Annotated in this window: 107 protein-coding genes, 3 tRNA genes and 1 pseudogene (1 of these 111 running past the window's edge); 82 read left to right on the top strand and 29 right to left on the bottom strand. The window is 37.0% G+C overall.

Going from position 1 to position 115,343, the window contains the following annotated elements:
- From fliM to AC27G3_RS03515, 26 genes are all read left to right on the top strand, one after another.
- On the top strand, nt 1-355 hold the final stretch of the coding sequence (fliM, locus tag AC27G3_RS03640) for a flagellar motor switch protein FliM (RefSeq protein WP_487118889.1). It extends 722 nt beyond the left edge of the window; the window shows 355 of its 1,077 coding nt (coding positions 723-1,077); the start codon falls outside the window, past its left edge; it ends in the stop codon at nt 353-355.
- Between the two features lie 54 nt (nt 356-409).
- The gene (gene fliN / locus AC27G3_RS03635; RefSeq protein WP_487118887.1) at nt 410-793 is read left to right on the top strand and encodes a flagellar motor switch protein FliN; all 384 of its coding nucleotides are present in this window, start codon (nt 410-412) and stop codon (nt 791-793) included.
- Nucleotides 794-818: 25 nt separating this feature from the next.
- A complete protein-coding gene (fliO, locus tag AC27G3_RS03630; RefSeq protein WP_487118886.1) occupies nt 819-1,361 on the top strand; it encodes a flagellar biosynthetic protein FliO in 543 nt (180 codons plus the stop codon).
- 108 nt (nt 1,362-1,469) lie between these two features.
- A complete protein-coding gene (gene fliP, locus AC27G3_RS03625; RefSeq protein ID WP_487119370.1) occupies nt 1,470-2,231 on the top strand; it encodes a flagellar type III secretion system pore protein FliP in 762 nt (253 codons plus the stop codon).
- 42 nt (nt 2,232-2,273) lie between these two features.
- Nucleotides 2,274-2,543 carry a flagellar biosynthesis protein FliQ gene (gene fliQ / locus AC27G3_RS03620; RefSeq protein ID WP_487118884.1) on the top strand — a complete coding sequence of 90 codons (270 nt, stop codon included), beginning with the start codon at nt 2,274-2,276 and terminating at the stop codon, nt 2,541-2,543.
- Entirely contained in the window at nt 2,543-3,325 is a 783-nt protein-coding gene (gene fliR, locus AC27G3_RS03615; RefSeq protein ID WP_487118882.1) for a flagellar biosynthetic protein FliR, read from the top strand. Before fliQ ends, fliR begins: the two co-directional genes overlap by 1 nt.
- Nucleotides 3,326-4,456, top strand: a complete 1,131-nt coding sequence (gene flhB, locus AC27G3_RS03610; protein WP_487118880.1) for a flagellar biosynthesis protein FlhB — start codon at nt 3,326-3,328, stop codon at nt 4,454-4,456.
- A gap of 233 nt (nt 4,457-4,689) precedes the next feature.
- On the top strand, nt 4,690-6,792 hold the full coding sequence (gene flhA, locus AC27G3_RS03605) for a flagellar biosynthesis protein FlhA (protein WP_487118878.1): 2,103 nt from the start codon (nt 4,690-4,692) through the stop codon (nt 6,790-6,792).
- A gap of 80 nt (nt 6,793-6,872) precedes the next feature.
- Complete coding sequence (flhF, locus tag AC27G3_RS03600) at nt 6,873-8,372, top strand: flagellar biosynthesis GTPase FlhF (protein WP_487118876.1); 1,500 nt, start codon at nt 6,873-6,875, stop codon at nt 8,370-8,372.
- A 92-nt stretch (nt 8,373-8,464) separates the two neighbouring features.
- Nucleotides 8,465-9,310 carry a MinD/ParA family protein gene (locus AC27G3_RS03595; RefSeq protein ID WP_487118874.1) on the top strand — a complete coding sequence of 282 codons (846 nt, stop codon included), beginning with the start codon at nt 8,465-8,467 and terminating at the stop codon, nt 9,308-9,310.
- Nucleotides 9,311-9,373: 63 nt separating this feature from the next.
- The gene (locus AC27G3_RS03590) at nt 9,374-10,093 is read left to right on the top strand and encodes an RNA polymerase sigma factor FliA (protein ID WP_487118872.1); all 720 of its coding nucleotides are present in this window, start codon (nt 9,374-9,376) and stop codon (nt 10,091-10,093) included.
- Between the two features lie 119 nt (nt 10,094-10,212).
- A complete protein-coding gene (gene cheY, locus AC27G3_RS03585; protein ID WP_487118870.1) occupies nt 10,213-10,596 on the top strand; it encodes a chemotaxis response regulator CheY in 384 nt (127 codons plus the stop codon).
- A gap of 43 nt (nt 10,597-10,639) precedes the next feature.
- Nucleotides 10,640-11,383 carry a protein phosphatase CheZ gene (locus tag AC27G3_RS03580; RefSeq protein WP_487118869.1) on the top strand — a complete coding sequence of 248 codons (744 nt, stop codon included), beginning with the start codon at nt 10,640-10,642 and terminating at the stop codon, nt 11,381-11,383.
- A 13-nt stretch (nt 11,384-11,396) separates the two neighbouring features.
- Nucleotides 11,397-13,553: a chemotaxis protein CheA gene (locus AC27G3_RS03575; RefSeq protein WP_487118867.1), complete on the top strand. Its 2,157-nt coding sequence runs from the start codon at nt 11,397-11,399 to the stop codon at nt 13,551-13,553.
- Nucleotides 13,554-13,603: 50 nt separating this feature from the next.
- On the top strand, nt 13,604-14,767 hold the full coding sequence (locus tag AC27G3_RS03570; protein WP_487118865.1) for a protein-glutamate methylesterase/protein-glutamine glutaminase: 1,164 nt from the start codon (nt 13,604-13,606) through the stop codon (nt 14,765-14,767).
- Nucleotides 14,760-15,506 (top strand): flagellar motor protein, encoded by a 747-nt coding sequence (locus AC27G3_RS03565; protein ID WP_487118863.1) that lies wholly within the window; start codon nt 14,760-14,762, stop codon nt 15,504-15,506. Before AC27G3_RS03570 ends, AC27G3_RS03565 begins: the two co-directional genes overlap by 8 nt.
- On the top strand, nt 15,503-16,468 hold the full coding sequence (locus AC27G3_RS03560) for a flagellar motor protein MotB (protein WP_487118862.1): 966 nt from the start codon (nt 15,503-15,505) through the stop codon (nt 16,466-16,468). Before AC27G3_RS03565 ends, AC27G3_RS03560 begins: the two co-directional genes overlap by 4 nt.
- Before the next feature lie 13 nt (nt 16,469-16,481).
- Nucleotides 16,482-17,261, top strand: a complete 780-nt coding sequence (locus tag AC27G3_RS03555) for a ParA family protein (protein ID WP_487118861.1) — start codon at nt 16,482-16,484, stop codon at nt 17,259-17,261.
- A complete protein-coding gene (locus tag AC27G3_RS03550) occupies nt 17,258-18,028 on the top strand; it encodes a chemotaxis protein CheW (protein WP_487118859.1) in 771 nt (256 codons plus the stop codon). Before AC27G3_RS03555 ends, AC27G3_RS03550 begins: the two co-directional genes overlap by 4 nt.
- 57 nt (nt 18,029-18,085) lie before the next feature.
- On the top strand, nt 18,086-18,580 hold the full coding sequence (locus tag AC27G3_RS03545) for a chemotaxis protein CheW (RefSeq protein WP_487118857.1): 495 nt from the start codon (nt 18,086-18,088) through the stop codon (nt 18,578-18,580).
- A 76-nt stretch (nt 18,581-18,656) separates the two neighbouring features.
- Nucleotides 18,657-19,121: a DUF2802 domain-containing protein gene (locus AC27G3_RS03540; protein ID WP_487118855.1), complete on the top strand. Its 465-nt coding sequence runs from the start codon at nt 18,657-18,659 to the stop codon at nt 19,119-19,121.
- Nucleotides 19,122-19,265: 144 nt separating this feature from the next.
- Complete coding sequence (locus AC27G3_RS03535) at nt 19,266-20,087, top strand: MlaA family lipoprotein (RefSeq protein WP_487118853.1); 822 nt, start codon at nt 19,266-19,268, stop codon at nt 20,085-20,087.
- Nucleotides 20,088-20,313: 226 nt separating this feature from the next.
- Complete coding sequence (gene ribH, locus AC27G3_RS03530) at nt 20,314-20,778, top strand: 6,7-dimethyl-8-ribityllumazine synthase (protein WP_487118852.1); 465 nt, start codon at nt 20,314-20,316, stop codon at nt 20,776-20,778.
- Between the two features lie 19 nt (nt 20,779-20,797).
- Complete coding sequence (gene nusB, locus AC27G3_RS03525; RefSeq protein WP_487118850.1) at nt 20,798-21,214, top strand: transcription antitermination factor NusB; 417 nt, start codon at nt 20,798-20,800, stop codon at nt 21,212-21,214.
- A 52-nt stretch (nt 21,215-21,266) separates the two neighbouring features.
- Nucleotides 21,267-22,238: a thiamine-phosphate kinase gene (gene thiL / locus AC27G3_RS03520; protein WP_487118848.1), complete on the top strand. Its 972-nt coding sequence runs from the start codon at nt 21,267-21,269 to the stop codon at nt 22,236-22,238.
- Complete coding sequence (locus tag AC27G3_RS03515) at nt 22,231-22,704, top strand: phosphatidylglycerophosphatase A family protein (protein WP_487118846.1); 474 nt, start codon at nt 22,231-22,233, stop codon at nt 22,702-22,704. The genes thiL and AC27G3_RS03515 overlap by 8 nt, the downstream gene beginning before the upstream one ends.
- 77 nt (nt 22,705-22,781) lie before the next feature.
- Here the strand turns inward: AC27G3_RS03515 and serA are convergent, their stop codons facing one another.
- From serA to AC27G3_RS03495, 4 genes are all read right to left on the bottom strand, one after another.
- Nucleotides 22,782-24,011 (bottom strand): phosphoglycerate dehydrogenase, encoded by a 1,230-nt coding sequence (gene serA / locus AC27G3_RS03510; protein WP_487118844.1) that lies wholly within the window; start codon nt 24,009-24,011, stop codon nt 22,782-22,784.
- Between the two features lie 195 nt (nt 24,012-24,206).
- Complete coding sequence (rpiA, locus tag AC27G3_RS03505) at nt 24,207-24,863, bottom strand: ribose-5-phosphate isomerase RpiA (protein WP_487118842.1); 657 nt, start codon at nt 24,861-24,863, stop codon at nt 24,207-24,209.
- A 120-nt stretch (nt 24,864-24,983) separates the two neighbouring features.
- Nucleotides 24,984-25,574 (bottom strand): 5-formyltetrahydrofolate cyclo-ligase, encoded by a 591-nt coding sequence (locus tag AC27G3_RS03500; protein ID WP_487118840.1) that lies wholly within the window; start codon nt 25,572-25,574, stop codon nt 24,984-24,986.
- 119 nt (nt 25,575-25,693) lie between these two features.
- Nucleotides 25,694-27,133 (bottom strand): peptide MFS transporter, encoded by a 1,440-nt coding sequence (locus AC27G3_RS03495; RefSeq protein WP_487118839.1) that lies wholly within the window; start codon nt 27,131-27,133, stop codon nt 25,694-25,696.
- 411 nt (nt 27,134-27,544) lie between these two features.
- Between AC27G3_RS03495 and AC27G3_RS03490 the strand changes: the two genes are divergently transcribed.
- From AC27G3_RS03490 to AC27G3_RS03400, 19 genes are all read left to right on the top strand, one after another.
- A complete protein-coding gene (locus tag AC27G3_RS03490) occupies nt 27,545-30,271 on the top strand; it encodes an SLBB domain-containing protein (RefSeq protein WP_487118837.1) in 2,727 nt (908 codons plus the stop codon).
- Between the two features lie 67 nt (nt 30,272-30,338).
- Entirely contained in the window at nt 30,339-31,619 is a 1,281-nt protein-coding gene (tviB, locus tag AC27G3_RS03485; protein ID WP_487118835.1) for a Vi polysaccharide biosynthesis UDP-N-acetylglucosamine C-6 dehydrogenase TviB, read from the top strand.
- A gap of 75 nt (nt 31,620-31,694) precedes the next feature.
- Complete coding sequence (locus AC27G3_RS03480; protein ID WP_487118833.1) at nt 31,695-32,723, top strand: NAD-dependent epimerase/dehydratase family protein; 1,029 nt, start codon at nt 31,695-31,697, stop codon at nt 32,721-32,723.
- Nucleotides 32,724-33,018: 295 nt separating this feature from the next.
- Nucleotides 33,019-34,053: a UDP-N-acetylglucosamine--undecaprenyl-phosphate N-acetylglucosaminephosphotransferase gene (gene wecA / locus AC27G3_RS03475; RefSeq protein ID WP_487118831.1), complete on the top strand. Its 1,035-nt coding sequence runs from the start codon at nt 33,019-33,021 to the stop codon at nt 34,051-34,053.
- 333 nt (nt 34,054-34,386) lie between these two features.
- On the top strand, nt 34,387-35,388 hold the full coding sequence (locus AC27G3_RS03470) for a Wzz/FepE/Etk N-terminal domain-containing protein (protein WP_487118829.1): 1,002 nt from the start codon (nt 34,387-34,389) through the stop codon (nt 35,386-35,388).
- 96 nt (nt 35,389-35,484) lie between these two features.
- Nucleotides 35,485-36,045, top strand: a complete 561-nt coding sequence (locus AC27G3_RS03465; RefSeq protein WP_487118827.1) for an acyltransferase — start codon at nt 35,485-35,487, stop codon at nt 36,043-36,045.
- Nucleotides 36,045-37,175 (top strand): dTDP-4-amino-4,6-dideoxygalactose transaminase, encoded by a 1,131-nt coding sequence (gene rffA, locus AC27G3_RS03460; RefSeq protein ID WP_487118825.1) that lies wholly within the window; start codon nt 36,045-36,047, stop codon nt 37,173-37,175. The genes AC27G3_RS03465 and rffA overlap by 1 nt, the downstream gene beginning before the upstream one ends.
- 93 nt (nt 37,176-37,268) lie before the next feature.
- The gene (locus AC27G3_RS03455) at nt 37,269-38,711 is read left to right on the top strand and encodes a lipopolysaccharide biosynthesis protein (protein ID WP_487118823.1); all 1,443 of its coding nucleotides are present in this window, start codon (nt 37,269-37,271) and stop codon (nt 38,709-38,711) included.
- A gap of 11 nt (nt 38,712-38,722) precedes the next feature.
- A complete protein-coding gene (locus tag AC27G3_RS03450; RefSeq protein ID WP_487118822.1) occupies nt 38,723-39,649 on the top strand; it encodes a hypothetical protein in 927 nt (308 codons plus the stop codon).
- Nucleotides 39,649-40,965, top strand: a complete 1,317-nt coding sequence (locus AC27G3_RS03445; protein WP_487118820.1) for a hypothetical protein — start codon at nt 39,649-39,651, stop codon at nt 40,963-40,965. Before AC27G3_RS03450 ends, AC27G3_RS03445 begins: the two co-directional genes overlap by 1 nt.
- A 20-nt stretch (nt 40,966-40,985) precedes the next feature.
- Nucleotides 40,986-41,930 carry a glycosyltransferase gene (locus tag AC27G3_RS03440; RefSeq protein WP_487118818.1) on the top strand — a complete coding sequence of 315 codons (945 nt, stop codon included), beginning with the start codon at nt 40,986-40,988 and terminating at the stop codon, nt 41,928-41,930.
- On the top strand, nt 41,927-43,111 hold the full coding sequence (locus AC27G3_RS03435; protein WP_487118816.1) for a glycosyltransferase: 1,185 nt from the start codon (nt 41,927-41,929) through the stop codon (nt 43,109-43,111). Before AC27G3_RS03440 ends, AC27G3_RS03435 begins: the two co-directional genes overlap by 4 nt.
- A complete protein-coding gene (locus tag AC27G3_RS03430; RefSeq protein WP_487118814.1) occupies nt 43,105-43,821 on the top strand; it encodes an acyltransferase in 717 nt (238 codons plus the stop codon). The genes AC27G3_RS03435 and AC27G3_RS03430 overlap by 7 nt, the downstream gene beginning before the upstream one ends.
- Nucleotides 43,808-44,857, top strand: coding sequence for a DUF1972 domain-containing protein (locus tag AC27G3_RS03425; RefSeq protein ID WP_487118812.1), 1,050 nt, complete (start codon nt 43,808-43,810; stop codon nt 44,855-44,857). Before AC27G3_RS03430 ends, AC27G3_RS03425 begins: the two co-directional genes overlap by 14 nt.
- A gap of 25 nt (nt 44,858-44,882) precedes the next feature.
- The gene (gene rfbA, locus AC27G3_RS03420; RefSeq protein WP_487118810.1) at nt 44,883-45,761 is read left to right on the top strand and encodes a glucose-1-phosphate thymidylyltransferase RfbA; all 879 of its coding nucleotides are present in this window, start codon (nt 44,883-44,885) and stop codon (nt 45,759-45,761) included.
- Nucleotides 45,761-46,309: a dTDP-4-dehydrorhamnose 3,5-epimerase gene (rfbC, locus tag AC27G3_RS03415; protein WP_487118808.1), complete on the top strand. Its 549-nt coding sequence runs from the start codon at nt 45,761-45,763 to the stop codon at nt 46,307-46,309. The genes rfbA and rfbC overlap by 1 nt, the downstream gene beginning before the upstream one ends.
- Before the next feature lie 36 nt (nt 46,310-46,345).
- Nucleotides 46,346-47,407 (top strand): dTDP-glucose 4,6-dehydratase, encoded by a 1,062-nt coding sequence (gene rfbB, locus AC27G3_RS03410; protein WP_487118806.1) that lies wholly within the window; start codon nt 46,346-46,348, stop codon nt 47,405-47,407.
- Between the two features lie 59 nt (nt 47,408-47,466).
- Complete coding sequence (gene rfbD, locus AC27G3_RS03405) at nt 47,467-48,324, top strand: dTDP-4-dehydrorhamnose reductase (RefSeq protein WP_487118804.1); 858 nt, start codon at nt 47,467-47,469, stop codon at nt 48,322-48,324.
- A gap of 185 nt (nt 48,325-48,509) precedes the next feature.
- Nucleotides 48,510-50,381 carry a hypothetical protein gene (locus tag AC27G3_RS03400; protein ID WP_487118802.1) on the top strand — a complete coding sequence of 624 codons (1,872 nt, stop codon included), beginning with the start codon at nt 48,510-48,512 and terminating at the stop codon, nt 50,379-50,381.
- 31 nt (nt 50,382-50,412) lie between these two features.
- On the opposite strand, the gene AC27G3_RS03395 is transcribed toward AC27G3_RS03400, so the two are convergent.
- From AC27G3_RS03395 to AC27G3_RS03325, 15 genes are all read right to left on the bottom strand, one after another.
- A complete protein-coding gene (locus tag AC27G3_RS03395) occupies nt 50,413-51,606 on the bottom strand; it encodes a polysaccharide pyruvyl transferase family protein (protein WP_487118800.1) in 1,194 nt (397 codons plus the stop codon).
- Nucleotides 51,603-52,934: a lipopolysaccharide biosynthesis protein gene (locus tag AC27G3_RS03390; protein WP_487118799.1), complete on the bottom strand. Its 1,332-nt coding sequence runs from the start codon at nt 52,932-52,934 to the stop codon at nt 51,603-51,605. The genes AC27G3_RS03395 and AC27G3_RS03390 overlap by 4 nt, the downstream gene beginning before the upstream one ends.
- Nucleotides 52,935-53,176: 242 nt before the next feature.
- Nucleotides 53,177-55,219: a secretin N-terminal domain-containing protein gene (locus AC27G3_RS03385; RefSeq protein WP_487118797.1), complete on the bottom strand. Its 2,043-nt coding sequence runs from the start codon at nt 55,217-55,219 to the stop codon at nt 53,177-53,179.
- Nucleotides 55,216-55,701, bottom strand: coding sequence for a hypothetical protein (locus AC27G3_RS03380; protein WP_487118795.1), 486 nt, complete (start codon nt 55,699-55,701; stop codon nt 55,216-55,218). Before AC27G3_RS03380 ends, AC27G3_RS03385 begins: the two co-directional genes overlap by 4 nt.
- Nucleotides 55,698-56,243 carry a hypothetical protein gene (locus AC27G3_RS03375; RefSeq protein ID WP_487118793.1) on the bottom strand — a complete coding sequence of 182 codons (546 nt, stop codon included), beginning with the start codon at nt 56,241-56,243 and terminating at the stop codon, nt 55,698-55,700. Before AC27G3_RS03375 ends, AC27G3_RS03380 begins: the two co-directional genes overlap by 4 nt.
- A complete protein-coding gene (locus AC27G3_RS03370; RefSeq protein WP_487118791.1) occupies nt 56,240-57,211 on the bottom strand; it encodes a hypothetical protein in 972 nt (323 codons plus the stop codon). Before AC27G3_RS03370 ends, AC27G3_RS03375 begins: the two co-directional genes overlap by 4 nt.
- Entirely contained in the window at nt 57,195-58,049 is an 855-nt protein-coding gene (locus AC27G3_RS03365; protein ID WP_487118790.1) for a hypothetical protein, read from the bottom strand. The genes AC27G3_RS03370 and AC27G3_RS03365 overlap by 17 nt, the downstream gene beginning before the upstream one ends.
- Nucleotides 58,033-58,725 (bottom strand): prepilin-type N-terminal cleavage/methylation domain-containing protein, encoded by a 693-nt coding sequence (locus AC27G3_RS03360; RefSeq protein WP_487118788.1) that lies wholly within the window; start codon nt 58,723-58,725, stop codon nt 58,033-58,035. The genes AC27G3_RS03365 and AC27G3_RS03360 overlap by 17 nt, the downstream gene beginning before the upstream one ends.
- Nucleotides 58,722-59,111 (bottom strand): hypothetical protein, encoded by a 390-nt coding sequence (locus tag AC27G3_RS03355; protein ID WP_487118787.1) that lies wholly within the window; start codon nt 59,109-59,111, stop codon nt 58,722-58,724. Before AC27G3_RS03355 ends, AC27G3_RS03360 begins: the two co-directional genes overlap by 4 nt.
- 10 nt (nt 59,112-59,121) lie before the next feature.
- Nucleotides 59,122-59,520 carry a prepilin-type N-terminal cleavage/methylation domain-containing protein gene (locus AC27G3_RS03350; protein WP_487118785.1) on the bottom strand — a complete coding sequence of 133 codons (399 nt, stop codon included), beginning with the start codon at nt 59,518-59,520 and terminating at the stop codon, nt 59,122-59,124.
- Nucleotides 59,507-60,697, bottom strand: a complete 1,191-nt coding sequence (locus AC27G3_RS03345) for a type II secretion system F family protein (protein WP_487118783.1) — start codon at nt 60,695-60,697, stop codon at nt 59,507-59,509. Before AC27G3_RS03345 ends, AC27G3_RS03350 begins: the two co-directional genes overlap by 14 nt.
- A complete protein-coding gene (locus tag AC27G3_RS03340; RefSeq protein WP_487118781.1) occupies nt 60,694-62,355 on the bottom strand; it encodes a GspE/PulE family protein in 1,662 nt (553 codons plus the stop codon). Before AC27G3_RS03340 ends, AC27G3_RS03345 begins: the two co-directional genes overlap by 4 nt.
- Complete coding sequence (gspG, locus tag AC27G3_RS03335; protein WP_487118779.1) at nt 62,355-62,765, bottom strand: type II secretion system major pseudopilin GspG; 411 nt, start codon at nt 62,763-62,765, stop codon at nt 62,355-62,357. Before gspG ends, AC27G3_RS03340 begins: the two co-directional genes overlap by 1 nt.
- 145 nt (nt 62,766-62,910) lie before the next feature.
- Nucleotides 62,911-63,630: a DsbA family protein gene (locus AC27G3_RS03330; RefSeq protein WP_487118777.1), complete on the bottom strand. Its 720-nt coding sequence runs from the start codon at nt 63,628-63,630 to the stop codon at nt 62,911-62,913.
- A gap of 201 nt (nt 63,631-63,831) precedes the next feature.
- The gene (locus tag AC27G3_RS03325; RefSeq protein WP_487118775.1) at nt 63,832-65,670 is read right to left on the bottom strand and encodes a hypothetical protein; all 1,839 of its coding nucleotides are present in this window, start codon (nt 65,668-65,670) and stop codon (nt 63,832-63,834) included.
- Between the two features lie 679 nt (nt 65,671-66,349).
- On the opposite strand from AC27G3_RS03325, the gene galU reads away from it, so the two are divergent.
- Nucleotides 66,350-67,255 carry a UTP--glucose-1-phosphate uridylyltransferase GalU gene (gene galU / locus AC27G3_RS03320; RefSeq protein ID WP_487118773.1) on the top strand — a complete coding sequence of 302 codons (906 nt, stop codon included), beginning with the start codon at nt 66,350-66,352 and terminating at the stop codon, nt 67,253-67,255.
- A 5-nt stretch (nt 67,256-67,260) separates the two neighbouring features.
- Nucleotides 67,261-68,883: a glucose-6-phosphate isomerase gene (gene pgi, locus AC27G3_RS03315; protein ID WP_487118771.1), complete on the top strand. Its 1,623-nt coding sequence runs from the start codon at nt 67,261-67,263 to the stop codon at nt 68,881-68,883.
- Between the two features lie 80 nt (nt 68,884-68,963).
- Here pgi and AC27G3_RS03310 read toward each other — a convergent pair whose 3' ends face one another.
- The 3 genes from AC27G3_RS03310 to AC27G3_RS03300 all read right to left on the bottom strand — a co-directional run bounded on the left by AC27G3_RS03310 (nt 68,964) and on the right by AC27G3_RS03300 (nt 72,155).
- Nucleotides 68,964-69,821 (bottom strand): PA4780 family RIO1-like protein kinase, encoded by an 858-nt coding sequence (locus tag AC27G3_RS03310; protein WP_487118769.1) that lies wholly within the window; start codon nt 69,819-69,821, stop codon nt 68,964-68,966.
- A gap of 47 nt (nt 69,822-69,868) precedes the next feature.
- A complete protein-coding gene (locus tag AC27G3_RS03305; RefSeq protein ID WP_487118767.1) occupies nt 69,869-70,939 on the bottom strand; it encodes a branched-chain amino acid aminotransferase in 1,071 nt (356 codons plus the stop codon).
- Between the two features lie 67 nt (nt 70,940-71,006).
- Nucleotides 71,007-72,155 carry an acyl-CoA dehydrogenase family protein gene (locus AC27G3_RS03300; RefSeq protein WP_487118765.1) on the bottom strand — a complete coding sequence of 383 codons (1,149 nt, stop codon included), beginning with the start codon at nt 72,153-72,155 and terminating at the stop codon, nt 71,007-71,009.
- A gap of 684 nt (nt 72,156-72,839) precedes the next feature.
- Between AC27G3_RS03300 and cobT the strand changes: the two genes are divergently transcribed.
- The 5 genes from cobT (at nt 72,840) to AC27G3_RS03275 (ending at nt 77,687) form a co-directional block, all read left to right on the top strand.
- On the top strand, nt 72,840-73,925 hold the full coding sequence (cobT, locus tag AC27G3_RS03295; RefSeq protein ID WP_487118763.1) for a nicotinate-nucleotide--dimethylbenzimidazole phosphoribosyltransferase: 1,086 nt from the start codon (nt 72,840-72,842) through the stop codon (nt 73,923-73,925).
- A gap of 60 nt (nt 73,926-73,985) precedes the next feature.
- Nucleotides 73,986-74,795: an adenosylcobinamide-GDP ribazoletransferase gene (locus AC27G3_RS03290; protein WP_487118761.1), complete on the top strand. Its 810-nt coding sequence runs from the start codon at nt 73,986-73,988 to the stop codon at nt 74,793-74,795.
- Nucleotides 74,792-75,397 carry a bifunctional adenosylcobinamide kinase/adenosylcobinamide-phosphate guanylyltransferase gene (gene cobU / locus AC27G3_RS03285; RefSeq protein ID WP_487118759.1) on the top strand — a complete coding sequence of 202 codons (606 nt, stop codon included), beginning with the start codon at nt 74,792-74,794 and terminating at the stop codon, nt 75,395-75,397. Before AC27G3_RS03290 ends, cobU begins: the two co-directional genes overlap by 4 nt.
- A 93-nt stretch (nt 75,398-75,490) precedes the next feature.
- Nucleotides 75,491-76,105 (top strand): histidine phosphatase family protein, encoded by a 615-nt coding sequence (locus AC27G3_RS03280; RefSeq protein WP_487119368.1) that lies wholly within the window; start codon nt 75,491-75,493, stop codon nt 76,103-76,105.
- Between the two features lie 10 nt (nt 76,106-76,115).
- The gene (locus tag AC27G3_RS03275; RefSeq protein WP_487118757.1) at nt 76,116-77,687 is read left to right on the top strand and encodes a cobyric acid synthase; all 1,572 of its coding nucleotides are present in this window, start codon (nt 76,116-76,118) and stop codon (nt 77,685-77,687) included.
- 29 nt (nt 77,688-77,716) lie between these two features.
- On the opposite strand, the gene AC27G3_RS03270 is transcribed toward AC27G3_RS03275, so the two are convergent.
- Nucleotides 77,717-78,508 carry an alpha/beta fold hydrolase gene (locus AC27G3_RS03270; protein WP_487118756.1) on the bottom strand — a complete coding sequence of 264 codons (792 nt, stop codon included), beginning with the start codon at nt 78,506-78,508 and terminating at the stop codon, nt 77,717-77,719.
- Between the two features lie 162 nt (nt 78,509-78,670).
- On the opposite strand from AC27G3_RS03270, the gene seqA reads away from it, so the two are divergent.
- The 8 genes and pseudogenes from seqA to AC27G3_RS03230 all read left to right on the top strand — a co-directional run.
- Nucleotides 78,671-79,222: a replication initiation negative regulator SeqA gene (gene seqA, locus AC27G3_RS03265; protein WP_487118754.1), complete on the top strand. Its 552-nt coding sequence runs from the start codon at nt 78,671-78,673 to the stop codon at nt 79,220-79,222.
- 117 nt (nt 79,223-79,339) lie between these two features.
- A complete protein-coding gene (gene pgm / locus AC27G3_RS03260; RefSeq protein ID WP_487118752.1) occupies nt 79,340-80,986 on the top strand; it encodes a phosphoglucomutase (alpha-D-glucose-1,6-bisphosphate-dependent) in 1,647 nt (548 codons plus the stop codon).
- Between the two features lie 58 nt (nt 80,987-81,044).
- Nucleotides 81,045-82,139 (top strand): succinylglutamate desuccinylase, encoded by a 1,095-nt coding sequence (gene astE / locus AC27G3_RS03255; protein ID WP_487118751.1) that lies wholly within the window; start codon nt 81,045-81,047, stop codon nt 82,137-82,139.
- Between the two features lie 355 nt (nt 82,140-82,494).
- Nucleotides 82,495-83,676, top strand: a complete 1,182-nt coding sequence (locus AC27G3_RS03250; protein WP_487118749.1) for a thiamine pyrophosphate-dependent dehydrogenase E1 component subunit alpha — start codon at nt 82,495-82,497, stop codon at nt 83,674-83,676.
- A gap of 2 nt (nt 83,677-83,678) precedes the next feature.
- Nucleotides 83,679-84,656, top strand: a complete 978-nt coding sequence (locus AC27G3_RS03245; RefSeq protein WP_487118747.1) for an alpha-ketoacid dehydrogenase subunit beta — start codon at nt 83,679-83,681, stop codon at nt 84,654-84,656.
- A gap of 20 nt (nt 84,657-84,676) precedes the next feature.
- Nucleotides 84,677-86,287: a dihydrolipoyllysine-residue acetyltransferase gene (locus tag AC27G3_RS03240; protein ID WP_487118745.1), complete on the top strand. Its 1,611-nt coding sequence runs from the start codon at nt 84,677-84,679 to the stop codon at nt 86,285-86,287.
- 211 nt (nt 86,288-86,498) lie between these two features.
- Nucleotides 86,499-87,431, top strand: coding sequence for a SphA family protein (locus AC27G3_RS03235; protein WP_487118743.1), 933 nt, complete (start codon nt 86,499-86,501; stop codon nt 87,429-87,431).
- Nucleotides 87,432-87,590: 159 nt separating this feature from the next.
- A pseudogene (locus AC27G3_RS03230) lies at nt 87,591-87,683 on the top strand (hypothetical protein); the annotation flags it as partial.
- 175 nt (nt 87,684-87,858) lie between these two features.
- On the opposite strand, the gene AC27G3_RS03225 reads toward AC27G3_RS03230, so the two are convergent.
- The gene (locus AC27G3_RS03225; protein WP_487118741.1) at nt 87,859-88,629 is read right to left on the bottom strand and encodes a hypothetical protein; all 771 of its coding nucleotides are present in this window, start codon (nt 88,627-88,629) and stop codon (nt 87,859-87,861) included.
- 103 nt (nt 88,630-88,732) lie between these two features.
- The gene (locus AC27G3_RS03220) at nt 88,733-90,328 is read right to left on the bottom strand and encodes a sulfatase-like hydrolase/transferase (protein WP_487118739.1); all 1,596 of its coding nucleotides are present in this window, start codon (nt 90,326-90,328) and stop codon (nt 88,733-88,735) included.
- 292 nt (nt 90,329-90,620) lie between these two features.
- On the opposite strand from AC27G3_RS03220, the gene AC27G3_RS03215 reads away from it, so the two are divergent.
- The 7 genes from AC27G3_RS03215 (at nt 90,621) to AC27G3_RS03185 (ending at nt 98,519) form a co-directional block, all read left to right on the top strand.
- The gene (locus AC27G3_RS03215) at nt 90,621-91,184 is read left to right on the top strand and encodes an HdeD family acid-resistance protein (RefSeq protein WP_487118738.1); all 564 of its coding nucleotides are present in this window, start codon (nt 90,621-90,623) and stop codon (nt 91,182-91,184) included.
- Nucleotides 91,181-91,837: a hypothetical protein gene (locus AC27G3_RS03210; RefSeq protein ID WP_487118737.1), complete on the top strand. Its 657-nt coding sequence runs from the start codon at nt 91,181-91,183 to the stop codon at nt 91,835-91,837. Before AC27G3_RS03215 ends, AC27G3_RS03210 begins: the two co-directional genes overlap by 4 nt.
- A gap of 128 nt (nt 91,838-91,965) precedes the next feature.
- A complete protein-coding gene (locus AC27G3_RS03205; RefSeq protein WP_487118736.1) occupies nt 91,966-94,062 on the top strand; it encodes a carbohydrate-binding family V/XII in 2,097 nt (698 codons plus the stop codon).
- Nucleotides 94,063-94,167: 105 nt separating this feature from the next.
- Nucleotides 94,168-94,854, top strand: coding sequence for a DUF3313 family protein (locus AC27G3_RS03200; protein WP_487118735.1), 687 nt, complete (start codon nt 94,168-94,170; stop codon nt 94,852-94,854).
- 57 nt (nt 94,855-94,911) lie between these two features.
- Nucleotides 94,912-96,252: a BamA/TamA family outer membrane protein gene (locus tag AC27G3_RS03195; protein ID WP_487118733.1), complete on the top strand. Its 1,341-nt coding sequence runs from the start codon at nt 94,912-94,914 to the stop codon at nt 96,250-96,252.
- 24 nt (nt 96,253-96,276) lie between these two features.
- Nucleotides 96,277-98,103 (top strand): protein kinase domain-containing protein, encoded by a 1,827-nt coding sequence (locus AC27G3_RS03190; protein ID WP_487118731.1) that lies wholly within the window; start codon nt 96,277-96,279, stop codon nt 98,101-98,103.
- A 26-nt stretch (nt 98,104-98,129) separates the two neighbouring features.
- Complete coding sequence (locus AC27G3_RS03185; protein ID WP_487118729.1) at nt 98,130-98,519, top strand: VOC family protein; 390 nt, start codon at nt 98,130-98,132, stop codon at nt 98,517-98,519.
- Nucleotides 98,520-98,524: 5 nt separating this feature from the next.
- Here the strand turns inward: AC27G3_RS03185 and AC27G3_RS03180 are convergent, their stop codons facing one another.
- The 4 genes from AC27G3_RS03180 to cmoA all read right to left on the bottom strand — a co-directional run bounded on the left by AC27G3_RS03180 (nt 98,525) and on the right by cmoA (nt 102,953).
- The gene (locus AC27G3_RS03180; protein ID WP_487118728.1) at nt 98,525-99,577 is read right to left on the bottom strand and encodes a patatin-like phospholipase family protein; all 1,053 of its coding nucleotides are present in this window, start codon (nt 99,575-99,577) and stop codon (nt 98,525-98,527) included.
- 85 nt (nt 99,578-99,662) lie between these two features.
- Complete coding sequence (locus AC27G3_RS03175) at nt 99,663-101,009, bottom strand: anti-phage deoxyguanosine triphosphatase (protein WP_487118726.1); 1,347 nt, start codon at nt 101,007-101,009, stop codon at nt 99,663-99,665.
- Between the two features lie 160 nt (nt 101,010-101,169).
- A complete protein-coding gene (cmoB, locus tag AC27G3_RS03170) occupies nt 101,170-102,153 on the bottom strand; it encodes a tRNA 5-methoxyuridine(34)/uridine 5-oxyacetic acid(34) synthase CmoB (RefSeq protein WP_487118724.1) in 984 nt (327 codons plus the stop codon).
- Between the two features lie 62 nt (nt 102,154-102,215).
- The gene (gene cmoA / locus AC27G3_RS03165; protein ID WP_487118722.1) at nt 102,216-102,953 is read right to left on the bottom strand and encodes a carboxy-S-adenosyl-L-methionine synthase CmoA; all 738 of its coding nucleotides are present in this window, start codon (nt 102,951-102,953) and stop codon (nt 102,216-102,218) included.
- A 201-nt stretch (nt 102,954-103,154) separates the two neighbouring features.
- On the opposite strand from cmoA, the gene aspS reads away from it, so the two are divergent.
- The 15 genes from aspS (at nt 103,155) to nadA (ending at nt 115,196) form a co-directional block, all read left to right on the top strand.
- Nucleotides 103,155-104,939: an aspartate--tRNA ligase gene (gene aspS, locus AC27G3_RS03160; protein WP_487118720.1), complete on the top strand. Its 1,785-nt coding sequence runs from the start codon at nt 103,155-103,157 to the stop codon at nt 104,937-104,939.
- Nucleotides 104,940-105,077: 138 nt separating this feature from the next.
- Nucleotides 105,078-105,605, top strand: coding sequence for a crossover junction endodeoxyribonuclease RuvC (gene ruvC, locus AC27G3_RS03155; protein ID WP_487118718.1), 528 nt, complete (start codon nt 105,078-105,080; stop codon nt 105,603-105,605).
- A gap of 78 nt (nt 105,606-105,683) precedes the next feature.
- The gene (gene ruvA, locus AC27G3_RS03150; protein ID WP_487118716.1) at nt 105,684-106,301 is read left to right on the top strand and encodes a Holliday junction branch migration protein RuvA; all 618 of its coding nucleotides are present in this window, start codon (nt 105,684-105,686) and stop codon (nt 106,299-106,301) included.
- A 28-nt stretch (nt 106,302-106,329) separates the two neighbouring features.
- Nucleotides 106,330-107,340 carry a Holliday junction branch migration DNA helicase RuvB gene (ruvB, locus tag AC27G3_RS03145; RefSeq protein ID WP_487118714.1) on the top strand — a complete coding sequence of 337 codons (1,011 nt, stop codon included), beginning with the start codon at nt 106,330-106,332 and terminating at the stop codon, nt 107,338-107,340.
- A 691-nt stretch (nt 107,341-108,031) separates the two neighbouring features.
- Entirely contained in the window at nt 108,032-108,442 is a 411-nt protein-coding gene (ybgC, locus tag AC27G3_RS03140; protein ID WP_487118712.1) for a tol-pal system-associated acyl-CoA thioesterase, read from the top strand.
- Nucleotides 108,432-109,115: a protein TolQ gene (gene tolQ / locus AC27G3_RS03135; RefSeq protein ID WP_487118710.1), complete on the top strand. Its 684-nt coding sequence runs from the start codon at nt 108,432-108,434 to the stop codon at nt 109,113-109,115. The genes ybgC and tolQ overlap by 11 nt, the downstream gene beginning before the upstream one ends.
- Nucleotides 109,116-109,155: 40 nt before the next feature.
- Nucleotides 109,156-109,581, top strand: coding sequence for a protein TolR (gene tolR / locus AC27G3_RS03130; protein WP_487118708.1), 426 nt, complete (start codon nt 109,156-109,158; stop codon nt 109,579-109,581).
- 3 nt (nt 109,582-109,584) lie between these two features.
- Nucleotides 109,585-110,505: a cell envelope integrity protein TolA gene (tolA, locus tag AC27G3_RS03125; protein ID WP_487118706.1), complete on the top strand. Its 921-nt coding sequence runs from the start codon at nt 109,585-109,587 to the stop codon at nt 110,503-110,505.
- A 71-nt stretch (nt 110,506-110,576) separates the two neighbouring features.
- Nucleotides 110,577-111,932 carry a Tol-Pal system beta propeller repeat protein TolB gene (tolB, locus tag AC27G3_RS03120; protein WP_487118705.1) on the top strand — a complete coding sequence of 452 codons (1,356 nt, stop codon included), beginning with the start codon at nt 110,577-110,579 and terminating at the stop codon, nt 111,930-111,932.
- A 39-nt stretch (nt 111,933-111,971) separates the two neighbouring features.
- Nucleotides 111,972-112,523 carry a peptidoglycan-associated lipoprotein Pal gene (gene pal / locus AC27G3_RS03115; protein ID WP_487118703.1) on the top strand — a complete coding sequence of 184 codons (552 nt, stop codon included), beginning with the start codon at nt 111,972-111,974 and terminating at the stop codon, nt 112,521-112,523.
- Between the two features lie 12 nt (nt 112,524-112,535).
- Nucleotides 112,536-113,312: a tol-pal system protein YbgF gene (gene ybgF, locus AC27G3_RS03110; protein ID WP_487118701.1), complete on the top strand. Its 777-nt coding sequence runs from the start codon at nt 112,536-112,538 to the stop codon at nt 113,310-113,312.
- A 174-nt stretch (nt 113,313-113,486) separates the two neighbouring features.
- Nucleotides 113,487-113,562, top strand: a tRNA-Lys gene (locus tag AC27G3_RS03105).
- Between the two features lie 65 nt (nt 113,563-113,627).
- Nucleotides 113,628-113,703, top strand: a tRNA-Lys gene (locus AC27G3_RS03100).
- A 50-nt stretch (nt 113,704-113,753) separates the two neighbouring features.
- Nucleotides 113,754-113,829, top strand: a tRNA-Lys gene (locus AC27G3_RS03095).
- 308 nt (nt 113,830-114,137) lie between these two features.
- Nucleotides 114,138-115,196, top strand: a complete 1,059-nt coding sequence (gene nadA / locus AC27G3_RS03090; protein WP_487118699.1) for a quinolinate synthase NadA — start codon at nt 114,138-114,140, stop codon at nt 115,194-115,196.
- Nucleotides 115,197-115,343 lie beyond the last annotated feature (147 nt).

Raw genomic sequence — 115,343 nt, 5'->3', positions numbered from 1 at the left:
TACCGACATGCGTTGGTCTAAAGCACTGCGAGATGAAATTATGGATGTTGAGGTGGCACTCACCACTAAGTTTATTGAAGCACAATTGCCATTAAAACGTATTATGGAGTTAAAAGAAGGTGATGTTATTCCAATTGAAATGCCTAGCCATATCACCGTTTTAGTAGAAGACTTACCAACTTACCGAGCAAAACTTGGACGTAGTCGAGATAATTTAGCATTAAAAATTGAAGCTAAAATTAAGCGACCAGAATCAGTGAAAAATGAATTAACCATCTTAACTAAAGGCGGCAAACGTTTAGATAGTGATGGTGACTTACATCTTCTTGAAGAAGACTTTAATTACGAAGAATAAATAGCGTTTATAAATCGATTCAAATAACGTTATATTGACATAGAGGCCAGTGGTATGAGTACAGATGACGATGATTTAGGTATGTGGGATGAGGCGATGGACGAGCAAGCTGCCGCTTCTGCAGAAGCTGTGGAGCTAGATGAGCTTACAGAAGATGCCCCTATCAGCGCCGATGAGAAACGTAAACTTGATACAATATTAGATATTCCCGTCACTATTTCAATGGAAGTAGGGCGTAGTCAAATTAGTATTAGAAATTTACTGCAACTTAATCAAGGTTCAGTGGTCGAGCTTGATCGTGTTGCTGGTGAATCACTTGACGTTTTGGTTAATGGCACATTAATCGCGCATGGTGAAGTTGTAGTGGTTAATGACAAATTCGGTATTCGATTAACTGATGTTATTAGTCAAGTTGAGCGTATTAAAAAACTGAAATAACAAATGATTTAAAAAGGTTCTTACAATGCGTTGGTTAGTTGTTTTTATTAGTATTTTATTTTCAACGCTTGTTGTAGCACAAGAGGCAGAGCTACTGACCACGGCTGCTAAGAGCGCTACCTTAGCTGCCACTGCCGATGAAAGCCAAAATAGTCATACCACCAATGATACAATCGCCCCTAATGAAACGCTCCCTGAGGTCGGTAAACATGTTGGCGGTTCCATGGACGCAATGACCATGATTGTCTCTTTATTATTGGTTTTAGTGTTGATTGTCTTGTGTGCTTTTGTTCTTAAACGCATTCAACCTAAGGGATTTGATAACAAAAATTTAAAAGTTGTCACTAGCATGCAACTAGGATCCAAAGAGCGTCTCGTCGTTGTTCAAGTTGGCGATAAACAGCAGCTTTTAGGTGTTACTCCTCAACAAATTTCTCTTTTAGATACACTCGATAAACCTTTAGAAGTTTCCCCTCCGATATCAACTGAATTAGGTCAATCTCTTGTTTCTTTTATGCAGAAACATTTGAATAATAATAAAAATACCTTAAAAAAAGAGCCGAACTAAGCCATGAATGATTTAAATCAATGCGATCTGAAATCAACCAAGAAAAAAGTGACTTTACCGAACTTTACTCGCCTTTTCTTGGGTAAGCTTTCCCTTAAAGATTTTTCGATGAATAAAAAAAGTTGGCTGTTTTTGTTATTCGCCACCTTAGTTACCGCGAGCGGTAGCATGTATGCTGCCGAAGACTTGGGCATGTCTGCATTAACTTTAACCACCAACCCTGACGGCTCTCAAGAATATTCGGTAACTTTACAAATATTACTCTTTATGACGGCATTAGGCTTTATTCCTGCTGCCTTGATCATGATGACCTCCTTCACCCGCATTGTTATTATTTTAGCGATATTACGCCAAGCTTTTGGTTTACAGCAATCTCCATCAAATCAGGTCATTATTGGTTTAACGTTGTTTATGACCTTATTTATTATGACACCTGTATACGATAAAATTGATGAACAAGCCATTCAGCCATACCTTTCAGAACAGCTTACCTCAGTTGAAGCCATCGATAAGGCTAAAGTGCCGCTGCGCGCCTTTATGTTAGAGCAAACGCGAATCAAAGATTTAGGCACACTTGCAGAGATGGCTGGCATTGAAAGTTACGCAAAACCGACCGATTTGCCGATGACTGTTATTATTCCTTCGTTTATTATCAGTGAATTAAAGACCGCCTTTCAAATTGGTTTTATGCTTTTTATCCCCTTTTTGATTATTGATCTGGTGGTGGCGAGTATATTAATGGCAATGGGGATGATGATGTTGTCGCCGATGATCGTCTCATTACCTTTTAAGTTAATGTTGTTTGTGATGATTGATGGTTGGAATTTAGTGATAGGTACGATTGCCACGAGTTATGGTTTGGGCACTTAGCAATGCCGGTGGATTTAAAAAAACTCACACTAGGAGAATATAATGGGTCCTGAAGTATTCGTTGATATTATGCGTGATGCTGCTTTTGTCGTGATTATCTTAGTTAGCGCCGTGATCGTTCCTAGTTTATGTGTTGGTTTAGTTGTTGCTGTTTTTCAAGCGGCAACGTCGATTAACGAGCAAACATTGAGTTTTTTACCTCGTCTGATTGTGACTTTACTCGCTTTAGTTTTTGGTGGTCATTGGTTAGTGGCAAAACTCATGGATTACACCATCAGACTTATTAGTAGTATTCCCAGTGTGGTGAGCTAATGGAGTTTACAGAATCAGTTGTTAATCAATATTTAGCTGATTTTTTATTGCCTTTAGTTCGTGTGTCCGCCCTTATCATGAGTATGATTGGTTTAGGGTCGAAAACCGTTCCTACCAAAGTAAAATTGTTTTTATCATTAGCGGTAACTGTGGCGGTAATGCCTGCTATACCTCCTGCTAACGTCGCAGAATTATTTTCTTTTATGACCGTTTTACTTGTTGCCCAGCAAATACTGGTTGGCATTATGTTAGGGTTTATTACCATGATGGTGTTGAACACATTCACCCTTGCTGGGCAAATTATTGCGATGCAAACGGGGCTAGGCTTTGCCTCAATGGTTGACCCTGCTAGTGGTATGAATGTGCCTGCTGTTGGTCAATTTTTTCTTGTATTGTCTACGCTTTTATTTTGGGCAATGGACGGACACCTAACCTATTTACAGTTTATTGTTGCTAGCTTTACCACTATTCCTATTCCGATGGAAAGCTTTGAAGTAGTTAAATTTAAAGAAATAGTTGAGTGGGGCAGTTGGATGTTTGCTACAGCTTTATCATTGGCGTTAGCGCCATTAACTGCCATGCTACTTATTAATTTCTCCTTTGGTATTATGACCCGTGCAGCGCCACAGCTGAATATTTTTGCTATTGGTTTTCCAGTAACAATGCTTTCGGGGTTGTTGATCATGTGGCTAACAATGGGGAATTTTTTCACTCATTTTGAAAGCCAATGGCAAAGGGCATTAGACTTTAGTTGCTACTTAATTGATTGTGGAGTTAGGTAAATGGCTGAGTCTGATAGCGGCGAAAAAACCGAACAACCCACGGGGAAAAAAATAGCTGATGCCCGTAAAAAAGGTCAAATAGCTCGTTCAAAAGAACTCGGTACTATGTTTGTGCTAATTGGTAGTGCAGCTGCATTAATGTTAGTGGGATCTTCATTAGTTGATGCGCTAACAGGCATGATGAAACGTTTATTTAGCTTCTCTCGTGAAGAAGCGTTAGATCTTAAAGCCCTCTTTGCCGTTATTGGAGACAGTGTTTCTTTAATAATCGCCCCTATGGCTTGGATTTTTGCCATCATCGCTCTGGCAGCTTTTGTTGGTAATACTCTACTTGGAGGTTTGAGCTTTTCTTTAGAAGCGATGTCGCCTAAAGCAAGTAAATTATCACCCCTTGCAGGGTTTAAGCGTATGTTTGGTCCTCAATCATACGTGGAATTAATAAAATCTATATTAAAGTTTTTTGTTGTCTTTATTGTGGCTTACCTATTGTTAAATGGTTTGTTCGCTCAAATTTTAGGGCTCAGTCGAGAGTCGATCCCCATTAACTTTATTCATGCGGTGCAATTGTTGCTCGGTATGTTTATGACCTTAACTGTCTCGTTAATTATTATTGCCTTGATCGACGCCCCTTACCAAGTTTGGAATCATACTCGTCAATTGAAAATGACTAAACAAGAAATTAAAGACGAACACAAAACAGCTGAAGGTAGCCCGGAAAATAAAGGCAGAATAAAAAGAACTCAGTATGAAATGTCACAAAGACGAATGATGGCCGATGTTGTTAATTCTGATGTGGTTATTACCAACCCAAGTCATTTTTCTGTCGCTTTACAATATGATGCTGAAGTTGGTGGTGCTCCAAGGCTAATTGCTAAAGGGGTTGATGAAATGGCATTACACATACGTACCATCGCCAAAGAGCATGGTATTGAAATTGTACAATCGCCTGCGCTTGCTCGCTCGCTTTATTACACTGGTGAGGTTGGCGATGATATTCCTGAGGAGTTATTTGCTGCAGTTGCTCAAGTACTTGCTTTTATTTTCCAATTAAATGAGCACAGAAAAGGTCGCGCCAAAAAACCGATCCCTATTGCCAAAAACCTCCCCATACCTGAAGAGTTTAAGTATTAACTTCTAGTGTTACTTAACTATATGTTAAATGCCCATACTTTTTACTTGTTTTGATTCGTCTTGTATTCATTGTGTGAAAATATAGTGAAATCTCTGTCAGGTTTGACGACTTAAATAATCAGCAAGAGCAAACTCAACCAGTGAACTTCTCTAAACAATTTAGTTAATTTTTAGTTGTGGTCTATTTATTGCTTTTTCACTGATAAGTGTCAAAAAGCCATCATGAAGTATCAATGCAACTAACAGCTTATTTAAATAAATTTGATAAAAATAAATTAAAGCACCTAGCCGGATTAGGTACGCCATTAGTGGTAATGGCTGCACTAGGTATGGTTATCCTGCCATTAACACCACTTTTATTAGATGTTCTATTCTCATTTAACATCGCTTTGTCTTTAGTGGTTCTGCTAATTACTGTTTACACGTTAAAGCCGTTAGATTTTGGCTCTTTTCCTGCCGTGTTACTTATCGCTACTATTTTACGATTAGCACTTAATGTGGCGAGTACTCGTATAGTACTACTTGAAGGTCATTTAGGGCCAGATTCCGCAGGTAAAGTAATAGAAGCTTTCGGCTCTGTGGTTATTGGTGGTAATTATGCGGTTGGTTTGGTTGTTTTCTTGATTTTAATTATCATCAATTTTGTAGTAATCACCAAAGGTGCTGGACGCATAGCTGAAGTAACTGCTCGATTTACCTTAGATGCGATGCCAGGGAAACAAATGGCGATAGATGCAGATTTAAATGCAGGTTTTATTAACCAAGAGCAAGCCAGAGAAAGGCGTATCGAAGTTACCACCGAAGCTGACTTTTATGGCTCAATGGATGGTGCGAGTAAGTTTGTAAAAGGTGATGCTATTGCCGGTATATTAATTTTGTTTATCAACCTTGTTGGTGGACTAGTTATTGGGATGGTTCAACATGACTTATCTTTTGATGACGCAGTTGAAATTTATACGGTATTAACGATTGGTGATGGACTTGTTGCTCAGGTGCCAGGACTATTGCTTTCAGTTGCAACAGCTATTGCAGTGACCCGACAAAATACTTCTGAAGACATGGGACAACAGGTTAGCTCTCAGCTTGGACAAGAAAAATCTCTTTATGCCGCCGCAGGACTCATGTTTATTATGGGCATTGTGCCGGGGATGCCGCATTTTGCATTTTTATTTTTTGCCTCTGTGATTGCCTTGGGCGCATTTTTTGGTGAAAAACGTAAAAAAGCAAAAGCTCAAGAACATATTGAAGCACAACAATTGACTCAAGTAGAAAACCAAAAACAAGAAGCCGAAGTTAAAGAACTTGGTTGGGATGATGTTAATCACGTTGATATTATTGGTTTAGAAATTGGTTATCGCTTAATCCCTTTAGTTGACAAAGCACAAGGCGGGGAGCTTTTAAGTCGTATAAAAGGTGTCCGTAAAAAGCTTTCTCAAGAGTTTGGATTTTTAGTGCCAGCAGTTCATATTCGAGATAATTTAGATCTTGACCCCAACTGTTATCAAATATCATTAATGGGCGTTACTATTGGCAGCGCTGAAATTAAGCATGATCACGAGTTGGCTATTAACCCCGGGCAAGTGTATGGCAAGCTTGATGGAGCGATCACAAAAGATCCTGCCTTTGGCTTAGATGCGGTATGGATTAATCAAAGTCAAAGAGAGCATGCTCAAACATTAGGTTATACCGTTGTTGATGCTGCAACGGTTTTGGCGACGCACTTAAGTCAAATTTTAACGAATAATGCTGCGCAGTTATTAGGCCATGAAGAAGTACAAAACTTAATTGATATGTTAGCGAAAAATCACCCTAAATTAGTTGAAGGATTAATTCCTGACATCCTAACGTTAGGCACTGTAGTAAAAGTATTGCAAAACTTAATGAATGAGGGCGTCGCTGTTAGAGATATGCGCAGTATTATTCAAACGTTAGTAGAGTATGGACCTAAGAGTCAAGATACTGACATCTTAACTGCTGCCGTTAGAATTTCGCTACGTAAATTTATTATTCAAGACTTAGTTGGACCCGAAGTAGAAATACCTGTCATAACATTGGCGCCTGAGTTGGAACAGATGTTGCACCAGTCAATGCAAATGGCTGGTGATGATGGCGCAGGTATTGAACCTGGATTAGCTGAAAGGTTACAGAAATCGCTAACAGAGGGAGCTCAACAGCAAGAAATGGCGGGAGATGCGCCTATATTGCTAACATCAGGAATATTAAGAACTGTGCTTGCTAAATTTGTTAAGTACACAATTCCTGGTTTGCGAGTGATTTCGTATCAAGAAATTCCAGACGATAAACAAATTAAAATTGTTAGTGCTATAGGGCAGTAAATATAGCTTAGTAAAGTTAGCTCAAGCTTAACTAAGCTGAGTAATCAATTTGCAGTAAGCATTTAAAAGTAGAGGTTGTGATGAAAATAAGACGTTTTGTAGCCAAAGATATGCGAACAGCGCTTGCTCAAATAAAAGAAGAGTTAGGCGTAGAAGCGGTAATTATGTCAAATAAAAAAATTGCTGAAGGGGTCGAACTCATGGCTGCAATTGACTATTCGCAAGCAGCACCTGCTCAGCCTAAATCAAGCGAACAGCCTAATACCGTGCCAAGTGCGCCTAATAATCAACGTGATGTTAACGGAATGAAAAATGATGTTGTTACTTTAGGTAGCGTTCCAGCAACAAACTCGGGGCACAGTATTGACACCCATGCTAATAATACACAGCAAGTTAATAATACACAGGAAAATGACTCAACCTCTGCGCCTGCGGACAGTTTGTCAGCATTATTAAATCGACAAGTACAACAAAAACCAGCACCTAAGAAAGAGGCTGTAGACCCTGCTAGCGAAAATATTGAACAACAATTCAAGCGATTTACTCAACGATTAGAGCAAACAGATGAGCAAGGAGTTGATGATAATGGCTTTTCTACCGCTGCTGTAGCATCAGCATCAACAGCAAGTAATCAAGCGACTGTTTCCACTGATGAATTTCAATTAATGCAAAAAGAAATGGCGTCTATTCGTCAATTGTTAGAGCATCAAGTATCAGGCTTAATGTGGCAAGATCTTGCACAAAAAGACCCACAACGAGCGGTGCTTGTTAATCGCTTAATGGCTATTGGATTAACCGAGCAAATTGCCGATCAAATTGCAGGCTACCTACCAGCTCAAAGTAATGAGTCACAAGCATGGCAAGACGCTAAACAATTAGTCGCGCAACAGTTAAATACCACCAATAATGATATTATTAATCGAGGTGGTGTAGTTGCGTTAGTTGGCCCAACAGGCGTAGGAAAAACAACGACCATCGCTAAATTAGCGGCAAGATTTTCACAAGTTCATGGTGCTGATCAAGTCGCTCTTATTTCTACAGACACATTTAGAATTGCAGGCTTTGAACAACTTAATACCTACGGAAAAATTATTGGTTGTCAGGTTAAACTTGCAAAAGATGCAGAACAATTAGACAGTTTGTTACAACAATTTTCAGGTAAAAAACTGGTTTTAATTGATACGGCAGGAATGGGGCAGCGTGATATGCGCCTTGCCGAACATCTAACCACTTTAGTGACCAGCACTCGAGTAAAAATACGTAATTATTTAGTATTAGCAGCAAATACCCAGCAACGCGTAATGCAAGAAAATGTTGAGCGATTCAAAAAAGTACCATTATCGGGCAGTATTTATACTAAACTTGATGAGAGTGTTAGTATTGGAGAAATAATTTCAACTTCGATTCAAAATGGTTTGCCAATAGGGTATCTTACTGATGGTCAAAGAGTTCCTGAAGACATTAAAGTTGCAAATGTTGAAAAGTTAGTTACGCTTGCTGATAAGATGGCGATTAAAGTACAGTCACCACACCATGTTCCTGTGCATACCAAACCAATGAACCATGTAGGAGCGATGTAGATTAACTTATGTTGTAAATAAGCAACTTCATATTAGCTTTCTCTTCAACAATAATAATTGAGAAGATATTAATAAAATATTGAGAAAAATAGATGATAGATCAAGCGAGTGGCTTACGAAAAATGCAAAACTCACAACAAATTAAAGTCATTGCTGTTTCAGGAGGAAAAGGCGGCGTAGGTAAAACCAATGTTTCGTTGAATACAGCTATCTCTCTAGCGCAACTAGGGAAAAAAGTACTTGTTCTTGATGCCGATTTAGGCCTAGCAAATGTTGATGTTATGTTAGGGTTAAGAGTAAAAAGAAACTTATCTCATGTATTGTCTGGTGAATGTGAACTTGACGATATTATCATAGAAGGCCCTGCAGGAATTAGCATTATCCCTGCTACTTCGGGCACGCAATCCATGGTCGATTTAACACCAGCGGAACATGTTGGTTTAATTCGAGCCTTTAGTGATATGCAAAATCAATTTGATATTCTGATTGTTGATACAGCAGCTGGTATTTCTGACATGGTGCTAAGTTTTACCCGCGCAGCGCAAGATGTCATGTTAGTTGTTTGTGATGAACCAACATCCATTACTGACTGTTATGCGTTGATGAAGCTGCTAAGTCGTGATCATGACGTTTATAAATTTAAAGTTGTCGCCAATATGGTGAGAAGCCCTAAAGAAGGCCAACAACTTTTTGCCAAACTTACCAAAGTTACTGATAGGTTTTTAGACGTAGCTTTGGATCTTGTTGGTGTAATTCCATTTGATGAAAACATAAGAAAATCTGTACGTAAACAAAAAGTAATTGTTGAAGCATTTCCAGACTCTCCAGCTTCAATCGCTTTTAAAAATTTAGCTAACCGAATTACTAAATGGACAATTCCTAGCCAAGCATCTGGTCATTTAGAGTTTTTTATTGAAAAATTATTAGATAACAAATAAGTTATATTTGCTTACGTTATAAATTACCTAGGCAGTTAATAAAATAAAAATACTGGAGCAAAAGTGGTAAAAACAAATGCTTATAATGTTCATGTTGATAAAACAGCATTGCTTGAACAGCATACGGTATTAGTTAAACGTATTGCTTATCATTTGCTTGCCAGACTTCCTGCAAGTGTCATTGTTGATGACCTTATTCAGTCAGGAATGATTGGTTTGTTTGAAGCCGCCAATAATTTCGATGCAACCAAAGGAGCAAGCTTTGAAACTTTTGCTGGTATTCGAATTCGTGGGGCAATGCTTGATGAAATACGCCGTGGTGACTGGACACCTCGCTCTGTTCATAAAAATAGTCGTTTAGTCAGTCAAGCTATTAAAGAATTAGAAGCGCAGTTAGGTCGAGATGTTACTGACAGTGAAGTTGCTGAAAAACTTGATATTTCATTAAATGAATACCATCATATATTAAGTGAAGTCAGTACTGGTAAAATTATTGGCATTGAGGATCTAGCAAGTGGTGAAAATGGGCTAAACTATGATGAAAGCAATGTTAGTGATGATCCTTACCAAGATATAGAGCACAACGCATTTAAAAAAGGCTTGTCAGAGTGTATTTCTACTTTACCAGAGCGCGAAGCTTTAGTACTGTCGCTATATTACGATGAAGAATTGAATTTACGAGAAATTGGTCAAGTCATAGATGTAAGCGAATCCAGAGTCAGCCAAATTCATAGTCAAGCCATGCATAGATTAAAAGCGAGAATGCAGTCTTGGCAAAGTTAAGTGCAAATTTTTTAAATTAAGATATTATAAATCACAATAGTTGCTTGTTATTCTGGCGTTTTCACGCATAGTTACAAGCAAAGAATAAATAAATTTTGAATGTTAGTCCGGAGGATGCCTTGGATAAAAATATGAAAGTACTTGTAGTTGATGACTTTTCAACCATGAGACGAATAGTGAAAAACTTGTTACGAGATTTAGGTTTTACAAACATTCAAGAGGCTGATGATGGTAGTACTGCTTTACCGATGCTTCAAGGTGGTGATTTCGATTTTGTTGTTACAGATTGGAACATGCCAGGAATGCAAGGTATTGATCTTTTAAAAGCTATTCGAGCGGATGCAAAATTAGCCCATATCCCTGTACTGTTAATTACGGCAGAAGCGAAAAAAGAGCAAATAGTCATGGCTGCACAAGCGGGTGTTAATGGTTATATTGTTAAACCGTTTACTGCTGGCACATTAAAAACTAAGCTTGATAAGATTTTTGAACGTTTAGGTTAATCTTCTCGTTTATTTTCATCAAAGTTATTAATAAGGGATTTGCATGAATGGTTTGCCCAACTGCCATGTTTCTTTGGAACAGGCTAAATCGCTAGTCGAATTTTTAGAGTCTGGAGAACAGGAAAAAGCTGATGAGCTTATTGCTGAAATCCAAAACCCTATCAATACTGAGCTATTTGCTGAAATTGGTAAATTAACCCGGCAGTTGCATGATTCGTTAACTAATTTTCAACTCGATTCTCGTATCAGTGATCTTGCAACAGCAGATATACCTGACGCGAAAGAACGTTTGAATTATGTTATTACACGTACAGAAGAAGCTGCCAATAAAACAATGGATGCTGTTGAAGCAATTTTCCCTGTTGTTGATACGATTCAAAGTCAAATTAAAACAGTGAACCCGCTTTGGTCTAAGCTGATGAACAATAAACTTGATCTTACTGAGTTTAAAAGTTTATGCATTGATATTGATGCACTATTAACCCATACCGATAAAGAAACAGAACACATGCGTGCGTTAATGACGGATGTGTTAATGGCTCAAGATTTTCAAGACTTAACAGGTCAAGTTATACGTAAAGTTATTGAGCTAGTGAGAGAAGTTGAAGATAGCCTTATTAATATGTTAACTGCATTTGGAATTAGTGCAGATAACACATTAGAGCAAACTAAACCTAAAGTAGGGGATAATCTTGTAGAAGGCCCTATTGTTGATTCACAAAAAAGAGATGATGTCGTAGATAGTCAGGATGACGTTGATGATCTTTTATCCAGTTTAGGATTTTAACGGGAGTTATTGAATGTCGTTTGAAGCAGATGAAGAAATTCTACAAGATTTTTTAATTGAAGCGGGTGAAATACTTGAACTACTCTCTGAGCAGTTAGTTGAACTCGAAAATGATCCAGATAATGCTGATTTGCTTAACGCGATATTTCGTGGTTTCCATACGGTTAAAGGTGGCGCTGGTTTTCTTGCATTAAATGAACTTGTAGAAGTTTGTCATTATGCTGAAAATATTTTCGATATATTACGCACAGGTCAAAGATCAGTCACTTCTGATTTAATGGATGTTATTTTACAAGCACTAGATAGTGTTAATGAAATGTTTGTTTTGGTTCAAAACAGAGAGGCGTTAACGCCAGCAAGTCCTGAATTAATTGCAGAGCTTCATCGGTTAAGTATACCAGAAAGTGAGTCTGCAGAAGTAGATACAACGGCTGACGAAATTCCTTCAATGAGTGATGATGTCGCTGAAACTCCTCAACAAAATGCTGATCAAGAAGATGCTGATGATGAAATGTCTGAAGACGAATTTGAACGTTTACTTGATGAATTGCATGGAAGTAACTCACCGAGCGAAGAAAAGTTAGCGCCTGTAGCAGAAGACAGCGTAACTGATAATAGCGACAGTGAAGAAATTTCAGACGATGAATTTGAATCCTTGTTAGATGAGTTGCATGGTCAAGGTGCTTTTAATTCAGAGGTGAGTAGCTCAGGCTCAGCTTCAAATAATGATGCTAACGTATCAGGTGATGATATCACTGATGATGACTTTGAAGCATTACTTGATGAACTTCATGGTAAAGGGAATGCCCCTAAAAAAGCCTTAGAGAATGAAAGCGTTAGCGAAGTACCTGCAAGCAAACCTGCTCCTGTTAACAAGCCTAAAGCTAGCCCTAAACCTGTTAGTAAGCCTGCGACAAAAGAAGTCACTAAACCCGCTCCAACAGGTAAAGCTGCTGCGCCTGCACAGGCCTCTACGCCACAGGGCGAAACGACCGTTCGAGTTGATACTAAACGATTAGATCAAATCATGAATATGGTGGGCGAGTTAGTACTAGTGCGTAATCGATTAACAAGCCTAGGGCTAACCAAAGAAGATGAAGAATTAACGAAAGCTATTACTAATTTAGATGCTGTTACGACTGACTTGCAAGGTGCGGTCATGAAAACACGTATGCAGCCAATTAAGAAAGTATTTGGACGATTCCCTCGAGTTGTTAGAGATTTAGCACGTAGTTTAAATAAAGAAATTAAATTAGTACTCGAAGGCGAAGAAACCGATCTTGATAAAAATTTGGTAGAAGCACTTGCTGATCCACTTGTCCATTTAGTGAGAAACTCTGTTGATCATGGTATTGAAGCACCAGATGAACGTGAGGCTAATGGTAAGCCTCGAGAAGGTACTGTACTGCTTTCTGCTTCACAAGAGGGCGATCATATCCTATTAACCATCAAAGATGATGGTGCTGGGATGAATGCAGAAAAACTAAAAAGCATTGCCATTGAACGTGGCGTTTTAGATGCTGAAGCTGCGGCGAGAATGTCTGATAAAGATGCTTTTAGTTTGATTTTTGCTCCTGGTTTTTCTACTAAAACTGAAATTTCAGAAGTGTCGGGCCGTGGCGTTGGCATGGACGTAGTGAAAACAAAAATTACCCAATTAAATGGAACCGTAAATATCGATTCTGAAATGGGTGTCGGTACCGTTTTAGAAATTAAAGTGCCATTAACCTTAGCTATTTTACCGACATTAATGGTTGTTGTGGGCAAACAGACTTTTGCATTACCACTTGCTGCTGTAAATGAAATTTTCCATCTTGATTTAACAACCACTAATAATGTTGATGGTCAGCTGACGATTATTGTTCGTGAAAAAGCGATTCCGCTGTTTTATTTAGATCAATGGTTAGTTAAAGACTTTCAACAAAAAACAAGAAGCAAGGGGCATGTGGTTATTGTGCAATTAGGATCTCAACAAGTTGGATTTGTCGTTGATAGCTTAATTGGCCAAGAAGAAGTGGTGATTAAACCTCTAGATAGATTATTACACGGTACACCTGGTATGGCTGGAGCAACCATTACCAGTGATGGTGGTATTGCATTAATTTTAGATGTTCCTAACATGTTAAAGTTTTATGCTAAAAAATCAGTCGTTAATCAAAAGTTCCGTTAAAAAACTTATTATAATAACCACATGAACATCAATTTTGAAGAGAACAATAAATGCCATATAAGATACTGGTTGTTGATGATTCAAGCTTTTTTAGGCGTCGTGTCACCGATATACTTAACAAGGATAATAACTTAACTGTTATAGATGTTGCTGTAAATGGTCAAGAAGCCGTAGATAAAGCGATTTCTTTAAAGCCTGATGTGATTACTATGGATATTGAAATGCCAGTATTGAATGGTATTGAAGCCGTCAAACAAATCATGGCTCAAGCGCCAACTTCAATTTTAATGTTCTCTTCTTTAACACATCAAGGCGCTAAGTCCACCCTAGAAGCACTTGACGCTGGCGCACTAGACTTCTTACCGAAAAAATTTAATGAAATCGCTTCAAATAATGAAGATGCTGGTAGTTTATTACGGCAGCGAGTGGCTCAGTTAGCACGTAAAAATAAAAGTTTTAGACCTTTAAGGTCTCGCATTACCAAGACGGAAATTCCCCCTGCGGTTGTAAAACCAAAAAAATTCGGCCGAAATAATCGTATAGAAGAGACCCCAGCTCCAACTGAACGTATTCGTAACGATGAATCAGTTAAAGAACAGGCTCCTTCAGCGCAACTTAAACGTAGTTCGGGTAAAAAATATAAACTGTTGGCTATAGGTACCTCAACAGGTGGGCCGGTTGCATTACAGAAAGTATTAACCAAATTACCTAAGGATTTTCCTTTGCCCATTCTTATGGTGCAACACATGCCTGCAGCTTTTACTAAAGCATTTTCAGAACGCTTAAATTCGCTTTGTCAAATAACGGTAAAAGAAGCTTCCGATGGCGATACATTAACAGCAGGCTGTGCCTATTTAGCACCTGGCGGCAGACAAATGATTGTTGAGGGCAAAGACAGCTCTGCAAAGTTAAAAATTATGGATGATAACTCACCACGGATTGCCTTTAAACCTAGCGTTGATGTAAGTTTTGGCTCTGCTGCAAAGGTGTTTAGTGGAGATGTGCTAGGGATAATTCTAACGGGAATGGGCTCAGATGGTCGCGAAGGCTCTAGAATGTTAAAAAGTAAAGGGGCGACGATTTGGTCGCAAAATGAAGAAACTTGTGTTGTCTATGGAATGCCTCAAGCAGTGACTACTGCAGGTATTTCTGAGTTAGCTTTGCCAATTGAAGATGTCGCCATGTCGATTCTTAAGGAAATTCAGCATGGATAAGCTCAGTATCATAGGGCTTAGTGTTGCACTTTTAGCGATATGTTTCGGCTTTCTTATTGAAGGTGGCTCGATTGCTGTACTTTTTGAATTACCCGCTTTTATTATTGTTTTTGGCGGCACTTTAGGTGCTGTTATGCTGCAATCTTCTATGATGCAATTTACGCATGCTACCTCTTTACTTAAATGGGTGATTTATCCTCCAAGTTACGATATTAGTGAAGGAATAAAAAGCATTGTTATTTGGGCTGAAAAAGCTCGTGAGTCTGGTTATTTGGCGCTGGAGAATATTGCCTTAGATGAACAAGACTCATACACCAGTAAAGGGTTGAATTTATTGGTTGATGGTATTGAACCAGAGCAATTTCGAATGGAACTTGAGCTTGAACTTGATTTGTATCGAGAGCATCACTTACGTTCAGCAAATTTATTTGAAGCTATGGGCGGCTATAGTCCAACAATAGGTATATTAGGCGCTGTTTTAGGGTTAATTCAGGCAATGGGACATTTAAGTAATCCAGAATTACTTGGTCAAGGTATTGCCACTGCATTTATCGCAACTATTTATGGTGTTGGATTTGCCAATCTATTTTATTTACCCATAGCAAATAAAATACGTACGATAGTTCATCAACAAACAATGTATCGAGAAATGATCACAGAAGGGCTTGTTTCTATTGCTAATGGAGAAAACCCTCATGCGATTGAAAATAAATTATCAGCCTTCAGGTTAGAGCAGTGAATAGGCATAAAGCGCGCAGGCATTATATAGAACATGATAATGTCGACCGTTGGTTGGTTTCTTATGCCGACTATATGACCTTAATGTTTGCCTTGTTTGTTGTACTTTATGCGATGGCTATGGTGAATGAAAAGCCTTTTGAAACGGCAACAGAGTCAATAGGTAAAGTGTTTCAAGCTAATGACGAACAGCCAAAAAATAAAGGGCACGGTGATGATATTCTTGATGTTAATACAAGTAAAACTAATAAAAGGTTATACGGTAATGGCCTGATAGAAGAGGCTGGACCTGAATTACTTGATGGTGAACCCATACTTTCGAATGTATCAGATAGCCAAGTGGGTACGAACCTAACCTCACTTGAAGAGGAGCTGCATACTGCTTTATATGAATTAGTCGAATCAGGGTTCGCTCAATTACAAATAGATGGCGATTGGTTAGAAATTGAACTTAACAGCGGTTTATTGTTTCCTAGTGGCTCTGCCTCTGTAACGATAGCAGCCAAAGAAATATTAGCTGTTATTTATGATGTATTAGGTCAAGCGAGTAACTTTGTTCGCATTCGGGGCTATACTGATAATGAACCGATGAATAATGAAATATTTTCTTCCAACTGGGAGCTTTCTGTTTCAAGAGCTACGGCAATATTGCATTTGTTTGAAGAATTAAATTTAGCCTCTGCCCGTATGGCAATTGAGGGTTATGGAGAATTTTCTCCAAGTGCTGACAATAAAACTGCAGAGGGGCGAGCGAAAAACCGCAAAGTGGTTATCGCTATTTCTAAATACGGCTTAGAAAAGTCTAATTTATTAAATACACCAACTATTAACGTAAAAGATGTTGAGGCTATTACCAATATTTCGCTCGAAGGTGATTCAAAGAAAGAAATTAGAGTAATACAGTTGGAAAATGGTGGTATTCGAATAACCACTCGCGATGATGAACAAATAGAAAATAAATAAGTAGGGTAACCATTTGGTAGTTTGGACAATCGCAAATCAAAAGGGTGGGGTAGGGAAAACTACAACAACCATAGCTCTTGGAGGCTTGTTAGCTGATGCTGGCTACCGTGTATTATTAGTTGATACTGATCCTCATGCCTCATTAAGTTATTATTTTGGTATCGAGTCAGAAGATCTCGAATTAAGTGTCTATGATTTATTTGTTCAGGTCTCTAGTAAAGAGCAAATATTACAAAGTTTATGCCCAACGAAGTATAAAAACATTGATATATTACCTGCAACCATGGGCTTAGCAACACTTGATCGCTCTTTAGGTAGTAAAGGTGGCATGGGACTTGTTCTTAAAAAAGCCATTCAAAAGCTCAGTGATGAATATGACTATGTACTAATGGATTGTCCGCCAGTTTTAGGCGTGTTAATGGTGAATGCTTTAGCTGCTTCCAACCGTATTATAGTACCTGTTCAAACAGAGTTTTTAGCATTAAAAGGTTTAGATAGAATGATGAAAACAATGGATATTATGCAAGGGGAACAAGAAGTTCCTTTTGCTTATACTATTGTGCCAACGATGTTTGATAAACGAACCAAAGCATCATTGCTAACTTATCAGAAACTTAAAGAATCTTATCAAGAAAAAGTATGGCAGGGGGTTATTCCCATAGATACAAATTTTAGAAATTCGAGCTTAGCACAACAAGTGCCATCAGATTATGCGAAAACGTCTCGCGGTGTACTGGCTTATAAAAAATTATTGTCTACATTAATGGAAGTACCCTCGGTGAAAAATAAATGAGTAAATCGTTAGCAGCTAGTAATGATATTATGAAAAATTATCTGTCAGAGTTACTGACAGATGATGAAGTAAAGGTAGAAGAAAAAGTTACCACAACAGAAACAGTTAAAACGACGGTAGAAGCTAAAAGGTTAGAAAAGCTTTTAGCAACAGTAAGTAATGAAAGCAAACAAGAAGAAGCTAAACGTGAGCCGATTTCAAAACCTGTAAAAAAAGTCGTTAAATCAACTCCATTAGCGCCAATTAATCAAGATATTGAAAAAGCAGTACTCTCTACTCACAAAAGTACAGGAAAGATTGCAGTAAAGGAAAATAAAGCCTATCGAGAAGGTAATTTTCAAGCAATGTTTTTTGATGTGGCAGGTTTAATTATAGCAGTACCTCTGATTGAGTTAGGTGGCATATATAATGTTGATAAAACAACCAAGTTAATGGGGAAACCCGACTGGTTTGATGGTGTAATGTTACACAGAGAAGATAAGGTTAATGTCGTTAATACAGCACTTTGGGTTATGCCAGAAAAATGCAATGAGACATTAATTAATTCGTTAAACTATCAGTATGTTATAATGTTAGGTAATAGCAAGTGGGGCTTACTCGCAGAACACCTTGTTGATACGGTAACATTAGAGCAAAGTGCTGTGAAATGGTTAGATAAACCAAATAAGCGGCCTTGGCTAGCCGGTTTAGTAAAAGAGCGTATGTGTGCATTGCTAGATGTTGAAGCACTGATAAAGTTACTTGATGATGGTGCAGGAATTATTTAACAAAATAGCATTGTGCTATAAAACAGTTTATAGATTTACATTTAAGAGGCGGATAGTATGTCTGATGAAAGACGCAGTACTAATGATAAAATGGATTCAAATGATGAAGTCCTTCAGTGGGTTACTTTTACGTTAGAATCAGAAGTTTATGGTATTAACGTAATGCAGGTACAAGAAGTGCTTCGATATACTGAAATAGCTCCTGTACCCGGTGCTCCTTTATATGTGTTGGGGATTATTAACCTGCGAGGTAACGTAGTTACCGTTATTGATACTCGTTCAAGATTTGGCTTAGAGTCTGCTGAAGTTACTGATAACACAAGAATCGTAATTATTGAAGCCGACAAGCAAGTAATAGGTATTTTAGTTGATAAAGTCTCTGAAGTTGTTTATTTGCGTGCGTCTGAAATAGATGAAGCGCCTAATGTTGGTAATGACGAAAGCGCTAAATTTATTCAAGGGGTCTCAAATCGCGAAGGAGAGCTTTTGATTCTCGTTGACTTAAATAAATTATTATCTGATGATGAATGGGATGAGCTTAAACAGTTTTAAGCTAAGCGAATAACAGTTAACGAAAAATAGTAAAGTCTGATTAGTCAGGCTTTTTTGTTTTAATGGAGATAATGAGATGACATTATTAGCAGTACCAATAATTGCAGTGTGTGCTTTAATTTTAAGTCTTGTTGTTGGCGTTTATTGTAAGTTAGCCTTAACTTCCATTAAAAGTGAGAATGTAAAGTTAAATAAAAAACAACAGGTGAATGATATTTTGGTTAACGAAATGAAGTTCATCATCGACAGTCAGCAAGAAAGTATTAATAGTTTATTAACGAGCTACGACTCTTATCAAAATGAGAGCAACCAAGTATTTAAACAATTAGAGTTTAGAACGAAAACATTACAAAGTGAGTTGCAAACTTTTCAAGAACAATTAAAACAGCATATTGAACAGCAGCCCGAAGATAAGCTGTATAGCAGAGCATTTAAATTAGCTGCTAAAGGCGCTGACATAGAAGAAATTATTAAAGAATGTGAGTTACCTAGAGCAGAAGCAGAAATGCTTTTATCCGTGTACAAAACAAATCAAAATTAGTGAATGTAACGATTTACGTCTTGTTTAAACCGCAAAAGTCTATTCAAAATACTTACCTATGGAAAACAGTAACAGTCATGGTAGAATCTTCCGCTCTCAAAAAAATAGCTTTATTATTATCATAGCCATGCTAAGGAAAGAACAGTGAAATTATCCTGCTTTTATTTTCTCAAACGTTACTGCAAATTAGTACTACTGGTTGTTTTAGTTTCTGGTTGTTCCTCTAGTCCTCAGTCAGAAAATCATGGTAGCGGCGATAGTAGAGATCCTATAGAGCCAATTAATAGAGCTTTTTGGACAATTACATGGGATTACACCGATAAGTATATTTCTAAGCCTGCCTCTATGGCCTACACTAAATACACGCCTGTTTTTTTACGTTCTGGCCTTTACAACATGGCGCTAAATTTAAATGAGCCATCGAGTATCATCAATAATTTATTACAAGCTAAGTTTACTAACGCAGCAAAAAGTACAGGGCGATTTCTCCTAAACTCCACTATCGGCTTATTGGGGTTTTATGATCCGGCAAGTGATTTTGGTTGGACAGGTGATCAAGAGGAGTTTGGCGAAGTGCTAGGTACGTATGGCGTAGGCGACGGACCATTTTTAGTAATACCTGGAATAGGACCAAGTTCTGTTCGTGAAGAAGTTGGCGACTATGTCGATAAATATTACTGGCCGCTTGCGGTAATCGACTTTTGGCCAAACCTTGCTAGATGGACAATTTTAGGCTTAGAGCAAAGAGCAGCATTGGCTGATCAAGAGCCTTTAATTAATGATGCGCTTGATGATTATGAGTTTGTAAAAAATGCTTATTTTCAAAATATGAATTACCGACTTTATGACGGTCATCCCCCTGTAGTTATTGATGAAGATGAAGAAGCAGAGCTTGATGCGTTTATGGATGAGTTCGATGATGAAGAATTTGACGGTGAAGAGTTCGACGGTGAAGAGTTTGATTAAATAGCGTTAGTGAATTAATAGCCTTCTCGCAAAGGGCAGGCTATTAATCTCATCAATCTCGTGATAAACCGCTCAAGCAATACAATACTCTTTTCAATTTAAACGTTTTTATCTATAACTTTCTTCTACCGCGATTTGTAAAAGTTAAAAAAAGCACATAAACGAGTACCGTCTTGGCTTGCAATTTGATAGAATTGCGCAAAAATTTTATCGCTGGAATAATTAGATGAATGTAATAGAAGCAAATTTTGACGCAAAAGGTAAAAAAATTGCCGTAGTTGTGTCTCGTTTTAACAGTTTTATTGTTGAAAGTTTACTTGAAGGTGCTATTGATGCCTTAAAACGTCATGGTAATGTTGCAGACGAGGACATTACGATTGTTCGCGTTCCTGGTGCATATGAATTACCTGTTGCAGCAAAACGCATTGCACAAAAAGGTGAATTTGACGCTATTATTGCAATTGGCGCTGTCATTCGCGGTGGTACTCCTCATTTTGATTTTGTTGCTGGTGAATGTAATAAAGGTTTAGCTCAAGTTGCAATGGAGTTTACCGTGCCTGTTGCTTTTGGCGTAATAACTACAGATACCATTGAGCAAGCTATTGATCGTGCTGGTACAAAAGCAGGTAATAAAGGTGCTGAAGCAGCCCTTAGTGCTTTAGAAATGGTTAATGTTTTAACCAAGCTATAATTTAAATTTGAGAAAAATTGTGAAACCATCACCTAGAAGAAAAGCCCGCGAATTAGCGGTACAAGCAGTATACTCTTGGCAGTTAAGTCAAAATTCAGTAACAGATATTGAAACTAACTTTTTAACTGACAACAGCGCCCGCCGTTTTGATATTGCTTATTTTCAGCAGTTATTACATGGTGTTACTTCAAGTGTTAGTCGAATTGACCATGAAATATCACCTCATGTTGATCGTCCTCTAGATGATGTTGATCACGTTGAAAAAGCAATATTACGAGTTGCAATTTACGAGTTGCAAGCGTGTACCGATGTGCCATACAAAGTTGTTATTAACGAAGCTATTGAGTTAGCAAAATCTTTTGCTGCCGATGATAGTCACAAATTTGTCAATGGTGTTTTAGATAAAGCAGTGAAGTTAATTCGTCCTCAAGAATAACCTAGCTTATTCTAGTCACTAAAATCTACAGAAAGTCTACGTGAAGTAATCTATGAAAGAGTTTAATCTCATTAAACGGTTTTTTACCGAACAGGTAATTAACCGTAGGGATGTTGTGTTAGGAATAGGTGATGATTGTGCTTTACTTGCACCAGCCGAACGTCAACATATAGCCGTAACCACAGACACACTTGTTAGTGGCGTACACTTTCCATTAGATACAGCACCACGCGCTATTGGCCATAAAGCAATCGCGGTAAATTTATCTGATCTTGCTGCGATGGGCGCTGAGCCAACTTGGATTTCACTCGCCTTAACCTTACCAAAATTCGATCATCAATGGTTAGAAGAGTTTAGCGCTGGTCTTTTTGAGTTATGTGAGTATTATAATATTCAACTCATCGGTGGTGATACAACTCAAGGGCCATTAAGCGTAACAGTAACAGCTCAAGGCTTGGTGCCTGTTGATACACATATAAGTCGTTCAGGTGCTAAATCTGGTGATTGGATTTATGTCACAGGTGAGCTCGGCGATGCAGCATTAGCTTTGCAACATATTCAAGGTAAAGTAGTAATTGAGAATGTGTTTAAAGAGCAAATACTTTCTAAGTTAGATTACCCTAAACCTCGAGTTCTTGCAGGGCAAAACTTACGAGAGTATGCATCATCTGCTATTGATTTGTCTGATGGTATTATTGCCGATCTTGGTCATATCTGTGAGGCTTCTGGTGTCGGAGCAAACATAGTTTTAGATTCATTACCTTTATCTGAAGTCCTTAAAAAAACACTAGGCCTAGAACAAGCGATAGAACTAGCGTTAGCTGGAGGCGATGACTATGAGTTATTGTTTACCGTATCAGAAGATAATAAAGTCGGTATGGAAACCACCATGCGAAACTCTGGTGTACCATTTACCTGTATCGGACAAATGAATATGTCAGGGAAAATTACTACCACTATGGATAGTAAAGTGGTGCCTATTAATGTAAAAGGTTTTGAGCATTTTTCAGAGCAAAATGACTAAAGCTAAATCAACTGATAAATTTACTTTATCTGATCCTATTCAATTTTTAGCCCTAGGCTTTGGTACAGGCTTAGCCCCTAAGGCACCTGGAACTTTTGGCACCCTTGCCGCACTTCCTCTTTATTTCTTAATGTTGCCATTATCAACTCTAGCCTATGGCGCACTGCTGATTATCATGAGTGTGGCTGGCATATATATTTGTCAAAAAGCGGCTGATGCTGCAGGGGTACATGATCATGGCGCTATTGTCTGGGATGAAATCGTTGGCTTTTTAATTACTATGTTCATGGTGCCAGTGAGTTGGCAGAGTCTAGTCGTTGGCTTTGTTTTGTTTAGATTTTTTGATATTTTAAAACCTTGGCCGATCTCTTTCGTTGATCGAAAGGTCCATGGTGGATTCGGTATTATGTTAGACGATGTGTTAGCCGGTGTATTTGCTTTCGCTTGTATGCAGTTAATTTTTTAACTTTCTGAATTTGTGACATAAAAAAACCTAAGTTTTAAGGCTTAGGTTTAAGAATCACTAGCATTATTTCTTGACGGTTAGTGCAGTATTCTCGCTCGAATAGTACCATCGATTAATTTCAACTCTTTAAGCGCTTTGGCGCTATCCTCTGTTTCAATATCGATAACCACATAACCAATTTTATCGTCAGTCTGTAAGTATTGCGCAGCAATATTAATATCATGATGAGCAAATGCTTGGTTAATTTTAGTTAACACACCTGGTTGGTTGTGGTGAATATGTAATAAACGACTTGTCCCAACGTGGCCAGGAAGAGATACAACAGGAAAATTAACGGCAGATAAAGTTGAACCATTATCTGAGTATTTAGCCAGTTTACTCGCTACCTCTAAACCAATGTTTTCCTGTGCTTCTTTAGTACTACCACCAATATGAGGAGTAAGAATAACGTTATCAAAACTACGTAATGGTGAAACAAACTCTTCATCATTACCTTTAGGCTCAACCGGAAATACATCGATTGCAGCTCCACCTACTTTTTTATCAGTTAGTGCTTGCGCTAAGGCATCAATATCTACCACTGTACCACGAGAGGCATTGATGAATATTGCACCTGTTTTCATGGCATTAAATTGCTCTGTACCAATCATATACTGTGTTTGCGGAGTTTCAGGAACATGTAAACTTACTACGTCAGATTCTGCTAGTAGCGCGTCTAACGAACTTGATTGGCTAGCATTACCTAGTGGTAATTTTGTTTCAATATCATAAAAGCGAACACGCATACCTAACGTTTCAGCTAAAATACCAAGTTGCATACCAATATGACCATAGCCGATAATTCCTAGTACCTTACCTCTAGCTTCAACAGAGCCAGTAGCTGACTTATTCCATTCACCTCTATGTGCCTTTGCACTCTTCTCTGGAATCCCTCGTAGTAATAACAAAGTTTCTCCTAATACAAGCTCAGCAACAGAGCGAGTATTTGAAAATGGTGCATTAAAAACAGGGATCCCTAAAATTTGTGCCGCAGTAGTATCTACCTGATTGGTTCCAATACAGAAGCAACCAATAGCAACCAATTTTTTTGCATGACTTAATACATTTTCATTTAACTGAGTACGCGAGCGTATACCGATAAAGTGTACCGATGCTATTTTTTTGATTAACTCTTCTTCACTCAATGAGGTCTTGAGTGTTTCTATGTTGTTATAACCTTTACCGTTAAGCTCTGCGAGGGCACTTGGATGAACGCCTTCAAGGAGTAAAATTTTTATTTTGTCTTTTGCTAAAGAATTACTGCTCATGATATCACTCGTTTCTCTGTTGAATGTACTAGTTATTTTAATGGTTGCTAGCTAATATAATAATTATTTTAGATGGCTAGAGACCTAAAATAACATATAGTGCTTAAACTCTAAAGTGTTTATTTAAGCAAAATTGTCGAATAATTATTCTTTGAATATTATAATCAGTTTATTATTTAACAAACATTAGAAAGCCTAGTTTACTACCGATACGCCAGATTCGCTGCCTAGCACTAAAATATCGGCACCTCGATGAGCAAATAAACCGTTGGTTACAACACCAACAAGTGCGTTAATTTGAACTTCTAACGCCTTAGGATCAATTATCTCTAGGTTATGCACATCTAGAATAACGTTGCCATTATCAGTAATTACTCCTTGGCGGTATACGGGATCACCTCCTAACTTTACTAATTCGCGTGCGACATAACTCCTTGCCATAGGAATAACTTCCACAGGTAAAGGAAAATTGCCAAGAACATTCACTTGTTTGCTCTCGTCGGCTATACAAATAAACTGTTTGGCAACGGCAGCGACAATTTTTTCACGGGTAAGCGCAGCACCACCTCCTTTTATCATGGCTTTATGTTTTGTTATTTCATCTGCGCCATCAACATAGACATCGAGTACATTAACACTATTAAGATCGAAAACTTCAATACCATGAGATTGTAACCGTTTGGTTGATTCATCAGAGCTAGAAACAGCCCCGATTATTTTATCTTTCATAGTCGCTAAGGCATCAATAAAGTAATTAACGGTTGAACCAGTACCAACACCAACAATTGTGTCATTTTTTATAAATTCCAGTGCTTTAATCGCAGCTGTTTTTTTCATTTCATCTTGTGTCATAGATTACGCCAATGTGTTAATTGTTATAGTAAGAATATTAATCGAAAATATTTTATGTGGGTACGGTTTGTACAGTATTTTTGAGATTATACCAGTGAAATACTTGCTCTGTGAATTAGATTAATAGCTTTTAGTTGGGGTGATCATTTCAGGTAAAGGAATATCCCACAATTGTGTTGGAATACATCTTACTAATTGGCAGTCGTGTGCAATACCGATAGGGTAGGGAAGTGCTTGATTATTTTTATCAAATCTTTGCTTCCATGTTGATAAGGTTCTGTCATAAAACCCACCACCCATTCCTAAACGAGCTCCCGTTGAGTCAAATGCTACTAATGGGGTGCATAATACTTCAATGCTATCGACTTGTTTTATAGCGTTAACATCTAATTTAGGTTCCATAATTCCATATAAGTTTGTAACCATTTTTGTTTCTGGGGTGTAGTTTAGAAATAACAAATTACCTTTACTAAATGGGTGAATAACAGGTAAATAAACTCTTTTATTATGCTGCCAGCACCATTGAATAAATGGATAAGGGTCAAGCTCTCCATCAATTGCTAGATATACAGCAATATGCTGAGCGGATAATACTTTAGGGTGCTTGGCAAGTTGTTTTTTTAAATTATTTGATGCCGTGCATTGCTCTTCATGAGAGAGAGCATTGCGGAGTTCACGGACTTGTTTTCTTATCTTACTTCTTATAGTCATTAAGTGAGTATACTTTGTGTGAGCATATTTAGCGTTTTAAAATAAAAAAGCTGAAAGAAGTACTTTCAGCTTTTAAGTGTTAATTCATCAGCTTCAACATAAGCTAATGAAACATCTATTTAGTTGCGTGTTTCAGAGATACCTTCATGCGTACCTGTTACTGAAATCTCTTCTTCAAGCTTTTCTTCTAAATCTTCAATATGAGCACCTTCAGCGCCGTGCATCCATTCAAGTAGTTTCCCAGCAGAAGCAAATATGATGATACCAGTAATCAAAGCTGCTAAGCCAACAGACAAGAAGATGTTACTCGCATTGTCTACCATTTCTTGGCCTTCACCAACAAAGCCACCAATAAACGCAGCAAGTTTATTTGAAAGTGCGGTAAAGAAGAACCAAATACCCATCAGTAAAGAAGTAAACTTAAGTGGCGCTAACTTGGTAACCATTGACAACCCAATAGGTGATAAACATAACTCACCTAAAGTATGGAACAGGTAAGCAAATACTAAAAATAACATGCTAACCTTAACTGTAACATCTCCACCTTGTACCATAGTTGCCCAAAGCATTACGAAGAAACCTAACGCTAAAAATAACATTGCTAATGCAAACTTTTTAGGGGACGTTGGCTCATTTGAACCCATTTTAACCCAAACAGAAGCAACAAGAGGTGCAAGCATAATAATAAACATGGCGTTTAGTGATTGAAATGATGATGCAGCAATTTCAAAACCAAATAAATTACGGTCGGTAAAATCAGAAGCGTAAATAGTAAATAAACCACCAGCTTGTTCAAAACCTGCCCAGAAAATAACTGAGAACATGCTCATAATTAAAATAACTTTCATGCGATCAAAGTCTTCAGAAGTTAATGGTGCATGGGCTTTTTGTTCGCCTTTAGTGCGAAGCGCAGAGGGTTGAACCCCAATGTCGCCTAAATATTTATTCGCTAAAGTAAGTTGTAAAGTTAAGCCCACTAACATGCCACAACCCGCTAGAATAAAGCCGTAGTGCCAGTTAACAGTTTCACCTAAAACACCAACAGTAAGAGGAGCTAAAAATGCCCCTAAATTAATACCCATATAGAAAATCGTAAAAGCACCATCTCGACGGTGATCACCATCTTCATACAAATCGCCAACTAAACTTGACACATTCGCTTTAAATAACCCATTACCAGTTACAATCAATGCTAACCCGATATAGAAGACGGTTTCTTCCATACCCGCGATCATTGACTTAGGAATACCCAAGGTAAAATACCCTAAAGCGAAAATAATTCCACCGTATATTATAGCCTTCCGTTGACCAATAAAGTTATCAGCAAGCCAACCACCTAGTACGGGAGTTAAGTAAACCGCCATGGTAAAGGTACCATAAAGGCTTAACGCATCTGCATTTGTCCAACCAAATCCACCTTCTTCAACTGTTGCTACCAAATACAATACCAATAAGGCACGCATACCGTAATAACCGAAACGTTCCCACATTTCCGTTCCGAACAAGAGAAAAAGGCCTTTAGGGTGGCCAAAAAGCGTACCCGCGTTAGGTTTATTCATATTATTATCCTTTCTAAATATTGCTTATATATAATATACAGCCCGTGTTATACCTTTGCTGAGGTATAAAGGCAAGTATTCAACATTTGGTTGCTTGAATTATGTACTGAAATGTTTCCTCTAATTATTCAAATAATATTTTAGTCACACTATATTAGTTTATGGTTTAGGTAGCCCTAGAGAAGGTGTAACTCTTGAATAAGAAAGTGAATAATGACAGAGAATGAAAACTTGCGAGTTGTTTGCCCCTAATTATACTGATAAACTTCCTCGCTTAATTGACAGGCTAACTTTCACTTTTAACAAGAGCAGTAGCTTTCTTTTTTACATGATTATTGATTTTAAAAAACTAATTAGATTCATTGTTTAATCATTTTTGTTTTTCAACGCTCACAGGAATTATTTGCGCAAATGACAACATTCTTTAAATTTACACTTGCGGTGTTTACCGTGTTGTTTTTTTCTCTCAATCTTAATGCGGCTGAAATAAGTCAACAGCAAATTGAGCAATTTAAAAAATTACCAGCTAGCCAACAAAAAACCTTAGCCCAAAGCATGGGAATTGATTATAACGATTTAAAAGCTCAGTTATCAGGTAATAAATCGAACAATGAGAAAGACAACACTAACACTCAGGTTTATCCTCGTGGCACCTTATTTGATGAAGAAGGTAACCCGTTATTTGAAGAGTTAGACGAAATTGAAAAAGAAGAAGAAGAGCTTGAAAAGAAAATAACGCCTTTTGGCTACGATGTTTTTGCTAATGCGCCTTTTACTTTCGCACCTACAATGGATATCGCAATTCCAGAAGGTTATATCATTGGTCCAGGCGATAAATTGTCTATTCAAGTATTCGGAAAAGAAACTATTGATGTTGAAATGGTTGTAACTCGCGAAGGTGAATTAGTCTTTCCTAACCTTGGCGCCTTTAAAGTGGCAGGGTTAACCTTTATTGAACTTAAAGCATTCATTAGTAATAAAATAAAAGAACGAATTATTGGTGTTAATGTAGTGGTTGGCATTGCCTCTTTACGTTCAATGCGTATTTTTGTTTTAGGTGAGGCCTTTAAGCCTGGACCATATACACTAAGCTCACTTTCAAGTGTTACTCATGCGTTGTTTGCTGCGGGTGGTATTAACGATATTGGTTCATTAAGAAATATCCAATTAAAGCGTTCTGGAAAATTGATTAAAACTATCGACTTGTATGAGTTGTTAATTAATGGTGACTCGTCAGACGATATTTTATTACAATCGGGCGATGTAGTATTTATCGCTCCAGTTGGCCGAACCGTTACCGTAGATGGTGAAGTACGACGTCCAGCAATATATGAACTTAAAGATAGTGATACTTTTGCTGATGCCATTAATATGGCAGGCGGATTCTTGCCTTCTGCTTATGCAAAATCAACCATCGTTGAGCGCTATAACCAAAGCCGTTTACGTAGCATTGTTAATGTCGATTTAACTAATGAAAGGCAACTGGCTGAAAAAGTCCGACAAGGTGATTATATTAAAGTAATGGAGACTGCTGAAATGTTCGAGCAGTCTGTTACCTTAATTGGTGCTATTACTCGTCCAGGTAAATATCAATGGAGCCAAGGTCAACGTGTTACTGATTTACTCCCTGGTATTGATACTCATCTCTTAGCCAATGCTGATTTAAACTATACCTTAATCGTGCGTGAAACTGACTTAGCTCGAAACATTGAAATTTTACAATTGTCGTTAGCTAAAGCTATCGCGCAGCCTAATTCAGAAGATAATCCACTACTACTCCCTAGCGATAAAATAATTGTTTTTTCTACGACATCCAAAATGGCTGAAGAACAAATCAGGTTAGATGATCTGGCTTATACTGAAGACGAACTGTTCAAAAAAGAGAAGTTACTCGCAAAAGAAAAATATAAAACCAAGTTGTTCTGGGAAAAGTATGGTGAAGAAGGTATTCAGTATGAAATTGATTTAGAAGAAGAAAAAGAAAAAGAACTAAGAAGTCAATCAATTGCAAATTTAACTGGGGGTAAAGTTGAAGAAGAGGTAGAGTTAAAAGAGTTAAGCTTATTCTCTCGCCAACGTTTACTTTTACCAGTTATTCAAAAGCTTAAACAACAAGGTGGTGCAGGTTTAGCCATCCAACTGGTTGAAATCGATGGTCAAGTTAAATTTCCAGGTGTATATCCTTTACCGGTAAATGGTCGAGTAGGCGATTTAATTACTGCAGCAGGTGGTGTAAACGAATCTGCGTATTTAGCTAAAGCAGATATAACACGAAATATTGTTAACTCTTACGGCGTTGAAAAAACGTCTTTAGCTGTAAATTTAACTAAAGCTTTAAAAAATAGTCCAGAAGATAATGTTTTATTAACCAGTAAAGATAGACTCAATATTCATACTATACCGTCATGGAGTGAAAACCACGTAATTGAGTTGCGAGGGGAGTTTGTTTTTCCTGGAAAGTATACAATTCGACGTGGCGAAAGTCTTGCTGATTTAGTGCTTAAGGCTGGCGGGCTAACCGATTATGCCTACGCTCAAGGCTCTGTATTTTCAAGGGTTAAATTAAAAGAGTTAGAGCAACAAAACCTCTTTAAATTAGCAAGTGACTTGCGTATTGAAATGGCGTCTCAATCATTGACAAAAGATACAGCCGCGCAGTCATACGAAGAAGCACAAAGGATGCTTGCAGATTTAACAAAAACTCAACCTGTTGGTCGACTAGTTATTGATTTAGAACGAATTGTTGCAAATAATGATTATGACGTTTTACTTGAAGATGGTGACGTACTTTATGTGCCTACTTTGAACAATTCAATAAACGTAATTGGCCAAGTGCAAGTCACCTCGTCACATATTTATGATGAAACTTTAACTGCGGCTGACTATTTGGCGCAATCAGGTGGCAGTAAGAAACGAGCAGATGAAAGTCGAACCTATATTATTTCAGCGAATGGTCGAATAAAAATGATGGGGAGTAGCAGCTGGTTTGCTGATGACGAATCTTCTCGATTACAGCCTGGAGATACTATTGTTGTACCTCTCGATGCTGAATATATGAATAATCTTGAATTGTGGACCAATGTCACGGGTATTATATACAATTCAGCGGTCGCCATTGCAGCAATTAGCGGTATTTAATGTTTAGTAATAACTTAGTCAGTATTACAATAGTTTTTAATTAAAGTTTAAAGGAATAATTGAAATAATGTTACATCAATTGAGTAATGCCAAAATTGCTATCATTGGTTTAGGCTATGTAGGTCTGCCTCTAGCTGTTGAGTTTGGTAAAAAATACCCAACAGTAGGTTTTGATATCAACAGCAAGCGTGTTGAAGAATTAAAACAAGGGTATGATTTCACTTTAGAGGTCTCAGATAGCGAACTTGCTGATTCTGCTTTTATTTCTTATAGTTGTAAGGTTGAAGATCTTAGGAGCAGTAACGTATACATTGTTACCGTGCCAACACCTATTGATGAACATAAACAACCAGATTTAACGCCCTTGATTAAAGCCAGCGAAATGCTTGCTAAAGTAGTATCGAAAAACGATATTGTTATTTATGAATCTACTGTTTATCCAGGCGCAACTGAAGATGTCTGTATTCCACAAATAGAAAAAAATTCATCCCTTAGCTTTAACCAAGATTTTTTTGCAGGTTACAGCCCTGAACGAATTAATCCTGGAGACAAAGAACATCGTGTTACCAATATTTTAAAAGTTACTTCGGGTTCAACCCCAGAAATTGCTAATTTTGTAGATGACCTCTATGCATCAATTATTGTTGCCGGCACTTATAAAGCCTCTTCTATCCAAGTGGCAGAAGCGGCAAAAGTTATTGAAAACACACAACGAGATTTGAATATTGCATTAATTAACGAATTAGCGGTGATATTCAATAAACTCAATATTGACACAGAAGAAGTGTTAAAAGCGGCAGGCACTAAATGGAATTTCCTCCCATTTAGACCCGGTTTAGTTGGTGGGCATTGCATTGGTGTTGATCCTTATTACTTAACGCATAAAGCACAGTCTATTGGCTATAACCCAGAGGTAATTCTTGCAGGACGCAGAATTAATGATGGTATGGCGGCTTATGTTGTTACTCAACTGACGAAAGTGATGATCAAACGTAAATTACAAATAAATGGAGCTAATGTGTTAGTGATGGGGCTAACGTTTAAAGAAGATTGCCCAGATGTACGTAATACCAAAGTTGTCGATATTCTTAGTGAGTTAGCAGAATACAATATTAATGTCGACGTTTATGACCCTTGGGTTAATGCACAAGATGCAAAACATGAATATGGTGTTGAATTAATCGATACACCTAAACATAAACACTACGACGCGATTGTATTTGCTGTAGCTCACCACCAATTTAAAGCGATGACGAATCAAGAGATAATACAATTAATGAAAGATGAACATGTTATTTATGATTTGAAATACATCATCGATAAAGCCATTGTTGATATACGATTATAGTTACGAGTTATCAAGAACATTGTAAAGCGCATTAAATTTGAACACTAAAGACTAGGTTAGATAACAAGGAAAGATATGTCTCGCTACCAACAAATAAAAGAAAGTTTAATTAACTCGCCTAAAACATGGTTAATTACCGGTTGTGCTGGGTTTATCGGTTCAAATTTATTAGAGCATCTGTTGTTACTGAACCAAAATGTTGTCGGCTTAGACAACTTTGCTACGGGTCATCAGCACAACTTAGATGAAGTTAAAGCTCAAGTATCCCAAGAGCAGTGGGCTAAATTTAACTTTATTAAAGGTGATATAAGAGAATTAGGTGATTGTCATAAAGCGGTTTACAACGTTGACTTTATTCTTCATCAAGCAGCATTAGGCTCAGTACCGCGCTCAATAGCAGATCCTATTTTAACCAATTCTGCCAATATTAATGGTTTTTTAAATATGTTAGTTGCGGCAAAAGAAGCCAAAGTTAAAACCTTTGTTTATGCTGCTTCAAGTTCGACATACGGTGATCATCCTGCCTTACCCAAAGTTGAAGACGCTATTGGCAAGCCTTTGTCGCCTTATGCAGTAACTAAATATGTAAATGAATTATATGCTGATGTATTTCATAAAACCTACGGATTAAACGCCATTGGTTTGCGTTATTTTAATGTTTTTGGCAAACGACAAGACCCAGAAGGAGCATATGCAGCTGTGATCCCCAAATGGACCGCTGCGATGATCGAAAACCAAACCGTTTTAATAAATGGCGATGGCGAAACGAGTCGTGACTTTTGTTTTGTTGAAAATGCAGTACAAGCTAATATATTAGCTGCAATGGCTAATGAGCCTGCTAAAAATCAAGTATACAATGTCGCACTAGGTGATAGAACGACCTTAAATACCTTATTTAACAGCTTAAAAACTTCATTGAACAATAATGGCGTTAAATATAACAACACACCAGAATACCAAGAGTTTAGGGCTGGTGATGTTCGACACTCTCAAGCTGATATATCTAAAGCACAGTCACTTTTAGGGTATGAACCTGAGTTTAGAATTGGGCAGGGTATCGAAAAAGCAATGCCTTGGTATATCGATTTTATTTCTAAAGTATAAGCGCTAACTTTTAAACAATTAAATAAAAAATTGCCTGTATAGTCAAATTTTGCCTGTAACTATATGAGTGTATGTCCTATAATATAGCCGTTTTTAGCACTATATACATTTTTTAGGTTTTATTTAACGAAATGTAATAAAGCTTTATCGATTTTTTAATTACTTGCACATTAGCGTATTTCAGTTGTTATATTGATGTTGAGATAGGTGCTTGTTAAAGTTTATTTACTATAGATTACTCACTATAGGAAACCCTCACACTTAGTGTGATTCTTCAGGATCAAATGATATAACTATGGTTATTTTATCAACAATACTCACTACATTCTGTTTTGCTTATTTAGCAATAAAGTTTGTCAAACCTGTAGCGATTGAAGTCGGTTTAGTTGATAAACCCAGTGAGCGTAAACACCATTCAGGCCATATACCCCTTATTGGCGGTATTTCAATTTTTTTAGCTGTGTTAGCAGCAAGCTTGATCTGGCTACCTAACACACTTGAACTTCGCATGTATTTAATTGCCTCAGCAATGATGGTCTTTATTGGTGTGCTTGATGATAAGTTCGATTTACGAGTGAGGGTAAGAATTGTTGGGCAAATTATAATTGCTAGCCTAATGATATACGGTGTTGGTGGTTATATTGATAACTTGGGTAATATTTTTGGCTTTGGTGATGTTACTTTAGGTCCTTTTGGAATTTTATTTACCTATATTGGCATTATTGTCGTAATAAATGCTTATAACATGATTGATGGTATTGATGGTTTAATTGGTAGTTTGAGTCTAAATACTTTTACCTCAATCGCGCTATTGTTTTTAATGAGCGGACAAACAGACTACATTAGTTATCCTCTAATTTTAGCGACAGCAACCTTACCCTACTTAATGTGTAATTTAGGTTTATTTCAACAAGGTACTAAAAAAATATTTATGGGTGATGCTGGCAGCATGTTTGTAGGTTTAAGTGTCATCTGGTTACTTACTATGGGAACGCAAGGTGAACAAGCCTCTTTTCGTCCTGTTACCGCATTGTGGATTTGTGCCATACCGTTAATGGATATGCTGGCTATTGTAATTCGCCGTTACCGAAAAGGACGTTCTCCATTTAAGCCTGATCGAGATCACCTCCATCATATTCTTCAACGTGTAGGTTTTAGTTCACATAAAACTTTAGTGATTATTTCTTTACTTTCAGTATCAATGTCTATTTTTGGTATATTGAGCGAATACTTCAAAATAAACGAAAGTTTATTATTGATATTGTTTTTAGTTGTTTTTGTCTTTTATTCAATCATAATCCAACAAATAAGTGATAAGCATAATAGGTGATAATAAATATCACTCCGATTATAATGTCTTGTTGTTCTAACCCTATTTAAACTCCTAAGAAATATTAGTTTGAAATCCGTTGAGAATAGGCATTTTGTGCTTTAATCATCTTTGCTTGTTTTTAATGTGAATGAAACAACCTTAATACTACCAGTGATATAGATTGTATTGAATTTTAAGTGAGGTTAGAAATTAACTGGAAACGTTCTATAGATATAAAAAAATAGTTGTAGTCTTAAGGAAAAAGCTACTAGCATTAAGGCTTTACAGCTCAGTTTACTGCCATTATAATATCTAGATTGATACTATATTCTTTTATTAAGTGCATGATTTGTGATAAATAAAAACAACAATCAAGAGGTTAACATAAAACACTCACCTATAGCCTCTTCCTTATTTGATCCAGTAGAGCAAAATAACAAAGAAAATGAGGTAACCTTTAGTGAACTTATATCTGCTATTTGGGCTGGAAAATTGCTCATCTTATTCTTCGGTATTTTATTTACTCTAGGCTCTATAGCAATAGCTTTATCAACACCTGATATTTATAAGGCTTCCTCAACTATGGCCCCTGTTTCTTCAGATAGTGGGTCCGGTGGCTTAGCTAGTTTAGCTGGGAAATTTGGTGGGTTAGCGAGTATGGCAGGGTTAAATCTTGTTGGTGGAGATACTATAGATAAAACAGCACTAGCTATAGAAGTACTGAGAACAAGAACATTTATAGAGGGGTTTATTGATAGGCATCAGTTAACTGTTCCGCTTATAGCAGCAGATGGGTGGGATTACACCTCTGGGCGATTAACGTATGATGAGAATATTTATGATGTTAAAAACCAAAAATGGACACGGGTTGTAAAGTACCCTAAAAAGACTGAGCCATCTCCTTGGGAGTCGTACAAAGCATTCAGTAAAATATTCACAGTCTCACAATCTAAACTCACGTCTATGGTAACATTAGAAATTGAGTATTACTCTCCAAAATTGGCTCAGCAATGGTTAGAATGGTTGATTTTAGATATTAATAATTTTATGCGTGATCAAGATAAAAAGGAAGCTCAAGATTCCGTTAAATATTTAACTGAAAAATTACAAAAAATTCAAAATAGTAATATGGAAAATATTTTTTATCAGTTAATCGAAGAACAAACTAAGAACATGATGTTGGCAGAAGTGAAGACCGAATATGTTTTTAAAACTGTACAGCCTCCTCAAGTCCCTGATGTGAAAGCAAAACCAAAACGAGCATTAATAGTTATTTTAGGTGGGCTTCTAGGAGGGGTGTTTTCTGTATTAATCGTGTTGTTCAGATTTTTTTCAAAAAGAGCGACTAAGTAAATTTTAGTGCTAGTAAATTTAGGCATTTGATAGTAGTTACTAATTTGGCATTTATGATTAATCAACTTCTTATAATATTCGTTAAAGGTAAATTCATTGGCTTATTTATCACAAATTCAGTTACAAAATATGGGGTTTTCATTTTTAGGTAAAAATGTAAAGATCAGTGATAAAGCTAGTCTTTACAACTGTAGTGAAATCTCGATAAACGACAATGTCAGAATTGATGATTTTTGTGTTCTTTCAGGAAAAATTAGTATTGGCAAATATTGTCATATAACACCTTATTGTTTAATTGCAGGAGGCAAACTAGGTGTTGAAATAGGAGATTTTTCAACATTAGCGTATAGGGTTAATATATTCTCTCAAACTGATGATTACTCTGGCGAAACAATGGTTAATAGCCTAATCCCAAAAAGATATAAAAATGAATTGTTCAGTAAACTTGTTATTGGCAAGCATGTGATAATTGGAACTGCTTCGACTATTATGCCTGGAGCTAACATAGCAGACGGTTGTTCTGTAGGAGCTATGTCTTTAATAAACAAACCAACAAAACCTTGGGGTATTTATGTTGGTGTACCTGCCAAGCGTATGAAAGAACGAAAAAAAGCAATTTTACAAGCTGAAAAAGAATTTTTAATGGAAATAAATTAATGCTACCGTTTAATAAACCCCCCTATACAGGTAACGAAGAAAAGTACTTATTAGAAGCAGCAAGAAGTAATGCTATGGCTGGTGATGGGTATTTTTCAAAAAAATGTGAAAAATGGTTTGAAAATAAATTTTATGTAAAAAAATGTTTATTGACGCCTAACTGTACGCAGGCTCTAGAGATGGCTGCTATTTTACTCGATATACAACCTGGCGATGAAGTCATTATGCCAAGTTATACCTTTGTAAGTACTGCAAATGCATTTGTACTTCGAGGGGCGAAAGTTGTTTTTGTTGATATACGTAAAGACACTATGAATATCGACGAAGAGAAAATCGCAACAGCAATTACACATAAAACCAAAGCTATTGTGGTTGTTCATTATGCTGGTATTGCCTGTGAAATGGATACCATAATGAATATTGCTAAGACCAATAATATTTATGTGGTCGAAGATGCCGCGCAAGGTGTAATGAGCAGTTACAAAGGAAAAGCTTTAGGTACTATTGGACATTTGGGGGCTTTTAGCTTTCATGAAACCAAAAACTACAGCAGCGGTGGTGAAGGTGGTTTACTGCTTATTAACGATGATTTATTTATTGAACGAGCTGAGGTTATTAGAGAAAAAGGAACCAACAGAAGCAAGTTCTTTCGTGGAATGATTGATAAGTATTCATGGGTTGATGTGGGCAGTAGTTATCTTCCTAGTGAGCTACAAGCGGCTTACTTATGGGGGCAATTGGAGGACTCTGACACGATAAATGAAAAGCGTTTAAGTCTTTGGGATAGATACTTTTCAAGCTTGGCCCCTTTGCTAGAAACAAATGAATTAGAGCTTCCTTTTATTCCCGAACATTGTGTACATAACGCACATATGTTTTATATAAAAGTTAAAGATATTGACTGTCGCTCAGAATTCATCGCTTATTTAAAGAGTAAAAATATTATTTCTGTTTTTCATTATATTCCTTTACATTCTGCTGAGGCTGGACTTAAGTATGGAACTTTTTCAGGAATTGATATCTATACTACAAGTGAAAGCGAGCGACTGGTTAGGCTGCCAATGTATTTCAGTTTATCATTAACTGAAGTAGATGATATCTGTAAACACATCCTTAATTATTTTAAATAAATAGAGTCTTTCGTGCACTTAAAAAAGTCGCTAGTGATTACTTATTCAGCTCAAATATATTCCACAGTAATTACTTTAGCACTAACGCCTCTATTGATATCTTTTGTTGGTGCTGAAGGGTTCGGCTTAATAGGGTTTTATCTGATACTACAGACGTGGTTACAAGTTTTTGATGCGGGCGTTAGTGGAACATTATCGAGGCAAATTGCGCTCACGAAAGCGTGTAAAGACTCTCTTAAGCGCTTCCTTAAAGATTTTTATAAAATTTATGCCCTTTTTGCAGTTATTTCAGCGGTTATTTTTAAAGTAGGAACACAGTTCGCTGAAACATTCTCTAAGCATTGGTTTGAAACAACCCTGCCTTATGAATTGGTTTCCTTTTGCGTACAATCAATGATCGTTACACTGAGCTTCAAATACTTAAGCGGCCCTTTGCGAAGTGGGTTAATTGGCTTAGAGTCACATGGCGCATTAGGTATACATAACCTTGTGTATACTACGTTACGATACCCAGCAGGTTTGTTAATACTTTATTTATGCGACAGTTCATTAAAAGCATACTTTTCATATCAAGCAATTATCGCAATTATCGAATGGGGAAGTCTACAAGTCCTGTTTAACTTAAAATCTAAACAAACGATAAACAGCGTCGAGGTATCAGCATCACCAATCACCTCTTCGATAAAGACTTTGTTAATACTTTCAGCACAGTTATCAACACTGTCAATATTATGGGTTATCGTATCACAAATCGATAAATTACTGTTGTCAGGGGCTATGTCTCTAGATGAGTTCGGGTATTATTCATTAGCTGTTACAATATCAGGGGTGATATTCACACTAAATATGCCACTAAACCAAGTATTGATGCCACGATTAACAGCGTTACTATCCAGTAATAATACCAAGAAATATAGTACACTTTTAATCAATTCATCATTGCTTGCTGCAATGCTTTTTATTCCATTTAGTGTTTTTCTTTCAATTTTTGGGAAGGAGCTAGTTTGGGCATGGACTGGCAATATCACTGCTGCAGAGCATGCGTATCAGTACATCATGTGGTTAGCAATTGGTAACGTGGCTGCGGTATTTGTCAATTTTGCTTTCTTACTTCAATTTACTTTAAAAAATTTAAAAAAACATCTCCTTGCATATGCAATATATAGTGCTTTTGTAATACCTATAACCTTAAGTGTAGTAAGCTATTATCCTGGAGAAGGTACTGCTATGTTATGGATGGTTCATAATAGTTTATTCTTGATTTGTTGGGGGGGCTATACATTTAGATACTACTTAAAAGGCTACTTTAGCACTATATTAATGCCAGCTATTATTATATTATCTGGCGCCTCATTTTTAATACAGTCAAGCTTTTCACCAGTTATTGAGCTTTTCATAGAGAATAGGGGGTTGTTGTTCTTGTTTTTAGCTCTTGCTGGCTTGCTCTGTGTTAGTATCTTAATCTTGGCTGGTTATCTCATAAGGCAGCACATCGCTATTGCGGTACATAAAATATCTTTAGTTACTGAGAGTTAATTTACTTTACTATGCAAAAATTTATTATCTTCGCTCCATCATATAATGAAAAAAGTGGTGGTATTGTTGTTCTACATAAATTGTGCCATATATTAAATGAGCTCGGTTATGATGCCAAGATCCTTTCTCATCGCGAACAATTCGTGATAGATAAAAGTAATTTTTTTAAAGTATTTAAAAAATTTTTGAAATTTGAATTTAAGTCATTATTAAAAGGCTTCCAAACTAACAACAGTTTTAATACACCTGTTATTACTTCAAAAGAGCTTCCCGTTATTGATGATAATTCCGTAGTTATTTATTCAGAGCTTGTTTTGGGGAACCCTTTAAAAGCAAAAAATGTTGTCCGTTGGTTACTACACCAACCGGGCTTTCATACGGGGCAAGTTATGTATAATCCTGGTGAGTTATTATTTAAATTTAATAGTGCTATTGATGACTTTAACTATCCAGGGTCTAAAACATCAGATATAGAGCTAAAAGTAATCCATTATCCCTTAGAGCATTATAATCTAGAGAATACCGATTCACCAAGAAAGGGTAGTGCATACTGCATAAGGAAAGGAAAAAATAAAGAAATTGTACATGATTTAAACAACTCTATATTAGTCGATAAATTATCACATTCAGAAGTTGCTGCTGTATTTAAAAAGTCAACAACGTTTATTTCTTACGACACATATACTGCGTATTCTATTTTCGCAGTATTATGCGGCTGTGAATCTGTAGTTATACCTAATGAAGGCGAAAGTGAAGAGCAATGGTATCCAAATGAAACGGACCGTTATGGGATAGCATATGGATTTAACAATATCAAGAAAGCAAGCCTAACAGCTCATTTAGTTAAAGAGCATGTTATTAAAGAAGAGCAAAAATCTGTCCGTAATGTTCAGCGTAGCTTACTAGAAATTAATGATTTTTTCTTTAAAAATAAATAATGAAACTCCCTAATATTAAAGAAAGTGGCATGTTTTATTTTTTAACGTTTACCGTTTTAAGTTTACTTTTAAAAGATTTCTTCAAGATTCTTACATACTTTATACCAGTAAACATGAACTACGCATTTTTACCTCTGTACGTAATTATTCTTCTCGTTGGACTAGCTCATGTCTATTTAAGAAAGCAAATATCAATGCTAGCTTTCTTGTTAATTGTATTTTTTACCTGGAATAATATCACATTTGTTTTGTATTATTTGCTCGATAACTCGTATCAATACACCTTTTTCAATTTAGTCATCGCATTATTTTTTCAGGGAATAATCCCTGTTACTCTTATTTTGCTTGGCTATTTACACCCTGAAAAAATGATTGATGCTATCAAAAAAGCAAACATATTATTAGGGGTTATAACCTTAGTTATCACATCAGCGTTATTGGTTGCATTTATTTTAAACCCTAAGGAAGTCACTGACTTTTTTGTTACTTTGATGAAAAAGGGCTTGATTGTAAACCCAATACAAACACATAAAGGTGGTACTCAGCTTCGATTCAGTAGTATTTTTTATTCTGCTTATTCCTTAGCGCTTTACTGTAATGTAATGATAGTTTTCGCTCTGTTTTATATAAAATCCCCAATTAAAAAAACACTTATCATATTAGTAATCCTACCATTATTGGTTATGACTTTTAATAGAAACGGCATGGCCGTAGCTGCCATAAGTTTGTCTGCTTATTTTTGTTGGTGTTATTTTAAACCATTATTCACCTACTATATATCAACAGTGATTACCGTGATCTTGATTAGCATATTGCTTACTCCGATATTACTGAATATTGTAGATTATGGTTTTGGTCACTCCTCTACAGCAGGTATGTTTACTAAACTCAGCTCTCTGGGTGTAAGGTTTAATGCGTGGGTAGATTTTTTAAGCCCTGACAATTACGTCGAATTACTATTAGGAAAAGGTTTTGTACAAGGTCTCGCTGAAACTACATTTTATCTAGATAATGGTTTTTACTATTTCATTAGCCAAAATGGCATTTTTTGGCTAATGCTCTTTGTAATCATTGTTAGCTTAACTTTTGTTAAATTAAAACGAATTTATAATAAAAAGCCTAATAATGAGATTGCTGCAGGTCTTACCCTGTTTGTAGGCGGACTATTTGCAATGATATTAAACAACTCTTTTTATGAAAACATCTTCCTTGTTTTTTATTGGAGCTTTCCAATACTTTTAGTATTTAAAACAGAGTATAATAAAAGAATTTTCTATACTTTTCCCTCAAATAAAGGTTTAAAAAGTCATCAGTAAACTATGACTAGATTATTATTATGTCAAAAAACATAGCCGCTGCTACACTTACTTATGGTGATAGACTCCATTTTCTCTTTCAATCGATAGAACGATTGGTCGAACAAAATTTCTCTAATATTTATATTTATTGCAATGGGATATCTCCTTCAAATTATAAAAAACTTAATGAGAAATATAAGCAGCAACACATAATAATCTTATTTTCTAAAGATAACCTCGGTTCTGCAGGAGGTTACTATGAATTGATACAATATTTAATTGAACATGATAATTCTGAATATGTTTTATTACTTGATGATGACAACCTAGTACCAAAAGACTGCTGTGAAAACATAATTAGTATTAAAATTAATAAAGACGAATTATATTACTTTCATAGACCTGATAGAGCGCTACCTAAAATAGCGAAAGAATTACAAAAACCAGAGTATGTGCTCGGCAGTTCCAATTCATTTCTCGGCCGTGATTGCTTACCATTTTTAGAAAAAAACAAACCAACCTACCAAGGTGATCTTGTCGCAGCTCCTTATGGTGGCCTTTTATTAAGTAGACAAGCTTTAAATACTGGGATGCTACCGATAAAAGAGCTTTATCTTTATGCTGATGACTATGAATATACACACCGTTTAGTATCTAAATATAATTTTAAAATTATATTCTCAGAAGTATTCTTAATAGAAGATCTTGAAGAGAGCTTTCATTTAAAGAAAGGTTCTCGACTATTAAACAATAGATATAGTAATGCTTCTGATATCCAACTTTATTACTCGGTTAGAAACAACACTTGGTTAGGTCTCATACGTAATAAGTCTATCCTAATATATCTGCTTAATGTTGCAATTTTTACTACTGTTTTTTCAATACAATTTTTACTTTCTTTTAAGGTGAAAAAAATTAAAATATTTTTAAAAGCTGTGTGTGGTGGTTTTACATTGAGTAAGAAAATAAAGGCTAACAAATGAATATTGTATTCTTTCCATTTCATGATTATAAATTAAGCTTGCTAGAAGGTTTTCGCACAAGAGACTCTCATATATACGGCCAGAGCATTAAAGACCCTGCTGTCGAAAAAGTGATCATCATTAATCGCCCGACATTACTGTTAGAAGTACTATTAAGGCGTAAAACCTCTAAGACAGCTGGTACTGTTATATACTCAACAAGCACTATGACTATCCAAAAAATCAGTGATAAGGTTTATATTATAGATATCTTAGACTTATCACTTATTAAACCAATACTTAAAGGTAAAGGCTTTATCAGTGAACTCTATTCTAGAAACAAAGAGTTAATAGAAAAAGCTCTTTCTATACTAGCATGCAAAGAATTCGTAAGTTATGAATCCTCTCCTCTAACTAGAGAAACGGTAGAGTTTTTATCCCCAAGAAAAAAAGTATTCGATGGCGTAGATAACTTCTGTAAACATGACTCATATGCGGCGTTAAGAGAGTTATTACGAACTGAGTACAATAAAATAATCAACAGCTACGAGAGTATTTTTTTCAACGGTAAAGATTCGCTTGGTTATTTTAATTGTGCCGATAATAAACGTGTTGAGTTTATGGCCAATGGTGTAGATGTTGAACGTTTTCAAAACAACTACCCACTACCTGAGTGTTACTTAAAAAGTCAAAGTAACGATAAGAAAATTGCTGTTTATGCAGGTAAAATGCAATCCATGTTTGATATAGAGCTTGTGAGAGATCTTGCTGTTGCCAATCCACAGGTTGATTTTTACTTCCTAGGAAAGATCTTGGAAGGTCAACCCGATAAAGAGCTTGCTGAGTTCTCTAATGTTATTTTTGTCGGAGATGTACACTACGATTCCCTTCCTGCATACATTACTAACGCAACCGTTTGTATTATTCCCTATTTAGTAGATAAACAGCATGGTGGTGATCCTATTAAATTTTATGAATATCTTGCTTCTGGTAGTAGCATTGTTTCTACCTGTATTGGCGATATTCAACGTTATAATGATAGCTCAAGTGTATTTATAGTCGATAAAGAAGACTTCGTCTCTTCATTTAACGATGCGCTATTAAAAGGTAATAATAAAGTGAGCCGAACCATACCTGAACACATGACTTGGCAATATAAAGCAAGGTATATGTTTGAACAATGTGAGGTGGGCGCGTGTTAGCTAAGATAGTGAACTTAATAATCCGCAAAGTAAAAAAATCTCCTGATTATACATTAGATAAACAGCTAACCTCTGCAGTTATCTTGACCATAATATTCGAACATTTCTTTTCATTTTTACGAGGTTTGATATTCCAATTAATACGATTTCGTAAGCCTGTTTGGATGTTTAAAAACAAGCGAACCGATATCAAATATAGTTCTATGCTAAAACTTAATGGTACGGTAACAATAGGGAAATCTGTAACAATAGAGTGCTTAGGTAAAAAAGGTATAGAACTCGGGAAGAATGTTAATATCCCCGACGATTGTTTTATTCGCTGTACTGGGGTTATATCTAATTTAGGGGAGGGGATAAGAATAGGAAATAACACCGGTTTAGGTCATAACAATTTTATCAATGGTCAAGGTGGAGTAACCATTGGCGATGATGTGATAATAGGACCTTATGTAAAAATCTTGTCAGAGAACCACGTATTTTCAAAAACTGATACGCCAATAAGAACACAAGGTGTAACACGACAAGGAATAACCATAGCGTCAGATGTCTGGATTGGAGCTAATGTCACAATTCTGGATGGCGTGTCAATTGGTCAAGGTAGTGTTATCGGTGCTGGAAGTATTGTGAGTAAATCTATTCCTGAATATTCGATTGCTGTAGGAATACCTTGTCGAGTAATCAAAATAAGAGAAAAAAATGCGCATGATTAATTTTTCAATTATAGGTACTGTTGGAGTACCCGCTTGTTATGGAGGGTTTGAAACATTAGTAGAAAACCTGCTTGATGAGAATGAGAGTGAAAATAAAATAACCGTTTACTGTTCGAGTCAAAGTTATACTAAAAAGGTAGCTTATTATAAAAATGCTCGTTTATATTATATCCCCCTAAATGCAAACGGTTTTCAGAGCATCCCATATGACATAATTTCACTGTTTCATGCCGCATTTAAAGGTACTGATAACATTTTACTGTTAGGGGTGTCAGGTGCAATCTGTCTGCCTGTTTTAAAGTTATTTTCGAAAGTAAAAATAGTTACTAATATTGATGGACTTGAATGGCGCAGAGACAAGTGGGGCAGTTTCACCAAGAAGTTTCTTAAATTTTCAGAAAAAATTGCTGTTAAATACTCCGATACTGTTATTGCCGATAATCAAGCTATCGCTGATTACGTAAGTGACGAATACGGCGTGACTTCTGAAGTCATTGCTTATGGTGGTGACCACGCTATTGTTAATGAGTTAGCATTGGATGACCACGACTATGCGCTGGCACTGTGTCGAATAGAGCCAGAAAATAATGTTGAGATGATTTTAGAGAGCTTTAGTCAGACAAATAAAAATTTAACCTTTATCGGTAATTGGAATAACAGTGATTTTGGGAGAAATATGAAAGCAAAATACCAAACGTTCGAAAATATCGATATAATGTCACCTGTTTATGATCTCGAAACATTATTTGAAATAAGACAAAAATGTTCGTTTTATGTTCATGGTCACTCCGCAGGAGGAACTAATCCTTCCCTAGTTGAGATGATGCACTTTAACAAAGATATTTTAGCCTTTGATTGTAATTACAACCGGGCTAGCACTGAAGACAATGCAAATTATTTTTCTACAACAAATGAACTCGTTGATAATATTAATCAATCAAGTTCACTTAATAATGCTGAAGATATGTTGGAAATAGCGCAACGTCGTTACACATGGAAAATCGTAAAACAGCAGTATTTTGATTTATTGAACTAAAACTTTATCTATAAGGTATTAACAAATGCGTAAAGGAATTATTTTAGCTGGTGGCAGCGGCACACGCCTCTACCCTTTAACAAAAGTTGTCAGCAAGCAGCTAATGCCTGTTTATGACAAGCCTATGGTGTATTATCCACTTGCTACTTTAATGCAAGCCGGTATTCAAGAGATCCTTGTGATCTCAACGCCAGAAGAAATTCACAGATATGAAAATTTATTAGGTAATGGTGACTCCTTTGGCGTCAGTATTACTTATGCTACCCAGCCTAATCCAGATGGACTAGCTCAAGCATTTATCATTGCTGAAGAATTTTTAGCAGGCTCTCCCGCAGCGCTAGTGTTGGGTGATAATATGTTTTATGGCACCGACTTAAGTAAGTCATTACAAAACGCTTGCATGCAAGAAACTGGTGGTACTGTATTTGGATATCATGTTGCTAATCCAAGAGCCTATGGTGTCGTTGAATTTAATGGTGTGGGTACTGCTATTTCAATTGAAGAAAAACCGAGCGAACCAAAATCAAACTATGCTGTTCCTGGTTTATATTTCTTTGATTCAAAAGTCGTAGAGTTTGCTAAAAATGTTAAACCATCTCCAAGAGGTGAATTAGAAATCACCGACGTTATTGATCAATACCTAAAAGCAGGTGAGCTAAAAGTTGAAATTATGGGCCGTGGTACCGCTTGGTTAGATACAGGTACTCATGATGACTTATTAGCCGCTGCGCAATTTATTGCTACAGTAGAAAAGCGTCAAGGATTAAAAGTTAATTGCCCTGAAGAAATTGCTTTTCGTAATGGTTGGATCTCCGAAGAAAAATTACGAGAATTAGCCGAACCACTTCGTAAAAGTGGTTATGGTGAATATCTAATCAAGCTAATTGATGAGAGAGTATTTTAGTGAATATTATTGAAACAAGCATTCCTGATTTGAAAGTATTAGAACCAAAAGTATTTGGTGATGATAGAGGTTTTTTTCTAGAAACCTTTCGTGATGATTGGTTCAAAGAAAATATTGCTGACGTCTCTTTCGTACAAGACAACCATAGTAAGTCATCTCACGGAATATTACGTGGTATGCACTATCAGCTTAAGCAAGCTCAAGGGAAATTAGTACGCGTTATATATGGTGAAGTCTACGATGTAGCTATTGATATGCGAAAAAATAGCCCTAGTTTTGGTAGAGCTTTTGGAACCTTATTATCTGCTGAAAATAAAAAACAAATGTGGGTGCCTGCTGGATTTGCCCATGGCTTTTATGTAACTTCTGAATCTGCTGAATTTGTTTATAAGTGCACTGACTATTATGCGCCTGAATTTGAACAAAGCGTACTCTGGAACGATCCAGATTTAGCGATAGATTGGCCTATTCCAGCAGGTGACAAGCCCTTACTGTCAGCAAAAGATGAAGTGGGTAAACGATTTAAAGATGCACAATACTACCTATAGCATTAAAATTAATTACATTAAAAGTAGAACAATATTATGAGCAAAAGAATTTTTATAACTGGTGGTGCTGGCTTTATTGGTTCAGCCCTAATTCGTTATTTAATTAATGAAACAAATAGCATAGTAATGAACTTTGACAAGCTAACTTATGCAGGTAATTTAGAGTCATTAAAATCGATTGATGATAGTGAACGCTATCACTTTGTGCAAGGTGATATTTGTGACCAAGCATTTGTTACAAATAAGCTAAAAGAGTTTAAGCCTGATTACATCATGCATTTAGCAGCTGAAAGTCATGTCGACCGCTCAATCGACGGTCCAGGTGAGTTTATCCAGACCAATATTGTTGGTACTTACTCACTTTTAGAAGCCGCTAGAAGCTACTTTGTTTCAATTTCAGATGAAGCCAGACAAGTTTTTAGATTCCACCACATTTCAACTGATGAAGTGTATGGCGATTTAGGTGATACAGGTTTATTCACCGAAGAAACTTCATACGACCCGAGTTCACCTTACTCTGCTTCAAAAGCTGCATCGGATCATCTTGTTCGAGCTTGGTGTCGCACCTACAAGCTACCCGTTGTGGTAACTAACTGTTCAAATAACTATGGCCCTTACCATTTTCCAGAAAAGCTCATTCCTTTAATCATTTTAAACGCCCTTGATGGCAAGAAACTGCCTATCTATGGTGACGGTAAGCAAGTTCGCGATTGGTTATACGTTGAAGATCACGCAAAAGCATTATTCTGTGTCGTTGAAACAGGTAAAATTGGCGAGACCTACAATATTGGCGGTTTTAACGAAAAACAAAACATTGAAGTAGTAAATACGCTTTGTAATCATCTAAATGAATTAGTGCAAGATAAGCCTGAAGGTATTACCGATTTCAAACAGCTAATTACTTATGTTGCGGACAGACCTGGCCATGATGTTCGTTATGCTATAGATGCCAATAAAATTAGCTCTGAACTAGGTTGGAACCCAGAAGAAACCTTTACTTCGGGCATGAAAAAAACGGTCGAATGGTACCTTGCAAACCTGGAGTGGTGCAAACATGTTCAAGATGGTAGCTACCAACGAGAAAGATTAGGTAGCTAAAAGTATAATAAAAGATTATTTAGGCAGCACTTACGCTGCCTTTTTTAGGACAACGAAAAATGAATGTATTAATCATTGGAAAAAGTGGCCAATTAGCAAATGAACTCATCAACCAAAAACCTACCAATATCGAATATCTTTGCTTAGGTAGAGACGATGTTAATGTTTGTGATATCACGTCACTTGAAAAAGCGGTTAATGTTTTTAAACCCAGCGTTATTATTAATGCCTCAGGCTACACAGCAGTAGATAAAGCCGAAAGTGACAGTGATGCTGCTTATTTGTTAAATAAACAAGCAGTAGAAAACCTTACCATAATTGCGAAGCAAAGTAATGCGAGGTTATTACATGTTTCGACTGATTTCGTTTTTAATGGCGAAAAGAACAAAGCCTACAATGTTGATGACGACACGAACCCTTGTAGCGTATATGGCGCATCAAAATTAGCAGGTGAACAAGCAATAGCTGAACACTACCCAGAAAATAGCGCTATTATCAGAACTTCTTGGTTATATTCATCTTATGGTAATAATTTTGTTAAAACCATGCTGCGACTGATGCAAGAAAAGGAAGAACTTGGTGTTGTTTGTGATCAAATAGGTTGTCCTACCTACGCAGAAGGTTTGGCTAAGTTTTTATGGAAACTCTGTATACATGAAACTGTTAAGCCAATTTACCATTGGAGTGACTACGGTGTAGCCTCTTGGTATGACTTTGCTGTGGCAATTCAAGATATTGCTTTTAACAACAAATTATTAACAAAAAAAATACCTATTAAGCCTATACCTGCCAGTAATTATCCAACACCAGCAAAACGACCTACTTTTAGTTTATTAAATGCAAGTAATTCATACCCAATTGAGCCAAGCTGTCATTGGACAGAGCAGTTAAAGGACTGCATTGAAAAGCTTACCTAGTTTTGATGACTGAGCGTTGAAAGCCTAGCAAAATAGCATAAGCTAGGCCTTCAACGTTTACATCGACTTTCCTAGACTTTATTATTGCGAATTAATAAAGCTTAACATCCTTTAACTGCTTATTTCTTTACAAATTAATTCTGATATTATCTACCCCACAATACATAAATTTATTTGCAGGGACTATGAACAAACAATTCACTTTTAGTCTTTTATTAACCTTTATCTTATTACTCACTGCCTGTGGTAGTGGCGGAAGTAGTAGTGATGAATCAACACAAGATCCAATACCTGCACCGGTTATAAACAGCTTTACCGCATCATTACCACAAATCACCAATGGTGAAGCTGTAGAACTGACCGCCATTTTTGAAAATGGAGAAGGCAGTATTGATTTAGGTATAGGTAATATTAATTCGGGCGACGGCAAAACAGTAAGGCCCACCAACACAACAACTTATACTCTAACGGTAGAAAATTCAGCAGGGGTCAGAGTAAATAGCACAGTAACCGTAGAAATTGTACCAATTAGGGTTATTAGTTTTAGAAACCCCTTTGATGGTGCCAAAGTGCAAGATGACATTCATATTTCTGTATATATAATCTCTCACGATAGCATCCGAAGAGTAACCGCTAGCGTCTTAGAAAATAGTAATTTGCTAAAGTCCTTTAGTTACTTTGACAGTACTAAAAAAGAAGTAATAGTTTCAGGCTATCTGCCATTAGCCGGTAAAATTGATGGTAATTACACACTCACGGTTACCGCCGAAGATATTTTTGGTAAAACATCAAGCCTGAGTAAGCAAATTACAATAGATAACCTACCAATAATCGATACGAACTCGCTTCAAAATTACGATTCTATCCCCTCAAAATTGCCTCTTAATATCAGTTGTGCTGATAGTACAGAGGATTGTCAGATCACGGTTAAAAATCAAGAGACTACTATCGCTTCTGCCACCAACCAATTGGATGAAGTCATCGATTTATCTACTTTAATGAATGAAAAAATTTTGTTAACCATTGAAGGAAAAACTAACTCAGGGCAAGTTACTACTCAAACTTTAAATCTGTATGTTAATGAACATGATGTTGAGAAAGTGCTAATTAAAAAATTCGATGGCTCAATTCTAGATTTTGACGGCGAAAGAGCATTAATTCTCGATGAAATACCTTACCAAGGAAATATTTACCATCAACTGCATATTGCCAATTTATCATCTGATGTTGTAGATAACATTAACGTCCCTTCAGGTAATCGACTACGTAATGATGAATATTCATTAACCTCTACCGGGGCTGTTTTCCGCACCGAGTACTTCAAATCATACCAGTGGCATCAAAGTGAGCTATTTTCATTTGGCATCACTAGTATTATTGAGAGCTCAGGCGATTACTTAGTATTTTGTGATAACGATACTTTATATAGAAGAACCTCTTCAACTGCTACTAATCAGGTATTAAAAACTGGCACCCCAAGTTGCGAATATGCGGTGACAAATAATGGTAAGGTCATGGATGGAGGGAAAATTTATGACGGTAAAGACGCTATTAGGTCATTAGAGTTCACGAGTAGTCCCAAAACTGACGGCACTATATTTTTTTATGCAAAAAAGCCATATGGAATCAGCGATAGTGTATTTTCTATTGGTTTACATGATGGTAATGAAGAAATATTTGCAACCGAGTTTAACTATTACTTTTCACCCAATAGTAACCAGTTTTATCTAACTAAAAATCACTACCAGTTTAACAATGGCTGGCTAATATACTTAGACAACCCCGAAAACATTGGTAACAACTATTGGGCCCGTTCACCTGATGGAGAAATACTGCAAAGAACAAATTTTTACAGTAACAACCGATCTTCAGGTTATTTGGAAGCCCTTGGCAGTAATGGTGAGGCTATGTTTATTTTTGATAGCTTAAGGTATTTCAGTAAGCCTAATGGTGAGATATTCCCCATAGGCTTCTCGTTAGGTAAAGTCGCGCACAAAAATAATACATGGTATTTAATGGAAGATAACACTATTTCTAAGTTGAATATAAAAAACTAAGCGCGATTGCTTAGAAGATTAAAACTTAGTTTTAATCTTCTAACATAGCCTTTATTAGCGTCTGATAATTCATTTTAACTTGTTCAATATTATCACACGATTTCCCTTCGAGTTGCTCAATACTGCTTGGAGTGATAAGGAAAGGTAAGTTTACTAAATCACTTATGTTATAACACTGATTAAAAGGCGCAATACTCCATTCTTGAAGAAAAGCATCTAGTTTCTGTATTTTAGGATTAATACCAAAATGAGGTACGCAATAAGACATTGCTGTGATAACACCATGTAAACTGGTGCCAAAAAATGCATCGCCATTTTTAATCGCGTACATTATTTCCCAAATATTTAAATCATGTAATAACACTGTTTTTTCTGGTAAAGCTTTGTGTATTTTTTTTAGTAAATGATAATCATCATGACCCGAAGCATAACCTATGGGCAATAAAACGATTTTTTTATCGCTAGTCTTAGCTAAATCTGCAACTAAAGCAATTAAATCACTAACTGAACAACCTAATTTCCCCGGAGCCGCTTGAAAAACTAAGTACCGCTCAGGTAACCTTTTAGCAATTTTATCACCAGCCTTAGCTAGTATCTCATCCTGCCCAAGTAAATCAGACATAATATAGGCTGAATCAGGTGCTAAAACAGTGTCTTTATAAAGCGGACTGATTTCATCAAAGGTTCTTTTATCACGTACAGAAATATGACTCGCCTGTGAAAACCTAGAAGAAATATCTTTTAACTCAGTTTCCGATAAGCTTTTCACGTCACCGCCAACAGTATTAAATACAACCTTAACAGGTTGAGAAAATACAGCTTTAGGAGGAATGAAAGGGTATTGCCATCGGCTTGAATAACGCGCATTGGCATATTTTTCGAACAAATTTGGCAGTAGCTTGCGAAAAACTTTTAGAACAAAGTGATGTAAGCCATTTCCCTGCATATGTAAATATAATGATTGATTCTTAGTGCATAACACTTCACCACCAACCACAACAATAACCGAACCTTCGGGCAAGCTATTAGTCAAGGTATTGATACTTTTTGTTTTCTTACAGAGGTAATTGCTAAGGTTTGAGTTGCTAATTGCCGCATATTCAAAAGAAAACTCATTTAAGAGGTGACTTGCATACTTCTCAATAAACATTTCAAATAATATTGGCATAATGTTATCGCCATAATTATATCTATCAAATGCGCCATATAGCACTATCTTTTTCACATTAAACTCCCAGTATCTTCTTTCCAACGAAGCAAACGGCTATCATGCTGCTTTGCACGATAAATAACAAATGAAATGATTGCGATCTGAGGGATAACTCCAAAGAAACTATACAAGGCAACTGCATAAACATCACTATCAAAAGTTTTATAACCAATATAAAAACCCAAGCTAGACAAAACAAAGTTAAGTAGGCTGTTAAGCAACAAAAATCGTTCTAGTTTTAATACGGGAATTGCGGCAACACAGGCACGATTGATAAAATTAAAATAAAACCAAACGGTAAGCCATTGTGATAGTTCACCGGCCTTTTGCCAAGTGTCCCCAAATACTAACGAAAAAAGTTGGGGTCCAGCAATAATGAATAAAAGTAAAGGCACAACTCCTAAGAGTGACAACCATAACGTTCCTTTAATAATTAACGGGCTTATTAGTCTTTTATTAATACTTGCTTGGTTGATTTGTGGATAAATTACATCATTTACAGACTTGGCAATAAGTGTGACAGGTAGTTGTAAAACAGTTCGACAAATCGCATAAAACCCTACCGAGGCTGCGCCAAATAAGCTAGCTAATAATATCACAGGAATATTTTGGTTAACATTAGCGAGTAAGCCTTGAGGGCTTCGGTAAAAAGGGAATTCTTTATGGCGTTTAATTAATTTTTTATTAAAAGAGCCATCTAGTGGTAGTTTCAAGTCTTCGTTGGATTTAGATTTAGCCGAGAACGAGAATAATAAAAATAAACTTTGTAAAAATGCACCTAGAATAGTGAGCACAATTAGCACTTTACCAAAAGGAGCGACAAAACCTAACAGCACCTTAGAGCTGTTAAGTACGAATGATTGCGCGATTATAGCTTGAGCATTCATCGCGAATAATTTATGTCGAATTACCCATTGCGTACAAATAATAAGGAGAGTGTTGACTAATACCGCACAAGGTAAACTCAGCGCTATAAATAAAGTGCTGCTACCTTCCATGCCTAAAAAGGTAATTAATTTTTCCTGAAAAAGAAGAATAACGACAAATAATATCGCAGTGAAAACGATTGATATCCTTAAAGAGTTATTCGCAACCTTAATCGCATCGTCATTAGTTTTAGGTAAAACAATTGCGATAGGGTAACTTAATGCCGCAATGGGTAATAAAATAGCTACAATTGCCATAAAACTTCCAAGCATTCCAATTGCTTCAGGCGTATACAAACGAGTGATTATCGGGGAGGCAAGTAAAGAAATTAACTGTGCGCCAGCAGTGCCACTGCTGACAATGAGTACGTTTCTAATTAACTTGCTTTTTTTTAAGGAGTTTATAAAGGAAAGCAAAATATTAAGGTGTCTCGTTTTTCTTAAGCATAATTACAAATTAATTGGGCAAGTGTGAATACGAAAGACACTACTAGATAAAAGCTAAAGAATTATAATGTGATAGTGCAACTTCTGCAATTAATATAGTTAACGTACTTGCTAGTAGAGTAAAAAATAAATATTAATAAACTATAAAAGTTAATCAGCCTATAAATGGAAGTTTATAGGCTGATTGTTTGGTTTTATTGTTATAGCTTAATCTACTTTATAACAATAGGTGCGCTATATAATTCAGACATAGCCTCACTGAATTCATCTACTTGAACTGAGTCATGAACAATTTTAGTTGTAATAAGCATCACTAGCTCAGTACGTGTAAATGTATCGGTAGTACTAGAAAATAATTTACCTAGAATAGGTAAAGAACCTAAAACGGGAACGCCATTTTCAATAGCATTTTTATTTTTTTGAATTAAACCACCTAACGCTACTGTTTGCCCATTTCGTGAAATAATTTCAGTGTTAATTGCACGGTTAGTTATGGTAGGCGTTTGAACTTGTGTATTCGCACTAGCTTTACTACTACTAACAGACATAGTTATGCTTAATGATATAACGCCATTTGAATTAATTGTCGGGGTAATTGATACATTAACACCTGTTGAGCGATATTGAACAGAATTTGAAACTGACCCTGTGTTACCTACATCTTCAACCACTTGGGTAATAATTGGAATTTGATCACCAGAACTAATAGACGCCGACTGTCCATCACGAACAATTAAATAAGGTCTCGAAATAACTCTTGCATCATCTTGCTCTTCGCTCCAATTTAAGTTGGCTTGCCAATTACCTGAAGTGAAAACACCTGCAATAGACCCTGAACTCAAAAGGTCCACTTTAGCTAAATTAGATTTATTGGTGGAGTTATCATAAAGCCAGTCGATGCCCGATTTCATATCATCTTTAAGCGTTACTTCTAAAATAGTAACATCTAAAATAACCTGCCCAGGTAACACATCGATCTTTTCTAACAATGATAAAATCTTTTTATATTCAATTGGTGTAACGTTAAAAATTAAAGCATTTTGTTGCTTATCTAAACTAAATTGCGTCTTTACTCCTGAGGTAGTGTTACGCGCACTATTCTTACTTTGATCGCTACCACTATTTGGTGATGTATTAGATGGAGCCCCACTTAAAAGACTTTTAAGTGCCGTTTGCATATCTTCTGCTTTAGCATACTGAGGTTTGTAAACAAAGTATTGTTTTTGATCGCCAGCTAATGGTACATCAAGTTTTTTTGCCCAGTAGTGAATTCTATCAATTACCTCCTCACTTGCAGCATAAGCAACAAAAGAGTTAATTCTAGTCATTGGTACAAAGGAAATGTCAGCAGGAGTATTAATTGAGAATCCATCTTCTTTTAACAACTCTGTTATTTGGTTGATTGCATCCTCAGGTGTTACGTGAGCAAATTCAAATAATCGTATTTTTCGACCGAAAGCGCGGGGGACATCTAACATATTAATAATTTTTAAAGCACGAATTATTTCTTTACGTTCGCCTTCTAAAATAATTAACTTTTGTGATGAATTAATCGTAACTTGCGCCGTAGAAAGCTTTTTCATAATACTACTAATATTACGACTTTCACTATAAGTATAAGGAACAATATGTGTAATAGGGCCGCTAATATCGGGAACATCTATTTCATTAATACCAATACCTAATGTAATACTATTTTTTTTGTTATTACGAGACGCCTTAGCTAGGTATAGAATGTCATCTTTTCTGTAAGTGCTTATTTCATTTTGAGTTAAGGTTTCATTTACTGAAGCATAAAAAGCGGTACGTGAAATAGGAGTTGAAATATTTAAGGTTAAACTCGTTTTAGAAGCAGCTAAATCGGGAGCTAATACGTAATTCATATTCAATAATTCATTAAATACTTTATGCGAAAACTCTTTGACGCCTAATTGGTCAGCAACAAAAGTAACTGGCTCACCTTCAAGGTGTAAATCTTTTTTAGCTTGGTCAATAGACTTATTTATACCTCCCAAATCAGGTACTTCAGTCACATTAAATTTACCATTTAAGTCATCGTTAGTTACCTTTTTATCATCGGATTCTTTTTCGTCCATCACATTAGTACGTAGTATTGAAGGATTAATAGAAATTTCAGAATCTCTTAGGTTTATTTCTTTAATTGCCTCATCTTGCTTTGTTGTAGTACAGGCTACAAGAGAAAATAAAGCAAAAGTGATAACTATCTTTTTTATATTGATATAAGAGGTGTTCATAATGAGTCAGATACTTCCTTCGGTAAATCAGTGACTGAAATAATAGTGGTTTTAAATATTTTTAAAGTAACGTGTTTCTCACCATTATTTAGTTCTGCAGAACTTGGATTAATTGCCGTTAAGGTATAATCATAAAGTTTATCCCCTACCAGCATATCAAATTGTTTTTTCTCACCTTCAACTAAGGTTTTTATACGTAATTTATGTTTATTGTCTGAGGTATATATAACTAAGATTTCGACTTCAACATCTTTGGTTCTTGTTGTTATTAACTCAATGTCGCTTTCATCTTTTTGATAATCAATACCCAGAAACAAAGCCAAATTTTCAATGTTTGTAACGGGGGGCGTAAATTTATCTATCACTAAAGAGTTAGGCGCTTGTTCAGGTACGTCGATACTGTCGTTTGTTATTAAGATAGTAGTGAAAAAAAGCCAACATAACCCTAAAAATACAAAAGTAGCAATTAGAATATTTCTCATGAGCGCTTAAACACCTTTAAAAACTCAATGTCAGCAGTCACAACATCAGATGTGGCTTTATTACTATTTAAACGTAATTGCCTTACTCTGTTGCCTATTTGATAATTCTCAAGTTTTTCAAGTAAATTTAATACCTTATTATAACTTCCAGTAACATTAATTCTGCCAGAAAATACAGCAAACTCTTGATTAATTTCAATTTCTCGCAATGGTGATTTCCTATTCACTTTTAAATCGTACTTGGTTAAGTGACTTTCTACTTCTTTAAGCCAAACAACAGCAGAGTCTTCTTTGTGTTTTATAACTACAAAATCAGCTAACTCATTAGTGAAATCAGTTTCAAGTACTTTTCTTTGTTGCTCTAGAATAACAGCTTTGGCAATTAATTTTTGCTGTTTAAGTAAAGTCGCTTGTTGAGCCTTAATAGTGGCTCTTGCTTCATCAACCCACTCAAACCAAGGTAAAACTATAAATTCTGACAATAATATAATAATTATAGTGATTATTCCGCCAGTCTTTAAATTCAATGAAAAACCGCTCATATGAATACTACCTCTATCACAAATACATCTTCACCTGAGCGGTTTTTTGAAACTGCTCTAGAGAACTTAGCACTACTAACTGAAGGTTGTTTTAATAAAATAGCTAAAAGGTTAGTTGCCGATGTTTCAGAAGTACCGGTGAGCTTAACTCCTTTCGGATGTAGATCAACTCTTTGAATATTATACTTTTCACCTTCAAAACTAAAATCACTAAGTATTGAAAGTACATTTCTATTCTCTTGTGCAAATAAATCAAATTCTTGTTTAGATTGATATTTTGTTTTTAATTCACTTTGGGTTCTTAAAGATTGGTTTACAGCCCCTTTATTATTAATCACCAGATCTTTGTAGTAGCTTAAACTCATATTAAGATAAATTGACGATATTAATGTAAAAATAAAGACACAAGAAAAGCTAAATACAAGCAGTTGTTTAAGAGAAATACGTTGTTTTTTCTGGTCCTCGTTTTTTGCTTTAGTTACATAAAAGCCAACGAGGTTATAAAAACTCGTTTTACCAACCTCCAATACTTTGTTATCAATGTTACCTGAGTTGTTTATATTCGAAATAAAGTCGATATTTTTTTCATTATTTAATGGTTTACTATCTAAAGGGTAAACAAACTGACACTCTTTATTAATCGCGGCCATATATTCTTTAGGTACCGCAAAGTAAACTACATTTGCTTGTGTTGTGTTAACCTTTTTTATTTGCCAAAAAACAGTGCCTGAAAAGGGTGCTATTGTTGCTGCTTCTGCTTTAATTAGTTTAGGTAAATCAGCAATATTAATATTGCTGTAATGGCGTTCAGCTTGCCAGTATGAATCACGTTCGAGTAAACAAATATTAGCCAATACTCGTTTTTTAATTGGTTTTTTTAAATGAAATAATCCATTTTTTTCACTAAAAGCGTAGCCAATACTAAAATAATTTTCTATACAAAAAAAACGTCTAAAATAATTTTTCATTGGTTATGAAAAAAGGCTGCAAAGTTTCCAGCCCCCTAGTTAAGAGAAATTGTTTATTTAAAGAAACACCCTTGTCATCAAATGATAACTTAACCAAATAACGGCCAGAAGGGTAGTTGTACCCCCCTTCAGACGCTGATTGTAGAGCATATTCTTTATTATTTGTTATATGTATTCCAGCCGCGGAGTATAAAGCCTCAGGCGTATATTGTCTATTAATATAGCCTTGACCATAAAGAACTAGCCAAGGAGATATTTTATTATAAAGACTGGGTTCAAGCATATAGGCGAGTTCTGTTACGTTCTGAATTTGCATGTTTGATGGAAAGAAAGGGTAGTTAAGATAATCGCCATTTTCTTTACCCTCAAGTCGAGTAAGAGAATCAGCATCTTGCCAGTCGTCCAACCTGTCTTTAAATGCTAATAAATCTTCATTAGTGTAACCTTGAGTAATTAGCAATTTATTAAAATTTTTTTCATCTAACGGTAACAGAGAGACTAAGCCACCTAAGTCTTGTACTGCGATAGATACTGCACCATTAGTTGAAGCAGAACCTTTGAAGTCATCTACCAAAGACTCAAATATTACCGAGTCTGAAACATATTTTGGGCCAACCAGATGCAACGGTGACGTTATAAGGTCATAAGTAAAGTTAGCCTGTGTGTTTCTTAGACTGATTTCTGCTAATGTTCTATGCTTAACCAACCCCGTTAGTTTCATATCTAACCGACTTTGATGTAGCATTAATGTCATAATAATAGACATTATAGCGGTAATCATTATAACAATCAGTAATGCTGCACCTTGTTGGTTATGAAATTTACCCTGAGGTTGCATTTTTATCTCGCTTCGCTTGTGGCAGTTCTTGCGGCATTTTAAACATAAACTCACTGGGTATTAAGCTTTTTTCAATCGCGGCTTTTATTCTAATGAACAATGGTAACGTTAATGTTTCAGCACTTCTGTACTCGTCTCGCCATATAGGCTGAGGTCGCACTGAAATATTAAGATATTCTGAATTATAATTATCTAACTCATACGCATCTTTCCAACTAAAATAAGCAAAACTAATATTTTCCCCCGTCAAATATAATTTACTATCATGACAATCAGAATCACGAAATTGATAATTTTGAAGTGATATACTTCCTAGTGCGCGTTCACAATAGCGTAGTTCTTTGCCTGAATTAGCAATAAAAAGGGTAGCAATAACTAAAGGTTCATTTAGGTAACTAGAGGTATATGAAATAAACGAAACACTATTTTTTTTACCGTGAAAAAACAATTTAGACTTGTTATTAAAACTAAGGTAATAATAGGGTTCAATTGCTCTAATGCTAGTATTAATTATTTTACGTTGTGTGAGTAGGCTAAGAGCATAAGCCTGTTTATTTTTATCACCTGTTGCAGTAAAAAAGTATCGATACGACGAAACTGCTAACGTCATTACAATACTAAAAATAACCATAGCAACAAGTACTTCAATGAGCGTATAACCTTTATATTTTTTCATTGAATTGCCCACAATAGCTCGGAATACTCAAAAATAGCCTTTTTATTACCAACTGGTGTAATTGTTATATCATAAAGCGTTAAAAGGTCTTTTGGTGTCACCCTTCTACTTTCAGAATTACTAAGCTCTCTCATTGGCGGTTTAGCTTCTTTTATACGTGCAGACCACTGATATTCAGTATTAGCAATTAAGAATGTTCCTTGTCTTTCTTGAGTGTATTCAAGATGGTATTTAATAGTTCCTTGAGAAAACTCAGCCAAGTAGGCATGTTCGATTGTTTTTGCTAATCTTTGCTCGTTCAATATTTTAGTACGAGTAACCATACTAATAACACTAATAGAAATAAAAAGAATAATACCCGCGATAAGTACTTCAATAAGTGTCATTCCGCGCTGCTTATATTTTAATTTCAACCGGTACTTCCTCACCTTTTCTAATAATGCTTAGCGTATAACTGTTGAAGTTAGACTGTTGGTCAACACGTAACGTTTGTTTTTCAAAGCTGAGTGTTTTAAATTCAAGCACACGTAAAACTTCTCCGTCGTTTTGATCTTCTATTGAGAGGTTGTTATTATTGATTCTGACTTCTAATACTCCACCTTTGTAATAGGCGTAATGGCGACAGTAGTTAACCAAAGATTTTATTTTTGCCACTTCTGAACGATATTGGGTTTGCTCAAGTTGTTGCCACATAGAGGGCACAACCAATGATGAGCTTAAGCCAATTAGCACTAATACGATTAATAACTCTATTAATGTAAAGCCTTTGTGAGAATGATAACTAAAACGATACATCGTTAATCGACACAATACTTAATAGCATAATTATAACTACTGAGCCGACAATACCACCCATAACTAATATCAATAAAGGTTCTAGTAATGCAGTAAATTTCATCAACCAACTTTCGAAGTTCTGTCGCGATCTTGAAGCAATTTCACGAAAAGAATTAGCTAAGGTACCACTTTCCTCACCAACAGCGACAAGTGAAAGCGCCACATCATCAAATAAGTGTACAGTTTGTAAGCTATCGCTCAGTTGGCTTCCGGACGAAACCTGGCTCGCAATGGTAATCAGCTTTTGTTTTAGTTGAACATCTATAACAGTTTCACCAGCAAGTTTAAGCGCGTTAGATAAGTTAACTCCGCTTTCGAGAGTAAGTTGTAAAGCTGTTGCAAAACGAATTCTGTCAGCTTTATTGGTTACGCTTTTAATTAAAGGTAGCTTAACCACAAAGGTCATGAATTGATTTCGAGTTTTAGGCTGGTTAAATAAATAAATGCCTGAAAAAATCAAGGATATAACAAGGATAAGCGCATGAATTTGATACTGTTGAACATTTTGACTTACATCAAGTAAAAACTGTGTGTATGAAGGTACCTCCTCCATCGACTCAAACATGGTGGACATACTCGGTACTACAAAGTTAAAAATAGCCCAAATAGCACTAATACAAACCAGTAAAATGAAAAAAGGATAACTTATGGCTTGTATTACCTTATTTCTCAAACCTATTTGAAAACGTAGGTTTTCACTTAAACGGGTAAATACTTTAGGCAAATTACCGGTACTTTCTCCTATTTTTACCATTTCGCAATACAATGTCGAGAATATATCCACTTGAGTTTCGATAGATTCACTCAACGATTTTCCTTTTTTAAGCTCTTCAAGAATTATTTTCCATATTCTACCAATACCACTTTTACTATTGGTTCGAGATAATACCTCAAGAGCTTTATCAATCTTCAAACCGTTGTTCAATAAAATAGATAATTGCTCTGTAGACTGTTCAATATCAGTTAAAGTTACCTTAGAAGAGGAGGGCGTTAATTTTATCGCCGAAATACTAATAACTAATAAATTTCGTTGGGTAAGCAGTTGCTTTGCTTCTGCATTATTCTCTGCACTAAGCTCGCCTGTTTCATGCTTACCGGCACGGTTATATGCTTTATAGCGAAATAACTGACTCACCCAGCCACCCTAAGTACTTCGTCAATAGAAGTAACACCTTGTAATGCTTTAAGAAAACCATCTTCCTTTAATGAACGCAAGTTGTTTTCCTTCATTAATAAATGTAAATTATCTAACAGTTTTTCATCTTTTGGTAAACGTTTTACTTGAATATCACATGGCAAATACTCTAAAAAGGCGACACGTCCCAAGTAACCAGAGTTTTCACAATGTGAACAACCAACTGATGTGTAAATGGTAAAGTTATCAATATTATAGTTCTTCGCTAACTCAGCAAGATCATATTTTTCTATCAGTTCAATTTCTTCGCTGGGCTTTTTACAGTGGCTACATAAGGTCCTTGCTAGGCGTTGAGCCATAATAGAAACTAAGCCAGCATTAAGTAAGTATTCTTCAATACCCAACTCCATTAAACGCGTATAGGCAGATGGTGCATCATTGGTATGTACGGTACTAAAAACCAAATGGCCAGTTAGTGCAGATTGCAATGCTATTTTAGCGGTTTCATTATCCCTGATCTCACCAACCATAATCACATCGGGATCTTGGCGAACAATACTACGAAGCCCAGCAGAAAAGTCGAAACCAATATCAGGGTTTACTTGAACTTGGTTTATGCCAGGTAACTGATACTCTATAGGATCTTCTAATGTGATAATTTTAATATCTAGTGTATTTATTTGATTTAAAAAAGAGTATAGAGAAGTGGTTTTACCCGATCCGGTTGGGCCAGTCATTAAAATAACACCGGATGTGCGTTTTAAATCTTCATTAACTCTTGCAATAAGATCTTCAGCATATCCGAGTTTTTGTAAGTCGAATTTAACTGCATTTTTAATCAAAAATCTCATAACAACACTTTCACCCTGACCCAAGGGTAGAGTAGAGCAACGGATATCCAAATCAGTACTGCCTGCACGCATTTCTATCTTTCCATCTTGTGGGCGTCTTTTTTCGGCGATATCCATGTTTGATAGAATTTTTATGCGCGAAATAACAGCCAATTGTAAGCTATGTGGGATAGGATCTGCTTCTTTTAAAATACCGTCTATGCGATATCGAGCTCTAAAGCGACCATTAATTGGCTCTATATGTAAATCAGAAGCACCTAATTTAATCCCTTTATTGATCAGGTTATTTACTAAATTTACAGTAGGAGCTCCTAGAGCAAGCTCTTTAAGCATTTCAACATTGTCACCGCTAATATCCACGCTGTGCGCATTCGGTAATAGTGTTTTATATTGTTCTTGGAATAGCTCAAAATCTTTTTCGGTAATACAGACAAAGTTTACGTCGTAAGGTAAAAAGCGCGTATAGTCAAAGGCCTCACAGTGGTGTGGAGAGCAAATTGCAATGGTTAGCGCGCGGGCTTCTATATTAACGACGATCATTTGGTATTTTGCTAAAAAATCGAAATTAACATCATTCAATGTGGAAATTTGTACAGAAGTTAGGTTAAAACCAGCTTGCCAATGAGGTATTGATAATAACTGGCAATACATTTCACATAACTGGTCTTCATCAATCCAGCCTGAATGCGATAATATTTGCTCTATATTATGTCCTGAACTTACTTGATAATTTTTTGCTTCATCAAGTCTATTACTATCAATTAACTCATATTGGCGAATGTAAGCTTCAACTTTAGCGTTCCACATTATAATTCCACATCAGCGTCTTCACCTTCACCGCCTTCTTTTTTATCTCTACCTAAACTTTTTAACGAAAAGCCTTCACCAGTTTGTTCGTTTTTAGTACGACTATATTGATAAGTGTTTTTCCATGGATCTAAAGGAATTGCTTTGGGAAAATAAGGGCCGTCCCACCATTCATCCTCAGAAGAAACGAGCTGATTTAAATTATCAGGATAATACCCTATATCTAAACGGTATGAGTCTAATGCGGTAGCAATGACTTGCATTTGTGCTTTTGCAGTACCTACCTTTGCTGTTGCTACCTTGCTAAACATACGAGGTGCTACAATCGCAGATAACAATCCCAAAATTACCATAACAATAAGTAATTCAACTAAGGTAAATCCTGAATTTTTACGCGTATAATTTTTCATATGCCTCTAACTTTTCGTACGTGTACGGTGTTAGCAACTTTGTGATGTTATCGTAAAGTTGCATTGTTATGTTACTGAACTTATTCGTATATAAAAACCATAATTACAATTAAACTTCAATGTAATTATGGTTTTTACTCAATTATTACTGAGCTAATAACTTATCAATAATGATGGTAAAGCTTTCAACTGAACCTGTTCCGCTAACTATTTCATAATCTGTAATAACACCACCTTGGCGCTTTCCAATAACAAAAGTAGGCGTAGCAGCAAACCCTAGTTTTTTTGCTTCAAGCAATGAGTTAGAAATTTTATTATGGACTTGAACATCCTTTAAACAGGCTTCAAATTTTGCTTTGTCTAAATTATTATCAGTAATAATAGTTTCCATATCACTTGCTTGCAATTGTGAACCCTTCTTAAATAAAAAATTCTTAGCGTCAGTATAACTACCTTGTGCTGCAGCACAACGTAAAGCTACTGCGGCATAAGCTGCTCTTGGGTGAATGTTAGCTAACGGTAGTTCTTTACCTACAAATAACACTTTGCCCGTATCAATATAATCAGCTTTTAATTGTGGCCATATGTTTTTGTGGTAACGAGCACAAAAAGGGCAATGTAAATCAGTAAATTCAAGCAATACAATACGAGCGTCTTCACTACCAACACGTTGGCCATCCTTAATTGAAATTTCATCAGCACGCACTAATTCACCCAGCCCCACTTTTTGAGCGACTAGCGTTTGAATATGTTTAAGTGCTTTTATTTCTGATTTTAACTGTGTTATTTCTGCTTGTGTTTCTGTTGAATTGTTTTGACAAGCACTTATTAAAATAGCTAGTGCGACAATGATTAACTTTTTCACATGTTTTCCTTTAATAAATAAGTTTAGTAATACCCAATAACTGGGAGGGAATTAGAATTATTTTCGATTAATTCAAAATAAAAAAACCCCCGCAATTGCGAGGGTTTTTATTGTACTGTTTAGTTTTTATTTAGCAATTAATAACCTGTACTTATTGGCTAACATCATTAAATAAATGTAACTAAATTTGTAATAGTACTATTACTGTGACCATTCGTTTTGGTCAAGTACTGGCATTACACGGTCTAAACCACCAAGTACTTTTTGTACAGCAACACCATGAACTGAATCACGAGGAGCAGTTACAGTAAATGTTACTGTATGACGGTTAATACCTGATTTCATGTTAGAACCTAAGTCACCTTCAGCATAACCGCCGTCTGGGCCAGTATAGCTTTTTTGAGACATCGCTTCAGCTAGTAACTCAGATACTAAGTAAACTACAGAAGATTGTGCAGGAACAGTACCTAAAGCAACAGCCGTAACTTTACGAGTGTTTAATGTACCGTCATCTGATTCACCAAACATATCGAAAGTAACTTCAGCAGCTTCATCATGTTCGTTAGTAATACGTACGAAGTTACCTTCAGCAGAAATTACGTAAGGAACTTTAAGAACCGCACCGTTTACACCAATATCGTGTGTGTTCTTTTCTTGAGCACAGTGATCTAACAAGCTTTGGTCAGAAAAGTCTAATGTGTAATGAGTATCAACTTTGTAGTTGAAATCCATGATTTCATCACCAGTGTTAGCCGTACGCTCGTTTGTTACAACATAAAACATTTCGTTATAAGCTGCACCGAACAAGTTAGAGTCAGCTGCCGCTGGGTTAGTTTCAACTGTAACATCTTCTCTAGGAGTAAATACTAAAGTAGCTTCAGTATCATACATTGTTGCAGTTGCTTCAGTTAAACCAAAATCACCCCATATAACAGTGTCTTCAACTTCTTCTTGTTGAGATAGTGCTGCATTTGCTGCTGCTGTAAGATCTTGAGCGTTATAAAAGCCCATTTCAACTTCTGCACCAGGGTTAGAGCTAGCTACAAATTTAGTCTCTAAGTGATCATCAGCGTGAATTGTATGGTTACGTTCTAGTACTGCAGCTCTATCGTAGAATGAAGTTTTGTAAATAACTTGTTGTTGTTGAACAACTAAGTTGTCATCTGGCGTAGCAGAGTCAAATACAAACTGAGTACGTGCAACAACAGCTGCACCTGCAATGTCTGAACTTTCAGCATTTACTAATGCTTCAGCAGTTGAACCGCCGTGTAATGCGTAAAACTGTGGAGAAATCTCAGCAATAATATTTTTCTTTGAGATAGCACCTTCAATACTATAACCTAAACCACCATCAGTTTTTGCTTTTGTAACAGAAAGCGTTACAGAAGATGAACTGTCAGCAGTAGTACATTGTGAATTACCTAAATCAATGCCTACAGGTTCAAGGTCAGCAAAGCCTGCACCATCAGATACACGAGAAAGCACTAAACGTGAACCAGCGCCGATAGTAACACCTGATTTAGTAATAAAAGTAATTACATTTTCACCATCTACTTGACCATCTGATGATGCTGCAGTAAGAAATGAACCATCAGCAGCAACTTCATCATATTTAGCAAGGTGAATAAGGTTGTTATTACCTGCAAATTTTGCATTTGACCCAGTAAGTGTCATTTCAATCAATGTTCCCGGAGGAATATCGGTTGTAGGAATATACACAATATGTTGGTCTGTACCTGTAGCAACATCAACTGCTTCATCAGTATTATCAAAGTCAACTACATATTGGTTTTTACCATCAGCGTCTACATTAGTAAGCTCGTACGCAATACCGATAGAGTCATTAACCGCTAAATCTGCATCACGAACATCATTAACACTACAAGATGCTTTTGTAAAAAGCGTATCAAAATCAGTCACTGCGCCATCTGCACCTGTTTGGTATACTTCAAAACAAGCTTCTGTACCAGCGAAAGCAGAAGTTGAGGCTAAAACACCAGCAACAGCTAAAGGTAACGCGGCTAAATTAAATTTTTTCATTCGAGATTATCTCCATTTTTTATTTTAAGTTACTTATATATATTAAATAACTTGTGAACACGTGTTCAGTTTAAACTAGTTAGTTTCTATTCACTACCATTTTAATCACGTTCAAATTTATTATTGTAAAAAGCGCAGCTACCATAATAAAGAATTCTAATATTGGCATGCCGTTCCTTTACTACTTTTGTAATGTAAGCTTACACTTGATTACAATTACTATAAAAAGCACGAGCTAAAACAATAACGAGACTGAAATTTAAAGGCTCACTCGCTTATTGTCAACTAGTTAGTCTAAAAAAATGTGTTTAAATCATAAAAAGTGTAAAAATGTGTAAAATTCATACAAGCCATTCAATTATTTTACAATTTTTATGCAATTTTATTCATGTGGTAAGGAAGTTAAAGTTGTAATTTGTGAACGCTGCTTTGCTCAGTTTATATTTTTATTTTTTTTATCTTCTTGTTTTTAAGGCTGTTTTAAATAATACATACGTAGGTTTACATGTTACTCTTTAATAGATAAGTATTATGAGTAAAGTATATAAAGGTGTAATGGCATATATCGTTATTTATATAGCTTTTAGCTAATTATAATCGAACCATTTACCGGAAACTATTTATATATAAGCGGATATAGTATTTAATTTACTTAAAATAAGAGCAATTTAGAAAGTCTATGATTAATAAAATCACAAAAGCAGTAATCCCCGTCGCAGGTCTTGGCACACGCATGTTACCTGCAACGAAAGCTATTCCTAAAGAAATGTTGCCTATTGTCGATAAACCCATGATTCAATATATTGTTGATGAATGTGTTGCTGCAGGCATTACTGAAATCGTGTTGGTGACTCATTCGTCTAAAAATGCCATTGAAAATCATTTTGACAAATCTTTTGAGCTTGAAACTACCTTAGAAAAACGCGTTAAACGGCAATTATTAGAAGAAATTCAAGCGATTTGCCCTAAAGGGATTACTATAATGCATGTTCGACAAGGGGAAGCAAAAGGCTTAGGTCATGCGGTATTAAAAGCACACCCAATTATTGGTAATGCGCCTTTTGTGGTTATATTACCTGATGTTCTGTTGGACAATGCTAGCAGTGATTTACACACAGAAAATTTAGCTGCAATGTTAAGGCGATATAATGAAACAACGCATAGCCAAATAATGGTTGAACCTGTGTCGATGGCATTAGTGAGCAGTTATGGTGTGGTTGATTGTGCAGGGCAAGAGTTAGCTGCAGGCGAGTCGAAACCAATGTCAGCAATTGTTGAAAAGCCGCCAGTAGTAGAAGCTCCTTCTAACTTAGCTGTTGTAGGGCGATATGTATTATCTGAAAAAATTTGGGGTTTATTAAAGTTAACACCACCGGGTGCTGGTGATGAAATTCAATTAACTGATGCGATTGCTATGTTGATGGAAAAAGAAGCCGTTGAAGCATTTCATATGACGGGTAAATCACACGACTGTGGTTCTAAGCTTGGTTATTTAAAAGCGAATGTAACTTATGGTTTACGGGATAAAGAATTTGGTAGTGAATTCAAAGACTTTTTACGAACATTAATAGCAAAAGGAAGTTAAGTAGCGTGTTAACGAATTTTTTTGATTTTTCTACTGCAACGATACAAGCAAATAAACGACTAATTACCAGCCTTTTTAATGATAAACCTCGTATCAACGATTTCTCAATAAGCGCAGCAAGTCTCTTTCTTGATTATTCAAAACAAAATGTCAGTTTGAATGAATTAACAAATTTAGTTAATTGGGCTGAATCAACTGAATTACCCCGAAAAATTCAAGCGCAGTTTTCAGGAGAAAAAATTAATATCACAGAAAACCGTTCAGTTTTACATACCGTTTTGAGAGCACCCAACCCTATAAAAAGAAAAGTCATACCAGAATGTGCCGAAGCGGTTATTAGTACTGAATTAAAAATGAGTAAAATTGTTTCTGATGTTTGCTCTGGCAAACTAAAAAGTTATAGCGAAGAAGCTTTTACTGACGTGTTAGTGATTGGTATTGGAGGATCTTTTTATGGTGTTAAAGTTAGCTTAACTGCTTTGCAGCCATATCACACTACGGGATTAAATGTACATTTTTTAGCTAATGTTGATGGTGGTGCTGTTAAAGAAAAACTTGATAAATTAATGCCTGGTACTACGCTGGTTATTGTAATCTCTAAAACGTTTTCAACCCAAGAAACGAGATTAAATGCTCAAGCAGTAAAACAATGGATGTTGTCTTCTTTATGTGAAAATAGCGCTAATGTTTGCATGGAGAAACAGTGGCTTGCTGTTACGGCAAATGCTGAAAAAGCTAAAGATTTTGGTTTGAAAACACCGCATATATTACCTATTTGGGACTGGCTAGGTGGCAGGTTTTCGTTATGGTCGGCGGTTGGTTTACCCTTAGCACTCGCGATTGGCAATGAGAATTTTTCAAAGTTAAAGCAGGGGGCATTCGAGATGGATAGGCACTTTACCACCGCAGATTTTAAAAATAATATGCCTGTAATTATGGCATTGTTAGGTATGTGGAATCGAAATGGCTTGAATTACTCCAGTTTAGCTATAATTCCCTATGAACATGGGTTAAGAGCATTGCCTGGCTATTTGCAGCAAACTGATATGGAAAGCAATGGTAAATCTGTCTCCATCAATGGAGAAAAACTTCCTTGGTTGACAGCGCCTATTTTATTTGGTCAAGAAGGCACTAATGGGCAACATGCTTTTATGCAATTAATGCATCAAAGTGATGAAGTTATTCCTACTGATTTTATTGTTTCTATAAAAGGAAGTAGTCAATTTAATGAGCACCATAAAGCTTTAGTAGCTAATTGTTTTGCTCAAAGTGAAGCGTTAATGCAAGGTAAGAGTTTACAAGAAGTAACATTAGACATGTTAGCTGAAGGCAACAGTGTTAATAAAGTTGATCAATTAGCGCCACATAAAACTATGAAAGGCAATACGCCAAGTAATACGTTACTTTTGCCGTCATTAAACCCTCAATCCCTTGGGGCTTTACTGGCGTTATACGAGCATAAGATATTTGTTCAAGGAGTGTTATGGCAATTAAATTCATTTGATCAATGGGGAGTGGAGTTAGGTAAGCAACTAAGTAGTCAGGTATTAGAAGCTATGAATGGCAAGCCAATTAATACGTTATCACCTTCAAGTCAATCTTTAATTAAACGCTTTATTAATGCTTAGTTTAACGGTTAGGTGATCAGACGTAAATAGATTAAGGATGTTGGCATTATCATTTATAATGCCAACACAAGAGTGCAATGTTATTCTATTTCGTTTGCTTCTTGAATTCTTTCTAATCTAGCCTGCTCTTCGGCAAATGCTGCTTTAATTTCTTCTAAAACGGTATCAACATCGGCAGATTGCGTATTTTCTTTATATAAGCCGGTAAGCTTTGTTTCTGGTGTTAATTCACCACTTTCAAATAGCGCCCACATTTCTTGTGCGTATTTGGTTTTTAAAAGTTGTGGCGCAAACTGCCCATAATAATCAGTAATATTATCAACATCACGTTGTAGCATAGCTTTCGCATTATTATTAGCAGCGGCATTTACGGCTTGCGGCAAATCAATAATAACAGGGCCGTAATCGTCTACGAGCACATTAAACTCTGATAAATCTCCATGGACGATACCAGCACATAACATGCGCATGACATAAATCATCATAAGTTGATGATCTTCAATGGCTTGTTCTGACGACATAACCACATCGTTTAAACGTGGGGCTACATCACCGTCATCTGTCGTGACAAGTTCCATTAATAAAACCCCTTCAAAACATCCGAAAGGGGCGGGAACTCTAACATCTGCGCTAGCGAGTAAGTAAAGTGCATCTACTTCAGCATTTTGCCACGCTTCTTCTTGTTGTTTTCTGCCATAACTCGAACCTTTCTCCATAGCCCTTGAGCGACGACTATTCCTACTTTTTCTACCTTCTTGATACTGCGCTGCTTTTTTAAAGCTACGTTGATTGACTTCTTTATAAACTTTAGCGCAGCGAATATCGTCACCACTGCGAACAACATACACAGTGGCTTCTTTGCCGCTCATTAATTGGCTAATAACTTCGTCAATTAAGCCATCATCAAGCAATGGTTGTAAGCGCTTAGGTGTTTTCATAACTGTCTTTTGTTAGAAAAGTAAGAGTGAAAAAGTCATTTGAAACATTACAGTTCAATGGTTTTTATCCAGCCAAAACGATCTTCTTTTGTGCCGTATTGAATACCGGTAAGTTCATCGTAAAGGTGTTTTGACACAGCGCCAGTTTCATTGTTATTAATAATATAATCTTTATTTTTATAACAAAAACCGCCCACAGGAGAGATAACTGCAGCGGTGCCACAACCAAATACTTCAGTAATTTTGCCACTTTCTATATCACTAAGGATTTGTTCAATATCTAGGCGTTCTTCACTGATTTCATAACCTATAGCAGGAGCAAGTTGTAAAATTGAGTCGCGAGTTATACCAGGTAAAATACTACCGCTAAGCGTTGGTGTTACAATGCGTTTGCCTTCGTAAACAAAACAAATATTCATTGCGCCGACTTCTTCAACATAGCGACCTTCAATGGCATCTAACCATAGTACTTGCGAATAACCTTTTTTACTCACTTCTTCAGATGCATAAAGACTTGCAGCATAATTACCGCCAGTTTTAGCTTCACCTACACCGCCTTTTACTGCGCGGCGGTATTCGTCGGCAACAAAAACTGAAATAGGTTGTAAACCACCAGCGAAATAAGCGCCAGCCGGGCCTGCAATAATAAAGTGTGTGTAACTTGCACTTGCACCTAAACCTAGTTTTGGTGTGGTAGCAATCATGGTAGGGCGAATATAAAGCGAAGAGCCATTTTGTTCAGGCACCCATTTGTGATCAAGAGCGACTAATTTTTTAATAGCATCGAGATGAAATTCAATATCGACTTCAGGCATTACAATACGTTTTGCTGAACGGTTAAAACGTTTACAGTTCTCTTCAGCGCGAAATAAGTTAACTTTTCCGTCAGCTGTGCGGTAAGCCTTTAAGCCTTCAAATATTTCTTGGCTATAATGAAAGACGGCAGCAGAAGGATCTAAAGATAATGAATGATATGGGCTGATTAACGCATTATGCCAACCTTTATCTTGATCATACTCTTGTGTGAACATGTGATCAGAAAAAGTTGCGCCGAAGCTGAACTCTTCTGGACAAGCGCGGCGTTTATCTTCCGCTAGTGGCTGCATTTCAATAGACATTTTACTTCCTTAAACTACGAGATATTGTACATTTACAATTTTTGATGGCGCATAATAACACTTTTTTTTACGCTAAAATATCCCGTGCAATAATAAGTCGCTGAATTTCGCTTGTTCCTTCATAAATCGTGGTTATTCTAACATCTCGCGCTAGGCGCTCAAGAGGGTATTCTTTGATATAACCAGCGCCGCCAAGTAACTGTAATGCGCTGTAGCAAGCATCATTGGCCTTTTCGCTAGCAAAAACTTTTGCCATCGATGCAGCAGTTGCAAAAGGTAAGTTATTATCTTTATTACTTGCTGCTTGCATTATTAATAATCGTGCAGCTTCAAGTTCGGTGTAACGGTCGGCGAGCATCCATTGCAATCCTTGAAACTTAGCTAATGGCTGACCAAATTGTTGACGTTCTTTTATATATTCTTTCGCATAATCAAGTGCTTCTAAACCTAAACCTAAGGCAAGAGAAGCTATACCAATTCGACCGCCAGCTAGCTCGGTAACCGCAATTTTAAAACCATTATTTTCTTGACCAAGTAAAGCAGACTGAGGCACTTTACAATTAACAAAATTCACCTCATTAGTAGCAGATGCTTTTTGCCCCATTTTATCTTCTGCTTTACTAATAGAAATACCGTCAAGTGTGCTATCGACTAAAAAGCAGCTAATACCTTTACCGCGTGGTGCTTCAGGATTTGTCACTGCCCAGACAACAAAAACACCTGCATATTCTGCAGAGGTAATAAATACCTTGCTCCCATTAAGAATATAGTGGTCATCCTCTTTAACAGCTTTAGTTTGCATGGCAGAAGGATCTGAGCCTGCGCTAGATTCCGTTAAGCAAAAACCTGTAGCGTAGTATTCTCCCGAGCATATTTTGGGCAGATAGTGCTGCTTTTGACTCTCATTACCAACAGCCTGTATAACTTCGGCAACCATATTAGTAACTGATGTAGTAACCGCAGTAGAAGCGCAACCGCGAGCTAATTCAGTTATTGCTAAACTAAACGCAGCGCTACCAGCCTCAATGCCTCCGTATTGATCCTTAACATTGATACCCATAAAGCCTAGTTCGCTTAGCTTTTTTATATTCGATAAAAAGAGTGCGCGTTCGTTAGGGTTTTCAACTTTCTCCGCATTGGGTTTTAGTTCAGATTCAGCAAACTGTTTTGCTGTTTCTTGGATCATTACTTCTTCATCGGTAAAAGTGATTTGCATATCTTGTTAACTTCCGTCTAGTTTCTCTGCTATTATCACCAGCATATTTTGGTGTTTTATCTTTTAATCTTTTTGCACAGGCAAATGAATAATAAAGTAATAAAACTTTAAAAGGAATGTGGTGCTGCAAAGCGAATATGTTCACGAACTCTACATTGTGAATTAAGCTTTACAAACTCCCAACTGTTCCCGCAACTGTAGTTAATTTTTTGAGCTTTTATAGCACGTCAATCAATTATGAGTCAGATACTTTTCAAAATATATTAGGCTTTGTTGATCTTTAGAGCTTGTTTTTGCAGCGATTTTTTGGGTATTTATACAAGGCAGAGTTTTTGATATGCGGTTTTCCACATGAAAAGACGATAATGCAGTGAAAATGCCCAACAAACGCTGTCCGAAGGATTCAGTTAAAAACGTTTTACTCATTGTTGAGCAGTATTGGCTTAAAATAACTAGGCTTCACACTACTCGCCGCGATTAAAACGCTTTTATCTTGAACAAAATTCAACCGCGAAAGAGCAATAGGCCCTAAACAGAATAAACCCGTGCGGGCATACACGGCAATATTTGATTTCCTTGCTGCACTGTGTTGCAACAACGCGTCATTATTGTCTTTACTGAACTAGTTAATTTTCTTAAAAGTACTTTTATTAAAATTACTGTTAATTAATAGCGTAATTATTCATGATAACCATCACTAAAACTAATGCACTAAATCGTCAACACCAAGAAAAAATTCAAGAAAAAATCGATAGTAAAACTAAACCTCTAGGGTCGCTAGGTAAACTGGAACCTCTGGCGATGCAGTTAGCACTTATACAAAGCCAGAATAAAGAAGAACCCATTGATAAAATAAAATTATCGAAACCAGTTATGCTCATTTTTGCAGGGGATCACGGAATTAATAAACACGGTGTAAGTATTGCGCCAAGTGATGTGACTGGGCAAATGGTGCTTAATTTTCTTCATGGCGGTGGCGCGATTAATTGTTTCTGTCAAACCGCCAGTATTGATATGAAAGTGATAGATTGCGGTATATTAACACCAATAAAAGGCGATTATTCTCAGCTTATTCAACAGCGACTAGGCTGTGAAACTAATGATTTTTCGGTGCAGCCAGCCATGAGCCTTGCTCAAGTTGAACAAGGCATTTGTTATGGTGAAGCGCTTGTAGAACAAGCAATTAATGACGGTCGTTTTGTGTTGTTACTTGGAGAAATGGGAATTGCGAATACCAGTGCCGCTGCCGCGATATTTTCTGCGTTAACGCCATATAGTGTTGAACAATGTGTGGGTAAAGGGACTGGAATAACCGATGAACAGCTTAGTGTTAAAATTACACTTATTAAAAAAGCGTTAGCGCGATTACAAAAATTAAATCCTTCTGAAAAATCTGATGAGCAAATCATTCAAATTAAAAACATGTTAAGTGAAGTAGGCGGGTTTGAAATTGTTCAAATGGTGGGCACTATTTTAGCTGCCGCCAAAGCGCAATTACCCGTGGTTATTGATGGTTTTATTGTCAGTGTTGCTTCTTTAGTTGCTATTAAAATGGACAGTAATGTAAAAGATTATCTTATCTTTTCTCATCTTTCACAGGAGCAAGGCCATCAGTTATTATTAAAAGAAATAGATGCCTCAGCATTGTTATCTTTAGAGTTACGTTTAGGTGAAGGCACTGGCGGGGCATTGAGTTTTCCATTATTACAAGCGGCGGCAAGCTTTTATAACAATATGGCAAGCTTTGAAAGTGCAGGCGTAACTGTTTGAGCCAAAAATGGCATTAAGCGCATAACATAAATGAGCTATTAAGGAATATTAAAGAAGAGTATGAAAAGTTTGCCTTCCCAATTTTATCAGCAACTTAATTTGTTTTATCTTGCGTTAAGTTTTTTTACCCGAATTCCCGTGCCTCAATCGATGCAATATTCTCCTGAGCTATTAAGTCAATCTAACCGTTATTTCTCTTTAGTTGGTCTATTATTAGGAGCTATTTTAGCGCTGTTTTACTATGTGGCGACTCAGTTTTTTGGTATTGAAGTTTCTATTTTATTAATCATGACATTAAGCTTACTGTTAACGGGGGCGTTTCACGAAGACGGCCTAGCTGATATGTCAGATGGCTTAGGAGGCGGTTATAGTACAGAACAATGTTTAACTATAATGAAAGATAGCCGAATTGGCACCTACGGTACTGTAACTTTGGTAATGGCGCTCGCCTTAAAGTTTAGTTTGTTAGTTGAAATAGCTAACCACGGGGCTATGTTGATAGTGAGTGCTTTGTTATTAAGTCAGTCGTTATCAAGAGCGGTAGCAGCAAGTTTAATCACCTCTTTATCTTATGTCAGTGAAGAAGGAAATAATAAAAGTAAGCCTTTAGCGACCACACAAACCTCAACAGATATCACTATTTTAGTCATAGTTGGTTGCCTACCTCTGCTTTTTTATGGCGTTAAATTTGTTTTAGGTTGTTTGCTAGCACTGATCATTTTTAGAAAGTTTTTTATCCGATTTTTGAATAAAAAAATCGGCGGGTTTACAGGGGATTGTCTAGGTGCTGCACAGCAACTTGCCGAAATTTTAATTTTAATGGTCGCTGTTATGTTCCTTAACAACAGTATGCTAGGAGGCGTTATATGATCCATTTTATTTTAGGTGGTGCCCGAAGCGGTAAATCGAGTTTTGCTGAAAACCAAGCGCTATCGTTTGCGTTAAATAATAAAAGTGAGACTTTATTAACTTATGTTGCCACTGCCACTAACACTGACGATGAGATGACTAGGCGTATTCAACGACATCAACAAGATCGCGATCCGCGCTGGCAATTAATTGAATGTCCAATAATGCTAGCTGAAGTGATCACAAAAGCTAGCGATAAAAATGGCGAAACATCACTCTATTTAATTGATTGCTTAACGCTTTGGCTCAATAACCTTTTATTCGCCTTAGACAATGAAACAGAACAAAAAACCGATGAATTACTGAGTCAATATGTGCACCAATTTATTGCTGCACTGAGCGCATCACAAGCAACATTTTTTATTGTTAGTAATGAAGTAGGGCTTGGCGTTATTCCTATGGGAAGTACCACACGGTTGTTTGTTGATCATTGCGGTTGGTTAAATCAAAAAGTAGCGGCTATTGCCGATAAAGTGACATTAGTGACGGCAGGGATACCAATGACTTTGAAATCGACTAATGCTAAAGCGATTAAAAGCTGTGTTGAGCAACACAATGATTGAAATAACTCTGCTAAGACACAGTAAAATAGACGGGCCAGCCGCACTATACGGTAAAACCGATGTAGCAGCACTACCTCATAAGATGAAGAAGTTATTACTGCTTTAAGTCAAGTTAAGCCATTTTATGATCTTGTTGTTAGCTCTCCTTTAAAACGTTGTCGTGAAGTTGCACAACAGCTCAGTCAACTCTCTTTATCGCCTCTAGAGTGTGATGATAGCTTTCAAGAGATGAATTTTGGTGACTTAGATGGTGTCGCGTTCGAACAACTTATAGGAGGGGAGGCGTTATTACCGAATGCTCAACACCATTGGGTATTATTGGAAAAATTCTGGCAACAGCCTGCTAAGTCAACTTTACCCTCAGCTGAAACGCTATTTGAATTTAATCAACGAGTGGTTTTAGGTTGGCAGCAGTTAGTGACACGGCTTATCGAACAAGCACTGTCTAAAGAAAAGAGTAAAGAACAAACAAAACAAAGGGTTTTATTGGTATGCCATGGCGGTGTTATTCGAATGATTTTAGCCCATGTGTTAAATCTTGATTGGCAAAACCCAACTTGGTATCAAGGCCTGTCAATTAACAATGCAAGCTTATGCCGGTTGTTAATTACACCTACATACACAGAAAACCCTCAGCGCATGCCGAATCAAATCACTTGGCATAGTAAGGTTGAGTTTATTGGTTTGCCAGTATCAGCCGCAACTTAATTATCTTAAAATGGAATATACCCAAGTGACTACAGCACTTAACCGTTCAGCTTCAGTAAATAATCAAAAAACACAGTCAACCACTCTTATGGTACAAGGGACAACTTCAGATGCTGGAAAAAGCACTTTAGTTACCGGTTTATGCCGATTATTTGCACGGCAACACATTAATGTTGCTCCATTTAAACCGCAAAACATGGCGTTAAACAGCGCGGTTACTGTTTGTGGTGGTGAAATCGGACGAGCGCAAGCCGTACAAGCAAAAGCGGCAAAATTACCGCTAGAAGTAGATTTTAATCCAATCCTGCTCAAACCTAATTCTGATACTGGTGCGCAAGTTATTATTCATGGCAAAGCGATTAACGATATGGAAGCTGAGCAATACCACGACTATAAAAAAGTGGCTATGGAGGCGGTATTAACTTCTCATCAGCGTTTAAAGGCTAAACATCAATTAATTGTGGTTGAAGGCGCTGGTAGCCCGGCAGAAATTAATTTACGAGAAGGTGACATTGCCAACATGGGCTTTGCCGAAGCGGTAGACTGCCCAGTAATTATTATTGCCGATATTGATAAAGGGGGCGTGTTTGCCCAACTGGTTGGCACGTTAATGTTGTTGTCGCAAACAGAGCAAGACAGAGTGGTTGGCTTTGTTATTAATCGTTTTAGGGGCGACTTGTCGTTATTAACCTCTGGCTTGACTTGGCTAGAAGAAAAAACAAACAAGCCTGTATTAGGCGTATTGCCTTACTTACATGGTTTAGAAGTTGCCTCAGAAGATGCAATTGTAACAAGACAGCCAACGCATGATCGCAAAATCGCGATTAAAGTAATTGTTTTAATTTACCCAAGGGTTAGCAACCATACCGATTTTGACGCTCTAAGACTCCATGATGAAATAGATTGCCAGTTTATTTTTGCTAAAGATGACGCGATTAAAAGTGCTGAATATAGAGCGACCTTACCGCCATGCGATTTAATTATTTTACCCGGTAGTAAAAATGTTCGAGCTGATTTAGCCTTTTTACGGAGCCAAGGGTGGGATAAAGACATTGCCAAGCACTTACGCTATGGCGGTAAAGTCTTTGGTATTTGTGGTGGTTACCAAATGTTAGGAGAGTTGATTAACGATCCAAAAGGGGTTGAAAGCCAGCCGGGTCAAAGTGTTGGTTTAGGTTATTTGCCAATAAATACTGAGTTACATAAAAGCAAAACGTTAACGAACGTGAAAGGTACATTGTCGCTGCTTAATCAAACGGTTGAAGTTTCAGGTTATGAAATCCACGCGGGGGTGAGCCAGTTAATTACACAGTCTTCATGTAAATCACTACTCAATATTAATAATACAGAAGAGGGGCTAGTAAGTGATGATCAGCAAGTAGCAGGTTGTTATTTACATGGATTGTTCGATCAATCTTCTGCGCTATCACTTATTGCTCAATGGGCTGGTGCGCAAATAGCGCAAACCGATAATATTGCAGACATAGAAGATTTAGCGATTGAGAAACTCGCAAATGCTTGCGAGCAGCATTTAGATATTAAAAAAATCAACCAAATAATTTCTGACTGGTCGTCTCAGTAATGTACATTTTTATGCTGAGATTGTTCAGCTTATAGCGCTAAAAAGTCAGCGACAATCTTATTAAATGCGGTGGTTTTCTCTGCGTGTAGCCAATGGCCAGCCCCTTGTATTATTTTGAAGGTAGCATTGGGCAATATCTTATCGATTGCAGCTTTATGCGCGAGCTGAATATAATCTGAATCGCCTCCTTTTATAAACAAAGTAGGTTGGTTGTATTGGCTGTTGCCCTCATACGCTTTCATTATTTGAGGGTAACAATTATCGATAAATGCTAAGTTGCAGCTAAAGCTAAACTTAAGGGCATTTTCTTCTTGATTTCGACTGAGGTTTCTCAATAAAAACTGTCTTACGCCAATGTTGTCGACATAAGCGGATAATTGGCTGTCAGCGTCGCTACGTTTATTAACTTTTGTTAAATCAATTGATTTTAAGCCCTCAATAATTTTCGTGTGGTGTGCAGGGTATTGCACTGGAGCAATATCAGCCACAATCAATTTTTTTACTTTGTTGGGGAAGTCCAACGCGAGTTGCATCGCAATTTTTCCTCCCATTGAATGACCAAGAACATAAGCGGAACTTATCGATAAATGATCGAGTAAATTAACAATATCTTGCGCTAAGTTTTCGTAAGCCATATCGTTTTTATGAAACGACTGACCATGATTTCTCACATCTACACTGGTAACTGTGTATTGCTTTGCGAGTACTTTTGCGACCATATTTAAATTGTCTAAACTGCCAAACAAGCCATGTATTAAGATCAGGTGCTCGCCGCTACCTTGCTGTTGAAAATTAAGAATTGGAGAGTGGAGTAACGTCATTTAGTGCCTGCCTGAATATACGTATTTGAAAGTAAAATGCTATTTTAACGTAATGAACAACATTTAGGGATAAAAAAGAGATAACTATTATTAAACTCTACTAGAGAGTTTTCATTAAGATAAGTATACTCTCGCGCGACAATATTTTTTGTAAGGTAGTATATGAAAAACATCGAAATAGACGAAGAACTTTATCAATTCATCGCGAGTAATACTCAGTTTATTGGTGAGAGTGCCTCCTCAATTCTACGTCGTCTAATATCGGTTGAAGGCGAAGCTATGCCTGTTACTGCTGCGAGCACAATCGCAGAAGAAGCACCAACAGAACCTGCGACTCCAGTCGTAAATGAAGAGGTTGCAGTAGCCAGAGATATTAATGAAACGGTATTTAACTACGTTAATAAAGAAGAGTTAGCGATGCAGCGTGGCGCTGTTGGTCGGTTCTTATTAATTTTAGCAGCATTATATCGTGGTCATACTTCACAATTTTCAGTTGTAACAGAAATTAGCGGAAGAGATCGTTTATATTTTGCTAAAAGTGAGAAAGAACTTGAAGAAAGTGGCAGCAGTACCAAACCGCGCCAAATTCCCGATAGCCCATATTGGGTAATGACAAACTCGAACACCACACGTAAGAAGATGATGTTAACTAAAGTAGCAAGCTCACTTGGTTATAATGATGATGATGCGGAAAAAATTCGCGAATTGTTATAATCAATACGTCATTTGAATAAGTTAACATTAGCTAAAACTGCCTAAAACCGAGTAAGCTAACCTATGTTAAACAAAAGCTCGTAAGATTATCATCAGCTAAAATTTCAAGGAATAGTAATGACAGTTCATCACCATGCAGGCAAACCAGCTCGCCCACAAGATAGAATTAATATTGGCCGGTTAGTGAGTGATTATTTTTTTCTGCAGCCCGATGTCAATATAGTTGAGCAGAAAGTTACCTTTGGTACGTCTGGCCATCGAGGTGGAGCAAGTAAAGTAAGCTTTAACGAACATCATATTCTTGCAATATGCCAAGCTGTTGCTGAATATCGTCAAGCACAAGGTTTTAATGGACCATTATTTTTAGGTAAAGATACTCACGCATTATCAGAGCCCGCTTTTGCAAGTGTACTATCGGTGTTAATTGGTAATGGTGTGCCTGTTGTCATTCAACAAGATGAAGGCTTTACGCCAACCCCCGTCATTTCTCGATTAATCATCAGTCATAATAAAAACAATACTGAACAAGCTGATGGGCTTATTATTACACCTTCACATAATCCTCCTTCAGATGGTGGCATCAAATATAACCCCCCTCATGGCGGTCCTGCTGAAGGTAAAATTACCCAACAAATAGAGCAAAGAGCGAATGATATTTTAGCTAATGGCTTAGTTGATGTTGTGCAAATTCCTTTAGCTGATGCCATGGGATCGTCATTGTTAAGTAAACAAGACTTTATTGATCTTTATGTTAGCCAGCTTGACCAAGTGATTAACATGAAAGCCATTGCCGACGCTGGCGTTGCTATCGGTGTTGATCCTTTAGGTGGCTCGGGCATTAATTATTGGCCAGTTATCGCGCAAAAATACGGCATTAATTTACAAATAGTAAATCCGGTTGTTGATGCGAGTTTTGCGTTTATGCCACTAGATAAAGACGGTAAAATTCGCATGGACTGTTCATCGCCTTATGCCATGGCAGGACTTATTGCCATGAAAGATGATTTTGATTTAGCCGTCGGTAATGATCCAGATTTTGACCGCCACGGTATTGTTACCAAATCTGGTGGTTTAATGAACCCTAATCATTATTTAGCTGTAGCTATTAACTACTTAATGACCAATAGAAGTTGGCCGAAAACTGCAAAAATTGGTAAAACCTTAGTATCGAGTTCGTTAATCGACCGTGTTGCTGAATATATTCAGCGTCCTTTAGCAGAAGTTCCCGTTGGTTTTAAATGGTTTGTTGACGGGCTACATGATGCTAGCTTTGCTTTTGGCGGTGAAGAAAGCGCGGGGGCCTCATTTTTAGCGCTCGATGGCAGCTGTTGGACCACAGATAAAGATGGTTTTATTATGGCACTGCTAGCGGCTGAAATTTTGGCGGTAACGGGAAAAGATCCCTATCAACATTATCTTGAATTAGTTAAAAAACTAGGTCAGCCGTGTTATGGCAGAGTTGAAGCGGTGGCGAGTTTGCCACAAAAGAAAGTGTTAACTGAGTTAAGTGCTGAGGTTATAACAGCTAAAACGTTGGCTGGAGAGGCTATTAAGCAAGTCTTAACCCATGCACCTGGCAATAATGCGGCAATTGGCGGCCTAAAAGTGGTGACAAAAAATGGTTGGTTTGCTGCTCGTCCATCGGGCACTGAAGATATCTATAAAATTTATGCAGAAAGTTTTATAGATGAAGCGCATTTGCAAGCCATTATTGTTGAAGCACAAGATATTGTTAGTGCGGCATTTAAGCAAGCTGGCTTATAAGCGCTAATCTTAAAGTTAATCGACACTACAAGACACGTAAATAAAATTGGAAGTTACAGTGACAGAGTATTCAAAAACCGAACAAGATCAATTACAAAAAACACTCGAGCAAACGGGTGATTTTCTTGCCTTAACTCGCGAACATGAGTATTCAATGCCTGCATTTTCTTTTGAGGTTTCTCATGCTGATGCTAACAGCCGCTGTAAAGTGTCTGTGTTAAATACAGGGATTATTACTTTTGAGCCTTTAGCTCATGCCTCAACAGAAGATATTGTCCTCTCTAGTGCTGTGCATGGTAATGAAACTGCACCAATAGAAATTTGCGCAGAATTAATCAAGCAGTTAATTAAAGGGCAATTGCATCTTCAAGAGCGTGTATTGTTTATCTTTGGTAATCCAGCTTCTATTAATATTGGTGAGCGTTTTGTTGAAGAAAACCTTAACCGTTTGTTTTCGGGAGGTCACTCGCAAGATCAAGGGAATGGCGAAGGATTGATTAACAAAGAACGTCATCGTGCGTTATTATTAGAAAATACCGTGAGAGACTTCTTTGAACAAGGCAGTAAAGTCAGTAATCATCGTCAGCGTTATCATTACGATTTACACACTGCGATCCGTGGTTCAAAAAATGATAAATTTGCAGTTTATCCATTCAGACATCAACAACCTTGGAAAAAAGAGCAACTCCAATTTTTACTCGCCTGTGGTATTAATACCGTATTATTGTCGCATTCACCTACGACAACCTTTAGTTACTTCTCTTCTAATGAGTTCGGTGCAGATGCCTTTACTGTAGAGCTAGGAAAAGTAAAACCTTTTGGTGAGAATGATATAGCCAACTTTGCTGCGGTAAGCCAAACATTAACGCGTTTTATTTCCGGACAAGATTTAGCGCTTAAAACATATAAAGCGAGTGACTTTAGTATTTTCGAAATTGATCAAATTATTAACCGTACCCAGCAAGACTTTAAACTGCACTTTGCTGATGATGTTGAGAATTTTACCGATTTTCCACTTAATACCTTAATTGCTAGTGATGGTGATATTGAGCATCGAACAAAGAAACTCGGAGAAGCGATTATCTTCCCTAATGCCAATGTTGCCATTGGACAACGAGCGTTATTAACGGTAACACCAACCACTATTGATTAATTTCTGCCATTCTTGTCGTTACCCTTCTTGTCAAAAAAGTGAGTTTTTATAACTCACTTTTTTCTTTTAAATTAATTAGTTAATTGTGCCTGTAAACATTTATGCTCACTGTGAATGCGCATTTTGAGGCTCTATTTCGTTGTTAGCTTGAATCTCAGTTTACGTAAAGGTAAAGTTCGGGCGTATAAATAACGGCTAATAATAAGTGAACTTTTTTCATACAAAATTGAATAAATTAACCCATGTTTTTAGTGGTCTGTGTGTATAGGTCTATACTCATCAGTATATTAAAAATGTTTATTTTTCATCTTGTAAAAAGTTACCTAGACTGCAAGCAAATAATAAAGAGAATGCTATGAACTCTGACACATATAATGAAGGGCAGGTAGTGCACCAGCCAAGTTTTATTGACGGTCACTCAGTTGAAATTCCCCTACTAAAAATACTCAAACAAGACGGTAGTACCTACGAAGGGGCTCAGTTACCTGAAATGGATCAAGCCTTAGCTACTAAGGTTTATAAAACATTAGCATTTCATCGAGTGTTAGATGAACGCATGGTCGCTTCACAGCGACAAGGGCGGTTAAGTTTTTATATGGCAGCACTTGGAGAAGAAGCAGCCAGCGTTGGTGGTGCGGCAGGCTTAAAAGCTCAAGATATGATCATGGCGCAATATCGTGAACAAGGCGCTTTGATGTTTAGAGATTTCAGTCTTGAAAACTTTATGAATCAAATGTTCTCTAACGCGAAAGATTTAGGCAAAGGTCGTCAAATGCCTATTCATTATGGTTCAAACGAATTGAACTATATGACAATATCATCGCCGTTAGGCACACAAATTCCACAAGCAACAGGTTATGCTTATGGTCAAAAATTACAAGGTTTAGATGCGGTCACTATGTGTTACTTTGGTGAAGGTGCAGCCTCAGAAGGTGACTTTCATGCTGGTTTGAACATGGCTGCAGTTCAAGAAGCACCCGTTATCTTTTTCTGTCGTAACAATGGTTATGCAATATCAACACCTGCAGACGAGCAGTATAAAGGTAACGGTATTGCATCTCGAGGAGTGGGGTATGGTGTTAAAACACTTCGAATCGACGGAAATGATATTCTCGCTGTAATTTTAGCCACTCAAATTGCACGTGCTTATGCATTAAAAGAAAATGCCCCAGTGCTTATCGAAGCAATGTCTTATCGTTTGGGCGCGCACTCTACTTCGGATGATCCTTCAGGGTATCGAACTCGTGAAGAAGAAGAAGAATGGCAAGCGAACGATCCTATCCTACGTATGAAAAACTGGATGATTAACCAAAGTTGGTGGGATGAAGCACAAGAAACAGAGCTGTTCGAACAATACCGAGAAGAAGTACTTGCTGCGGTAAAAGTATCAGAAAAAATTGATAAACCTCATTTAGATACTTTAATTTCAGATGTTTATGACGTTCCACCCGCGCATTTACAAGCGCAACTTGATGAGCTGAAAACGCACATCAATAAATATCCAGATGCTTATCCATTTACTGCGGGGAAATTTTAATCATGGCTCAAATGAATTTATTACATGCCATCAATAACGCCTTAGACATTGCCATGCAAGAAAACGAACGAACAGTTTGTTTTGGTGAAGATGTTGGACATTTTGGTGGTGTTTTTCGCGCAACAAGCGGCTTACAAGAAAAATATGGAAAAGGACGTTGTTTCAATACCCCTTTAGTTGAACAAGGCATTATTGGCTTTGCTAATGGTTTAGCTGCACAAGGCAGTGTTCCTATAGCAGAGATTCAATTTGCCGATTATATTTTCCCCGCATTTGATCAAATTGTTAATGAAGCGGCAAAATTTAGATACCGCAGTGGTAACGAATTTGATGTAGGTAAACTAACTATTCGCTCACCTTATGGTGGTGGCATTGCTGGTGGTTTATATCACAGCCAATCACCTGAAGCTTATTTTGCTCATACACCGGGTTTAAAGGTGGTTATCCCACGTAATCCTTATCAAGCTAAAGGGTTATTATTAGCTTCGATTCGTGATGACAATCCGGTAATATTTTTTGAGCCTAAACGTTTATACCGTGCATCGGTTGGAGAGGTGCCTGAAGAAGATTATCAACTTCCGCTAGGTAAAGCTGAAGTAGTAACAGCGGGTAAGGATATCACCTTGCTTGGTTGGGGAGCTCAAATGGAAATTATTGAAAAAGCTGCTGAAATGGCAGCAAATGAGGGAATTTCTTGTGAAGTTGTAGATTTGCGCACCATATTACCTTGGGATATTGAAACTGTTGCTAACTCAGTGCTTAAAACGGGACGCTTAGTGGTTTCTCAAGAGGCACCGTTAACTGCAGGTTTTGCTAGTGAAATTGCAGCAACTATTCAAAAAGAATGTTTCTTGCACTTAGAGTCGCCTATTGAACGAGTGTGTGGTTTAGATACGCCGTATCCATTAGCGCTAGAAAAAGAGTATGTTGCGGATCATTTAAAAATATACGAAGCAATTAAACGTAGCATGAATTACTAATTTATCGGGGCTGAAAGATTATGAGTATTGATTTTATATTGCCAGATATTGGTGAAGGTATTGTAGAGTGTGAGCTAGTCGAATGGCTAGTGAAAGAAGGCGATGTGATTGTAGAAGATCAACCGATTGCCGATGTAATGACCGATAAAGCATTAGTTCAAATTCCAGCTATGCATAATGGCGTTATTGAAAAACTTTATTATCAACAAGGCGAAATTGCCAAAGTCCATGAGCCTTTGTTTGCAATTACGCCAGAAGGAGCAGCAACTTCCACAACTGAGGTAGAAACTAAGCCAGCAGAACAGCAAGCTAAGCCTAGCCAAGTAAACAAAGTGTCTGCTAATACGGTTGAGGATTTTATTCTTCCTGATATTGGCGAAGGCATTGTTGAATGTGAATTAGTTGAGTGGTTAGTTAGTGAAGGGGACTTAATTGAAGAAGATCAGCCCATTGCTGATGTAATGACCGATAAAGCCTTAGTGCAAATACCTGCAATGCATGCGGGTAAAATTGTAAAGCTTTATCATGCCAAAGGCGAGATTGCTAAAGTACATCAGCCTTTATTTGCTATTGAAATTCAGGGTGGGGCTGACACATCAGGTGCGAGTGTTAATGAAAGCACTACTGAACAAACACACGCTCAAGAGATTGTTGCTAAAAAGCCAGTTAACCAAGCTGCTAACCAAACAAGTAGCGCTAATAAGCCTATAAGTGGTAAAGCTATTGCTAGTCCTGCCGTTAGACGCGTTGCACGAGAATTAAGTGTTAATATTCACGAAGTTCCAGGCACAGGTAAAAAAGGACGTGTTTACAAAGAAGATGTTGTAGCCTTTAATGCTGGCGGAAGTCATAAAGCCACAAGTGATAATGTTGTTAACAGTAAAACACTACATAAAGATCCAACAGGTGGTGTACGAGTAGAGCCAATTCGCGGTATTAAAGCGGTTATGGCAAACGCTATGGTAAATTCTGTTTCAACTATCCCACACTTTACCTATTGTGAAGAAATAGACATGACAGCGCTAATTAAGCTGCGCAAAGAATTAAAAGAAACAAGCTTGATTAAAGACTTAACTGACAAGCAAGATATTAAGTTAACCATGATGCCGTTTTTTATGAAGGCTATGTCGTTAGCGCTTAAGCAGTATCCTATTATTAATTCACAAGTGAATGATGATTGTACTGAGTTGACGTACTTTGATGATCATAATATTGGTATGGCAGTTGATTCTAAAGTTGGTTTGTTAGTGCCAAACGTTAAACAAGTGCAACATAAGTCAATACTCGAATTAGCTGGCGATATTACTCGTTTAACTAATGATGCAAGAAGCGGTCGAGTACAAACGGCTGACTTAAAAGGCGGCACTATCACTATTTCGAATATTGGTGCTATTGGCGGAACCGTAGCAACACCTATTATTAATAAGCCTGAAGCCGCCATTGTAGCCCTTGGTAAACTGCAAACACTGCCTCGCTTTAATGCAGCAGGTGATGTTGAAGCTCGAAGCATAATGCAAGTGAGTTGGTCTGGCGATCATCGCATTATTGATGGCGGCTCAATTGCAAGGTTTTGCAACTTATGGAAATCCTTTTTAGAAGAACCCAGCAATATGCTTGTTCATATGAGTTAGTTATTTATTAAGATTGTTAGTAATTGTTGAAACTAAAAAACCTGCTTATGCAGGTTTTTTTATTGATAAAAAATAAAGGTAGCGCGTTTATTTCTTGTTTAGAATTGAAATTTCTTAGATAAATACTTCATTGATAACATTAAAGTAATCTGTTGTAATTATTATATGTATACAATGGAAGTTTAATTCTCTCAACTTGGACAGAGCCATCATGATTAAAAAAATATCATTACTTGCTTGCCTACTATCATTACCAACCCTAGCTGAAGAAGGTGGCAGCGGCCATTACATGCCCGGTTCTATGGCATCCTTTATGGATGGTGTTCCGACAGAACCAACCTTTATTACTCGATTAAATATATTGGAATATCAAGGTGGTTTTAATCACACTTTACCGCTTGCCGGTGTAGAAGCGGCTAATGTTGATGTAAACTCGAAAGCTCTCGGATTAACAATGCTTTATAGCCCTGATATAGATTTAGGGAAAAACTGGAGTTATGCTTTTAGTGCGACTATTCCTTTTGTTGATATGCAAGTGAGTGCTGATGCACTTACTGACGCTAATAATTTACGAAAAACAGATACCGATAAAGCTATAGGCGATGTGGTGTTAATGCCACTTATGCTTAATCAGAGTATTAACGGTGATTTAAATATTAATTACCGTATTTCACTCTATGCACCTACAGGCAGTTATCAAGTAGGCAAGTTAGCTAATACGGGGAAAAACTTCTGGACCATTGAGCCGACAATTGCAGCGGTATACTTAGGGCAAAAAAATGGTATTGAAGCTAGTATTTTTGCTGGTATCGACTTTAATCAAGAAAACGATGACACTCATTATAAATCTGGCTCTCAAGCACATATTGAAACAACCTTAGCGCAACATTTTCCTTTATGGGGAGGAGCAGCCAGTATTGGTGCTACAGGGTTTTATTATAAACAAGTGTCAGGCGATAGTGGTGAAGGGGCAACGTTTGGTGACTTTAAAGCACGCAGCGTTGGTGCGGGTCCTGTCATGTCGTTTGTTAAGAAAACGGGTAATGTTGATATATTGGCAGAGTTAAAGTGGTTACATGAATTTAGTACTACCAATAGGGTGAAGGGGGATACAATTTTTTTAAAGCTTATGGCTAAATTCTAGTTTAGTGCTATGAAAAGATTTTTCAATGAACGATGCATGGTTTATACATTGAAGATGTATATCAATTAGCTATCGTTACCCTGTAGCCGTTTCCAGTAGCTTTGGTTTATTACATGGTTTTGGTTTAGTGTTGCTTGAGTTAGGTTTACCACAAAAAGATCAATTTATACCATTAGCGTTTTTAATGTCGGTGTTGAAATAGGTCAGCTTGTCTTTATTGCTGGCGTATTTTTGGTATTGTGGGGGAATTAAACGCTTTATAAATGTAGACAAATATCAAACATTTAATGCTTATCTAATTGGGGCAGTAGCTGGTATGTGGTTAATTGAAAGGGTAGTGCAATTTTAATTTGTGTAAATAGATTGTTGAGGATCTTTAATCGATTTTAGATCCCCAACAAACTACAAGCACAATAATAAGGATTAACTAATTATCTTTCTTCCACTTATCAAATAACTCAGTCACTTTTTCTTTTGCCTTATCTTTCACTTTATCTTCTAATACCTTTTGCTGTTCATTTTTAGCCGACTTCCAAATAGCAGAAAGCGCTCTTTTAAGTAATTCACCGCCTAATTCATTTGCAGGTAAACCAGCCTCACCACCAATGTTACTTAAGTTAATGTCAGGTAAAGTCTTTTTATGTTTAGTATTACCAAGTTTTGTTAAATCGACGCGCAAAGCGACACCCGCTAAAACAAACTTTTTCACTTTAATGTTAGGCTGTGGACCTGTGCCAGTATTACTAGGTTCTGAGGTTGGTTTATTTGCTGCTGATTTAGGTAAGTTTTTATTAACTGCATCCAGTATTTCTTGGATGTTTGAGCCACCTGTTTCATTGAATTCTACTAAAGCCTCTGGCGTATCAATAATCACTGCGTCGATTACAATTGGCTCGCCTTTACTGGTGCCAGCTAAACTTTTAATGTTTATATCTAAGGTGACAGTATCTAGTGAAAATGCTGGAGTAGTTGAATAGCCTTTCGGGTTATTTAACACTAAGCCATTAATGGTACCTGCGCCATGAAGCAGCTGCATATCCACTTTTTTAACCGTGACGACTTGGTCGGTTATTTTACTGCCTTGTACCTCAATTTGTTCGGCGATTAATATATTAAGCTTATCACTGCCTAGAAACCATATTGCACCACCGCTAACGAGTAAAATTAACAGTAAAATAAAGAGTATGATTTTTTTCATGAGTTTTCCTTTTGTTTAAAAAGATTGCTTTAAAATTATTCTTGAGTGAAAAGTAGAATCTATTTATGGATTGAATAGATTCTACTATATAGACGATGGTAACTTATAGACCTAAACCAATGTTTTTTGGTGGGAACTTTTTAAATGTTGCACCATGTGCTTTAGCTTCAGCGATAAGCGATGCTACCCAAGGGTTTAATCGATGACCAACAGGAAGCTCCTCTTTAGGGTCAACAAATAAGTTGAACACCCATGGTGACAAACCAAAATCAGAGGTTGAAGCATAATCAATGTTTTGAAAGGTATTATTTAAATGCATTGCTTTTAAATGCACTTTATATTCCCTTACACGAACTGCCATTAGAGTCGTATTCATCCAAACATAGATCTGTTCTCGCTTACTGTGTCCATTTTTCCCTAATAAAAATGAACTTTGATCAATGCCATCTATATATCTATCGGTAGGAATTTTATCACTGGCACCAGCGATAGAAACAGTCGTATTAAATAGATCCATTAAATCGAATAGTTCAGCACTCGTATTTGGTTCAATCATACCTGGCCAATAAGCAATGCCAGGAACACGGATACCGCCTTCAAATGAGGTACCTTTACCACCTCTAAAAGGGGTGTAACCATTATCTGGCCATGTGTCACGTTGTGGCCCATTATCCGAGGTGATAAAAATAAAAGTATTATCGGCAACGCCTGCTTTTTCAATGGTATTCACAATACGACCTATCAGCGCATCAACTTCTACTACATTATCTTTAAAAGGGTATTTACTGGCACTTTTGCCTTTAAATTCTTTACTTGGGTGATTATCAGCATGTACACGCATAAAGTTGTGCGCAATAAAGAATGGCTTATTACCTTTGGCTAAGGTTTTTATTTTCTTCATTGTGAAATCGGCTAAAACATGATCAGCTTCAGCAAATTGGTCAAGTCCTGTGGTTTTAAGAACAACTTTTTCTTTTTTGCCCTTAGCGCCGTAGTACATATCAATTTTCCCTGATACTTTTTTGAATTTTTCTAATTTTTCTTTATCTAAGACTAAGTCTGGGTAGCGGCGGTAATCAAATTGTTGAGTCAGCTCTTTTTGTGAAGCGTAATAGCCTTGAAATTCATCAAACCCAACTTGATGTGGACGCATTCCTTTAACCTCGCCTGTGTGCCACTTACCGGTTAGAATAGTATGGTAGCCAACATTAGATAATATTTTTGCAACACTGTCTTCACTCGCCCAAGGGTTTTTAGAAAGTTTATCACCCGCGAGAATAGGGCGAATAAGGCCCGTACGCATAGGTAAGCGACCTGTCATCATTGCTGAGCGAGTTGGTGTACATGTCGGCTGTGAATAAGTTGAAGTTAACGATAAACCATGATTAGCAATATTATCAATATTAGGGGTTGCCGCACCGATGTGTGCACCGCCACCAAATACACCACCGACATCACCAAAACCTAAATCGTCAACAACTAGCCAAACAATATTAGGGCGTTTGCCTGTCTTGTTTTTGAGCTTAGCTAGTTTGTTTTTTGCTAACTTATCTTGCTCGGCACGAGGGATGGCAGGTTGCATATAATCATAAGTAGAAACAGCACGAGATAAGCCACTAGTTTCAGCAAAAACAGGTAACGTCGTACTGATACCAAGAATGATTAAGCTAGCTAATAAGGGAGACAATCTTTTCTTCATAATTTATCCTTTAATTAATCGAGTTTGTTGAGTGTAATTCAGCTATGTTAAATAAATAATATGTTCTTAAACAAGAACAATTTCCATAATCAATAAGTGGCTAACTCATTTAAAAGCAAAAAATAATTTCAATAGTAGAATAATTCTTTCATAGTCAAAATACTAGCAGTTAACGTAGGTTGTTCTAACTTGCAGTTAACTTGATTTTAATACAAAATACAAATTGTTAAATAATCATTATAGCGTGGTTTTAACAAGGAACCATTCTACCAACTGTAAAGGAAGCACTGCAATGACAGGTAATACCGAACGCTCAGAATTAACGGCTCTAACTTCTGACTTTATTTTTTCAAAAAATCTCAAAACAACCGGTATTATAATGATAATACTAGGTGTATTAGGGATTATCGTACCCAATGTTATTGCGTTAAGTTTTAATCTATTTGTTGGTGGTTTATTTTTATTAGCGGCTTGTGCATTAGCATTTAATGCTTGGCTTTCTAAAAGGCAAAGTATGTCGTTGTGGTTCAAGCCTTTTATTCTCCTTATATTAGCTTTAGTTATTTTAATACATCCGGGTATTGTTTTGTCTGTGCTAGGGTTACTTATCGCTATTTATTTCCTGTTTAGTGGTTTTGGCTCAATATTATTAGCTTTTGAACTTAAAGCGACGGCAAAATGGTTAAGTTTATTTAGTGGGATGCTTTCGTTTGTTTTAGGCATTATTGTTTTTGATAGTTGGCCATTTGCGAGTGCATGGATAGTAGGGTTAATTATTGGTATTAATTTATTATTTGATGGTATTGCATTAATTAGTTTGTCTAAACTTATACATAAAACAGAGACAGTAAAGTGAACAAGTTAACTTATATCTGCTTGGTGATTTGTCTCTCTTTAGTCTTTGGAAAATTACAAGCCGCAGAAACACCTCAAAAAAAAGTTGATATTTCTGATCCTATGGCTGTATACACAGGTGGTGCGCTTACAGGAGGGAATGAAGGGTTAGGTGCTGCATTTCAGTTTGGTATGCATCGAGGCGATTGGGGTATTTTAGGTAAAATTGAAGCGAAGAAAAACCTTGAGGATTATCGAGTCAGAATATTTACCCCGAATAAAAACACCGGAACAGGCGTGTTTGTTGATGCAGGAACAGACTTTTCAGTTGATGGCATAACGTCTAATTACGCTACTGTAGGTGTATTACAAGTTTTGCCTTTATCAAAGCAGTTAAGAATGTATGTGGGTCTTACCTATGGGAAATCTTGGGAAGCAGACGATTTATTTCAAGAAACTAAAATAGCCATTGTTCAATCGTACTTTAAATATGATATTAATGAAGATTTCTATCTTATGCTTAACCCGCAATATACTTATGGTTTTGACGGTGAAGAAACTCGACAATTTTATATGGAATTCAATTTTGGTTATCATATTAATGACACTCAGATAGTCTACTTAGAGACATCAACAGAAAATGAAGTCATTCTCAATTATAAGTTTAAAATTTAGTCTATTAAAAAATAAATTTTTAACCGTGTTAATTTTATAAACAATAACTTAAGACAAGGCGTGACATGAACGTAAATTATCTTCGAGTGAATAAATATTTGCATTATTTGTTAATAAGTCTGTTGCTAATGTTTTCACAAATAGTTCGTGCTGATATAGATTGGCCGCAAGAGCTAACTGGCGACCTTGCTAATATTGTCGTGTATCAACCACAACCTGAAAGCCTAAATGGAAATGTATTAACGGCTCGTGCTGCTATGGCTTTAGAGGTGAAAGATAAAGAAACGCTATACGGTGTTTTTTGGTTTACGACTAACATCGATACCGATCGAAATACCGACTCTGTCACTTTTAGTGATATTAAAGTGCTAAAAGTCGGTTGGCCAGATTCGAAAGATGCAGGAGAGCAAAAATTTACTGATTTTGTTGAAGAAAAGCTGAAAGACTCAAGTTTTTCAGCTTCCTTATCAAAGTTAACCGCAAGTTTAGCAACGGCTAAACAAGTAAAGAAAAGCTTAGATAATATAAAAAATGAGCCTCCGGTCATTATTTTCAAAAACCAATTGTCGGTTTTATTAACTTATGACGGAGAGCCTATTTTTAAAAACATTGAAAATAGCCATTATCAACGTGCAATGAATACCCCTTTTGCAGTGGTTAAAGTCAATGCGAGTAAGTATTTTTTAACCAGTGGCGATTTTTGGTATCAATCCTCTAAAGCTACGGGACCATGGATTATTACTCAATATCCGCCTGACGATCTCGTTGCTATGATGCCAAAAAATGACGACGATACTAAAAGTGAGGCGTCACCCGCACCCGCTATAGTAACAGCAACCTCATCAACAGAGTTAATTGTTACTACCGGTAAACCTGAGTGGACAAGTTTAGTCGGTGGTAAGTTGTTGTATGTCAAAAATACTGAAACACCCTGGTTGCGTGAATTATCCAGTGGAGAGATGTATTTGCTGTTATCAGGTCGGTGGTTTAAAAGTAAATCAGAACAAGGCCCATGGTCATTTGTTCGTGCTGATAAATTACCGAAAAGCTTCCAAAGCATTCCGCCAGAGTCTGACATTGGAGGTTTAAGAGTGTCAGTTGCTGGAACTGATGAAGCAGAACAAGCAATACTTGATGCACAAATTCCACAAACAGCGGCGATAAAACGCGATGAAGCAAAGCTTGAGGTCAGTTACCATGGTAAACCCGAGTTTAAAAATATCAGTGGAACAGATGTCGCGTATGCAGTAAATACGGGGGCACAAGTGTTACGAATTAATAACCTTTATTATGCAGTGGATAATGGTGTGTGGTTTGTGGCAGAAAATGCCGATGGCCCTTGGCAAGTTGCCGATAATATTCCTAAAGATGAAATAGCACTTATTCCACCTAGTTCTCCCGTGTACAACTTAACCTACGTTGATATTTATGACTCGACACCTGAGATCGTTTATGTGGGTTACACGCCAGGTTATATGTGGTCTTATCCTTATTATGGTGTGCCGATTTATGGTACTGGTTGGTATTACCCTCCTTACGTTGGCGGATGGTATTATCCTCGTCCTCCTACTTGGGGGATGCATGTCGGTTATAATCCATGGACAGGTTGGAACTTTGGTGTGAGTTGGGGCGGGCCATTTTTCCGTGTTGGCGTAAGTTGGGGAGGAGGATATTATGGTCATTATCGTCCTTGTTGTGGTGGCTGGTATGGCGGTGGTTACCGCGGTGGATATCACCATACATCGATTAACGTAAATGGCAATATTAATATTGGTAATACTATTAATGTGGGGAATCGCCATGACTTGAAGCAAAATATTACTCAGCACAGAAGTCGTGATAATTTATATTCTCGTCCAGAAAATAGAGCGCGAAATGCCAAACAACATCTAGGAAAAGATAACTTTCAAAAAGCTAAAAATAGACCTAAACGAGCGAATAATATTTTTGCTGACAAAAGCGGTAAAGTCGTGAGAAGAGATGGGAACAAATGGCAAAATCGTACCAACAATACTTGGAAGAATATTCCGCAACAGCGCGATAAAAAGCTTCCTTCGAGTATTCACAAACCTAATGTGAACAGACCTTCTATCAATAAGCCTGTGCAACGACCAAGCACAAGACCATCTTTTGACCGTGGTGGCTTGAATCGAGATTTAAGGGCGCGTCAAATGGGTTCAAACCATCGCCAAATGTTGGGCGGCGGCGGAATTCGTAGGCGTTAATCATTTGCTAATTAACTGTTAATTTATTACTGTTAATTAGTCATGATAATAATGTTGATCTTCATACAAAATTTTATACAAATCATAAGCAAAAGGAATGAAAAGATGAAATTGAATACGTTAATTAATGTTAAAGCGGTAGCAGTTTGTAGTGTATTAGCACTGAGTGCTTGTAGTTCAATGGATCAACAAAAAGCGGACCCTGTATCGCCCGATGGTTTGAACTTAGTTAAAAGCACTCGCTCGACAATTGCTTATCAAAAAGAAGGCGTTAACTTTACTGATTACGATAAAATTATAATCAGTAAAAGTACTGTTGCTTTTAAGAAAAACTGGAAGCGAGATTATAATAATGATCAACCGGGTCTTTCTACTCGATTAAGAGATAAAGATGTTATTAAAATTAAAAATGACATGGCTCAATTGTTTGATGAAACTTTTTCACAAGAAATGGCTAAAGATGCCAAATTTAAAGTGGTTAATGAAGCATCAACCGGCACATTGTTGTTAAAGCCAGCCATCATAGATTTAGACGTAAATGCGCCTGATATTATGACATCAGTCAATGTAAAAAGTTATGTTCAAGATGCCGGTGAGGCAACATTGTTTATTGAAATTTACGACGCAGTCAGTGGTGAAATTTTAGCTCGTGTTGTTGACGCTGAAGAAGCCAGAGGTAGAGAACAGTTACAGTGGGCAAACCGAGTATCTAACAGACAAGACGCTAAATTTATTATTAAAAAATGGGCAAAAGCACTTCGCACAAAGTTTGACGAAGCTCAAGCCAAGTAATAATTTATTGTAATATAGTCGCCAAACATTGCTTAATGTACTGTTTGGCGATATTTTTTGTCGTTCGTTAGTAGAGCTAAATTATTAATGCCCAAAACCTTGTTAGCCCTCTTTGTCATTGTTATTAGCTTTTCTTGTTTTAACGTTTATGCCAAAGCATCTGCTAGAGCAAAAACGAATGTAGAGCGCATTGAAAACTCCCATCTGCGTGATAGTTTAATTTTACCTTATGCTTTTTCTACCGACGATTTAGGCGCTATTTTAGGTGTCGGTGTTATGGCGACAGGCTTATATCAAAAACAAATGTCTGTTGGAGCGACCGTTTTTGGTGGTGATTCCAAAGGGCTTGCTTTTGGTGTATGGGATTACCAACTATTTGACTCTGAACGTTTATTTTTCTCAAGTGTTGGGATGATTGGTAAATACCCGTTATTACGAGCATATACACCGCTTCCTCATGAATTTACGCCTACTGGTGAGCCAAGAGCTGGATCGAACGACTCTAACTTCGATGACTTTGTTGAGGCCAAAGGCAGTAATAACTGGTGGGAAGTTAAACTTGAATATGTACTGCCTTGGGGGGATGCTGCTGATAGCGCAATGAAAACCTATCATTTAGCAGGCGGCTTGGTCACAGAGCCTACAAAAGAAATAGCGTCATGGAATCCTCTAAAAAATGGTACTAGTGTATTAATAGCGCGTCAGTTTAATCGGTATCAATTATACCAAACTGATGATGGAGATCTTGATGGCGCTGTACATGCCATTGAGCTGGGCTACCTTTATGATAATACCGATTTCCCAACGAATCCTAGTCAGGGCAGCACTCAATATTTTGCATATACTTATAATCCCAAGTGGTTAGAGTCGAATAACGATTGGAGCTTTATTGAATTTGAAGCGAGTCAGTATTTTTCTTTTGGTGCAACCGACTTTGCCAAACAAAATATATTGGCACTAAACTTTTGGACAGGCTACTCACCAAGTTGGCAATTATTGTATGATGAAAATGGTAATAGTGAAGTGATAAATAATGCACCTTTTTTAGAAGGGGCAAGTTTAGGTGGTATGTACAGAATGAGAGGATTTAGGCAAAGTCGCTTTCATGATAAAGCCGCTATTTATGCCAGCGCAGAATATCGAATGACCTTAGATTACAACCCAATTGCCGATGTAAAATGGTTAAAGTTTTTGAATTTAGATTGGTTTCAAACGGTCTTTTTTGTTGAAGGGGGAAGAGTCTCACCTACTTACACTAAGAATGAGTTACTTACTGATTGGAAAAGCGATGTTGGCTTTTCAATACGGGCATTAACCGCAGGCATAGTTGTTAGGTTTGATATTGCTAAATCAAACGAAGGCACTAATATGTGGGTTATGGTTGGCCATCCTTTTTAACCCTTTAATTCATAGTAGAGTTTAATGACACAAGCAAAACTGCAGCATTTTTATATTCCTGAAGATCAATCAATTTATTTATTGAGTCATAAAGATGCTACCAAATTAAAGCGTTGGGTAGACTTGTGTCAACAGCAACTCAAACAACTAGGTTATCAACAGATTTCTTTATTAGGTAAAGGTGCTTATGGCTTTGTGTTTACAGGGGAAGATCAACAAGGCGACAATGTAGTTTTTAAGTTTTCGCGACTTAATCTCCCACAGCACGTTCAAGACAGGTTAGAAGAAGAAGCGGCTATTCAAAGCGAACTTAATCATCCGAGAATTCCTTCTGTGCTGCAGTACCATAAAATAAAGCGACAGTGCATTTTACAAATGTCTCGTGCACCAGGCATAGATTTAGAAAAACTCTCCTATCAAAAAGGTCCTTTGTCGCCTGAGCTTATTGTTGATATAGCGTTGCAATTGGCTGATATTCTTGTTTATTTGCGTAACAGTCATAATCATGAAAAAGGTAAGCCTTATATCCATGGCGATATTAAACCCTCGAATGTGGTTTACGATCCGAATAACGGCAAAGTCTACTTAATTGATTGGGGATCATCGGTTACTGCTCAATTAGATGTAAACGGACAAAGCACAACCAATAATATTATGGAGCTAATGAGTAGCGACTTGCAGCACAGTAATGCTCGGTTAGGCGATGTGTATTTTATTGGTCCTGAACAGCTTAATGGCGAGTTATCGTCGCCTCGATTTGATGAGCAGGGCTTAGCGGCGACGTTATATGCATTAGCATCTGGCCAGTCTTGTCGATATGGCTCAAAAGTTATTTCAGCCTCGTCTTTAGGATTACCTAAAGTATTAGCAAACGTTATTGATGGAATACTTAGCGATAATATTCAACGTCGACATCAGGCAGGAGATTACTTTTTTAATAATCTTTCCTATTTAAAAAACTTAGTACTTACCGATAAACCAACACATTATCCTATTGAAGCCTTAATACCCGTTTGGGTAAAACCTTATAGCGAAGAAATTGACACGGTAGTTTATGGCTCTCGTAAATCATTTTTAAGAGAGTCAACAGACAGCGACCATTTAAAAGGTGTTGATGATGTACAGCTTGAAAAGTATTATAAAAATTTTCTCATTGGCATGGGCGATAACGAAAAGGCTTTTATCGCAGCCGTCAGCCGATTAGGTAATTTTCCTGTAGTGGGAGGCCTTGCCATTCGTTGGGAGAAAGATGGTGTGTATATTGACTCTAATCTTACTTTATTTGACCAATCATTAAGAACCTCTTTTCAAAGTGCTGTTAATAATATGATTTATTTAGCACAAGGTATTTTCAGAATTGGCATGTTTAAAAGTTGCTTGTTTAACGCACGTAACACCTTGCATGTTGAGCGAAAAAAACAATCACTTCCTTTTGTTGCTAAACCTGAACAAAAAATTCCCTTTGATATTAGTGATGTACAAGAGTTAGATGATATTACTCGCTTACATTCTTATTTTGAAGATGGTAAAGATCCCGATGAGTATCTATATTTATCAGACGAACTCATGGCGGTGTTATCGCGGCTTAATTTAATTCATCATACGGGCTGTATTATCTTTGAAGTGCTTCCTAAGCATTTAAAAATTCATAGTTATTTAATGTTATTAAACCATGAAAAAGCCGATGAGTTTGCCCAATGCTTAGCTGAGATATTAACGTTATTACCGACTATTGACGGCAATGGTATTTCTGGCTTTATGAAGTTACCCTATAAAGATACTCGGTTTTTCGAACACATTAGTACACTACCTGAAAAGTATTACCCTAAAAACCCTAAGAAACAAACGTGACACCTACTCAAATAATAGGATAAATGATGAGCGATAATACTAATGACTTTGGCGAAATGGTTTGGATGGATTTAACCGTAAACAATGCTGAAAATGTAAAAGGTTTCTATCAAAAAGTAATTGGTTGGTCTGCTGAAAACGTAGCGATGAATAACGGTGAGTATAACGACTATGCAATGAGCATAGCGGGCACGAATAAAGCTGTTACTGGAATATGTCACGCTAAAGGCCCTAATGAAGACATGCCTGCTACATGGTTGCCTTATTTCTTAGTCTCTGACATTGAAGACTCAGTAAACCAGGTAATACAGCAAGGCGGTGAGCTAGTCACAGCTATTAAATTAATGGGCGCCGACAAATATGTAGTAATAAAAGATCCAGAAGGCGCTATGTGTGCTCTTTATCAAAAAGGCTAGTTGAGCTATAAGTTCAACGGCTTAATTTTTGAAATATCTTGTTGCTCGATAAAAGTATGTAAACTTTCAGCAAGCTTTTGAGTTTCATTTAACACTGTTTTCCAGTAACGAATCCTTGTTGTTGCATCGAGTTGGGTAAAGTCGGTTCTGTCAGGTATTTTTTGATAGGGCAGCGAATGAACAAATTTTGCAGAAGGGACTAATAACACCGTGTCTTGGTAATGTTTTATTTGCACTTTTCTTGCCGAGCTTTTATCAAACCATCCCGCCTTTGGTTGTGAATTAAAATGAGGGTACAGCGTTAATCCTTTACTTTCTTTTAGCGCAAAATCAAAATGATAATCAATAATCCCTCCATCGCGGTACATGCCTGCAGGTGAACCGCTAATGTTTTTAATTCCTTGCATAACTAATGGAATAGACCCAGATGCGAGTAGGGCTTGTTTAACATTCTCAGGAGTGAAATTAATATAGTGAGTCTTAAAGCAATAAGGATCTTCTATGTGAATTTGGCTTGAGGGCGCTTGGTAAACATAACGATCATACTGTAACGTTAATAATCGTCGATCTACTTTGTTTAATAAGTAACTGCTTAGTAGACCACTTGCTTGGCTTATTTTATTATCGAAACTTGTTAACCCCTTAGATTTTGCCACAATAAAATGTGCTTTCATAATAGGGTTTTCAATGATCTCTTTAATGCCACTAGTGGAGAAAACTTCATCAAGTAAACGACTTGCTTTAGTGGTTATTTCTTTAGGTTGTGCCTTTTGCGTGTATGTCGTTTCAGCATAGTGTTTAGCCAGCCGAGAAAGTGCCTCTAGCGGATTTTGTTGTGCAAAACATGCCGCACGAAATGCACCTGCTGATGAACCAATTATATTCAGCTCTGTATTTCGGTTTTTGAAAAACTCACCAAATAAATAATTATCTAAACCAAATAGCACAAACCATTTTGGGCCGCCAGAAGCGCCAAGGAAATTAGTAAATAGCTCTTGTTTAAAGCCGTGTTCTTTAATGGTTTTTAAGGCGTTTTCGCCTGCGTAAATATCGAGCATATTAAAAGTTTATCTTTTTAGTCTATTAGTAGTATGGATATGAGTATTTATCAGTGTGGGTATCTAATTTACTGTAAGTCTTTGATTAAAAATTAGGTTCTCGATAACTCGTGCCTGCATTAGGAGAGAAGAGTGTTTGATATAACCTTGTTGCATATTCATCTGTCATGCCGGCAACATAATCTGCGATGACTCTATGTTGGTTCAAGCCATCATGCTTAGCTTGTTGCCAGCGTTTTGCGGTATTACTAGGTAATAAACGCATTGGATCAGAAGATAATGCTTCAAATATTTCCATAATTATTTGTTGTCCTCGGTATTCAATGCGTTGAATACTAGTTTGCTTGATCACATACAAATAAACAAAGTCTTTAAAAATTTGAAGGGCATCGGCCATTTTTTCAGGTAAACGGGCATTGTATTTTAATAAGGGCTCTTCAAATGTGTTGCCATCTATAGCGTTGCTGTCAACTAACTCTATTGCTGTTATGAGGTAATTGACTAAGCCGCCAATCGCTTCTTTTTGCTTAAAGTGTTGTTGGCAAAATAATTTATCAGTTAGCGTTTTACTGTATTGTTGCAACCAATCATCGTCTATTGCTAATAAGCTTTTTATAACACTTTCTTCAAAGTCATTACGGTTAACAATGCCAGTGACGATTGCATCTTCTAAATCGTGAATGCCATAGGCAATATCGTCGGCAAGCTCCATAATGGAACAGTCGAGTGACTTATAACGAGTTTTATGATGCTTACCGCTATTGGTTTTTATTTGTTGAAACTGTGCTCTGTCAGCACTTGAAAGTGGCGCAAGAACCCAATCTAAAATAGCTAAATCATCACTGTAAACGCCTTTAGGAGGGTGCCAATCTCCCGCTTTAAGTTGTCGATGATTTTGTGGTTTATCAACATGTTTTTGATTGGATAATTGTTCAATAGTTTGAGGGTATTTCAATAAGCCTAATAATGAACGTCGGGTTAGATTCATACCAGCACGTTCACTAAATGGCTCTAATCGAGCAACAATTCGAAAGGTTTGTCCGTTACCTTCAAAGCCACCATGATCTCGCATCATAAAGTGTAAGGCAACTTCGCCACCATGGCCGAAGGGAGGGTGACCAATATCATGAGCTAAGCATAAGGATTCAATTAAAGTATCGTCATCAGGAAATAACTTGCTGGAGAGTGCTGAGTATTTTGAGCGTAATTGAGCCATAATACCTGAGCCTATTTGCGAGGCTTCAAGCGAGTGAGTCAGTCTGGTTCGATAAAAGTCACTTTGCCCGCTACCCATTACTTGTGTTTTTGATTGGAGTCGTCTGAATGCGGCAGAATGTAAAATTCGCGCTCTGTCTCTTTGAAATGGACTGCGGTGATCATGCTGGCGCTTAGCAACACTTTCTTGTTGACGCTCTACCCACAAATTAGTCATAACCTTCCTATTATCGTGTCACTCAGCTTTATCGGTGCTGTTTGCTCTCAAATCGTTGCTCGATTAGAACATTGATTTGAAAGCAATACTCGCTTGTTTATAACAAGACTACTCGATTATAGAATGAGTGCAAGACGTAACAAGGTTAAAAGGTTGATTTTTAGGCATTAGCAATAAAAATAGCGCGTTGTGGGGCGGGGTAACCTTCAATAGTTTTAGTTGGATCATCAGGGTCTATAAAGTCTTTAAGGGACTCTGTATCAATCCAGTCAGTTTTACGTTGTTCGTCTAAAGCGGTTATATCAGTATTAACCATACGAACATTTTTAAAACCACAGCGTTCTAACCATGCACACATTGCTGCGCCACTAGGTAAAAACCAGACGTTACGCATTTTTGCATAACGTTCGCCAGGAACCAGTACAGTATTTTCATCGCCATCGACAATGAGTGTCTCTAGTACTAACTCGCCGCCACTAACTAACTGAGATTTTAATTGGTATAAAAAGTCGATGGGGGAGCGTCTATGATATAAAACCCCCATAGCAAATACAGTATCAAATGCTTGTAATGAAGGGAGTTGTTCAACACCTAATGGTAAAAGATGAACGCTATCGTCGTTAATAAAATGCTGTATCGCATTAAATTGCATTAAAAATAACTGAGTAGGATCTATGCCAACAACAAACTTAGCGTTTGCCCCTCGCATACGCCATAAGTGATAACCACTGCCACAACCAATATCTAATACATATCGGCCATTTAAATCGCTAATGTGAGGAAGTAGTCGGTCCCATTTAAAATCACTTCGCCACTCAGTATCTATATGTAAACCATGAATATGATAAGGACCTTTGCGCCACGGTTTAAACTTTTTTAATAAGTTTTCTAAGCGTTTAAATTCACCTTGATTAATGACTCCATCTTCAACATCTTGTGCACTGCCAACAGTAACACTTTGGCTTAAATTTACCGGCGTGTTTGGCTTTGGCGTAGGGAGGGCATCAAGTGTTTTTTGCCAATGCTTGTATTCACCATGCAAGTTGTTGTTATGCCAATCGCTTAGCTGGGCCGGCAAAGTATTTAACCAATGGCTTAAACGATTGGTTGCTATTTTTTGATAAAATTTATTAAATGAGTTCATTGATACTGTCTTGTTTATTATGCGCTTAATCTCTAGGCGCTTAAATAAGTTGCTATTAAAGGCTAGTCTTTAATGGCGATAAGCGAAAAGAAATTAAAACACTGAAACCATGGCGTTACATGCGAAAATCCCGCTTGTTTTAATCGTTGCTGATGTACCTCTAAAGTATCTGTTCGCATGACATTTTCAAGTGCGGTACGTTTTTGAGCTATTTCTAATTCACTGTAGCCATTAGCGCGCTTAAAGTCATGGTGTAAGTCGGTAAGTAAATCTCGACACACTGAATCACTATCTGAGATTTTTTCTGAAATTAATAATAAACCACCAGGCTGTAAACCATCGGCTATTTTATTTATTAAGCTTTGGCGTTGATCCGGCTCTATAAATTGTAGGGTAAAATTAAGCACCACCATAGAAGCATTTTCTATCGGTTGGGTTTGCATATTCCCTTCTATAATTTTAACGGGCGTTTCACCTTTAAAGGCATTTACGTGCATTTTGCAACGCTCGACCATAGCCGAGGAATTATCAATACCAATTAACTGGCAGCCTTTTGCGGTAATTGCTTGTCGCATTGCTAATGTAGCAGCTCCTAACGAACAGCCTAAATCATACACATTGGTATTATCGGTAACAAAGCGTTGGCTTAAGCGGCCAATAGTATCAATAATGGTGTTGTAACCTGGGACTGAGCGGCTGATCATATCAGGGAACACTTCAACCACTTGCGCATCAAAGGTAAAGTCTTTTACTTGGCTATGTTTATTCGAAAAAATGACATCAGTTTTAGAAGGCGACATGGGCTAATTTCTTGTTACAGGAGGTGCTAAATATTATAACGGCTATTTTAACTGAATTATTAACTAAGGCAAACCGATGTTCACAGGTGACATTAGTAATGATTGCTTTATAATAGCGGCATTTTTACGATAACGAGCTTTTTAACACGGGTATTTACCTTTTTGTTAAGCTCTTCAAGTGACATTTCAGGACAAATATACATGCGTAGTCTTTATTGTGGTGAGGTTAATGAATCTCATATTGGCCAAGAAGTAACTCTTTGTGGTTGGGTAAACAAACGTCGTGATTTAGGAGCCGTAATTTTCCTAGATTTACGAGATCGTGAAGGTTTAGTACAAGTGGTTTATGATCCTGATTTACCAGAAGTATTAGCTATTGCAAATACTTTGCGTAATGAGTTTTGTGTACAGCTTAAAGGGATAGTACGCGCACGTCCTGAAGGACAAGTTAATAAAAAAATGGCCACAGGTGGTATTGAAGTACTTGGTTTAGAGTTAACGATATTAAATAAATCGGCGCCTTTACCGCTTGATTCTAACCAAAATAACTCGGAAGAGCAGCGATTAAAATATCGCTATCTTGATTTGCGCCGCGTAGAAATGACAGAACGTATGCGTTTTCGCGCTAAAGTTACTTCAGCAGTGCGTAGTTCATTAGAGTCTCAAGGCTTTTTAGATATTGAAACACCTATTCTTACGGCAGCAACTCCTGAAGGCGCGCGCGATTATTTAGTACCTAGCCGTACACATAAAGGTCAATTTTTTGCACTGCCGCAATCACCACAATTGTTTAAGCAATTATTAATGATGTCTGGCATGGAGCGTTACTATCAAATCGTTAAATGTTTCCGTGATGAAGATTTACGTGCTGACAGACAGCCTGAATTTACTCAAATAGATATTGAAACCTCATTTATGAGTAGCGATCAAGTGATGGAAGTAACGGAAAAAATGATCCGTGAATTATTCCAAACCATGCTTGATGTTGACTTAGGTGATTTTCCTCGCATGCCATATTCTGAAGCAATGTCTCGTTTTGGTAGCGATAAACCTGATTTACGTAACCCTTTAGAGATTGTAGATGTTGCAGATATTTTAAAAGAAGTTGAGTTTAAAGTATTTTCTGGACCTGCGAACGATGATAAAGGCCGCGTAGCTATAATTTGTGTACCTCAAGGCGCTGCTAAGTTTTCGCGTAAAGGGTTAGATGAGTTAACTAAATATGTTGGTATTTATGGCGCTAAGGGCATGCCTTGGTTAAAAGTTAATGACATAGATGCTGGCCTTGAAGGTTTACAATCGCCAATTTTAAAATTCTTAAACGAAGAACAAGCTAAAGCTATTCTTGAACGAGCTAATGCACAATCGGGCGATATTATTTTCTTCGGTGCAGATCAGTACAACGTAGTTAGTGAGTCATTAGGCGCGCTTCGTCTTAAGTTAGGTGAAGACCTTGAGTTATTACAAGGTGAGTGGAAGCCATTATGGGTAATTGACTTCCCAATGTTTGAAGAAGTTGATGGGCACTTGCATGCAATTCACCATCCATTTACTGCACCAACTAACCTTACACCAGAAGAGTTAGAAGCTAACCCTGTGGGCGCTTTATCAAATGCTTACGATATGGTGTTAAATGGTTGTGAACTGGGTGGCGGTTCTGTCCGTATCCATAATCAAGATATGCAAGCAGCCGTTTTTAGAATTCTTGGTATTAGCGATGAAGAAGCACAAGAGAAGTTTGGCTTCTTACTTGAAGCTTTACAATATGGTGCGCCGCCACATGCAGGTTTAGCTTTTGGTCTTGATCGCCTAGTAATGCTAATGACTGGAGCCAGCTCAATTCGTGATGTAATGGCTTTCCCGAAAACAACTACCGCTGCTTGTCCATTAACCAATGCACCAGGGCAAGCAAATCCTGCCCAGTTAGTGGAGTTAGGTATCGCTTGTTTACCAAAAGAAGAAAAGTCAGAAACTACTAGCGACTAACCGTATTTTAGATAGTATTCGAAATAAATGCAGTTAAAGCGAATGTTTTAACTGCATTTTTATTTTTTGTACTATGAATTTATTTCACTTCCTTTTATGCTCTGCATATCAACTATTCAGTAGTAGTAAATTATTTGTATGGCTATTATTCTCGGGATTGATCCCGGCTCTCGATTAACCGGTTACGGTGTAATTGAACAAAACGGCAGAAACTTTACCTATTTAGGCAGTGGCTGCATAAAAGCAATTTCTGCGGGTAAAGAACTAGGACCTCGTTTACAAACTATTTTTGCAGGGGTCTCGGAATTAATTATTCAATTTAAGCCTGATATGTTCGCTATAGAGCAGGTGTTTATGGCTAAAAACCCAGATTCTGCATTAAAACTAGGTCAAGCGAGGGGAGCAGCCATTGTTGCTGCAACTAATAATGGCTTAACCATTGCAGAATACTCCGCCAGACAAATTAAACAGTCTGTTGTAGGAACTGGTGCTGCTGATAAAAGCCAAGTACAGCACATGGTAAAGTCAATTTTAAAACTACCTGCCAGCCCACAAGAAGATGCCGCTGATGCATTAGCTGTTGCACTTTGTCATGGTCATAGCCATGAATATCTAGCTAAAATGTCAGGGCAGGTAAGCAAAGTGGTTCGTTCTAGACTCCGCTAATATAATTCTTGTAGTACTTTACTGTATATATATCTAGTGATATTCTGGCGCTATTAACGTATAAATAGGTAAATTAATGTGATTGGTCGTTTACGTGGTCTGTTATTAGAAAAAGTTGCTCCTGAAATATTAATAGAATGCTCGGGCGTTGGTTATGAAGTTACCATGCCAATGACAAGTATCTATGCTTTACCTGAAGTTAATCAAGAAGCCATTGTTTATACGCATTTTGTGGTGCGAGAAGACGCGCAACTCCTGTATGGTTTTGCTAATAAAGTTGAACGTAAACTCTTTAGAATTTTATTAAAAGTTAATGGCGTTGGCCCCAAATTAGGTTTGGCTATATTGTCAGGTATGTCGGCGGATCAATTTGTCAGTTGTGTAGTGCATAACGATTTAGCGACCATAGTTAAAATTCCAGGGGTAGGTAAAAAAACGGCTGAACGATTATTAATTGAAATGCGTGACCGATTAAAAGACTGGCAAAGTGATAATTCAACGCTAGCTATAGGTGACTCGACAGTTGTAGCACACCATAGTCTTAATGTGATTAATGATGAAAAAGGCGATGCCTTAAATGCACTTGTATCATTAGGTTATACACAAGGACAGGCAGATAAAGCGGTAAAATCAGTTTATAGTAGCGATATGAAGAGTGAAGATATAATTCGCTTAGCATTAAAATCGATGCTTTAACGGTAATAGTTAGTGTAAAGGGTACATAATGATAGAAGCGGATCGCTTAGTAAAATCAGTTGAAACTTTAGAAGATGAGCCGATAGATCGTGCTATTCGCCCTAAGTTATTAACAGACTACACAGGGCAAAGTCATGTTAAGTCCCAAATGGAAATATTTATTCCTGCTGCCAAAAAACGAAATGAACCACTTGATCATTTACTCATTTTTGGTCCTCCAGGTTTAGGAAAAACAACATTAGCAAATATTGTCGCTAACGAAATGGGGGTAAGTATTCGTACGACTTCTGGCCCTGTATTAGAAAAAGCAGGGGACTTAGCTGCGTTATTAACAAATTTAGAAGAGAATGATGTGTTATTTATCGATGAAATTCATCGATTAAGCCCTATTGTTGAAGAAATTTTATATCCTGCAATGGAAGATTATCAATTAGATATCATGATTGGAGAGGGGCCTGCAGCTCGTTCAATTAAATTAGATCTACCTCCTTTTACTCTTATTGGTGCAACGACACGCGCAGGGGCCTTAACTTCGCCTTTACGGGACCGATTTGGCATTGTACAACGCCTAGAGTTTTATAATGTAAACGACCTTACCGACATTGTGACGCGTTCGGCGAATTTTTTAAACTTAACAATCGATCACCTTGGTGCACTTGAAGTGGCCAAACGATCGCGTGGCACACCTCGTATTGCAAATCGTTTGTTAAGACGTGTGCGAGATTATGCCGACGTTAAAACCCAAGGTGTTGTAAATGAAAGTACCGCTGCTTTAGCATTAGAAATGTTAGAGGTGGACAATCAAGGTTTTGATATAATGGATCGCAAATTACTCAATGCTATTATTGATAAATTTAAAGGCGGCCCTGTTGGGTTAGACAATGTTGCCGCAGCTATTGGTGAAGAGCGAGAAACCATAGAAGATGTTATTGAGCCTTTTCTTATTCAACAAGGTTTTTTACAAAGAACACCAAGAGGAAGAATTGCGACTGATCGTGCCTATCAACATTTTGGCTTAATACGAGACAATACTGAGTAAAGGTGATTAACCTAAACTCGGTTTAGATATAATTAACAATTTGAAAAGTAACCTAACAGTTAGCCGAGCTAAGGTTAGTTACTTTTAGTTTGCTTAAATTATATTGAATTAATACTATGGCTTCATAAATTTAAGACAAAAAAAAGCCCGCAAACAAAGTGCGGGCCAACTTAAAAAGTTGAAATAGGAAGTTAAATATTCCAATAAACATGTCAGAGAGAAAAGATAAATCTATAATAGAAATTACCGTTTCAAGTTGTCTGGCTAATGAATTAACTACTAGGGAAGGTTGTTAAATCACTGCGCTAGCTCAGAGAACAAGCGTATATTAATCACTAAATAATAGAATAACAAACAAAATAAATTAATGATAAAGCATTAGAAAAACTAATGGATAGCTTTGTATTAAGTCCTCTCAAACCTTAAACTGCATAAATAACTAAAAACGTCTTGTTTTTATCGAGTTTTCGTTTAAAAATCTGCATAAATATTCCTGTGGAATATACCCTGATTTGCTATGTTTTTAACGATAAACTTGGTTTTTTTATTCAAAAAAAATTTTTATACCGAATTATTAATTATTTATTTACAATTTTATACTAATCAATTGGTCCACCCCCTTGTGAAATTCATCCAATATCTATTACTATAGGTATCTTAAATAATTATATACACTAGTTTTCGTAATTTTATGCTTTCACCATGTCATCAATATCCAGTGCGCGTTTTTTATGAAGACACTGATGCAGGTGGTATTGTTTATTATGCTAATTACTTAAAGTTTTTTGAACGTGGAAGAACAGAGTGGCTCAGAGAGTTAGGCATAAATCAGTCAACTCTTTTAGAACAAAATATCGGTTTTGTGGTCTCAAAGGTTGAAATGGATAATGTTGCATCTGCAAAACTGGATGATTTACTTAGTGTTAATACAGAAATATCTCACCTAAAAGCGGCGAGTCTTGTTTTTTCTCAGAAAATCACCAACCAACATCAGCAATTACTAGCGACCTTAATCGTTCGTGTTGCTTGTATAAAATCGCATGAGGGAAAGCCTTGTGGTATACCCAAAGAGTTATTAGGAGTATTTAAACGTGTCAGCTGAATTTTCGGTTTTTGAATTAGTTTTACATGCCAGTTTACTGGTTAAGTTTGTTATGCTGACCTTATTAGGTTTCTCTATTGTTAGTTGGAGTATGATTTTTCAACGCCAAAAGGCAATTAAGGCTGCACAGCTACAATTAAAATCTTTTGAAGATAAATTTTGGAGCGGAGCCGATTTAAGTAAACTTTATAGTGAAGTGTCAGCTAAAGGGCATGCAACTGGAATCGAAAGTTTATTTGTTGCTGGCTTTAAAGAATTTGCTCGCCTAAGAAAATCTAATATGGATACCCCACAATCAGTAGTTGATGGTACACACCGCGCTATGCGAGTGTCTCTTTCTCGTGAAGTTGATGAGTTAGAAACTCATTTAACTTTTATGGCTACTGTTGGCTCGATTAGCCCTTATATCGGTTTGTTTGGTACTGTTTGGGGGATCATGAATTCTTTTATTGGTCTTGGCGCTGTTCAACAAGCCACTTTAGCCTCTGTTGCTCCAGGTATTGCTGAGGCACTTATTGCAACTGCAATGGGGTTGTTCGCAGCCATTCCAGCGGTAATGGCATTTAACCGATTTACTCATCATGTTGAAAAAATTGAAAATAACTACATCAATTTCATTGATGAATTTTCAAGTATTTTACAACGCCAATCCGCTGCAGAACAAAAAGTTTAATTTTGCTAATAGACTTTCTGTAAAGGGATGAGGAGCTAAAATGTACACGCGCGTTAAAAAAAAGAAGGTAGCAGAAATAAATGTAGTGCCATACATCGATGTTATGTTGGTACTGCTTATTATTTTTATGGTGACGGCCCCATTAGTCACTCAAGGGGTTAAAGTTGACTTACCAAAAGCAGACTCTGAAGCTTTAGATCAAGACAGCAAGCCCCCTCTGGTAGCATCTGTTGATGTAGATGGTAATTATTATCTTGCTGTTGGCACAAGTAAAAACGAACCAATGTCAGCAGACGAAGTGGCAGAGCTAGTACGAGCCCATTTAACTGTTGAGCCTGATACACCTGTTGTGGTCAACGCCGATGGCGCGGTATCTTATGATGCGGTTATCCAATTAATGGTTTTACTCCAAAAAAATGCTGGGGTTCCATCCGTAGGTTTAATGACAGATATGCCGGAGAAGTAATCAGTGAATAAGAAGTATCAGCCACTCATTTTAAGTTTTGGTTTACATCTTGGATTAATCGCTATCTTAATGTTGGGGGACTTTACCTCGACACCTAAACCTATGCCTGAAGTTTCTCAGGTAACACCTATTCAAGCCGTTGTGGTGGATCAAGCAAAGGTTGATAATCAGGTAAAGAAGCTTAAAAAACAAAAAGCTGATGCCGAAGCAGCAGAGAAAAAACGAATTAGAGATGCTGAGCGAAAGTTAGAAAATGCCAAGAAAAAACGCTTAAAAGAAGAAGCGCGCATTAAAGATCTAGAACGACAACGAAAAAAGAAAATTCAAGAAAAGAAAAAAGCGGATGACGCGGCTAAAAAGGCTAAAGCTAAAGCAGTTGCAGCAGAGAAAGCACATAAGAAAAAAATAGCGGAACAAAAGAAAGCGGAAGAAGTTGCAGCTGCAGCAAAAGCTAAACGCATTAAAGAAGAAATTGCAGCGAAAAAATTAGCAGAGAAAAAAGCCGCTGAAAAACGCAGAAAAGCAGAGGCTGAGAAAAAGCGTAAAGAGAAAGAAGCTAAAGAAAGAGCTGCACAAGATGCGTTATTACAAGAGCAATTAGCAGAAGAAATGGCAGGCAGAGCACAAGCAAGACAACAACAGCTTATGTCTGAAATTAATCGCTTTACAGCATTGATTATTCAAACAATACAACGTAATTTAATAACAGATCGCAGCACTATGGAAGGTAAGTCTTGTAAATTAACTATCAGTCTTGCACCATCGGGCTTTGTGACTAATGTTGTTATTGGTCAAGGAGATCGTATTGTTTGTGATGCGGCGCAAAATGCAATTTATAAAGCCGGTACATTACCTGTATCTAAAGATCCTGAGGTTTTCAGGGAAATGCGTAAAATTAGTGTCACGGTAATCCCAGAGTTTTAATCTGTTTGCGACTTTTATTAACAAGACGAGTAACAAACACAATACTTAATATTTAATGCAGAAGTGAATAAATGAAATTTTTACGACAAATAGCCTTTTTCTTAACACTTGTTTCTCTTACTAGCACTCAAGCAATGGCTGCTTTAGAAATTGTAATTACTGGTGGGGTGGACAGTGCACGACCCATTGCGGTACTTCCATTTAAGTGGACAGGTGTCGGCCCTGAGCCATCAAAACTGTCTTCTGTTATTAGTGCCGATTTATTAAGAAGCGGTAAATTCAGCCCTATTTCAGCAATGAATTACCCGCAAACTCCATCAAACGATAAAGAAGTAGATTACGCTGCATGGGCTGGTAAAGGCGTTGAAGCAATTGTAGTGGGGGAGATTAAGCCAACTTCTACAGGTCGTTATCAAGTTAATTATCAATTAATTGATGTTATTCGTGGTCAAGTGACTGGCGGACAAACGCAAATGTTAAGTAACGGAGCATTAGTTAATAGCAGTGATCATATCTTAGATGAAAGCAGCGTAGAAATAAGTGAAAAACAATTTCGTCGCTACGGTCACCGAATTAGTAATGTTGTCTATGAAAAATTAACGGGCGAAAAAGGTGCTTTTTTAACAAAAATTGCTTATGTTATTGTTCGAGATAGTGGTAATCATCCTTATCAGCTAGTTATTGCTGATTACGATGGTTTTAACGAACATGTATTATTAAGCTCTAATGAACCTATTATGTCGCCGTCTTGGCATCCAAACGGTGAAATGTTAGCGTATGTAAGTTTTGAAAATAATCAGCAGCAAATTTATAGCATTGATATTTATACAGGCCAACGTCAGCTTCTCAGTAATTATAAGGGCATTAATAGTTCGCCAAGCTGGTCTCCTGATGGTAAAAAGGTGGCGCTTGTATTGTCTAAAGACGGCAATCCAGAGTTGTATGTACTTAATGTTGCTAGTAAAAAATTAAGACGAATTACCCGCCACAGAGCAATAGATACAGAGGCAAGCTGGACACCAGATGGTCGTTCATTAGTATTTAGTTCAGAACGGGGTGGAAAACCTCAGATTTATCGCGTAAATTTACTCGATGGTAAAGTTAGACGCTTAACTTTTGATGGTGAAATGAATTTAGGTGGTTCATTATCACCAGATGGTCGTCAACTTGTGATGGTCAATCGAACAAGAGGCGCGTATCATTTGGCAAAACAAGAATTAGACACAGGTCTATTTCAAGTCTTAACTAAAGATACTCGGCTAGATGAATCACCTAGTATTGCACCTAACGGTGGAATGATTATTTATAGTACCTTGTATAATAATCGCAATGTACTAAGTTTAGTTTCAGTTGATGGTCGATTTAAGGCGAGATTACCGGCAGTAAATGGTCAGGTAAAATCACCCGCATGGTCGCCGTTTTTATAAAGAATAATAATTAATTTACTTTTGTATAAGGAAAATAAAATGCGCTTTAATAAAATAGTAAAAAGTTTAGCCGTAGCTCTACCAATCTTAGTATTGTCTGCTTGTAGTTCAAATTCAGACAGCGATGAGCAAAGCCAAGTAGACAGCAATGCTCAAATGACTGCCGAGCAAAATGCACAAGCAGAAGCAGAGCGTGTAAAAGTTGCAGCAATGCAAAAAGAAGCTGAAATTGAAGAGAAAAAACGTCAAGAACTAGAGAGACTTCGTTCTGAACATATCATCTACTTTGACTTTGATGTATCAAATGTAAGTGGTCAATTCTCTGCATTATTAGATGCTCATGCAGCTTTCTTAAATGAAAACACAGGTGTTAACGTATTAGTAGAAGGTCATGCTGATGAGCGTGGTACGCCAGAGTACAACATTGCCTTAGGTGAGCGTCGTGCAAAAGCAGTAGTTACTTACTTACAAAACATGGGTGTTTCTCCAAGTCAAATTACTACAGTAAGCTACGGCGAAGAAAAGCCAATGGTTACAGATCGTAGCGAAGCTGCATTCGCTAAAAACCGTCGTGCTGTTTTAGTTTACTAATCTGGATTAATAATGAAACTGAACAAAGTTTTATTAGGGATTGCTTTTGCTGCTAATACATTTTCTGTATTAGCAGCAGATTCTGCACCTGTTTATGATCTTAATTCGAAAGCTGGCTCTATGAGCTATGCGGATCAAGCGAAAGAGATCAAAAATTTATCCCGTCAACTCGATGCACGTAACCGAGCACAAATAGCCCTTCAACAGCAAGTTGATGAGTTACAAACCGAAGTTAATAATTTGCGCGGTGTTACTGAGCTACATACACACCAGTTAAGCCAAGTATTAGAGCGTCAACGCGAACTCTATCAAGAACTTGATCGTAGAGTTAATGAAGCCTTAAAAGCGACACCTGCAACGACAGCTTACCAACAACCAAACACTGATAATCAAGTTAACTACAGTAACAACCTTACTGAAAATGAAGCTTATGATCGTGCGGTAAATTTGGTACTAAAAGATAAGCTTTACGAAAAAGCGATTGTTGAATTTCGCCAATTTAACCAAAAATATCCCAAATCGACTTATGCAGCAAATTCGCATTATTGGTTAGGGCAGTTATTGTTTAATAAAGGTGAATTAGCTGAAGCAGAAAAAGAGTTTACTGTTGTGGTAACGCAATTTACTGACTCTTCAAAAAGACCAGACTCATTGCTTAAATTAGCAATGGTTGCTCAAAAGCAGAACAGTAAAACGAAGGCTATTACTTTATATCGACAACTCATTAAAGAATATCCGAGTTCTACAGCTGCTCAATTGGCAAAACCGCGTTTAGATAGTTTAACGTAATACTCCTGAAAATTTAATTTTTTGACGCTATATTTTGATTGTTAATCTAGCGCTTTGCTGTCTTTTTGTTCGAACAGTAAAGAAAGCGTAAAAAAACTGAAATTTATGGTTGCACTTAAAAAAATTATGAGTATTATATGCGGCGCGTTCAAGGCACCATGTTGAACGCAATGTCGGCCGTTAGCTCAGTTGGTAGAGCAGTTGGCTTTTAACCAATTTGTCGAAGGTTCAAATCCTTCACGGCCGACCACTTTTATTTTTATTTTCAATAAGTAAAGTTAAAAGTATTTGTACACATTAAATAAAATCTTGAAACGGCCGTTAGCTCAGTTGGTAGAGCAGTTGGCTTTTAACCAATTTGTCGAAGGTTCAAATCCTTCACGGCCGACCACTTCAAGAGATATATTTACTACTTATGTTACGCATAAGATAAAACTAGAACGGCCGTTAGCTCAGTTGGTAGAGCAGTTGGCTTTTAACCAATTTGTCGAAGGTTCAAATCCTTCACGGCCGACCACTCTAGTTTAAAATTATCACCAAGCTTAAATTATCAAAACTCTTTAATTAGTAAGCCAAAGGCTTTAAACCGTTTAATCATACTCAGTCGAAGGTTCAAATCCTTCACGGCCGACCACTCTAGTTTAAAATTACCACCAAGCTTAAATTACCACCCAGCTTAAATTATCAAAACTCTTTAATTAGTAAGCCAAAGGCTTTTACCGTTTATTTACATATTTTTGTTATGGCATTCTATAGTACACATTTACTTGGCTTTATCTTATAATTGTCTCGTTTAAAATCGAGTCAAAATAATAGAGATTAGTAATGAGCCAAACCAATGTAGCTGTTGAGTTGGATTTTCAATACCCTGAAAAGCCAGCACCTTTAAATAATGATGAACGAGCAGAATATAAAGCAAAAATAAAGCAATTGCTTAAAGAAAAAAATGCCGTTTTAGTTGCTCATTATTATACTGATCCTGAAATTCAAGCATTAGCTGAAGAAACAGGTGGTTGTGTCGCTGACTCTCTTGAAATGGCGAGATTTGGTGCTCAGCACAATGCTGAAACACTAATTGTTGCTGGTGTTAAATTTATGGGTGAAACCGCAAAAATATTAACGCCAGAAAAAACTGTACTCATGCCAGAATTAGAAGCAACCTGTTCATTAGATTTAGGCTGCCCAATTGAAGAATTCTCAGCTTTTTGTGATCAACATCCCGATCATACGGTTGTGGTATATGCAAATACTTCAGCAGCGGTTAAGGCAAGAGCTGATTGGGTGGTAACATCAAGCATCGCTCTTGAAATTGTTGAAATGTTAGAAAGCGAGGGCAAACCTATTATTTGGGGGCCTGACCGTCATTTAGGTGCCTATATAGAAAAAGAAACTGGTGCAGAAATGCTAATGTGGCAGGGTGCTTGTATTGTACATGATGAATTTAAAGCACAAGCGTTACGCGATTTAAAAGTACAATTTCCAGAAGCTGGTGTGCTTGTTCATCCAGAGTCACCTGCGAATGTTATCGAGCTTGCTGACGCTGTAGGCTCTACTAGCCAATTAATTAAAGCAAGCCAAGAAATGCCCAACCAGCATTTTATAGTTGCCACAGATCAAGGCATTTTCTATAAAATGGAGCAAGCTAGCCCCAACAAAACATTTATAGCTGCGCCAACAGGTGGCAGTGGTGCAACTTGTAAAAGTTGTGCAAATTGCCCGTGGATGGCTATGAATGGCCTTAAATCAATTGTAGCTGCACTAGAGAGCCCTGTAGGTCGTGAAATCGAAGTAGATGCAGCTTTAGCGCAAAAAGCGTTAATTCCTCTTAATAGAATGCTTAACTTTGCTGCAGAGAATAAGCTGAAAGTTAAAGGGAATGCATAATTTACCCTGAGTTTATTGTTGAAATGCTTAAATTGTTTGAATTATCGACTAATCAGGCATTTATTCATATAAAGTCATAAATTAGCCTTGCACCTGCGAGGCTTTTTTTCTACCATAGCGCAGCTTCTAGCGAGCTAGTAGTTTTTT

The organism is Colwellia sp. SU-HH01217 (assembly GCF_057543495.1).
This window is presented reverse-complemented; position numbering and strand designations above follow the sequence as displayed.

Coding starts and splice junctions, on each gene's coding strand:
- flhF (WP_487118876.1), top strand. CDS start 6,873: ATGAAAATAAGACGTTTTGTAGCCAAAGATATGCGAACAGCGCTTGCT.
- cobT (WP_487118763.1), top strand. CDS start 72,840: ATGATAACCATCACTAAAACTAATGCACTAAATCGTCAACACCAAGAA.
- rffA (WP_487118825.1), top strand. CDS start 36,045: ATGCTACCGTTTAATAAACCCCCCTATACAGGTAACGAAGAAAAGTAC.
- AC27G3_RS03595 (WP_487118874.1), top strand. CDS start 8,465: ATGATAGATCAAGCGAGTGGCTTACGAAAAATGCAAAACTCACAACAA.
- fliN (WP_487118887.1), top strand. CDS start 410: ATGAGTACAGATGACGATGATTTAGGTATGTGGGATGAGGCGATGGAC.
- fliR (WP_487118882.1), top strand. CDS start 2,543: ATGGAGTTTACAGAATCAGTTGTTAATCAATATTTAGCTGATTTTTTA.
- fliO (WP_487118886.1), top strand. CDS start 819: ATGCGTTGGTTAGTTGTTTTTATTAGTATTTTATTTTCAACGCTTGTT.
- AC27G3_RS03360 (WP_487118788.1), bottom strand. CDS start 58,725: ATGAAAAAATATAAAGGTTATACGCTCATTGAAGTACTTGTTGCTATG.
- AC27G3_RS03515 (WP_487118846.1), top strand. CDS start 22,231: ATGACTAAAGCTAAATCAACTGATAAATTTACTTTATCTGATCCTATT.
- AC27G3_RS03540 (WP_487118855.1), top strand. CDS start 18,657: ATGACATTATTAGCAGTACCAATAATTGCAGTGTGTGCTTTAATTTTA.
- AC27G3_RS03500 (WP_487118840.1), bottom strand. CDS start 25,574: ATGACTATAAGAAGTAAGATAAGAAAACAAGTCCGTGAACTCCGCAAT.
- AC27G3_RS03495 (WP_487118839.1), bottom strand. CDS start 27,133: ATGAATAAACCTAACGCGGGTACGCTTTTTGGCCACCCTAAAGGCCTT.
- ybgF (WP_487118701.1), top strand. CDS start 112,536: ATGAAACTGAACAAAGTTTTATTAGGGATTGCTTTTGCTGCTAATACA.
- AC27G3_RS03200 (WP_487118735.1), top strand. CDS start 94,168: ATGAAATTGAATACGTTAATTAATGTTAAAGCGGTAGCAGTTTGTAGT.
- AC27G3_RS03440 (WP_487118818.1), top strand. CDS start 40,986: ATGTCAAAAAACATAGCCGCTGCTACACTTACTTATGGTGATAGACTC.
- AC27G3_RS03250 (WP_487118749.1), top strand. CDS start 82,495: ATGAACTCTGACACATATAATGAAGGGCAGGTAGTGCACCAGCCAAGT.
- AC27G3_RS03580 (WP_487118869.1), top strand. CDS start 10,640: ATGAATGGTTTGCCCAACTGCCATGTTTCTTTGGAACAGGCTAAATCG.
- AC27G3_RS03185 (WP_487118729.1), top strand. CDS start 98,130: ATGAGCGATAATACTAATGACTTTGGCGAAATGGTTTGGATGGATTTA.
- AC27G3_RS03380 (WP_487118795.1), bottom strand. CDS start 55,701: ATGAGAAATATTCTAATTGCTACTTTTGTATTTTTAGGGTTATGTTGG.
- AC27G3_RS03270 (WP_487118756.1), bottom strand. CDS start 78,508: ATGACGTTACTCCACTCTCCAATTCTTAATTTTCAACAGCAAGGTAGC.
- AC27G3_RS03355 (WP_487118787.1), bottom strand. CDS start 59,111: ATGACACTTATTGAAGTACTTATCGCGGGTATTATTCTTTTTATTTCT.
- AC27G3_RS03480 (WP_487118833.1), top strand. CDS start 31,695: ATGTCTCGCTACCAACAAATAAAAGAAAGTTTAATTAACTCGCCTAAA.
- AC27G3_RS03240 (WP_487118745.1), top strand. CDS start 84,677: ATGAGTATTGATTTTATATTGCCAGATATTGGTGAAGGTATTGTAGAG.
- cmoA (WP_487118722.1), bottom strand. CDS start 102,953: ATGTCGCCTTCTAAAACTGATGTCATTTTTTCGAATAAACATAGCCAA.
- AC27G3_RS03290 (WP_487118761.1), top strand. CDS start 73,986: ATGAAAAGTTTGCCTTCCCAATTTTATCAGCAACTTAATTTGTTTTAT.
- fliQ (WP_487118884.1), top strand. CDS start 2,274: ATGGGTCCTGAAGTATTCGTTGATATTATGCGTGATGCTGCTTTTGTC.
- ruvB (WP_487118714.1), top strand. CDS start 106,330: ATGATAGAAGCGGATCGCTTAGTAAAATCAGTTGAAACTTTAGAAGAT.
- AC27G3_RS03450 (WP_487118822.1), top strand. CDS start 38,723: ATGCAAAAATTTATTATCTTCGCTCCATCATATAATGAAAAAAGTGGT.
- rfbD (WP_487118804.1), top strand. CDS start 47,467: ATGAATGTATTAATCATTGGAAAAAGTGGCCAATTAGCAAATGAACTC.
- ruvC (WP_487118718.1), top strand. CDS start 105,078: ATGGCTATTATTCTCGGGATTGATCCCGGCTCTCGATTAACCGGTTAC.
- pal (WP_487118703.1), top strand. CDS start 111,972: ATGCGCTTTAATAAAATAGTAAAAAGTTTAGCCGTAGCTCTACCAATC.
- seqA (WP_487118754.1), top strand. CDS start 78,671: ATGAAAAACATCGAAATAGACGAAGAACTTTATCAATTCATCGCGAGT.
- AC27G3_RS03190 (WP_487118731.1), top strand. CDS start 96,277: ATGACACAAGCAAAACTGCAGCATTTTTATATTCCTGAAGATCAATCA.
- tolR (WP_487118708.1), top strand. CDS start 109,156: ATGTACACGCGCGTTAAAAAAAAGAAGGTAGCAGAAATAAATGTAGTG.
- AC27G3_RS03550 (WP_487118859.1), top strand. CDS start 17,258: ATGAGTAAATCGTTAGCAGCTAGTAATGATATTATGAAAAATTATCTG.
- AC27G3_RS03545 (WP_487118857.1), top strand. CDS start 18,086: ATGTCTGATGAAAGACGCAGTACTAATGATAAAATGGATTCAAATGAT.
- AC27G3_RS03385 (WP_487118797.1), bottom strand. CDS start 55,219: ATGAACACCTCTTATATCAATATAAAAAAGATAGTTATCACTTTTGCT.
- AC27G3_RS03275 (WP_487118757.1), top strand. CDS start 76,116: ATGGAATATACCCAAGTGACTACAGCACTTAACCGTTCAGCTTCAGTA.
- AC27G3_RS03400 (WP_487118802.1), top strand. CDS start 48,510: ATGAACAAACAATTCACTTTTAGTCTTTTATTAACCTTTATCTTATTA.
- cmoB (WP_487118724.1), bottom strand. CDS start 102,153: ATGAACTCATTTAATAAATTTTATCAAAAAATAGCAACCAATCGTTTA.
- ribH (WP_487118852.1), top strand. CDS start 20,314: ATGAATGTAATAGAAGCAAATTTTGACGCAAAAGGTAAAAAAATTGCC.
- AC27G3_RS03375 (WP_487118793.1), bottom strand. CDS start 56,243: ATGAGCGGTTTTTCATTGAATTTAAAGACTGGCGGAATAATCACTATA.
- AC27G3_RS03575 (WP_487118867.1), top strand. CDS start 11,397: ATGTCGTTTGAAGCAGATGAAGAAATTCTACAAGATTTTTTAATTGAA.
- AC27G3_RS03370 (WP_487118791.1), bottom strand. CDS start 57,211: ATGAAAAATTATTTTAGACGTTTTTTTTGTATAGAAAATTATTTTAGT.
- AC27G3_RS03205 (WP_487118736.1), top strand. CDS start 91,966: ATGTTTTCACAAATAGTTCGTGCTGATATAGATTGGCCGCAAGAGCTA.
- thiL (WP_487118848.1), top strand. CDS start 21,267: ATGAAAGAGTTTAATCTCATTAAACGGTTTTTTACCGAACAGGTAATT.
- AC27G3_RS03350 (WP_487118785.1), bottom strand. CDS start 59,520: ATGTATCGTTTTAGTTATCATTCTCACAAAGGCTTTACATTAATAGAG.
- AC27G3_RS03225 (WP_487118741.1), bottom strand. CDS start 88,629: ATGAAAAAAATCATACTCTTTATTTTACTGTTAATTTTACTCGTTAGC.
- serA (WP_487118844.1), bottom strand. CDS start 24,011: ATGAGCAGTAATTCTTTAGCAAAAGACAAAATAAAAATTTTACTCCTT.
- rfbB (WP_487118806.1), top strand. CDS start 46,346: ATGAGCAAAAGAATTTTTATAACTGGTGGTGCTGGCTTTATTGGTTCA.
- AC27G3_RS03175 (WP_487118726.1), bottom strand. CDS start 101,009: ATGACTAATTTGTGGGTAGAGCGTCAACAAGAAAGTGTTGCTAAGCGC.
- cobU (WP_487118759.1), top strand. CDS start 74,792: ATGATCCATTTTATTTTAGGTGGTGCCCGAAGCGGTAAATCGAGTTTT.
- AC27G3_RS03565 (WP_487118863.1), top strand. CDS start 14,760: ATGGATAAGCTCAGTATCATAGGGCTTAGTGTTGCACTTTTAGCGATA.
- pgm (WP_487118752.1), top strand. CDS start 79,340: ATGACAGTTCATCACCATGCAGGCAAACCAGCTCGCCCACAAGATAGA.
- AC27G3_RS03245 (WP_487118747.1), top strand. CDS start 83,679: ATGGCTCAAATGAATTTATTACATGCCATCAATAACGCCTTAGACATT.
- AC27G3_RS03220 (WP_487118739.1), bottom strand. CDS start 90,328: ATGAAGAAAAGATTGTCTCCCTTATTAGCTAGCTTAATCATTCTTGGT.
- AC27G3_RS03435 (WP_487118816.1), top strand. CDS start 41,927: ATGAATATTGTATTCTTTCCATTTCATGATTATAAATTAAGCTTGCTA.
- AC27G3_RS03425 (WP_487118812.1), top strand. CDS start 43,808: ATGCGCATGATTAATTTTTCAATTATAGGTACTGTTGGAGTACCCGCT.
- tviB (WP_487118835.1), top strand. CDS start 30,339: ATGTTACATCAATTGAGTAATGCCAAAATTGCTATCATTGGTTTAGGC.
- AC27G3_RS03365 (WP_487118790.1), bottom strand. CDS start 58,049: ATGCAACCTCAGGGTAAATTTCATAACCAACAAGGTGCAGCATTACTG.
- gspG (WP_487118779.1), bottom strand. CDS start 62,765: ATGAAAAATTATACGCGTAAAAATTCAGGATTTACCTTAGTTGAATTA.
- AC27G3_RS03340 (WP_487118781.1), bottom strand. CDS start 62,355: ATGTGGAACGCTAAAGTTGAAGCTTACATTCGCCAATATGAGTTAATT.
- AC27G3_RS03300 (WP_487118765.1), bottom strand. CDS start 72,155: ATGCAAATCACTTTTACCGATGAAGAAGTAATGATCCAAGAAACAGCA.
- AC27G3_RS03235 (WP_487118743.1), top strand. CDS start 86,499: ATGATTAAAAAAATATCATTACTTGCTTGCCTACTATCATTACCAACC.
- nadA (WP_487118699.1), top strand. CDS start 114,138: ATGAGCCAAACCAATGTAGCTGTTGAGTTGGATTTTCAATACCCTGAA.
- ybgC (WP_487118712.1), top strand. CDS start 108,032: ATGCTTTCACCATGTCATCAATATCCAGTGCGCGTTTTTTATGAAGAC.
- AC27G3_RS03180 (WP_487118728.1), bottom strand. CDS start 99,577: ATGCTCGATATTTACGCAGGCGAAAACGCCTTAAAAACCATTAAAGAA.
- aspS (WP_487118720.1), top strand. CDS start 103,155: ATGCGTAGTCTTTATTGTGGTGAGGTTAATGAATCTCATATTGGCCAA.
- AC27G3_RS03490 (WP_487118837.1), top strand. CDS start 27,545: ATGACAACATTCTTTAAATTTACACTTGCGGTGTTTACCGTGTTGTTT.
- flhA (WP_487118878.1), top strand. CDS start 4,690: ATGCAACTAACAGCTTATTTAAATAAATTTGATAAAAATAAATTAAAG.
- rpiA (WP_487118842.1), bottom strand. CDS start 24,863: ATGACACAAGATGAAATGAAAAAAACAGCTGCGATTAAAGCACTGGAA.
- galU (WP_487118773.1), top strand. CDS start 66,350: ATGATTAATAAAATCACAAAAGCAGTAATCCCCGTCGCAGGTCTTGGC.
- fliP (WP_487119370.1), top strand. CDS start 1,470: ATGAATAAAAAAAGTTGGCTGTTTTTGTTATTCGCCACCTTAGTTACC.
- AC27G3_RS03310 (WP_487118769.1), bottom strand. CDS start 69,821: ATGAAAACACCTAAGCGCTTACAACCATTGCTTGATGATGGCTTAATT.
- rfbA (WP_487118810.1), top strand. CDS start 44,883: ATGCGTAAAGGAATTATTTTAGCTGGTGGCAGCGGCACACGCCTCTAC.
- AC27G3_RS03325 (WP_487118775.1), bottom strand. CDS start 65,670: ATGAAAAAATTTAATTTAGCCGCGTTACCTTTAGCTGTTGCTGGTGTT.
- AC27G3_RS03305 (WP_487118767.1), bottom strand. CDS start 70,939: ATGTCTATTGAAATGCAGCCACTAGCGGAAGATAAACGCCGCGCTTGT.
- flhB (WP_487118880.1), top strand. CDS start 3,326: ATGGCTGAGTCTGATAGCGGCGAAAAAACCGAACAACCCACGGGGAAA.
- AC27G3_RS03215 (WP_487118738.1), top strand. CDS start 90,621: ATGACAGGTAATACCGAACGCTCAGAATTAACGGCTCTAACTTCTGAC.
- tolB (WP_487118705.1), top strand. CDS start 110,577: ATGAAATTTTTACGACAAATAGCCTTTTTCTTAACACTTGTTTCTCTT.
- wecA (WP_487118831.1), top strand. CDS start 33,019: ATGGTTATTTTATCAACAATACTCACTACATTCTGTTTTGCTTATTTA.
- AC27G3_RS03570 (WP_487118865.1), top strand. CDS start 13,604: ATGCCATATAAGATACTGGTTGTTGATGATTCAAGCTTTTTTAGGCGT.
- AC27G3_RS03445 (WP_487118820.1), top strand. CDS start 39,649: ATGAAACTCCCTAATATTAAAGAAAGTGGCATGTTTTATTTTTTAACG.